The sequence below is a fragment of the Azospirillum argentinense genome (genome assembly GCF_000632475.1).
GTDB classification, from domain to species: Bacteria; Pseudomonadota; Alphaproteobacteria; order Azospirillales; family Azospirillaceae; genus Azospirillum; species Azospirillum baldaniorum.
Window position 1 is genome coordinate 519045 of record NZ_CP007796.1, and the last position, 115343, is coordinate 634387.

General features: G+C 70.3%; 97 protein-coding genes (2 of these 97 cut by a window edge). 42 read left to right on the forward strand and 55 right to left on the reverse strand.

The window, feature by feature from the left end; translation table 11 throughout:
* A protein-coding gene (locus tag ABAZ39_RS28560) for an ATP-binding protein (protein WP_247881776.1) crosses the window boundary here: on the reverse strand, window positions 1-982 show its 5' portion. It extends 395 nt beyond the left edge of the window; the window shows 982 of its 1377 coding nt (coding positions 1-982); the start codon lies at window positions 980-982; the stop codon falls past the left edge of the window.
* A 313-nt stretch (window positions 983-1295) separates the two neighbouring features.
* Here ABAZ39_RS28560 and ABAZ39_RS28565 point away from each other — a divergent pair, with 313 nt between their 5' ends.
* Both ABAZ39_RS28565 and ABAZ39_RS28570 read left to right on the forward strand, forming a co-directional pair.
* A complete protein-coding gene (locus ABAZ39_RS28565) occupies window positions 1296-3194 on the forward strand; it encodes a methanol/ethanol family PQQ-dependent dehydrogenase (RefSeq protein WP_040137625.1) in 1899 nt (632 codons plus the stop codon).
* A gap of 78 nt (window positions 3195-3272) precedes the next feature.
* Complete coding sequence (locus tag ABAZ39_RS28570; protein WP_040137626.1) at window positions 3273-3893, forward strand: pentapeptide repeat-containing protein; 621 nt, start codon at window positions 3273-3275, stop codon at window positions 3891-3893.
* 119 nt (window positions 3894-4012) lie between these two features.
* Here ABAZ39_RS28570 and ABAZ39_RS28575 read toward each other — a convergent pair whose 3' ends face one another.
* From ABAZ39_RS28575 to ABAZ39_RS28585, 3 genes are all read right to left on the reverse strand, one after another.
* Window positions 4013-5329, reverse strand: coding sequence for an aspartate aminotransferase family protein (locus ABAZ39_RS28575; protein ID WP_040137627.1), 1317 nt, complete (start codon window positions 5327-5329; stop codon window positions 4013-4015).
* 6 nt (window positions 5330-5335) lie between these two features.
* Window positions 5336-6385 carry a phosphotransferase gene (locus tag ABAZ39_RS28580; protein WP_040137628.1) on the reverse strand — a complete coding sequence of 350 codons (1050 nt, stop codon included), beginning with the start codon at window positions 6383-6385 and terminating at the stop codon, window positions 5336-5338.
* Window positions 6386-6479: 94 nt separating this feature from the next.
* Complete coding sequence (locus tag ABAZ39_RS28585; RefSeq protein WP_040137629.1) at window positions 6480-7163, reverse strand: GntR family transcriptional regulator; 684 nt, start codon at window positions 7161-7163, stop codon at window positions 6480-6482.
* 399 nt (window positions 7164-7562) lie between these two features.
* On the opposite strand from ABAZ39_RS28585, the gene ABAZ39_RS28590 reads away from it, so the two are divergent.
* From ABAZ39_RS28590 to ABAZ39_RS28600, 3 genes are all read left to right on the forward strand, one after another.
* Window positions 7563-8177: a glutathione S-transferase family protein gene (locus ABAZ39_RS28590; protein WP_040137630.1), complete on the forward strand. Its 615-nt coding sequence runs from the start codon at window positions 7563-7565 to the stop codon at window positions 8175-8177.
* A 72-nt stretch (window positions 8178-8249) separates the two neighbouring features.
* The gene (locus ABAZ39_RS28595; protein WP_040137631.1) at window positions 8250-10325 is read left to right on the forward strand and encodes a 2Fe-2S iron-sulfur cluster-binding protein; all 2076 of its coding nucleotides are present in this window, start codon (window positions 8250-8252) and stop codon (window positions 10323-10325) included.
* A gap of 159 nt (window positions 10326-10484) precedes the next feature.
* The gene (locus tag ABAZ39_RS28600) at window positions 10485-11375 is read left to right on the forward strand and encodes a LysR family transcriptional regulator (protein ID WP_040137632.1); all 891 of its coding nucleotides are present in this window, start codon (window positions 10485-10487) and stop codon (window positions 11373-11375) included.
* A gap of 16 nt (window positions 11376-11391) precedes the next feature.
* Here the strand turns inward: ABAZ39_RS28600 and ABAZ39_RS28605 are convergent, their stop codons facing one another.
* Entirely contained in the window at window positions 11392-12141 is a 750-nt protein-coding gene (locus tag ABAZ39_RS28605; RefSeq protein ID WP_200486611.1) for a TrmB family transcriptional regulator, read from the reverse strand.
* A gap of 361 nt (window positions 12142-12502) precedes the next feature.
* Between ABAZ39_RS28605 and ABAZ39_RS28610 the strand changes: the two genes are divergently transcribed.
* The 13 genes from ABAZ39_RS28610 (at window position 12503) to ABAZ39_RS28670 (ending at window position 26271) form a co-directional block, all read left to right on the forward strand.
* Window positions 12503-13276: an ABC transporter permease gene (locus tag ABAZ39_RS28610; protein WP_247881777.1), complete on the forward strand. Its 774-nt coding sequence runs from the start codon at window positions 12503-12505 to the stop codon at window positions 13274-13276.
* Between the two features lie 17 nt (window positions 13277-13293).
* Window positions 13294-14136, forward strand: a complete 843-nt coding sequence (locus ABAZ39_RS28615) for an ABC transporter ATP-binding protein (RefSeq protein ID WP_014199535.1) — start codon at window positions 13294-13296, stop codon at window positions 14134-14136.
* Window positions 14133-15191: an ABC transporter substrate-binding protein gene (locus ABAZ39_RS28620; RefSeq protein WP_247874651.1), complete on the forward strand. Its 1059-nt coding sequence runs from the start codon at window positions 14133-14135 to the stop codon at window positions 15189-15191. Before ABAZ39_RS28615 ends, ABAZ39_RS28620 begins: the two co-directional genes overlap by 4 nt.
* Before the next feature lie 71 nt (window positions 15192-15262).
* Complete coding sequence (locus ABAZ39_RS28625; RefSeq protein ID WP_040137636.1) at window positions 15263-15964, forward strand: flavin reductase family protein; 702 nt, start codon at window positions 15263-15265, stop codon at window positions 15962-15964.
* The gene (locus ABAZ39_RS28630) at window positions 15961-16932 is read left to right on the forward strand and encodes a carbon-nitrogen hydrolase family protein (RefSeq protein WP_040137637.1); all 972 of its coding nucleotides are present in this window, start codon (window positions 15961-15963) and stop codon (window positions 16930-16932) included. The genes ABAZ39_RS28625 and ABAZ39_RS28630 overlap by 4 nt, the downstream gene beginning before the upstream one ends.
* Before the next feature lie 302 nt (window positions 16933-17234).
* Window positions 17235-18206, forward strand: a complete 972-nt coding sequence (locus ABAZ39_RS28635; protein WP_051658676.1) for a hemin-degrading factor — start codon at window positions 17235-17237, stop codon at window positions 18204-18206.
* Between the two features lie 17 nt (window positions 18207-18223).
* A complete protein-coding gene (locus ABAZ39_RS28640) occupies window positions 18224-19099 on the forward strand; it encodes a heme/hemin ABC transporter substrate-binding protein (protein WP_051658677.1) in 876 nt (291 codons plus the stop codon).
* Complete coding sequence (locus ABAZ39_RS28645; RefSeq protein ID WP_040137638.1) at window positions 19096-20205, forward strand: FecCD family ABC transporter permease; 1110 nt, start codon at window positions 19096-19098, stop codon at window positions 20203-20205. The genes ABAZ39_RS28640 and ABAZ39_RS28645 overlap by 4 nt, the downstream gene beginning before the upstream one ends.
* Window positions 20206-20207: 2 nt before the next feature.
* Window positions 20208-21029 carry an ATP-binding cassette domain-containing protein gene (locus tag ABAZ39_RS28650; protein ID WP_040137639.1) on the forward strand — a complete coding sequence of 274 codons (822 nt, stop codon included), beginning with the start codon at window positions 20208-20210 and terminating at the stop codon, window positions 21027-21029.
* Between the two features lie 62 nt (window positions 21030-21091).
* Complete coding sequence (locus ABAZ39_RS28655) at window positions 21092-21760, forward strand: response regulator transcription factor (protein ID WP_040137640.1); 669 nt, start codon at window positions 21092-21094, stop codon at window positions 21758-21760.
* On the forward strand, window positions 21747-23213 hold the full coding sequence (locus tag ABAZ39_RS28660) for a sensor histidine kinase (protein ID WP_081863399.1): 1467 nt from the start codon (window positions 21747-21749) through the stop codon (window positions 23211-23213). Before ABAZ39_RS28655 ends, ABAZ39_RS28660 begins: the two co-directional genes overlap by 14 nt.
* Window positions 23214-23300: 87 nt before the next feature.
* A complete protein-coding gene (gene hutX / locus ABAZ39_RS28665) occupies window positions 23301-23849 on the forward strand; it encodes a heme utilization cystosolic carrier protein HutX (protein ID WP_051658679.1) in 549 nt (182 codons plus the stop codon).
* A gap of 106 nt (window positions 23850-23955) precedes the next feature.
* Window positions 23956-26271, forward strand: coding sequence for a TonB-dependent hemoglobin/transferrin/lactoferrin family receptor (locus ABAZ39_RS28670; RefSeq protein WP_040137641.1), 2316 nt, complete (start codon window positions 23956-23958; stop codon window positions 26269-26271).
* Between the two features lie 49 nt (window positions 26272-26320).
* Here ABAZ39_RS28670 and ABAZ39_RS28675 read toward each other — a convergent pair whose 3' ends face one another.
* From ABAZ39_RS28675 to ABAZ39_RS28695, 5 genes are all read right to left on the reverse strand, one after another.
* Window positions 26321-27442 carry an ABC transporter permease gene (locus ABAZ39_RS28675; RefSeq protein WP_040137642.1) on the reverse strand — a complete coding sequence of 374 codons (1122 nt, stop codon included), beginning with the start codon at window positions 27440-27442 and terminating at the stop codon, window positions 26321-26323.
* A 3-nt stretch (window positions 27443-27445) separates the two neighbouring features.
* Entirely contained in the window at window positions 27446-30196 is a 2751-nt protein-coding gene (gene rbbA, locus ABAZ39_RS28680; protein ID WP_040137643.1) for a ribosome-associated ATPase/putative transporter RbbA, read from the reverse strand.
* Complete coding sequence (locus ABAZ39_RS28685) at window positions 30193-31263, reverse strand: HlyD family secretion protein (protein ID WP_081863400.1); 1071 nt, start codon at window positions 31261-31263, stop codon at window positions 30193-30195. Before ABAZ39_RS28685 ends, rbbA begins: the two co-directional genes overlap by 4 nt.
* 129 nt (window positions 31264-31392) lie before the next feature.
* Window positions 31393-34644, reverse strand: coding sequence for an efflux RND transporter permease subunit (locus tag ABAZ39_RS28690; protein ID WP_081863401.1), 3252 nt, complete (start codon window positions 34642-34644; stop codon window positions 31393-31395).
* Between the two features lie 14 nt (window positions 34645-34658).
* Complete coding sequence (locus ABAZ39_RS28695) at window positions 34659-35816, reverse strand: efflux RND transporter periplasmic adaptor subunit (protein ID WP_247881778.1); 1158 nt, start codon at window positions 35814-35816, stop codon at window positions 34659-34661.
* A 437-nt stretch (window positions 35817-36253) separates the two neighbouring features.
* Between ABAZ39_RS28695 and ABAZ39_RS28700 the strand changes: the two genes are divergently transcribed.
* The 3 genes from ABAZ39_RS28700 (at window position 36254) to ABAZ39_RS28710 (ending at window position 38816) form a co-directional block, all read left to right on the forward strand.
* Complete coding sequence (locus tag ABAZ39_RS28700) at window positions 36254-36757, forward strand: DUF5872 domain-containing protein (RefSeq protein ID WP_040137826.1); 504 nt, start codon at window positions 36254-36256, stop codon at window positions 36755-36757.
* 191 nt (window positions 36758-36948) lie between these two features.
* A complete protein-coding gene (allB, locus tag ABAZ39_RS28705) occupies window positions 36949-38388 on the forward strand; it encodes an allantoinase AllB (RefSeq protein WP_247881779.1) in 1440 nt (479 codons plus the stop codon).
* Window positions 38389-38402: 14 nt separating this feature from the next.
* The gene (locus tag ABAZ39_RS28710; RefSeq protein ID WP_040137645.1) at window positions 38403-38816 is read left to right on the forward strand and encodes a DUF3830 family protein; all 414 of its coding nucleotides are present in this window, start codon (window positions 38403-38405) and stop codon (window positions 38814-38816) included.
* 48 nt (window positions 38817-38864) lie between these two features.
* Here the strand turns inward: ABAZ39_RS28710 and ABAZ39_RS28715 are convergent, their stop codons facing one another.
* The 7 genes from ABAZ39_RS28715 to ABAZ39_RS28745 are packed head-to-tail and all read right to left on the reverse strand — an operon-like array spanning window position 38865 to window position 45994.
* Complete coding sequence (locus ABAZ39_RS28715; RefSeq protein WP_040137646.1) at window positions 38865-39824, reverse strand: acetamidase/formamidase family protein; 960 nt, start codon at window positions 39822-39824, stop codon at window positions 38865-38867.
* A 31-nt stretch (window positions 39825-39855) separates the two neighbouring features.
* Window positions 39856-41310, reverse strand: a complete 1455-nt coding sequence (locus ABAZ39_RS28720; protein ID WP_040137647.1) for an amidohydrolase family protein — start codon at window positions 41308-41310, stop codon at window positions 39856-39858.
* A 7-nt stretch (window positions 41311-41317) separates the two neighbouring features.
* Window positions 41318-42364 (reverse strand): ABC transporter substrate-binding protein, encoded by a 1047-nt coding sequence (locus tag ABAZ39_RS28725; protein ID WP_040137648.1) that lies wholly within the window; start codon window positions 42362-42364, stop codon window positions 41318-41320.
* Between the two features lie 55 nt (window positions 42365-42419).
* Window positions 42420-43193, reverse strand: a complete 774-nt coding sequence (locus tag ABAZ39_RS28730) for an ABC transporter permease (protein WP_040137649.1) — start codon at window positions 43191-43193, stop codon at window positions 42420-42422.
* Window positions 43190-44071: an ABC transporter ATP-binding protein gene (locus tag ABAZ39_RS28735; protein WP_081863403.1), complete on the reverse strand. Its 882-nt coding sequence runs from the start codon at window positions 44069-44071 to the stop codon at window positions 43190-43192. The genes ABAZ39_RS28730 and ABAZ39_RS28735 overlap by 4 nt, the downstream gene beginning before the upstream one ends.
* A gap of 38 nt (window positions 44072-44109) precedes the next feature.
* Entirely contained in the window at window positions 44110-44901 is a 792-nt protein-coding gene (locus tag ABAZ39_RS28740) for an SDR family NAD(P)-dependent oxidoreductase (RefSeq protein WP_040137829.1), read from the reverse strand.
* 52 nt (window positions 44902-44953) lie between these two features.
* Entirely contained in the window at window positions 44954-45994 is a 1041-nt protein-coding gene (locus ABAZ39_RS28745) for an ABC transporter substrate-binding protein (protein ID WP_040137650.1), read from the reverse strand.
* A 166-nt stretch (window positions 45995-46160) separates the two neighbouring features.
* Here ABAZ39_RS28745 and ABAZ39_RS28750 point away from each other — a divergent pair, with 166 nt between their 5' ends.
* Complete coding sequence (locus ABAZ39_RS28750; RefSeq protein ID WP_040137651.1) at window positions 46161-47078, forward strand: LysR family transcriptional regulator; 918 nt, start codon at window positions 46161-46163, stop codon at window positions 47076-47078.
* 24 nt (window positions 47079-47102) lie between these two features.
* Here ABAZ39_RS28750 and ABAZ39_RS28755 read toward each other — a convergent pair whose 3' ends face one another.
* The 15 genes from ABAZ39_RS28755 to ABAZ39_RS28820 form a co-directional block, all read right to left on the reverse strand.
* Window positions 47103-48779, reverse strand: a complete 1677-nt coding sequence (locus ABAZ39_RS28755; RefSeq protein ID WP_040137652.1) for an ABC transporter ATP-binding protein — start codon at window positions 48777-48779, stop codon at window positions 47103-47105.
* A gap of 41 nt (window positions 48780-48820) precedes the next feature.
* A complete protein-coding gene (fhuB, locus tag ABAZ39_RS28760) occupies window positions 48821-50809 on the reverse strand; it encodes a Fe(3+)-hydroxamate ABC transporter permease FhuB (protein ID WP_247881780.1) in 1989 nt (662 codons plus the stop codon).
* Window positions 50802-51698: an iron-siderophore ABC transporter substrate-binding protein gene (locus ABAZ39_RS28765; protein ID WP_051658681.1), complete on the reverse strand. Its 897-nt coding sequence runs from the start codon at window positions 51696-51698 to the stop codon at window positions 50802-50804. Before ABAZ39_RS28765 ends, fhuB begins: the two co-directional genes overlap by 8 nt.
* Window positions 51695-52486: an ABC transporter ATP-binding protein gene (locus ABAZ39_RS28770; RefSeq protein ID WP_040137654.1), complete on the reverse strand. Its 792-nt coding sequence runs from the start codon at window positions 52484-52486 to the stop codon at window positions 51695-51697. The genes ABAZ39_RS28765 and ABAZ39_RS28770 overlap by 4 nt, the downstream gene beginning before the upstream one ends.
* 158 nt (window positions 52487-52644) lie before the next feature.
* Window positions 52645-54798, reverse strand: coding sequence for a TonB-dependent siderophore receptor (locus ABAZ39_RS28775; protein ID WP_040137655.1), 2154 nt, complete (start codon window positions 54796-54798; stop codon window positions 52645-52647).
* 172 nt (window positions 54799-54970) lie between these two features.
* The gene (locus ABAZ39_RS28780) at window positions 54971-55855 is read right to left on the reverse strand and encodes an AraC family transcriptional regulator (RefSeq protein ID WP_040137656.1); all 885 of its coding nucleotides are present in this window, start codon (window positions 55853-55855) and stop codon (window positions 54971-54973) included.
* A gap of 263 nt (window positions 55856-56118) precedes the next feature.
* Complete coding sequence (locus tag ABAZ39_RS35920) at window positions 56119-56295, reverse strand: IclR family transcriptional regulator C-terminal domain-containing protein (RefSeq protein ID WP_144243663.1); 177 nt, start codon at window positions 56293-56295, stop codon at window positions 56119-56121.
* A 140-nt stretch (window positions 56296-56435) separates the two neighbouring features.
* Complete coding sequence (locus ABAZ39_RS28785) at window positions 56436-57590, reverse strand: NAD(P)/FAD-dependent oxidoreductase (protein ID WP_040137657.1); 1155 nt, start codon at window positions 57588-57590, stop codon at window positions 56436-56438.
* Window positions 57587-58999: an FAD/NAD(P)-dependent oxidoreductase gene (locus ABAZ39_RS28790; RefSeq protein WP_051658682.1), complete on the reverse strand. Its 1413-nt coding sequence runs from the start codon at window positions 58997-58999 to the stop codon at window positions 57587-57589. Before ABAZ39_RS28790 ends, ABAZ39_RS28785 begins: the two co-directional genes overlap by 4 nt.
* Window positions 58996-59358, reverse strand: coding sequence for a (2Fe-2S)-binding protein (locus tag ABAZ39_RS28795; RefSeq protein ID WP_040137658.1), 363 nt, complete (start codon window positions 59356-59358; stop codon window positions 58996-58998). The genes ABAZ39_RS28790 and ABAZ39_RS28795 overlap by 4 nt, the downstream gene beginning before the upstream one ends.
* A gap of 21 nt (window positions 59359-59379) precedes the next feature.
* Window positions 59380-60498, reverse strand: coding sequence for an ABC transporter substrate-binding protein (locus tag ABAZ39_RS28800; protein WP_040137659.1), 1119 nt, complete (start codon window positions 60496-60498; stop codon window positions 59380-59382).
* 18 nt (window positions 60499-60516) lie between these two features.
* The gene (locus ABAZ39_RS28805; protein ID WP_040137660.1) at window positions 60517-61233 is read right to left on the reverse strand and encodes an ABC transporter ATP-binding protein; all 717 of its coding nucleotides are present in this window, start codon (window positions 61231-61233) and stop codon (window positions 60517-60519) included.
* 6 nt (window positions 61234-61239) lie between these two features.
* A complete protein-coding gene (locus ABAZ39_RS28810; RefSeq protein WP_040137661.1) occupies window positions 61240-62010 on the reverse strand; it encodes an ABC transporter ATP-binding protein in 771 nt (256 codons plus the stop codon).
* On the reverse strand, window positions 62007-62882 hold the full coding sequence (locus tag ABAZ39_RS28815; RefSeq protein WP_040137662.1) for a branched-chain amino acid ABC transporter permease: 876 nt from the start codon (window positions 62880-62882) through the stop codon (window positions 62007-62009). Before ABAZ39_RS28815 ends, ABAZ39_RS28810 begins: the two co-directional genes overlap by 4 nt.
* Window positions 62879-63778: a branched-chain amino acid ABC transporter permease gene (locus tag ABAZ39_RS28820; protein WP_200885650.1), complete on the reverse strand. Its 900-nt coding sequence runs from the start codon at window positions 63776-63778 to the stop codon at window positions 62879-62881. Before ABAZ39_RS28820 ends, ABAZ39_RS28815 begins: the two co-directional genes overlap by 4 nt.
* 151 nt (window positions 63779-63929) lie before the next feature.
* Between ABAZ39_RS28820 and ABAZ39_RS28825 the strand changes: the two genes are divergently transcribed.
* Genes ABAZ39_RS28825 through ABAZ39_RS28865 form a run of 9 tightly spaced genes read left to right on the forward strand, consistent with a single transcriptional unit; the run spans window position 63930 to window position 73702 of the window.
* Window positions 63930-65180 (forward strand): sarcosine oxidase subunit beta family protein, encoded by a 1251-nt coding sequence (locus tag ABAZ39_RS28825; protein WP_040137663.1) that lies wholly within the window; start codon window positions 63930-63932, stop codon window positions 65178-65180.
* A 19-nt stretch (window positions 65181-65199) separates the two neighbouring features.
* On the forward strand, window positions 65200-65481 hold the full coding sequence (locus ABAZ39_RS28830; protein WP_040137664.1) for a sarcosine oxidase subunit delta: 282 nt from the start codon (window positions 65200-65202) through the stop codon (window positions 65479-65481).
* Window positions 65478-68468 (forward strand): sarcosine oxidase subunit alpha family protein, encoded by a 2991-nt coding sequence (locus ABAZ39_RS28835; protein ID WP_040137665.1) that lies wholly within the window; start codon window positions 65478-65480, stop codon window positions 68466-68468. The genes ABAZ39_RS28830 and ABAZ39_RS28835 overlap by 4 nt, the downstream gene beginning before the upstream one ends.
* Window positions 68461-69087, forward strand: coding sequence for a sarcosine oxidase subunit gamma (locus tag ABAZ39_RS33540; protein ID WP_051658683.1), 627 nt, complete (start codon window positions 68461-68463; stop codon window positions 69085-69087). Before ABAZ39_RS28835 ends, ABAZ39_RS33540 begins: the two co-directional genes overlap by 8 nt.
* A complete protein-coding gene (locus tag ABAZ39_RS28845) occupies window positions 69084-70067 on the forward strand; it encodes a dipeptidase (RefSeq protein ID WP_040137666.1) in 984 nt (327 codons plus the stop codon). Before ABAZ39_RS33540 ends, ABAZ39_RS28845 begins: the two co-directional genes overlap by 4 nt.
* Window positions 70068-70090: 23 nt before the next feature.
* On the forward strand, window positions 70091-70546 hold the full coding sequence (locus tag ABAZ39_RS28850) for a hypothetical protein (RefSeq protein WP_040137667.1): 456 nt from the start codon (window positions 70091-70093) through the stop codon (window positions 70544-70546).
* The gene (locus ABAZ39_RS28855; RefSeq protein WP_081863404.1) at window positions 70543-72027 is read left to right on the forward strand and encodes an FAD/NAD(P)-binding protein; all 1485 of its coding nucleotides are present in this window, start codon (window positions 70543-70545) and stop codon (window positions 72025-72027) included. Before ABAZ39_RS28850 ends, ABAZ39_RS28855 begins: the two co-directional genes overlap by 4 nt.
* Window positions 72024-72875 carry an HpcH/HpaI aldolase/citrate lyase family protein gene (locus ABAZ39_RS28860; RefSeq protein WP_040137668.1) on the forward strand — a complete coding sequence of 284 codons (852 nt, stop codon included), beginning with the start codon at window positions 72024-72026 and terminating at the stop codon, window positions 72873-72875. Before ABAZ39_RS28855 ends, ABAZ39_RS28860 begins: the two co-directional genes overlap by 4 nt.
* 32 nt (window positions 72876-72907) lie before the next feature.
* Complete coding sequence (locus ABAZ39_RS28865; protein ID WP_040137835.1) at window positions 72908-73702, forward strand: MetQ/NlpA family ABC transporter substrate-binding protein; 795 nt, start codon at window positions 72908-72910, stop codon at window positions 73700-73702.
* A gap of 14 nt (window positions 73703-73716) precedes the next feature.
* Here ABAZ39_RS28865 and ABAZ39_RS28870 read toward each other — a convergent pair whose 3' ends face one another.
* From ABAZ39_RS28870 to ABAZ39_RS28920, 11 genes are all read right to left on the reverse strand, one after another.
* The gene (locus ABAZ39_RS28870) at window positions 73717-74520 is read right to left on the reverse strand and encodes an SDR family NAD(P)-dependent oxidoreductase (RefSeq protein WP_040137669.1); all 804 of its coding nucleotides are present in this window, start codon (window positions 74518-74520) and stop codon (window positions 73717-73719) included.
* Between the two features lie 178 nt (window positions 74521-74698).
* Window positions 74699-76183, reverse strand: coding sequence for an FAD/NAD(P)-binding protein (locus ABAZ39_RS28875; RefSeq protein ID WP_040137670.1), 1485 nt, complete (start codon window positions 76181-76183; stop codon window positions 74699-74701).
* Window positions 76180-77847 (reverse strand): amidohydrolase, encoded by a 1668-nt coding sequence (locus tag ABAZ39_RS28880; protein ID WP_201042306.1) that lies wholly within the window; start codon window positions 77845-77847, stop codon window positions 76180-76182. The genes ABAZ39_RS28875 and ABAZ39_RS28880 overlap by 4 nt, the downstream gene beginning before the upstream one ends.
* Window positions 77848-77856: 9 nt before the next feature.
* Window positions 77857-78750, reverse strand: coding sequence for an ABC transporter permease (locus tag ABAZ39_RS28885; RefSeq protein WP_247881781.1), 894 nt, complete (start codon window positions 78748-78750; stop codon window positions 77857-77859).
* Window positions 78747-79556, reverse strand: coding sequence for an ABC transporter ATP-binding protein (locus tag ABAZ39_RS28890; protein WP_051658684.1), 810 nt, complete (start codon window positions 79554-79556; stop codon window positions 78747-78749). The genes ABAZ39_RS28885 and ABAZ39_RS28890 overlap by 4 nt, the downstream gene beginning before the upstream one ends.
* An 11-nt stretch (window positions 79557-79567) precedes the next feature.
* A complete protein-coding gene (locus ABAZ39_RS28895; protein ID WP_040137671.1) occupies window positions 79568-80632 on the reverse strand; it encodes an ABC transporter substrate-binding protein in 1065 nt (354 codons plus the stop codon).
* 34 nt (window positions 80633-80666) lie between these two features.
* Window positions 80667-81005 (reverse strand): 4Fe-4S dicluster domain-containing protein, encoded by a 339-nt coding sequence (locus ABAZ39_RS28900; protein WP_040137672.1) that lies wholly within the window; start codon window positions 81003-81005, stop codon window positions 80667-80669.
* Entirely contained in the window at window positions 81002-82648 is a 1647-nt protein-coding gene (locus tag ABAZ39_RS28905) for an FAD-binding protein (protein WP_081863406.1), read from the reverse strand. The genes ABAZ39_RS28900 and ABAZ39_RS28905 overlap by 4 nt, the downstream gene beginning before the upstream one ends.
* Before the next feature lie 240 nt (window positions 82649-82888).
* Entirely contained in the window at window positions 82889-84184 is a 1296-nt protein-coding gene (locus ABAZ39_RS28910) for an O-acetylhomoserine aminocarboxypropyltransferase/cysteine synthase family protein (RefSeq protein ID WP_040137673.1), read from the reverse strand.
* A 42-nt stretch (window positions 84185-84226) separates the two neighbouring features.
* Window positions 84227-85294 carry an isopenicillin N synthase family dioxygenase gene (locus ABAZ39_RS28915; protein WP_051658685.1) on the reverse strand — a complete coding sequence of 356 codons (1068 nt, stop codon included), beginning with the start codon at window positions 85292-85294 and terminating at the stop codon, window positions 84227-84229.
* A 70-nt stretch (window positions 85295-85364) separates the two neighbouring features.
* Window positions 85365-85553, reverse strand: coding sequence for a hypothetical protein (locus tag ABAZ39_RS28920; RefSeq protein WP_040137674.1), 189 nt, complete (start codon window positions 85551-85553; stop codon window positions 85365-85367).
* Between the two features lie 440 nt (window positions 85554-85993).
* On the opposite strand from ABAZ39_RS28920, the gene ABAZ39_RS28925 reads away from it, so the two are divergent.
* The 8 genes from ABAZ39_RS28925 to ABAZ39_RS28960 all read left to right on the forward strand — a co-directional run bounded on the left by ABAZ39_RS28925 (window position 85994) and on the right by ABAZ39_RS28960 (window position 98212).
* The gene (locus ABAZ39_RS28925) at window positions 85994-87640 is read left to right on the forward strand and encodes an ABC transporter substrate-binding protein (protein WP_247881782.1); all 1647 of its coding nucleotides are present in this window, start codon (window positions 85994-85996) and stop codon (window positions 87638-87640) included.
* A 26-nt stretch (window positions 87641-87666) separates the two neighbouring features.
* The gene (locus ABAZ39_RS28930) at window positions 87667-89994 is read left to right on the forward strand and encodes a molybdopterin-dependent oxidoreductase (protein ID WP_040137676.1); all 2328 of its coding nucleotides are present in this window, start codon (window positions 87667-87669) and stop codon (window positions 89992-89994) included.
* Window positions 89991-90749, forward strand: coding sequence for an SDR family NAD(P)-dependent oxidoreductase (locus ABAZ39_RS28935; RefSeq protein ID WP_040137677.1), 759 nt, complete (start codon window positions 89991-89993; stop codon window positions 90747-90749). Before ABAZ39_RS28930 ends, ABAZ39_RS28935 begins: the two co-directional genes overlap by 4 nt.
* A gap of 199 nt (window positions 90750-90948) precedes the next feature.
* On the forward strand, window positions 90949-91455 hold the full coding sequence (locus ABAZ39_RS28940; protein ID WP_040137678.1) for a sigma-70 family RNA polymerase sigma factor: 507 nt from the start codon (window positions 90949-90951) through the stop codon (window positions 91453-91455).
* A complete protein-coding gene (locus ABAZ39_RS28945) occupies window positions 91455-92402 on the forward strand; it encodes a FecR family protein (RefSeq protein WP_040137679.1) in 948 nt (315 codons plus the stop codon). The genes ABAZ39_RS28940 and ABAZ39_RS28945 overlap by 1 nt, the downstream gene beginning before the upstream one ends.
* 112 nt (window positions 92403-92514) lie before the next feature.
* Entirely contained in the window at window positions 92515-95025 is a 2511-nt protein-coding gene (locus ABAZ39_RS28950) for a TonB-dependent siderophore receptor (RefSeq protein ID WP_051658686.1), read from the forward strand.
* The gene (locus ABAZ39_RS28955) at window positions 95025-96278 is read left to right on the forward strand and encodes an efflux RND transporter periplasmic adaptor subunit (RefSeq protein WP_040137680.1); all 1254 of its coding nucleotides are present in this window, start codon (window positions 95025-95027) and stop codon (window positions 96276-96278) included. The genes ABAZ39_RS28950 and ABAZ39_RS28955 overlap by 1 nt, the downstream gene beginning before the upstream one ends.
* Window positions 96275-98212, forward strand: a complete 1938-nt coding sequence (locus tag ABAZ39_RS28960; RefSeq protein WP_040137681.1) for a MacB family efflux pump subunit — start codon at window positions 96275-96277, stop codon at window positions 98210-98212. The genes ABAZ39_RS28955 and ABAZ39_RS28960 overlap by 4 nt, the downstream gene beginning before the upstream one ends.
* A gap of 133 nt (window positions 98213-98345) precedes the next feature.
* Here ABAZ39_RS28960 and ABAZ39_RS28965 read toward each other — a convergent pair whose 3' ends face one another.
* From ABAZ39_RS28965 to ABAZ39_RS29000, 8 genes are read right to left on the reverse strand one after another with little or no spacing between them, the layout of a single operon-like run.
* Window positions 98346-99209 carry a metal ABC transporter solute-binding protein, Zn/Mn family gene (locus ABAZ39_RS28965; RefSeq protein ID WP_040137682.1) on the reverse strand — a complete coding sequence of 288 codons (864 nt, stop codon included), beginning with the start codon at window positions 99207-99209 and terminating at the stop codon, window positions 98346-98348.
* The gene (locus tag ABAZ39_RS28970) at window positions 99206-100096 is read right to left on the reverse strand and encodes a metal ABC transporter permease (RefSeq protein ID WP_014199230.1); all 891 of its coding nucleotides are present in this window, start codon (window positions 100094-100096) and stop codon (window positions 99206-99208) included. Before ABAZ39_RS28970 ends, ABAZ39_RS28965 begins: the two co-directional genes overlap by 4 nt.
* Window positions 100093-100821 carry a metal ABC transporter ATP-binding protein gene (locus ABAZ39_RS28975; RefSeq protein ID WP_040137683.1) on the reverse strand — a complete coding sequence of 243 codons (729 nt, stop codon included), beginning with the start codon at window positions 100819-100821 and terminating at the stop codon, window positions 100093-100095. The genes ABAZ39_RS28970 and ABAZ39_RS28975 overlap by 4 nt, the downstream gene beginning before the upstream one ends.
* Window positions 100818-101753, reverse strand: a complete 936-nt coding sequence (locus ABAZ39_RS28980) for a metal ABC transporter solute-binding protein, Zn/Mn family (RefSeq protein WP_040137684.1) — start codon at window positions 101751-101753, stop codon at window positions 100818-100820. The genes ABAZ39_RS28975 and ABAZ39_RS28980 overlap by 4 nt, the downstream gene beginning before the upstream one ends.
* The gene (locus tag ABAZ39_RS28985) at window positions 101750-102301 is read right to left on the reverse strand and encodes a DUF6162 family protein (protein ID WP_040137685.1); all 552 of its coding nucleotides are present in this window, start codon (window positions 102299-102301) and stop codon (window positions 101750-101752) included. The genes ABAZ39_RS28980 and ABAZ39_RS28985 overlap by 4 nt, the downstream gene beginning before the upstream one ends.
* A gap of 22 nt (window positions 102302-102323) precedes the next feature.
* Entirely contained in the window at window positions 102324-102641 is a 318-nt protein-coding gene (locus tag ABAZ39_RS28990) for a hypothetical protein (protein ID WP_040137686.1), read from the reverse strand.
* Complete coding sequence (locus tag ABAZ39_RS28995) at window positions 102638-103096, reverse strand: PA2404 family protein (RefSeq protein WP_040137687.1); 459 nt, start codon at window positions 103094-103096, stop codon at window positions 102638-102640. Before ABAZ39_RS28995 ends, ABAZ39_RS28990 begins: the two co-directional genes overlap by 4 nt.
* Entirely contained in the window at window positions 103089-104225 is a 1137-nt protein-coding gene (locus ABAZ39_RS29000; protein WP_040137688.1) for a PepSY-associated TM helix domain-containing protein, read from the reverse strand. The genes ABAZ39_RS28995 and ABAZ39_RS29000 overlap by 8 nt, the downstream gene beginning before the upstream one ends.
* Before the next feature lie 303 nt (window positions 104226-104528).
* Between ABAZ39_RS29000 and ABAZ39_RS29005 the strand changes: the two genes are divergently transcribed.
* A complete protein-coding gene (locus tag ABAZ39_RS29005) occupies window positions 104529-104849 on the forward strand; it encodes a carboxymuconolactone decarboxylase family protein (RefSeq protein WP_040137689.1) in 321 nt (106 codons plus the stop codon).
* A gap of 118 nt (window positions 104850-104967) precedes the next feature.
* Here the strand turns inward: ABAZ39_RS29005 and ABAZ39_RS33545 are convergent, their stop codons facing one another.
* From ABAZ39_RS33545 to tssA, 4 genes are all read right to left on the reverse strand, one after another.
* Window positions 104968-107064 (reverse strand): caspase family protein, encoded by a 2097-nt coding sequence (locus ABAZ39_RS33545; RefSeq protein ID WP_051658688.1) that lies wholly within the window; start codon window positions 107062-107064, stop codon window positions 104968-104970.
* A 124-nt stretch (window positions 107065-107188) separates the two neighbouring features.
* Window positions 107189-108046, reverse strand: coding sequence for a PP2C family protein-serine/threonine phosphatase (locus ABAZ39_RS29015; protein WP_051658689.1), 858 nt, complete (start codon window positions 108044-108046; stop codon window positions 107189-107191).
* 34 nt (window positions 108047-108080) lie between these two features.
* Window positions 108081-109838, reverse strand: a complete 1758-nt coding sequence (locus ABAZ39_RS29020; RefSeq protein WP_081863408.1) for a serine/threonine-protein kinase — start codon at window positions 109836-109838, stop codon at window positions 108081-108083.
* Between the two features lie 52 nt (window positions 109839-109890).
* Complete coding sequence (gene tssA, locus ABAZ39_RS29025) at window positions 109891-111147, reverse strand: type VI secretion system protein TssA (protein ID WP_040137845.1); 1257 nt, start codon at window positions 111145-111147, stop codon at window positions 109891-109893.
* Between the two features lie 202 nt (window positions 111148-111349).
* Between tssA and ABAZ39_RS29030 the strand changes: the two genes are divergently transcribed.
* Both ABAZ39_RS29030 and tssH read left to right on the forward strand, forming a co-directional pair.
* Window positions 111350-113248, forward strand: a complete 1899-nt coding sequence (locus ABAZ39_RS29030) for a type VI secretion system Vgr family protein (protein ID WP_051658692.1) — start codon at window positions 111350-111352, stop codon at window positions 113246-113248.
* Between the two features lie 186 nt (window positions 113249-113434).
* On the forward strand, window positions 113435-115343 hold the 5' portion of the coding sequence (tssH, locus tag ABAZ39_RS29035; RefSeq protein WP_040137690.1) for a type VI secretion system ATPase TssH. Its footprint extends 731 nt past the window's final position; only the first 1909 of its 2640 coding nucleotides appear in the window; the start codon lies at window positions 113435-113437; its stop codon lies off the right edge, out of view.

Genomic DNA, 115343 nt, shown 5'->3' on the forward strand with positions numbered 1-115343 from the left:
CCCGCCGCGCCCACTCGTCGATCAGCCCGGACAGCGCCTCGCCCAGCGGCAACTGGTCGAGCAGGGCCGGGCGCAGGCGGACCAGAATGCGCCGGCTCAACCGGTGCACGTCCGCGGCCATGGACAGCACGGCGCGGGCGCGTCCGGCGATCTCCACCCGCTCGCTGATGGTCGCCTCCGGCTTCGGCTCCTCGCTCAGGCGCAGGATGCGCCCGGCGTCCACCTTGATGGCGAACAGCGCCGCCCCCAGCTCGTCGTGGATTTCGCGGGCGATGTCCCGGCGCTCGCGGTCCTGCGCCTCGATCAGCCTCTGGCCGAGCCGGCGGTTCTCCCGACCGGCCGCGGCCAGCTCCTCGGCCAGGGCGGCGATGCCGGTGCCCAGCCGGACCAGCTCCGGCACGCCGCCTCCAGCAAGGCCGCCCCGCGGTCCGGGTTCGTAAACGCCTTCGCGCAGCCGCCGCACCGCCGCCTCGATGCGGGCGAGCGGGGCGAGCGCCCCGCCCACCGCCATCCAGGCGGCGCCCAGCAGCAGCAGACCCGCCACCAGCATCGCCAGGGCGAGATCCCGCATGTCCTCCCAGACCTCGGCCACCTCGTCCTGCGGTTCGGCGACCACGGTCAGCAGGACGCGCCCATCGCTTCCGGTCAGCGCATGGGCCTGCGGCGCCACGCCGACCAGCGCCGCGAACCAGCCGGGAACGGCCCCATGGCCGTCATCCCCCTCGCCCAAGGAGTCGGGCGGCGCCTTGCCCGCGATGAAGCGCAGGTGGCGCAGGCCCAGACGGTCGAGCGTCACGACGGCATCGGGAATGGCCCCCCGCCCGGCCTCCGCCCGCCCGATGGCGATGCCGAGATCGAGGGCGGAGGCCATTTCCGCGCGGACGGCGTCGCGCGCGTTGGCGATCATCACAGCCGCGCCGGCCACCGCCAGCAGCGCCAGGAACAGCCCGATCAGGGCCAGCATGCGCATTCGCAACGACATCGCCGTCTGATCCTTCCGACACGCCCCATAGGACCATCGGCGGAATGTTAACCAAGCAACCGGTCTCCGCGCTATGCGTCCTTCGACCAAGAGGCGGCGGGCGGACGGGCCTTTTGCCGCGGCACCGGGATTTTTTCCCGCCCCCTCCGGGACGCCGTCATACGCGCGTTGCAAGAATTTCGTCCCCGTATCGTCCAATGGAACCGAAGAACCGCCAAGACGAACATTGGGGGCGCAAGACGCGGTGCCGGAGCCGGGGCGGATCGGGCGGACGATCCGCCCCGGTAAAAACGGCCTTTCATGGGGGAAACGCATGACTTTATCCTTGCACACCAAGCCGGGAACGAAAGCCGGACGGGTTCGGCGCCGAATCATCACCGCGGTGGTGGCTGGATTCCTTGCCTCCGCCGCTCCGGCGGCCTGGGGAAGCGCTCAGGCCGCCAATGTCACCTGGGACGACATCGCCAACGACGCCAAGTCGGCCGGCGACGTGCTGATGTACGGCATGGGGGTGGAGGGCAAGCGCTTCAGCCCGCTGAAGCAAATCGACACCACCAGCGTGTCGCGGCTGGTCCCCGCATGGTCCTTCTCCTTCGGCGACGAGAAGCAGCGCGGGCAGGAGACGCAGGCGCTGGTCCATGACGGGGTGATCTACGTCACCGCCTCCTACTCGCGGATGTTCGCCCTGGACGCGCGCACCGGCAAGCGGCTGTGGACCTACGCCCACCGCCTGCCCGACGACATCCGGCCCTGCTGCGACGTGGTCAACCGCGGGGCGGCGATCTACGGCGACAAGGTGTTCTTCGGCACGCTCGACGCCTCCATCGTCGCGCTGAACAAGGACACCGGCAAGGTCGTCTGGCGCAAGAAGTTCGCCGACCACAAGGTCGGCTACACCATGACCGGCGCGCCGACCGTCGTGAAGGACCAGAAGACCGGGCGCATGCTGCTGATCCACGGCTCGTCGGGCGACGAGTTCGGCGTGGTCGGCCGGCTGTTCGCCCGCGACCCCGACACCGGCGAGGAAATCTGGATGCGCCCGCTGGTCGAGGGGCACATGGGCCGGCTCGACGGCAAGGACAGCACCCCGACCGGCAACGCCAAGGCGCCGTCCTGGCCGCGCGACAAGGACGGGCAGCTCGTCGAGGCGTGGAACCACGGCGGCGGAGCGCCCTGGCAGAGCGCCACCTTCGACGTGGAGACCAACACCATCGTCATCGGCACCGGCAACCCGGCGCCGTGGAACGGCTGGGCGCGCTGGCCCGGCGACAGCCTCTACACCTCCGGCCAGGCCTACGTCGATCCGACCACGGGGGAGCTGAAGGGCTTCTACCAGCACACCCCCAACGACACCTGGGACTTCTCCGGCAACAACGAGCTGGTGCTGTTCGACTACAAGGACGCGTCGGGCAAGACGGTGAAGGCGACCGCCCACGCCGACCGCAACGGCTTCTTCTACGTCACCGACCGGACGAAGCTGGCGACGGCGGGCGGCGAGGCGAACAAGCCGAACAGCGTATTGGCGGCCTTCCCCTTCGTGGACGGCATCACCTGGGCCAAGGGCATCGACCTGAAGACCGGCCGCCCCATCGAGGTGGAGGGCCAGCGCCCGCCGCCCCCCGCCGAGGGCGAGAAGCGCGGCAAGGCGGTCGAGGTCTCCCCGCCCTTCCTCGGCGGCAAGAACTGGAACCCGATGTCCTACAGCGAGGACACCGGCCTGTTCTACATCGCCGCCAACCACTGGAAGGAGGACTACTGGACGGAGCATGTCGGCTACAACCCCGGCTCCGCCTATCTCGGCATGGGCTTCCGCATCCACAAGATGTTCGAGGACCATGTCGGTATCCTGCGCGCCATCGACCCGACGACCGGCAAGGTCGCCTGGGAGCACAAGGAGGAGCTGCCGCTGTGGTCCGGCACGCTGGCGACCGCCGGCGGGCTGGTCTTCACCGGGACCGGCGACGGCTACGTCAAGGCGTTCGACGCCAAGTCCGGGGCGGAGCTTTGGAAGTTCCAGACCGGCTCCGGCATCATCTCCTCCCCGGTCACCTGGGAGCTGGACGGGGTGCAGTATGTCGGCATCACCACCGGCTACGGCGGCGCCGTGCCGCTGTGGGGCGGCGATCTCGCCGACCTGACCACCCGCGTGACCCAGGGCGGCTCCTTCTGGGTGTTCAAGCTGGCCGACGTGAAGGTCTCCAGCGCCAAGTGACCACCGCCGGGGCGGGGAACGGATAGCCCGTTTCCCCGCCCCGGTCTCCATGCATCGCAGCGATGGGAGTTCTCCCCCATGAACCGCCTCTTCCGGCCCGCCTTCGCCCTGTGCGCCCTGCTGTCCCTGTCCGGCCCGCTCACCGCCCCGCTGGCGGCCGAGGTCGAAACCGCCAGCCTCGGCGGCGGCGAGGAGGAGCGCGTCACCGAGGTCGCCGGCTGCGTCCTGACGGCCAAGGCGGTCTGCCCCGGCATCGACCTGCGCCACCGCAACCTGCGCGGCCTGTCGCTGGCCGGCGCCGACCTGCGCGGCGCCAACCTGATGCGGGCCGACCTGCGCCACGCCGACCTGCGCGGGGCCGACCTCAGCGGGGCGATCCTCGACGGCGCCGATCTGCGCACCGCCTTCCTTCAGGGCACGCGCCTGTCCGGCGCCCGCCTGCGCGGCGCCAACCTGGAATTCGCCCGCGCCAACGGCGCCGACCTGCGGCAGGCCGACCTGACCGCCGCCAATCTGGAGGCGCTGCGCGCCGACAAGGCCGACCTCACCGGCGCCAACCTGGAGGGCGCCAACCTTCAGGAGGCCAAGCTGTCCCTGACCAACCTGTCGCAGGCCAACTTGGAAGGCGCGAAGATCCGCTTCGCCATCTTCCAGGACGCGCTGATGACCGACTGCCGCTCCTGCCCCACCGACTGGTGACGGCAAGGCCGGCGGGCGGAGCTTCGCCTGTTCGGGCGACGTCCGCCCGAGGGAGGAAGCCGAGGCCCCTTACCGGGCGGACACCGCTCGGCTGAAGGGGCTCAGCGGGGCGGCGCGGCTTAAAGCGCCGTCAGCACGTCGTCCAGCGTGGCGAGGAACAGCTTGGCGTCCTCGGACGAGAAGACCAGCGGCGGGCGGATCTTCAGGATGTGCCCCTCCTGTCCGGTCGCGCTGATCAACACCCGGCGCTGGCGCATCCCGTTCACCACGCGGGTGGTCTCCTCCGACGCCGGGGTCTTCAGCTTGCGGTCGCGCACCATCTCGACGCCGATGAACAGCCCGCTGCCGCGCACGTCGCCGATCAGCTCGTGCTTGGCGGCAAGCGCGCGCAGGCCGTCGATCATCTCGGTGCCGACCCTCAGGGCGTTCTCCTGCAGGCGGTCCGCCTTGATCACGCGAAGCACCGCCAGCGCCACCGCGCAGGACACCGGGTTGCCGCCGAAGGTGTTGAAATAGCGCTGGCTCTTGCCGAACGCCTCGATCACCTCCGGCCGGAACACCGCGCCGGCCACCGGGTGGCCGTTGCCCATCGGCTTGCCGACCGTCACGATGTCGGGCACCAGCCCGTGGCGCGCGAAGCCCCACATGTGCGTGCCGAGCCGCCCGAAGCCCGGCTGCACCTCGTCGGCGATGAAGATGCCGCCGGCCTTGCGCATCACCTCGACCGCCGGGGCGAGGAAGCCGGCCGGGTCGGTGAAGACGCCGCTGCTGGAGAAGATGGTGTCGACCAGCAGCGCCGCCGGGGCAATCCCCTTTTCCCGCAGGTCGGCGATGGCCACCTCCACGGAGCGGGCGAAGGCGGCGCCGACCTCGGCCTCCGGCATGCGGTAGCCGTCGGGCGCCGGCACCACGCGGACATGGTCGCCCAGCTTCACCGCGGCACCCAGCGAGGGCGACATCTCGGCCAGCGCCGAGGTCACGCCGTGGTAGGCGTTGTGCGCGATGACGACGCCGGTGCCGCCGGTGTGGACGCGGGCGACGCGCAGGGCCAGATCGTTGGCCTCGCTGCCGGTGCAGGTCAGCATCAGGTGCGACAGCTCCGCCGGGAACTCCGCCAGGAAGGCTTCGGCGAAGTCGAGGATGCCGTCGGTCAGGTAGCGCGTGTGGGTGTTCAGCACGGCCGCCTGCCGGGCCATTGCCTCCACCACCTCCGGCCGCGAATGCCCGACCGAGGCGACGTTGTTGTAGGCGTCCAGATAGCGGTTGCCCTCGGCGTCATAGAGGGACGAGCCCTCCCCGCGCACGACATGGATCGGGTCGGCGTAGAACAGCCGGTAGGCCGGGCCGAGCAGCTTCTCGCGGCGGGCGATCAGGGCGCGCTCGCGCTCCGGCAGGGACCCGGCGGAGTCGGGCGCGTAGGCGTTGATCATGGTCATGGCGGTTCACACTTTCTGGCAGGCGAGATGGAGCAGGCGGCGCGCGGTGGCGGCCTCGTCGCCGGTCAGCCGGTCCAGGCCGGCGAAGGCGCGTTCGGCGTTGCGCAGGATGTAGGCGGCGTTGGCGGGGTACTCGGCCGCCCGCCAGCCGGTGATGCCAATGGTCAGGGCGAGGCGGCCCGCCACCAGATCAGGCAGTAGGTCCACCTCGTCCGCCGTCAGCGGCAGCACGGCGTTGTAGGCGCGGGTCATCTCGACCACGGAGCCGAAGGGCGTCTCGCCGCTGGTGACGTGGTAGGCGAGCGCCGTCGCCAGATCGTTGGCCAGCGGCGCCCGCAGCGCGTCGCCGAAGTCGATGATCCCGGTGATCGTCTCGTGCCCGACCGGATCGACCACCGCGTTGTGTGGGTTGAGGTCGTTGTGGATCACCTGATGGCGCAGGGCGGGCAGCCGGGGGGCGATCTCGTCGGCGAAGCGGGCGACGAAGCGCTCGACCATCCCGCGGCGCCGGTCGTCCGCCACATAGTGCAGCCGGTCGGCGACGCTGGCGGTGCGGGTGATGTCCCACAGCAGGTCACGCTCCGAGCCGGGATGCTCGTAGTCGGCCAGCGCCCGATCCAGCCGGGCCAGCGTCGTTCCCAACGCCCGCATCAGCCCCGGCGAGGACGGTGCGGCGTGGAGCGGCGTTCCTTCGAGATAGGTGAGCAGCCGCAGCACCATGGCGTTGCCGTCGATGTGGACGATCGCCTGGGCCTCCCCGTCCAGCGTCGGCACGACCCGCGGCACCGGCAAGGTCGGGTCGCGGTCGGCCACATGCTGCATGGCCCCGGTCTGGAAGCTTGTGACGGGTTGCGGCTCCGCCGGGTTGGTGAACTTCAACACATAGCCCTGACCCTCGGGCGTGGCGATGTGGAAGTTGCGGTCGCGCTCGCTGCTCAGTTCGCGGACGGTGCCGGCCACGCCGAACCACCGTTGCAGGATGGCGCCGGCCTCCTCCGTGGAGATTGCCGGCGCGGCGGTGGTCAGAACGTCACCCTGGGTCGGGGCCGGTGTCATCGCCGGTGTCTCCTTGTGGTGCGAAGCGGTCAATGTTTGATGCATCATAATGGCGGGTGGATCGGCTGAGGAAGCGGATGGGATCGCCGGGGAATCAGACGGCGAGCGCCTCGGGATGCACGCCGTCGATCCTCTCCAGGATCGGGCCGCTGGCCAGCAGGATGTCGGCCTGGATGGCGCGGGCGGCGGCGGGGCCGTCGTGGCTGCGGATGGCGTCCATCAGCGGGTAGTGATGGTCGATCATCGTGCGCCCGGCGCCGCCGTAGACGTCGGCGATCAACGGCCCCATCTGCAGCCAGAGCCGCCGCAGAATGTCGCCGAGCACCGGCATGTCCGCGATCTCGGACACCGTGAAATGGAAGATCTGGTTGAGTTCGGTGGCCAGCGCGGTGTTGCCGGCGGCCATTGCCTCCTCGTTGCGCTTGAGCAGGCCGTCCAAAGCCGCGATCTGGGCGGGCGTGGCCTGTACGGCGGCCCGCGCGGCGGCCAGCCCCTCCAGATTGACGCGGATGTCGCGGATCTCCAGATACGTGGCCCGGGTCAGCATCGGAACCCGGATGTCGCGCGGCGAGCGCAGCACCAGGGCCTGATCCTGCACCAGCCGCAGGATGGCGTCGCGCACCGGCGTGACGCTCGTCCCCAGCCGGTCGGCCAGATCGCGAATCTTGAGGCGGTCGTTCGGCTTGAAGGCGCCCTTCATCAGGGCCTCGCACAATTTCTGGTAAATCGTGCCGCCGAGATTGTCGTGTTCGAGAAGGGTGAGATCGAACCCGCTCATCCTTCGCCCTTCCCGCCGTTGCCGACCATCCGATGTATGATGCATCATAATGCCGTGGAAGCGGCCGAAGGTCAAGCCGGTCTGAGCGATCAAACGGAACTGTTGCAATTGGCTTTCTCATAACCCTCTCCCCTCTGGGGAGAGGGTGGCCCGAAGGGCCGGTGAGGGGGTTGCGCTTTTGCCGAGCGTACCGACACGCACAACCCCCTCACCCTAACCCTCTCCCCAGGGGGAGAGGGAACGCCGAACGCACTCCCCCCAAACGCCCCTTCCCACCCAGCATTATTGCAATGGCTGTAATGATGAACTGCCAAACCGGGTCATTCTCGTGATCTGCTGACGGGCGCACTCTCGGTGTGCGGATCGGGATGGTCCCGGCCAGCACTGCAGGAGTCAGTCATGAAGCTCTATCATCACCCGCTGTCGGGCCACGCGCACCGCGCCCGCCTGTTCGTCTCCCTGCTCGGACTGCCGCACGAGCTGGTCGAGGTCGACCTGAAGGCGGGGGCGCACAAGACCCCCGAATTCCTGGCGCTGAACCCGTTCGGTCAGGTCCCCGTGCTGGAGGACGACGGCGTGGTCGTCTCAGACTCGAACGCCATCCTGGTCTATCTGGCGAAGAAGGCCGGCCGCAGCGACTGGCTGCCCGAGGACGCCCGGAACGCGGCGGCCGTCCAGCGCTGGCTGTCGGTCGCGGCCGGCGAGGTCGCCTACGGCCCGGCGGCGGCGCGGCTGGTCACGGTGTTCGGCGCCGGCTTCAACCCCGACGAGGTCATCGGCCGCGCCCACACCCTGCTGAAGCGGCTCGACAGCCATCTGTCCGGCCGCGACTGGCTGGTCGGCGTCCAGCCGACGATCGCCGACGTCGCCATCTACAGCTACGTCGCCCGCGCCCCGGAAGGCAACGTCGATCTGTCGGGCTATCCGGCCGTCAACGCCTTCCTCCGCCGGGTCGAGGCGCTGCCGGACTTCGTCCCCTTCGCCCAGACGCCGGCGGGGCTCACCGCCGCGTGACGCGCTGCCTGGGCGCGCGATCCGGCGCGCGCGCTTCTTTCACCGGGGAGACGGGTACCGAGGAGACGGAATATGGGCGAGACCGCGAAGACGCTGCCGATCTGGCATGAGGGCGAGACGTTCCTGCAGAAGAAGGTTGGCGCCGACGTCGCCGAGCGGATGGCGATGGTGGGGCAGAGGGTCATCCGCGACTTCATGCCCGACCAGCACCGCGACTTCTACGCCCAGCTCCCCTTCCTTTTGATCGGCAGCGCCGACCCGGACGGCGACGCCTGGGCGACCGTGCTGGAAGGCCGGCCCGGCTTCCTGTCCTCGCCGTCGCCGACCCTTCTCGACATCGCCGCGCGCCCAAGCACCGGCGATCCCGCAGCGGCCGGCCTGACCGACGGGACGCCGGTCGGCCTCCTCGGCATCGAGATGAACACACGGCGGCGCAACCGCATGAACGGCGTCGTCACGGCAACGCCCGAGGGCTTCCGCGTCGCGGTCGACCAGAGTTTCGGCAATTGCCCCCGCTACATCCAGCTGCGCGACGCCACGCTGGCCCGCGACCCCGCCCAGCCCTTCGCCGGCGCCGTCGAGAAGCTGACGGCCCTCGATCCGGCGGCGCGGGCGGTGATCGAAGCGGCAGACGCCTTCTTCGTCGCCTCCTACGCCGACCGTGGCGACCATCGTCAGGTCGACGTGTCGCATCGCGGCGGCAAGGCCGGATTCGTCCGCGTGGCTGGGGACGGCACGCTCACCATTCCCGACTTCGACGGGAACCTCTTCTTCGCCACGCTCGGCAACATCCTGCTCAACGGAAAGGCGGGTTTGCTCTTCGTCGATTTCGCCAGCGGTGAACTGCTGCAGATGACCGGCGACGCCGCTTTGATCCTGGACTCGCCGGAGATCGCCGCCTTCCAGGGGGCCGAGCGGCTGTGGACGTTCAAGGCGCGCAAGATCGTCCGGCGACGCGGCGCCCTGGCCCTGCGCTGGACGCTGCGGGCAGACGGCTGGTCCCCCAGCTCCCTGATGACGGGCGACTGGGGCCAAGCCGCCGACCGGCTGCGCGCGGAGGAAACGGCGACGCGCTGGCGGCCGATGACGGTGACGGACATCATGGAGGAAAGCGCCTCCATCCGCTCCTTCCATCTGCGGCCGACCGACGGCGCGGGGCTGTTGCCGCATCTGGCCGGCCAGCATCTGCCCATCCGCGTCACCCCGGCGGGCGCCGACACGCCGGTCGTCCGGACCTACACGCTGTCCGTCGCCCCGTCGGACGGGATCTACCGCATCAGCGTCAAGCGCGAGGGCCTGGTGTCGCGGCATCTGCACGACCACGTCCGGGTCGGCGACGTCATCGAGGCGCGCGGGCCGGCCGGCGGCTTCACCATCGACGCCCGCGCGACGCGGCCGGCGGTGCTGCTGGCCGGCGGCGTCGGCATCACGCCGCTGCTCGCCATGCTGCGACACGTGGTCTATGAGGGTCTGCGCACGCAGCGCATCCGCCCGACGATCCTGGTCCACGCGGCGCGCTCCAAGGCGGAGCGCCCCTTCGACCGGGAAATCGCCGACCTCGTCACTGCGGCGAACGGCACCGTCCGGCTCGTCCGCGTCCTCAGCGATCCCGGCGAGGCCGTGCCGGGCGCCGATTACGACGCGGTGGGCCGAATCGACATGACGCTGCTGACGCGCATCCTCGGCTTCAACGATTACGACTTCTACATCTGCGGGCCGCCCGCTCTCACCCAGGCGCTCTACGACGGCTTGCGCGGCCTCAACATCGCCGACGACCGGATTCACGCCGAAGCGTTCGGACCGTCGTCCCTGAAGCGGACGGGAGCGGAGACAGTGGCCGCCGCACCGGCGCGCCGGCCGCCCTCGACCAAGCCGGTGCCGGTCGCCTTCATGAACACGCTCAAGGAGGCGCGCTGGACACCCGGCTCCGGCACGCTGCTCGAACTGGCCGAAGCGCGCGGCCTCGATCCCGCCTTCAGTTGCCGCGAGGGCACCTGCGGGACCTGCCGCACCAAGCTGCTCAAGGGCGCCGTCACCTACGTCAAGGAGCCGAGCGCGGCGGTCGCCGCCGACGAGGTGCTGCTGTGCTGCGCCGTCCCCGCCGAAGCGGAGACGGACGAGGATGACCGCCTGCAACTCGCGCTTTGAGAGACTGTCATCGCAAAGGTCCGACCGGCTGCACGCAGACGGTTGATATCCGGACCTGGTTCGGCCACAGACTGTGACGGGGACGCCGTGAAGCGGTACATCCGCATTGTCCCCGAGGTCCCGATGGGACTCCCGCAGTGGCACGAAACAGGGGCGCGCATGGACCGGCTGCAGGCGATGCGGATCTTCGTGAAGGTCGCGGAAACAGAAAGCTTCGCCGAAACCGCCCGCCACCTGCATCTGAGCGCGCCCGCGGTGACGCGCGCCGTGGCGGCCCTTGAAGAACTCATCGGCGCCCGCCTGTTCGTCCGCACCACGCGCTCGGTCAAGGTGACCGAAGCCGGGGCGCGCTACCTCGAGGACTGCCGCCGCATCCTGTCGGACATCACGGAGGCGGAGGCCGCCGCGGGCGGCGTCTACGCCACCCCGACCGGGACGCTCGCCGTCACCGCCTCCGCTCTCTTCGGGCCGATGCATGTGCTGCCGATCGTGACCGAGTATCTGGATCGCTATCCCGGCATGCGCGCGCAGACCTTCTTCGTCGACCGCCCGGTGAACATCGTGGAGGAGGGCATCGACGTCGCCGTGCGCATTGGGCACCTGCCGGATTCCGGGTTCACGGCGATCCGGGTCGGCACGGTCCGGCGCGTGGTCTGCGGCGCCCCGGCTTATTTCGAGCGCCACGGCGTCCCGGCGGCGCCGGCCGACCTCAAGCACCACCGCATCGCCGTGTCGACCGGCGCCTGGGCCTCGCCGGAGTGGCGGTTCGCCCGGGACCAGCGGGTGACCATCGACCCGGTCCTGCAATGCAACACCAACGAGGCGGTGATCGCGACCGCCAAGGCGGGCTGGGGCCTCACCCGGGTTCTTCATTACCAGATCGGCCCGGCCCTGCTGGCCGGGGAGCTTCGCATCGTGCTCGCCGACCATGAGGAACCACCCCTGCCCATCCACGTCCTCCACCCCGAGGGGCGCCACGCGCCGGCCAAGGTGAGGGCCTTCGTGGACCTCGCCGTGGCCCGCCTGCGCGAGAACCACCTCCTCAATTAGGCGCATGGCCGAAGGGTCAGGGGATGGTCGGCGCCGGTGTGCTCAGGCTCCACATGGCATCGAACATGGACGCCTGGAAGGCCGCGAAATCGGCGCTGTCGAGGATCAGGCCGTAGCTCTCGCGCGCCGACGAGATGACCGAAACCTTGCTGCCGTGGATGAAGCAGGTCATCGCGAGGTTGTAGGTGGCGGGCGCGTAGCGCAGTTCGCGCCGCTCCTCCTGGCTCGACGGCCAGATCGGCGCGATGTCGCGCTCCTCGGAGCGGATCACCCGCAGCCATATGCCGCGCCGCGCCCGCTCCTTCAAATAGCGCTCCATCTCCTCCAAACCCGGCTCGACCATCAGCTCCCGCATGGAGAGGGTGGCGCGCAGATCCTTCTCGTCGCCGCTCAGCGTCTCCCACAGGACGGTGCGGATGCCTTCGGGGCCGGGGTGGAAGCGGACGTTCGGCTGGCCGTTCTCGTGATGGTACATCGACCGCAGGACCGGCATCACGTCCTCGAGCATCTGCCGCCGGGCCTCGCTGCGCTCCAGCAGGATGCCCGGGTCCTGGGCGACCACGAAGCGGCGCTTCCCGTGATCGACGAAGCGGACGAGCCCCTCCGCCTCCAGCTTGGCGAGAGCGTCGTGCGCCGTGGTGCGGGCCATGCCGGCGCCCGCGGCCACCTCCGTGACGGAGCCGCCGCCAAGGCGGATCGTCGTCAGATAGAGCTTGTAGAGCGTCCCCGATATGCCGATCCGGGACAGCTTCTCCTCGAGATTCACCCACGTGCTCCCTTTTGAATCGCGTCGCAACATGCCCGATTCCGCGCCACCCGTCCATCGTCGGTTTTTGCCGATAAATTCCCGACTCTTTGCGGGGCTGCCTTGGCGGAAAGACGCTTAAATGGGCTTTCATCCCGCCGTATGCCCGTTAAAACGGCAAGTTTAGGGCTGCCAAGCGTCATTCATTTGTATTTTTCGAATTGACGGATTTTTCCGACACTGTCATCGTTTTGTCGTCGTCCAAGGACGCTGACGTCCCGCGAGACGGCGCCGAACGGTGGAACGAGGGAAGGTGATGGAAGCGAACACGAAAGCGCATGCGGCGCCGCCGCCTTTCATGCAGAGGGCGCCGCGCCGCGCCGTGAGTCCCCGCATTCTGACGGACCGGTCCTTCCGCGCGGCGATGGGCCTCACGGCCTTCTTCGCCGTCTGGCAGGCGCTGACCTCGCTCGGCATCATCGACGCCTTCCTTCTGCCCTCGCCGGTCGCTGTGGCCGGGGCATTGTGGGACATGGCGCTCGACGGCTCGCTGTGGGTCCATCTCGGCGCCAGCCTGCAGCGGGTAGCGGTCGGCTTCGCGCTCGCCTGCGTCGTCGGCATGGCGCTCGGGCTGATGTGCGGCTGGTGGCGCAGCGTCGCGGATTTCGTGCGGCCGGTGGTCGAGGCGCTTCGCCCCATCCCGCCGCTCGCCTGGATTCCGATCACCATCCTGTGGTTCGGGCTCGGCGACGCCGCCTCCTACTTCCTGGTCTTCCTCGGCGCCGTCTTCCCGGCCTTCGTCGCCACCTACACGGCGGTGCGCGGTCTCGACCGGAACCAGATGAACGCGGCGCTCTGCCTCGGCGCGACGCCCTGGCAGCTCTTCACCGACGTGCTGATCCCGGCCTCGCTGCCGATCATCCTGCCGGGGCTGCGGATCGCGCTGGGCGTTGGCTGGATGTGCGTGGTGACCGCCGAGCTGATCGCCGCGCAGACCGGCCTCGGCTACCTGATCCAGCAGTCGCGCATGCTTTTCCAGATCAACAACGTCGTTGCGGGCATGGTGGCCATCGGTCTCGTCGGCTTCGCCATGTCCGCCGTCCTCGAGCGGATCGAGCGTCGGGTGAACGCCTGGGCGCCTTCCGAGCGCAATTGAGCAGGAGGCGAAGGAACATGGCCGCCAACACCGCACTCAAGACCCCCGCCCCGCCCTCCGGCACGCCGCAGGCCCAGCCGGCCGACATCCAGATCGACATCCGGAATCTGGGCAAGGTCTATGGCGGAACCTCGTCCGACAACATGGTGGTCGCGCTCGACGGGGTCGATCTGCGCATCCGCCGCGGCGAGTTCATCTCGCTGCTCGGCCCCTCGGGCTGCGGGAAATCGACCCTGCTCGGCATCGTCGCCGGTTTCCAGTCGGCGTCGAGCGGGACGCTCCTGCAGAACGGGCGCCCCATCGTCAAGCCGGACCCGTCGCGCACGGTCGTCTTCCAGGACTACGCGCTGTTCGGCTGGATGACCGTGCAGCAGAACGTGGAGTTCGGCCTGAAGGCCAAGGGCATGGCGAAGAAGCAGCGCGCGGAGATCGCCCGCTCGCTGATCGACATGGTCCGGCTGACCGGCTTCGAGGAGAAGTACCCGCACCAGATCTCCGGCGGCATGAAGCAGCGGGCGGCCATCGCCCGCGCGCTCGCCCCGGACCCCGACATCCTGCTGATGGACGAGCCGTTCGGCGCGCTGGACGCGCAGACCCGCGTGCTTCTGCAGGAGGAGATCGCCCGCATTTCGTCCGAGGCCGGCAAGACGGTGATCTTCGTCACCCACGGCATCGACGAGGCGGTGTTCCTGGCCGACCGCGTGGTGGTGATGAGCCCGCGGCCCGGCCGGGTGCGCGAGGAGGTCACCGTGCCGCTGCCGCGGCCCCGCACGGCCGAGATGCGCTCCGATCCCTGGTTCGTCTCCACGGTCAACGACCTGTGGGAGACCCTGAAACCCGAATGGCAAAAAGGGGAATGAACGTGACCTCGACACTCTCGCGCCGTCGTTTCGGCCAGCTCGCCGCCGGCATCGCCGCCGCCGCAACCCTCGCCAAGCCGGCGATCCTCCGCGCGCAGGGCGCGGACGTCGTCAAGATGGGCTGGTTCAACACCACCACCGTGTCGGCCCAGATCGCCCATGTGCTGATGCGCACCGACATCGCGGCCCGCAACGGCCTGCGCATGAACATGATCCAGCTCAACGCCTCGCCGGCGGTGAACGAGGCGATCGTGTCGAACGCGGCCGACGTCGGCACGCTGTCCGACTTCGCCGCCGTCACCACCATGGCCGTCGGGGCGCCGGTCACCACCATCGCCTCGCAGGCGCGCTTCCGCTCGGCGGTGCTGGTGACCAAGAAGTCGGGGATCACCGACGTCGCCGGGCTGAAGGGCAAGCAGGTCTACGGCACCTTCGGCATCACCGCCTTCCAGAACGCCCAGGAGGCGATGATCAAGGCCGGCCTCACCCCCGGCCGCGACATGACCTTCGTCAATGTCGGCCCGGCGGAGCTGGCCGACGCGGTGGGCGCGCAGCGGATCGACGCCTTCTTCACCTACGACCCGTTCGTGAGCTTCTTCGAGAACGCGGGCTTCGCCCAGGTCGTTTCGGAGAATCTGACCCCGGTCATCGTGCTGACCGCGAACAACCGCTTCTTCAAGGACCGGCCCGAGGTGGCGGAGCGCTTTCTGCTCGCCAACTCCCAGGCGCTGTACTTCGCCAGCCAGAACCACGACCTCGTCAACGGCTGGTTCCGCTCGCTGGAGCCGGCGAAGAACATCCCGGAGGCCGTGCTGGAAAAGGCGTCGGGCTACGACCCCGCCTGGAACGCCAAGGCGCCCACCGACATCAAGGCGGCGCTCTCCGACGAGCAGATCAAAAAGCTGAACCAGCTTGCCGAATGGGGCGTCGAGGCGAAGCTTCTGCCGCGCCTGCCGGACGTTTCGAAGTTCGTCGACACGACCATCGCCGGCAAGGTCGACGCCGCCTTCGCGACCCAGAGCTTCGATCCGAAGACGGTCAAGATCGTCGGCTGATCGACCGGCGATCCCGACGCATCGCGCAGGACGGGGCGGCGGCCGTGCCGGGCCGCGCCGAAGGAGACTTCATGACCCTACGACTTGACGACGCCCCCGCCCCTCCAACGCGCCATTTCGACTTCGCCACGTTGCCAGCGCCCGACCGCTACCGCCTTCTGACCGCCGCGGTCCTGCCGCGGCCGATCGCCTGGGCGGTCACCCGCTCGGCCGAGGGCCGGGTGAACGCGGCCCCCTATTCCTTCTTCAACGTCTTCGGCTCCGACCGGCCGGTGGTCTGTCTCGGCGTGCTGGCGCGCCCGGACCGGCCGAAGGACACGGCGGTCAACATCCGGGCGACGCGGGAATTCGTGATCAACCTCGTCCCCTTCGAACTCGCGGAGGCGATGAACCTCACCTGCGTCGAGGCGCCGCCCGAAGTGGACGAGACCCGGCTCGCCGGCCTCGCCACCCTGCCGAGCGTCGCGGTCCGGCCGCCGCGCATCGCCGCATCGCCGGTCGCCTTCGAATGCCGTCTGATCCACGAGTTCGAAAGCGGTCCCGGACAGTGGCTGTTCGTGGGCGAGGTGCTGCACGCCCATGTCGCGACGCGCGTCCTGACCGGCAACCCCGACCGCCCCCGCATCGACCATGAGGCGCTCGACCTCGTCGCCCGCATGCACGGCCCCTCGGCCTATCTGCGCACCCGCGACGTCTTCGATCTGGTCCGGCCGGTCTGGGCCGACACCGCGCCTCAACCCACCGAAACACACTGCAAGGAACGACAAGCATGACCAAGGTTAAAGTGGCCGCGGTGCAGGCGGCGACGGTGCCGTTCGACGCCGCCGCGGCGACCGCCCGCACGGTCGACCTGATCGCCGAGGCGGCGTCCACCGGCGCGTCGCTCGCCGTCTTCCCGGAGGCCTTCATCGGCGGCTACCCGAAGGGGCTCGACTTCGGCTGCTCGATCGGCCGGCGCACGCCGGAGGGGCGCGCCGACTTCGCCCGCTACGTCCGCGGCGCGATCACGGTGCCGGGACCGGAGACCGAGACGCTGTCGGCGGCCTGCGCGCGGCACGGCATCCACGCGGTCGTCGGCGTCATCGAGCGTGACGGCGGGACGCTCTACTGCACGGTGCTCTACCTGTCGCCGGACGGCCAGATGGGCAAGCACCGCAAGGTGATGCCGACCGGGTCGGAGCGGCTGGTCTGGGGGTTCGGCGACGGCTCGACCCTCACCGTCATGGACACGCCGTTCGGCCGTGTCGGCGGCGCCATCTGCTGGGAGCATTACATGCCGCTGATGCGCGCGGCCTACTACGCCAAGGGCGTCCAGCTCTGGGCGGCGCCGACGGCGGACGACCGTGAAAGCTGGATCGCCACCATGCGCCACGTCGCCATGGAGGGGCGCTGCTTCGTGATCGGCGCCTGCCAGGTGATGCGCCGCTCCGACTTCCCGGCGGACTACGCGAGCCGCATCGACGCCGGGCCGGACGAGTGGATGATGCACGGCCGCTCGGTCATCGTCGGGCCGCTCGGCGAGATCCTCGCCGGCCCGCTGGTCGACGCGGAGGGCATCCTGACCGCCGAGGTAGACGTCGAGGATCTGGTCGGCGCCAAGCTCGATTTCGATCCGGTGGGCCATTACGCGCGGCCGGACCTGTTCAGCATGCGCGTCGACGAGACCCCGCGCGCGCCGGTCGCCACGGTGCGCGAGACCGCCCTTCCTGACCGCAACGAGACGGTCGAAGAGGCGGCCTGACGGGCTGGGTGATCGTATTTAAAATTCCCTCTCCCCTCTGGGGAGAGGGTTAGGGTGAGGGGGTTGCGCTTGTGCCGAACGTACCGCCACGCGCAACCCCCTCACCGGCCCTGCGGGCCACCCTCTCCCCAGAGGGGCGAGGGCTATAAAGGTCAAATGCGATTGCCCTGGCCCGCGCGGCGATTAATGCCGGTTAATGATCGGCGCCTTGTAACTGATAATGCTTCTCATGATCATTTGCGGGAAATTTGGCCCTGTCCGGACGGGCCGACCACACCGCATCTTGTCAAGGGAAGCCCCCAATGCCCGACACCCGTCTGCCCACCGTCCTTCCGATTGCCGATCCCATCCTGTCCGTCTTCCCCGGCTGGGAAAACGGCGCCGCCCGCCCGACGCGGCTGGAGGTGGACTGGACCGATGCCCTGAGGAAGCTGGACGTCCTGGGGACGGTCCGGGTCGTCACCGGAAACCGCAGCATCACCCATGAGAAGACCGGGCGCTTCGGCAACGTCGACGGCAACGGCCCGGCCCTGATCGTGCTGAACCGCGAAGTCGACCTGCGCGTCTTCCCGCGCCACTGGGCCATCACCGTCCACACGCCGGAGACGGACGGCGAGGCCGAGGCCATCCGCGCCTTCGACCGCCACGGCCGCGCCATCCACGCCATCCACCGCACCGCGGAGACCAACGCCGCCGCCTGGGACGCCTTCCTGATCCTGCACCGCGCCGCCGACCAGGACGCGCCGGCCCTGGAGCCGCTGCCCGCCCCCGCCGCCGAGCGGCCCGACGCCGAGATCGACGTGGAGGGGCTGCGCGCCGCCTGGAGCGCGATGACCGACGTGCACGAGTTCTTCGGCATGTTGAGGACCTTCGGGGTCGGGCGCCGGCAGGCGCTGCGCCTCGCCGGGCCGGGCTTCGCACGGGAGCTGCCCGCCGCCACCCTCCTGCCGCTGCTGGAGGCGGCGCGCGACCGCCGCCTCGACATCATGATCTTCGTCGGCAACGCCGGCTGCATCCAGATCCACACCGGCACGGTAGACCACCCGGCCGCCGCCGACGGGCTGCTGCGCATCGACGACGCCGGCTTCACCCTGCGCGCCATCCAGGCGCGGCTGTCCAGCGCCTGGGTCGTCCACAAGCCGACCGACAAGGGCGGCATCACCACCGTCGAGCTGTACGACGACCAGGGCGACAACGCGGCGATCCTCTGCGGCCAGCGCGACGAGGACAAGCCGGAGCGGGCGGAGTGGCGCGCGCTCGCCGCATCCCTGTGACGAACGGAGGCCGGCCGATGAGGAGCCTGCGCTTTCTCCCCGCGGCGATCGCCGCCACCCTTGCGCTCACCGCCACCACCCTGGCCGGGGCGGCGGAGCGGCGGATCGTCACCGTCGGCCCGCCGGTGACCGAGCTGGTCTTCGCGCTCGGCGACGGCGGCTCGGTCGTCGGGCGCGACACCAGCAGCCATTATCCGCAGCCGGTGAACGGCCTGCCCGATGTCGGCTACATGCGCGCCCTCTCGGCGGAGGGCGTGATGTCGCTGGCCCCGACGCACGTCCTGGCGATCCAGGGCGCCGGCCCCGAGACGACGCTCGACCAGTTGCGGGCGCTTGGCGTCACGGTGGAGGTCGTGCCGGAAACGCCGACGCTGGCCGGTCTGCTCGACAAGGTGGAGCGGGTCGCCCGCCTGCTCGGCCGGGAGGCGGAGGGGCGGCGGCTGGCGGACTCGCTGAACCGCGACCTCGCCGCTCTGGCCGCCGTCGCCGCCCAAGCCGGAACGAAGGACGGCGCGCCGGTCGTGCTCGGCGTGGTCGGCGGCGGGCCCGGCGGTCTGATGGCGGCGGGCAGCCGCTCCGTCCCCGCGGCGCTGATCGCCATGGCCGGCGCGCGCAACGCCCTGGAGGTGGAGCGCGACTATGTGCCGATGTCGTCGGAAGCCGTCCTGGCCGCAGCGCCCGATATCCTGCTGGTCAGCCGGTCGCTGATCGATCGGTCGGGCGGGCTCGACCCGTTCCTGGCGACGCCGCAGCTTGCCCTGACCCCGGCGGCCAAGACCCGGCGGGTGGCAGTGGTGGACGGGGCGCTGCTGATGGGGCTCGGCCCCCGCACGGCCGAGGCGGTCGCCGAACTCACCCGCGTCCAGGGCACCTCTCCTCAAGGGCAACCATGAGCCTGACCTTGTCCATGCCGTCCTCCCGGAAAGGAGACCGGGCGGCGCCGTCTTTCCGGCGCCCACCCCTCGTCCCGGTGCTGGCGGCGCTGGCCGTGGCGCTGGCGCTGGCCGTGCTGATTGCCGTCGCGACGGGCGGCGTGTCCGTCCCGCTCGACCGCAGCCTGTCCCACCTCGCCGCCCTGCTCGGCCTGCCCGGAACGCCGCTGTCCGAACGCGACTGGATGGTGCTGACCATGCTGCGCCTGCCGCGCATCGTCCTGGCCGCCGCGGTCGGGGTGACGCTGGGCGTGGCGGGGGTGGCGCTCCAGGCCGTCTTCCGCAACCCGCTGGCCGATCCCGGGCTGGTCGGGGTGTCGAGCGGCGCGGCGCTGGCCGGCTCCGCCGCCATGGTGCTGGGGGTGTCGGGGCTGGGGCTGGCGCGCAGCGGCCTGTCCCTCGCCACCGTGCTGCCGCTGGCCGCCTTCCTCGGCGCGCTGGCCGCCATCGCGCTGATCCTGGCGATCTCCCGCAGCGACGGGCGCAATTCTCCCGCCACCATGCTGCTGGCCGGCATCGCGGTGAACGCCATGGGCGGGGCCGGCATCGGGCTGTTCAGCTACCTCGGCGACGATCTCGCGCTGCGCCAGATGACCTTCTGGATGATGGGCGGCTTCGGCGGGTCGAGCTGGGCGCAGATCGGACCGGCGATGGTCCTGATGGGGCTGGCGACCGCCGGGCTGCTGGCCGGGGCGCGGCGGCTCGACCTGTTCGCCATGGGCGAGCGGGAGGCCTTCCTCCAGGGCCTCGACCCGCACCGCTTCGCCGTGCGCACGGTGCTTCTGGTGGCGCTGGGCGTCGGCGCGGCGGTGGCGGTGTCCGGCCTGATCGGCTTCGTCGGGCTGATCGTGCCGCACGTCATGCGGATTCTTCTGGGGCCGGTGCACCGCCGGCTGATGCCGGCGACGGCGCTGGCGGCGGCGGTCCTGCTGGTCCTGGCCGACACGGTGGCCCGCACCATCGCCGCCCCGGCCGACGTGCCGGCCGGCCTGCTGCTGGGCGCCGTCGGCGGTCCCTTCTTCCTGTGGCTTCTGCGCCGCCGCGCCGGCGCACTGGGAGGGACCTGACCATGCTGGAAGCGATCGACGCCGGCCTGACCATCGGCCGCGCCCGCCTGCTCGACGGCGTGACCGCCGCGGTGCGGCCCGGCCGGGTGCTGGCCATCCTGGGTCCCAACGGGGCCGGCAAATCCACCCTGCTCTCCCTCCTCTCCGGGGAGCGGCGGCCGACCGCCGGCCACGCCCTGCTGGACGGGGTGGAAATGGCGGCCATCCCGGCGCCGCGGCTGGCCGTCCGCCGCGCCCTGGTGGCGCAGCACCAGCAAGTCGCCTTCGCCTTCTCGGTGGAGGAGGTGATGGAGCTGGCGACCGAGCCCTGGCTGATCCGTCCCGGCGACCGGCGGGCGCTGATCGCCGATTGCCTGATCCGGGCCGGGGCCGGCGGCCTGGCCGGCCGGCTGATGCCCCAGCTCTCCGGCGGCGAACGCCAACGCGTCGCCTTCGCTCGCGCGCTCGCCCAGCTGGCCGCGGGCCGGCACGGGCGCGACGTGGCAGGACCGTCCTACCTGCTGCTGGACGAACCGACGGCCAGCCTCGACCCCGCCCACCAGCACCATCTGCTGCGGGCGGCGCGCGACTGGGTGGAGCGGACCGGCGGCGGCTGCGCGGTGATCCTGCACGACCTGACGCTGGCCGCGCGCTACGCCGACGACGGGCTGCTGCTGGCCGGCGGGCGCGTCGCCTGGGCCGGGTCCATGGCCGGCCTGCCGGTGCCGGTGCTGGAGCGCGTCTTCGGCACGGCCTTCGTCCGGCTCGACCTGCCCGAGGAGGAGGGCGTGGTCTACGCCGCCACCGGACGCGCCGCGGCGTCTGGAAAAATCAATTGCGAATGATTATTAATAGCAAGCTGAGGACGAGACGGGGCGCCCGAAAGAGGCGTCGGAGGGAGGGGACGGTGCGTGTTCTGATCGTTGAGGACGACGCGGCGGTCAGCTACTGGATCGGAGCGAAGCTCGGCGGCTCCGGCCATTCCTGCCGCTTCGCCGGCGATGGCGAGGACGCGCTGCGCCTGCTGCGCGAGGAGGCGTTCGACGTGGTGGTGCTGGACCGCATGCTGCCCAAGCTGGACGGCATGGAGGTGCTGAGGCGCCTGCAGGGCACCCGTCACCCGCCGGTCCTGGTGCTGTCCGCCCTGGACGAGACGACGGAACGGGTGGCCGGGCTGCGCGCCGGGGCCGACGACTATCTGGGCAAGCCCTTCGACTTCGCCGAGTTGCTGGTCCGGCTGGAGCATCTGGCGACCCGCCGCGCCGTCCTGGCCGGGGCCGGCGACGTGCTGGAGGTCGCCGATCTGGTGATGGACGTCACCCGCCGGCAAGTGACCCGGCGCGGCGTGCCCATCGAGCTGACCGACAAGGAGTTCAAGCTCCTGCACATCCTGATGAGCAACCCCGGCCGCACCGTGACCCGCAGCATGCTGCTGGAGAAGGCCTGGGGCTACGGCTTCAACCCGCCGACCAATCTGGTGGAGGTCCATGTCTTCAAGCTGCGGGCGAAGATCGACAAGGATTTCGACCCGCCCCTGCTGAAGACCGTGCGGGCCATCGGCTATGTCCTGGGCTAAGCCGCGCGGCGTTGGCCCGGCCTGGGTCCGGAGGTTCCGCCGCCATCTCGACACGCGCAGCTTCCGTCAAGCCATGGCCATCGGCGCGGTCTTCCTCGTGGTGGCCGGCGCCGCCGTGCTGTGGAGCCGCGCCCTGCTGGTGGAGCTGGTCAACGAGCATGTCGTCGACCTGCTGGAGCGCGATCAGGAAACGCAGCGCCTGCACGGCGGCTTCGGCGATGCCGCCGCCTTGGTCGCGGAGCTGCGCCGCCGCGAACGCTTCGCGCCGGAGGGCACGCGGCGGCGCATGGTGATCGACCGCGACGGCCATGTGCTCTACGGCGACGAGGCGATGGCCCGGCGGCTGCTCGCCGTCATCGCCTGCGGCGGCCCGGCCCCCTGCGAGACCGGCCGCATCGACCAGCGCGGCGACGGTTGGAAGGTGCGCGGGATGGTGGTGAGGCTGAGCGACGGCGGGCGCTACGTCAACGCCTACGACCTCCAGCCCATGCTCGACCAGCTCCGCGCCGTGCCGCTGGCGGCGGGCTGCGGCGTGCTGGTGTTCCTGCTGACCAGCGTGGCCTTCGGCCTCCGCTTCAGCGCCGGCACGCTGCGCCGGGTGTCGGCCATCACCATGGCGCTGACCGCCTACGCGGCGGGCGACCGCGACCGCCGCGTCGCCATCACCGGTCCGGACGACGAGTTCGCGCGGCTCGGCCACGAGATCAACCGCACGCTCGACCGCGTGACCCGGCTGGTCGAGGAGGTGTCCAGCGTGTCGAGCAGCATCGCGCACGAGATGCGCACGCCGCTGACCCACCTGCACAACCGGCTGGCCACCATCGCCGAGAACTGCCCCGACGACGCGCTGCGCCGCGAGCTGGAGGAGGGGATCGAGGAGACGCGGCGCATCCAGCACCTGTTCCGCGCCATCATGCGGCTGGGCGAGATCGAGACCGGGCGCTGCACCCTGGCGGTGGAGCCGCTGGACGCGAAGGCGCTACTGGACGAGGTGGTCGAATCCTACCTGCCGCTGGCCGAGGGCACCGGCACCGTCATCACCGTCGCCGTGGAACGCGACCTCGATCTGCGCGGCGACCGCACGCTGCTGTTCCAGACCATCGCCAATCTGGTGGACAACGCCCTGAAATACGCGCCGGGCGTACCTCTGCACCTGTCCGCCGGGCGGCGCGACGGCTGGAATGAGATCACCGTCGCCGACCGCGGCCGGGGGTTGGCGCCCGGTCAGCGCGCGCTCGCGGTGCAGCGCTTCTGCCGGCTCGACCCATCGGACCGGGTGCCCGGCCATGGGCTCGGCCTCGCCATCGTGGACGCCATCGCCCGGCTGCACGGCGGCGCCCTGCGGCTGGAGGACAACGGGCCGGGCCTGCGCGCCGTGGTCCGGCTGGAACGCCGGGGCCGCCCGGTGACGGCCCCCGCCGTTCCCGGCGCCATCACCGGCATTCTCCATTAAGCGAAATTAAGCGAAGCGCCGTTGAGTAAATTTGCGAATGCGAACTATTCTCAATTTTGTTTGCAACCGACGCTCCGGACTGCTTCCATGCCGCACAGCACCCCCACCGCCCCGCCCCCCGACACGCTCGCCGCCCTGCGCGAACGCCTCGCCGCCGCGCCGAACGGCGTGCTGGAGGCAGTCGCAGCGGAGAGCAATGTCAGCCTGCTCACCGTCACCGAATGCCTGCCGGACGGCTTGCGCGCCTTCGCGTCGGGGGAAACGGCCGAGGCGGCGATGCTGGACATGGCCGACTGGGGCACGGTCACCGTGCTGGTGCACAGCGCCGACCTCGTTCTGGAGTGCAAGGGGCCGCTGCCGCGCGGGCAGTTCGGGCGCGGCTTCTACAACCTCGCCGGCGGCAGCCCGATCGGCGGCCACATCCGGCTGGACCGCTGCCGCACCGTCGGCTTCGTCCGCCGGCCCTTCATGGGCAGCGCCGACAGCGCCTCCGTCGTCTTCTTCAACGGCGACGGGGAGGCGATGTTCAAGGTCTTCGTTGGCCGCGACGACGCCCGCCAGCTTCTACCCGATCAGGTGGAGCGGTTCGAAGCGCTGAAGGCCCGCCTGTGCGGGGCGCCGGGCCAGACCGCCTGAGTCAGCCCCGGCAGCGGAGCAGCTTCAGCCCATCAATTGCGAATAAGACGCAATCTCATTTCTACAAAAACAACACGCCAGAAAAACCTCGTGCAGAGAGACAGAGATGATCGTGCCACCCGTGTCCCACCCCCCTGCCCTCCCACCGTCCCGCTCCCGTCTGCGCGCGGCGCTGTGGCTGTCGGCCTCCGCCCTGACGCTGCTGGCCCCTGCCGCCCAGGCGCAGCAGAATCAGCAGGCCACCACCCAGACCGCGCAGGCGACCACCCCGCCGCCCCCGACCATCCTCGACGCGGTGACGGTCTATGGCGAGCGCGGCCTGCGCAGCGTGGGCGAGAACACGGGCACGGTGTCGGTCATCCCCGATTACGAGCTTGAGAAGCGCGGCGTCCACCGCCTCCAGGACCTGCCGCGCTACGAGCCCGGCGTGACGGTCAGCAACTCCCCGTCCCGCGCCGGGGCCGGCGGCTTCACCATCCGCGGCATCAGCAACAACCGCATCCTGATGCAGGTCGACGGCACGCGGCTTCCGGAATCGCCGGCCTCCGCCGCGCCGTCCGCCGGCTACAACCGCGACGTGGTCGATCTGGACTCGGTCAAGCAGGTGGAGATCGTGCGCGGGCCGGCCTCGGCGCTCTACGGGTCGGACGCGCTGGGCGGCGTGGTGACCTATGTGACCAAGGACCCGGCCGACTATCTGCGGCCCGGCCGCGACAGCTTCGTGTCGCTGAAGACGACCTACGACAGCGTCGATTCCAGCCTGTCGGAGACCGGCACGGGGGTGCTGCGCTCCGGCAACTTCTCCCTGCTCGGCATCTACACGCGCCGCGACGGGGAGGAGTACAAGTCCAAGGACAAGGCCTACCGCAACCCGCAGGACTATGAGGGCAACAACGGCCTCGCCAAGCTGGTCTGGGACCACGGGCCGGACAAGGTGACGCTGACCGGCGAGTATTTCCACCGCAGCACCGACACGACGCTGCGCAACGACGTCGGCGGCAGCGCCAGCTACATCTTCTCCATGGTGCCGATGCGGATGACCCGCGGCGCCTTCACCGGCTCCACGGCCGACGATACGGCGACCCGCTGGCGGGTCAGCCTGGAGCACGCGCACGACGCGCCCATCGGCTTCATCGACCACATCGACTGGCGCCTCTACGGCACCCAGTTCGACCGCGAGGAGAAGCGCACCCGCAACGCCCGCGTCGCCAGCTCCACCAGTCCGCTGTTCGCCGCCGGCACCGCCCTGCGGGAATCCACCAGCAACGAATCCAAGCAGACGATCGTCGGCGCCGCCGTCAACCTGCGCTCCGACACCCAACTCTTCGGGCTGCGCAACAGCATCTCCTACGGTTTCGGCGTTGATTCCATCCGCACCGAGCGCATGCGCGACGTGACGCTGACCAACCTCGCGACCGGGGCCACCGCGAAGAGCTACAACGGCGACACCTACCCCAGCCGCACCTTCCCCAACACCGACACGCTGATGGCCTCGGCCTATGTGCAGGACGAGATCACCATCGACCGGCTTCGGTTGGTGCCGGCGCTTCGGCTCGACTATTACCAGATGGACCCGGACAAGGACGCCGCCTACTTCGCCGCCCGTCCCTCCACCCAGCCGGAGAAGCTGGACAAGCTGGCCCTGTCGCCGAAGTTCGGCGCGACCTACGACCTGACCAAGGAATACGCGCTGTTCGGCCAGTACGCGCACGGTTTCCGCGCGCCGCCCTACGACGACGCCAACCTCGGCTTCTCCAACCCGACCTACGGCTACGAGGTGCTGCCCAACGCCGACCTCAAGCCGGAGAGCAGCGACGGCGTCGAGGCCGGCCTGCGCGGCAAGTTCAGCGACGGGTCGAGCTTCCAAGTCTCCAGCTTCTACAACCGCTACAGCGACTTCATCCTGCAAAGGGCAGTCGGCACCGGCGCCGGCGGCATCCTGCGCTATCAGGCGCAGAACGTCTCGAAGGTCGAGATCTTCGGCGCCGAGGGCAAGGGCGAGTGGCGGTTCCGGCCGGGCTGGGCGCTGTTCGGCGCGGCGGCCTTTGCCCGCGGCTTCGACATCGACGCCGGCACCGCCATCGACGAGGTGGCGCCCTTCACCGTCAACGCCGGCCTGTCCTACACCGCGCCGGACGATTTCTGGGGCGCGCAGGTCGCCGCCACCCACGTGATGGCGAAGAAGGCCGATGACGTGAGCAACCCGACCTACCTGAAGGCTCCGGCCTACACCACGGTGGACTTGGCCGCCTACGTCAACCCGACGGAGAACATCAGCCTGGGCACCTCGGTCAACAACCTGTTCAACCAGGGCTACTACAACTACGTCAACGTCGTCGGCGTCAGCGAGACCTCGCCCGACCGCCGCCGCTATCTGGAGGCCGGCCGTTCCTTCCTGGTGCACGCCACGCTGAAATGGTGACGGCCCGATCTTGACCTTGGCGAGCCGCTCCGGGATCGGCCGGCGCGGCTCACGACATCTGGCTGATGGCCTTGCGGAAGCGCGCCAGCGACAGGCTGAACAGGACCGCGCCGATCCCGATCAGCGCCAGAAATTGCGGCCAGACCACGTCGAGGCCGGCGCCGCGGTACAGGATGGCCTGGGCCAGCATGACGAAGTGGGTCGTCGGCGCGGCGAGCATCACATCCTGGACGAGGGCGGGCATGCTCTCCCGCGACGTCATGCCTCCCGACAGCATCTGCAACGGCACCATCACCAGGATCAGCAGCATGCCGAACTGCGGCATGCTGCGGGCCACCGTCCCCAGGAAGATGCCCATCGACGTGGTGGCGAACAGGTGCAGGGCGGCGCCGACGAGGAACAGGGCGACGGACCCGCCGATGGGAACCGCCAGCAGCCCCTGGACGACGAAGACCAGGGAAAAGGCGCAGGCGACGAGCACGACCAGCGCCATCGACCAGATCTTGCCGACCATGATCTCGACGGGCGTGACCGGCATCACCAGCAGATGCTCGATGGTGCCATGCTCGCGCTCCCGGATCAGGGCGGCGCCGGTCAGGATGATCGACAGCATCGTGACTTGGTTGATGACCTCGATCACCGATCCGAACCAGCCCTTGTTCAGCTCGGGATTGAAGCGGACCCGCAGGGCGAGGTCGACCGGGAGGGTTTGCTCCCCGCGGTAACGCTGCACGAAGGCGCCGACCTCCCCGCTCACGATCTGCTGGATGTAGGCGCTCCCGGAAAAGGCCTGGGTCATCCGGGTGGCATCGACGTTGAGCTGGATCGCCGGCTGGCGCCCGGCGAGGACGTCGCGCTGGAAGTTGGGCGGAATGTCGAGCGCGAAGGTGTCGAGCCCGGCGTCCATGCGGGCGTCCATCTCGGCGGGCGTGATCAGGACCGGCGGCAGGAAATATGGCGGGTAGAAGGCGCCGACGATGCGGGCCGACAGGGGCGAGCGGTCCTCGTCGACGATGGCGATCGCCGCCTTGTTCAGCGTCTCCGGGATGGCGGTGGCCGCCGTGTAGATCGCCAGCGTGAAGGAGTAGACGATGAGGGCCAGAAGCATCGGGTCGCGGGCGAGGCTGCGCAGTTCCTTGATGCCGAGGTTCAGGACGTTGGACGCCTGCATCGCTCAGGTCTCCTGCTTCTTCAGCAACAGCACGCTCACCCCGATCAGGACCGGCACGGCGATCAGCAGCGCGGCGAAGGCGGCGTGCAGATCCCCGAAGCCCAGGGCTTTGGAGAAGACGCCCCGCGACATGGTCAGGAAATGGGTGGTCGGGTAGACCTCTCCGATGAGGGCCGCGGCACCCCCCAGGGAGGAGACCGGATCGATCATGCCGGAATACTGGGTCGCCGGTATCAGCGTCGCGACGGTGGTGCCGAAGACGGCGGCGATCTGGCTGCGCATGAAGCTGGACATCAGCAGCCCCATGGCGGTCGCCGCGACGGTGTAGAGCACGGCGCCGGTGGTCAGGGCCAGCAGGTTTCCGGTCAACGGCACGCCGAAGGCGGTGACCGCCAGCGCCACCATCAGAAGGAAATTGAGCATGGCCAGCCCGACATAGGGCAGTTGCTTGCCGACCAGGAACTCCAGCTTGGTGACCGGCGTGACGTAGAGGTTGATGATCGAGCCGAGTTCTTTCTCCCGCACGACGCTGAGCGCGGCCAGCATCGCCGGGATCAGCAGCAGCAGGATCGGGATGACCGCCGGCACGATGGCCTTCAGGCTCTCGACGTCCGGGTTGTAGCGGAAGCGGGTTTCGATGGTGGCGAGGCCGGGCGTCTGGCTCCGCGAGGCCAGCCACTGGCTGTGCATGCCCTGCACGTAGCCGCTGACCGTCTCGGCGCGCGCCGGCATGGAACCATCGATCCACGCCCCGATCTGGACCGGACGCCCGCGGGCGACGTCGCGCCCGAAGCCCGGCGGGATTTCCAGCGCCAAGGAGAGATCCCCCGCCCGCATGCGCCGGTCGAGATCCTCGTAGTCGATGATCGGCGCCTGTTCGACGAAGTAGCGGGAGCCTGCGAGATTGAGCGTGTAGTCGCGGCTCACCGTCGTCTGGTCCCGGTCCAAGACCGCGAAGGACAGGTCCTCGACGTCCATGTTGATGCCGTAGCCCATGATGACCATCAGCAGGAGGCTGCCGACCAGGGCGAGCGTCGCCCGGATGGGATCGCGCCGCAACTCCAGCGCCTCCAGACGCGAGTAGCTGAGCATGCGCCGCGGGTTGAAGAACCGGCCTTCCGCGCGTTCGCCGGAAGGGGCGGCGGCCGGCGGGACCTGTCGGCGACCGTCGGGCGCCGCCGCCGCGTCGCTTTCCCGGCGCTCCGCCACGGCCTCCTCCAGATAACCGATGAAGGCCTCCTCCAGCGTCGCAGCGCCGCGCTTGGCGACGAGCGCCGCCGGCGTGTCGCTGACCAGCACGCGGCCGGTGTGCATCAGCGAGACGCGGTCGCAGCGTTCGGCCTCGTTCATGAAATGCGTCGAGATGAAGATCGTCACCCCGTCCCGGCGCGCCAGCCCGATCATGATCTCCCAGAACGCGTCGCGCGCGATGGGATCGACGCCCGACGTCGGCTCGTCCAGGATCAGCATGGCGGGCTCGTGGACCATCGCGACGGCGAGGGACAGGCGCTGGCGCTGGCCGAGGGGCAGGCGGTCCGGCAACGCCTCCATCGCGTCGGCGAGGCCGAAGCGCTCCGCCACCGCCGCGACCCGGTGGGGAAGGACGTCCTCGGGCACCTGGAACAGGCGGGCGTGCAGTTCCAGGTTCTGCCGGATCGTCAGCTCCGAATAGAGCGAGAAGGACTGGGACATGTAGCCGACGCGCCGCCGGGTCTCGATGTTGCCGGCGTCCACCGGCTGCCCGAACAGCCGGGCCTCGCCCTCGCTCGGCTGGAGCAGGCCGGTCAGCATCTTCATCGTCGTCGTCTTGCCGCAGCCGTTGGAGCCGAGGAAGCCGAAGATCTCGCCGCGCGGTATGCGGAAGCTGACATGGTCGACCGCCACGAAACCGCCGAAGCGCATGGTCAGGCCCTTCGCCTCGATGGCGATGTCGCTTGCGTCCCCCGTGCGCGGCACGATCGCGACGGCCTTGTGGCCGCGGCGCTTCTCCTCGGGCATCAGCGCGACGAAGGCCTCCTCCAGCGTCGCGGTCCCGGTGCGGTCGAGCAGGTCCCGCGGGCTGCCGGTGGCCAGCACGCGCCCCTCGTCCATGGCGACGAGCCAGTCGAAGCGCGCCGCCTCCTCCATGTAGGCGGTGGCCACCACCACGCTCATGCCGGGCCGGTCCGCCCTTATGCGGTCGATCAGCTCCCAGAACTGCCGGCGGGAGAGCGGGTCCACGCCGGTGGTCGGCTCGTCGAGGATCAGCAGGTCCGGATCGTGGATGAGCGCGCAGCACAGGCCGAGCTTCTGCTTCATGCCGCCGGACAGCTTGCCGGCGGGCCGGTCGAGGAACGGCGCCAGACCGGTGCTTTGCGTCAGGTCGGCGATGCGCCTCCATCGCTCGGCGCGGCCCTGGCCGAACAGCCGTCCGAAGAAGTCGAGATTCTCGGCGATCGACAGCGTCGGGTAGAGATTCTTGCCGAGGCCCTGCGGCATGTAGGCGATGCGGGGGCACACGGCGCGGCGGTGGCGTGCCCGGGCCATGCTGCCGCCCAGCACCTCGACCGTCCCCTCCTGCAGGGCGCGCGCGCCCGACATCAGCGACAGCAGGCTCGACTTGCCGACCCCGTCGGGACCGATCAGCCCTGAGACGCGCCCCGCCGGAACGTCCAGGCTGACCCCGTCGATGGCTCGGACCTTTCCGTACAGCAGACGAACGTCCCGCAGACGCGCAACGGGTGATGCGGCGGAGCGGTCGGCGCCGCCGCTCATGGCACGAGGTTTTGCAGGTTGGCCGGCCATTCGGTGTCCGGATCGATCCGCACATAGGCCACCCCCGGCAAGCCGGTCTTCACGTCACGGATGTATTTCTTGAGCAACGGAGGGGGGACCTGGGCCTTGATCCGGAACATCAGCTTCTGGCGTTCGCTGGCCGTCTCCACGGTCTTCGGAGTGAATTGGGCGACGTCGGCCACGAAGGTGGCCTTGGCGGGAATGACGTATTGCGGGAAGGCGTCGAGAGCGATGCGCACCTCCGTCCCGATCCTCACCCGCCCGGCGGCCTCCGTCGGCAGGAAGAAGGTCATGTAGACGTCGCTGAGATCGACCATGTTCAGCACCCGCCCGCCGGCGCCGAGCACCTCGCCCGGCTGCGCCACCCGGAACTGCACCCGGCCGTCGCGCGGCGAGCGGAGCGTGCTGTCCCGGATGTCGGCCTGGATGCGCTCGATGGTGGCCGCGGCGGCGTCGACCGCCGCTTTGGCGTTGACGACCTGGGCCTCGGCGGTGGCGATGGCGGCGTCGGCCGCGGCGACCTGCGCCTTGGCGGCGCTGACGGCGGCGTTCGCGCTTTCGAAGCGGGCGCGGTCGGTGTCGAGCACCTGCCGCGACGTCGTGCCCCGCGCCTCCAACTCCTCGGACCGGGCGAGCTGCTTCTGGGCGACGTCCCGCTCGGCCTCGCGCTGGGCCACCAGGGACAGCGCCGACTGCCGCTCGGCCTGGCGCTGGAGCACCTGATGGCGGGCGGTCTCGACGCCGATGACCGCCTGCTGCTTCTGCGCCTCGGCCTGCTTGGCCTGGGCCTGGAGCACGTCGGTGTCCATGCGGGCGAGCACCTGCCCGGCGGTGACGAAATCGCCCTCATCGACCAGGATGTCCTCGACCCGTCCGGCGGTTTTCGTGGCGATGTCGATCTCGACCGCCTCGATCCGGCCGTTGCCGCTGGCCAGACCGGCGGGCAGCCCCCTGGGTTGCAGGAACAGCCACACCCCGTAGAGGACCACGACGATGGACAGCGCGGCTGCGGCCCTGAGCAGCCACCGGCTTGGCTTCCTCATCATCCACCGATCCATTCCGCTTGCAGGCAACGCCTTCAAGGGGATCCAGCCTATCAGACCACCCGCGCAGCGCCACCGGCTTTTTCAGCCGAAGGTGGAAGGCGCTGCCTTTCGCCGCATCGGGATGTCCACTCAGTCTTCCTTGGCCGGAACGCCACGGATGTGCCCGGCATTTCCCCAATCGTCCGACGACGCTCCTCCGGCCGGGGCTCGGTCGGACGCCTCGGCGTTCGGGTTGGGATGCTGGTTGACGGCCAGCGGCCCGCTGAACAGGCCGCGGATCACCGTGTAGAACACCGGGGTGAAGATCAGCCCGAACAGCGTGACCCCCAGCATTCCCATGAACACCGCGGTGCCCAGCGACTGGCGCATCTCCGCCCCCGCGCCCTGCGCGATCATCAGCGGCACGACGCCCAGGATGAAGGCGAAGGACGTCATCAGGATCGGGCGGAGCCGGGTGCGCGCCGCCGCGACCGCCGCCTCGAATCGGTCCTTGCCCTCGAACAGCTCGTTCTGGCGGGCGAACTCGACGATGAGGATGGCGTTCTTGGCGGCCAGCCCGACCAGCACGACGAACCCCACCTGCGCCAGTATGTCCACCGCCAGCCCGCGCATCAGCAGGCCGGTCACCGAGGCCAGCAGGCACATCGGCACGATCAGGATGACCGACAGCGGCATCGCCCAGCTCTCGTACTGCGCCGCCAGCACCAGGAAGACGAAGACGACGGACAGCCCGAACACCAGCAGGCCGGTGTTGCCCGCCGCCTTCTCCTGGTAGGCCAGTTCGGTCCATTCGAAGCCGAAGCCGTCCGGCAGGGTGTCCGCCGCCGCCTTCTCCATCGCCGCCAGCGCGTAGCCGGTGGAGAAGCCGGGCAGCGTGTTCCCCTGCAGCTCCGCCGCCGGATAGAGGTTGTAGCGGGCGACGCGGTAGGGTCCGGTGATGTTCTGGAACTCCGCCACAGCACCGATCGGGACCATGTCGCCCTGCGCGTTGCGGGTCTTCAGGTTGGCGATGTCGCGCGGGGTCTGGCGGAACCGCCCGTCGGCCTGCGCGGTCACCCGGTAGGTGCGGCCCAGCAGATTGAACTCGTTGACGAAGGAGGAGCCGACATAGATCTGCAGCGCCTCGAACACCTGATCGGCGGTGACGCCCAGCATCTCCGCGCGCTGGCGGTCGATGTCGGCGAAGACCTTCGGCGTCTTGGTGTTGAACAGCGAGAACACGCCGACGAGGCCCGGGATGCGGTTCGCCGCGCCGGACAGCTCGTTCACCGCCTCCTCCAGCGCGGGCAGGCCGCGGCCCCGCTTGTCCTCGACCATCATCTTGAAGCCGCCGGAATTGCCGATGCCGCGCACCGGCGGCGGCGGGATGGTGATGATGAAGGCGTCCTCGATGGCGCCCAGCCGGGTCCTCAGGTCGCCCAGCACGGACTCCGCGGTCTGGCCCTTCGGGATGCGGTCCGCAAAGGGGGCGAGGGTGACGAAGATCGCCCCGGCGTTCGGCGCGTTGGTGAAGGTGGCGCCGTCGAAGCCGGCAAAGGGCACGGCGTGGATCACCCCCGGCGTCTTCAGCAGCGTGTCCACCGCGGTGCGCACCACCTCGTCCGTGCGGGCCAGCGACGAGCCGGGCGGCAACTGCACCACCGTGATGAGATAGCCCTGGTCCTGGTTCGGGATGAAGCCCGTCGGCGCCCGGCTGAACTGCCATCCCGTCAGGGCGAGCAGCACGCCGTAGACCGCCAGCACGATCACCGGCAGCCGCACCAGCCGCCCGGTCAGCCCGGCATAGCCGTTGGACAGCCGGTCGAAGCCCCGGTTGAAGCCGCCGAAGAAGGCGTTGACCGGGCGCATCAGCGGCGACGGCTTGGGCGGGTGCGCCTCGTGCGGCTTGAACAGCAGCGCGCACAGCGCCGGGCTGAGGGTCAGCGACACCAGACAGGAAATCACCGTGGCGGTCGCGATGGTCACCGCGAACTGGCGGAAGAACTGGCCGGAGATGCCGCTGACCAGGGCCGCCGGGATGAACACGGCGGTGAGCACCAGGGCGATGGCGATCAGCGCGCCGCCGACCTCGTTCATCGTCTCGTGCGCGGCGTCCTTGGGCTTCATGCCCTGGCGGATGAAGCGCTCCACATTCTCCACCACGACGATGGCGTCGTCCACGACGATGCCGATCGCCAGCACCAGCCCGAACAGCGACAGCGTGTTCAGCGAATAGCCCAGCGCCGCCAAGACCGTGAAGGTGCCGATCAGCGAGACCGGGATCGCGGCGATCGGCACGATGGAGGCGCGCCACGTCTGAAGGAACAGGATGACGACCACCACCACCAGCGCCACGGCCTCGAAGATCGTCTTGTAGACCTCCTCCACCGACTGCGCGATGAACTCCGTCGGGTTGTAGACCACGTCGTAGCGCATCCCGCTGGGGAAGCCCTTGGAGAGGTCCGCCATGGTCGCCAGGATGCGGTCGGCGGTTTCCAGCGCGTTGGAGCCCGGCCTCTGGAAGATGACCAGCGGCACCGCCTGCTGGCGGTCCAGATAGGCGTTGAGGTTGTAGTCCTGCGCCCCCAGCTCGACCCGCGCCACGTCGCGCAGGCGGGTGACCGCGGCCCCGTCGGTCTTGACAATGATGTTGCCGAACTCGCGCGGGTCGGTCAGGCGGCCCAGCGTCTCGACGTTGAGCTGGAAGGCGCCGGGGGCCGGCACCGGCGGCTGGTTGATGACGCCGCCCGACACCTGGACGTTCTGCGCCTGGATCGCCCGCACCACGTCGCCGGCGGTCAGACCGCGCGCCGCCACCCGGTCGGGGTCGAGCCAGACGCGCATGGCGTAGTCGCGGGCGCCGAACACCTGGATGTCGCCCACCCCGTCCAGGCGCGCCAGCACGTCCTTGATCTGCAGCAGCGCGTAGTTGGACATGTAGAGCTGGTCGCGCGTCCCATCCGGCGAGTTCAGATGGATCACCATCAGCATGTCGGGCGAGTTCTTGCGCACGGTCACGCCGATGCGCCGCACGTCCTCCGGCAGGCGGGGCTCGGCCACGGCAAGGCGGTTCTGCACCAGCACTTGCGCGGTGTCCAGGTCGGTGCCCAGCTTGAAGGTGATGGTGAGCTGGAGCCGTCCGTCGCTGGTCGCCTGCGAGGACATGTAGAGCATGTCCTCGACGCCGTTGACCTCCTGCTCGATGGGGGCGGACACGGTGTCGGCGACCACCTGCGCCGACGCGCCGGGGTAGGTCGCGTTGACCACGATGGTCGGCGGCGCGATCTCCGGATACTGCGCGACCGGCAGGGTCAGATAGGCGAAGATCCCGATGAGCGTGACGAAGATGGACAGGACCGCCGCGAAGATCGGCCGGTTGATGAAGAAGTGCGAAATGTTCATGGCGCCGGCTCCGCTCAACCGGCCGGCGGCTTGGGTGGCTCGATCCGTCCGTCCTGCGGCGTCACCTTGGCGCCCGGCCGGGCCCGGACGAGGCCGTTGATGATGACCTTGTCGGTCTCCTCCAGCCCGGAGCGCACGACGCGCAACCCGTCCTCGATGGGGCCGAGGCGCACCGGCTTCGGCACCACCGTCCCGTCGTTGCCGACCGTCAGGACGATCTTGTTGGCTTGATCGCTGACCACCGCCTGATCGGGGATCAGCGTGGCGGTGTAGCGGTCGGACCCCGGCAGGCGCAGCCGCCCGAACTGGCCGGGCGTCAGCAGCAGCGACGGGTTGGGAAAGACGGCGCGGGCGCGGATGGTGCCGGCGCCGGGGCTCACCTGATTGTCGATGAAGTTGAGCGTGCCCTTCAAGGGCCAGTTCTGCTCGTCGAACAGGCGGCCTTCGACCTCGATGCCGCCGTCGCGCTGCGACTTCAACGCACCGCGCGCCGCCGCCCGCTGATAGGCGAGGTAGTCGGCTTCGCTCATGTCGAAGATGAAGTAGATCGGGTCGAGCGAGACGATGGTGGTCAGCAGGGTCGTCGTGCTGGTGTCGCCGCCAACGATGAGGTTGCCGACGCTGACCTCGCGCCGGCTGATGCGGCCGGCGATCGGGGCGGTGATGCGGGTAAAGTTCAGGTTCAGCTCCGCCGTCCGCACGGCGGCCTTCGCCACCTCGACCCCGGCGGCGTCGACGCGGACCTGCTGCTGGCGCTCGTCGAACACGCTGGCCGCGACGTTGTCGCTGCGCCGCAGCTCCGACGCACGGGCGAGTTGGCGGTTCGACAAATCCAGCTTGGCTTCGGCCTGCTGCTGTTCCGCCCGCGCCGAGGCCAGCGCCGCCTCGAAGGGGCGCGGATCGATGACGAACAGCGGGTCGCCCTGCTTGACGAGCTGGCCGTCCTGGAAGGCGATGGAGTCGAGATAGCCGCTGACCCGCGCCCGGATCTCCACGAAGTCCACCGCCTGGAACTGGCCGGTGAACTCGTCCCACTCGACGATCTCCTTGCGCAGCGGCGGGCTGACCGTCACCGGCGGCGGGGCGTTCTGGGCGGTCTCGGCGGCGCGGGCGCCTTTGCCGGGCGGACTGGCCATCGACAGGACGGCGATCGCCGCGAGGGTGGCGAGCAACAGCGCCAATCCGGCCATCACCCGACGAACGGATGCAGCCCTTCCTGTCCCAATCGCCGTCATGACCACCTCCGTTCCCGTCTCCGGAGCAAGGATGGTTGCATGGATCACCAAAGTACCACAGGACGCGAAGGTTGCAATCGCTACCCCTTGTAAAGGGGGAGAATCTCCAAATCCGTTCGCAAATTTGGCGAGGCGAAGCGAGGACGGATGATGCGGCACGACCGCGGAACGGCGGATTCGGTCCTGGGCACGGCACCACTCCCGACATCGATCTGTTCCTGCACTGTGTCATACGGACGGCGCATGAACAGTTCCATGATCGGCCGGCCGTATGACCCTTTCGCACATGGCTGCGCCATGTGCTGTCGGGTTTGAACCGAAGGCGTTTGATGGAAGCCATCAAACGCCTTCGGTATCACAGGCAGGAGGCCACCATGGCATCGCGCGCCGAGCGCTCCGACCCCGGTTTGTGGGAGAAGATCAAGGCAAGCATTCAACACGGCGACAAAGGCGGCGAGCCCGGCCAGTGGTCCGCCCGCAAGGCTCAGATGGCCGTCCAGGAGTACAAGCGGCGCGGCGGCGGCTACGAAGGCCCGAAGTCCGCGGACAACAGCCTGAAGCAGTGGACCGACGAGGACTGGGGCACGCGCTCCGGCAAGCCGAGCGGGGAAACGGGGGAACGCTACCTGCCCCGGCACGCCCGCGACCACCTGTCCAAGGCGGACTACCAGCGCACCAGCGACAAGAAGCGCGCCGACACGACGAAGGGCCGGCAGTTCTCCCGGCAGCCGGACGACGTGGCCCGCAAGACGGCCCCCTTCCGGCACCACGACGGCGGGGAATTGACCCGTGCCGCCCTCTACGAAAAGGCCAGGCAGCAGAACCTGCCCGGCCGGTCCCGCATGACCAAGGAGGAGTTGCGGAAGGCCCTCTCCTGACCTCCCGCCATACCGCGAGACAACCGCCCGGCAGCCCCCAGGCCGCCTGTGGGCTTGTACTTTTTGTCGACGCCCTTGCCGGAAATTGGCGTTTGAGGTGAATCGCGACGCTGCCTAGCCTGCCACCTGTCCACGACGCGACGTGACCGCTCCACACCACATTGCGGGCTTGAATGATGAAGGAACATCCGGTGGCAGGCACAGATTCGATCGCCGATCTCGTGATTCACGGGGGTGAAATCGTCACCTCCGCGGCGCGTTTCCCGGCCAGCATCGCCATCAGCAACGGCAGGATCGCTGCCATCGGCGCGCCGGAGACGATGCCGCCGTCGGCCGAAACGCTGGACGCGACCGGCCTCGCCATCCTGCCCGGCGGGATCGACGTCCATGTGCATTTCCGTGATCCCGGCTACACCCACAAGGAGGACTGGGCCAGCGGCACCAGCGCCGCGGCGTTCGGCGGCGTGACCACCGTCTTCGACATGCCCAACACCATCCCGACCGTGGCCACGCCGGAGATCCTGGCCGCCAAGCACGCCATCGCGGACGAGAAGGCCTTTGTCGATTACGGCCTCTACGCGGTGCTGGGCGAGGAGTCGCTCGACCACGTCGAAGCGCTGGCCGAGGGCGGCGTCATCGGCTTCAAGCTCTACATGGGCAACACCTTTGGGCGCATCCCGTCGCCGGACACCGGCGCCATGCTCGAACTGTTCGAGCGCGTCGCGCCGACCGGCAAGCGCGTCAGCCTCCACGCCGAAACCAACACCATCATGGAGCGGCGGGAGAAGCGCCTGCGCGAGGCCGGCCGCAACGATCCGCTCGCCCACCTCGACTCCCGCCCAGCCGTCGTGGCGGTGGAGGCGGTGGAGCGCGCCGCGACCCTGGCCGAATGGACCGGTGCGCGCATCCACATCCTGCACATCTCCTCCAAGGAGGAACTCCGCCCGCTCGCCGAGGCGAAGGCCCGCGGCGTGGACATCACCGGCGAAACCGGCCCGCACTACCTGATGCTGAGCACCGACGATTACGCGCGCTGCAAGGGCGTTATCCGCGTCAACCCGCCGGTGCGCGAGGCCGACTGCCACGAGCCGCTGTGGAACGCCCTGAAGGACGGCACGATCGACATGATCGCCACCGACCACGCGCCCCACACGCCGGAGGAGAAGACCCGGTCGGTGATCTGGAACTGCGACTGCGGCTTCCCCGGCGTGGAAACGCAGATGCCGCTGATGCTGACCGCCGTGGCGGAAGGCCGCATGGACCTCCGCGACTATGTCCGCGCCAGCTCGGAAGCCCCGGCCAAGAGCTTCGGCCTCTACCCGCAGAAGGGCGCCATCCTGCCCGGCGCCGACGCCGACCTCGCGCTCTTCGACCTGTCGGAGGAGTGGGTGATCGACGATTTCAAGCTGCACTCGCTGTCGCGCATCTCGCCCTGGCATGGGCGCACGGTAAAGGGAAGGCTCAAGCACACGCTGGTCCGCGGCGCCTTCGTGGTGCGCGACGGCGCCCTGGTCGAGACCATGAAGGGCCATGGCCGCTCCGTCCACACCATCCAGCGCATGCCGCCGGCCGAGCCGCGCAACACCCACAAGACCATCGCGGCGGTCACCGCCGCCAAGCCCACAGCGTGACGGGGACGCCGGCCATGAGCGATCTCGTCATCACCGCCGGCCCCTTCCGTTTCGAAGCGCGCTTCGAGACGGACGGGGCGCCGAAGACGGTTGCCGCGCTCCGCGCGCGGCTTCCCTTCCGCAGCCGCATCGTCCATGTCCGCTGGAGCGGCGAGGGCGTGTGGGTGCCGCTGGGGGAGACGGATTTCGCCGTCCCCTACGAGAACCACACCAGCCATCCGGCGCCGGGGCAGATCATCCTGTACCCCGGCGGCCTCAGCGAGACGGAAATCCTGCTGGCTTACGGCGGCGTCAGCTTCTCCAGCAAGGTCGGCCAGCTCGCCGGCAACCACGTCATCACCCTGACGTCCGGGCTGGAAAACCTGCCGGAGCTGGGCCGCATGGTCCTATGGGAAGGGGCCAAGGACTTCGAGATCGCCCTGCGCTGACCGCGCCGCCCTCTCCTCCTCCGGCGGGGAGAGGGCGCGCCGGCGGGCTCAGGACGCGCCGTGCAGCGCCCAGCGCGGAAGCAGGGCGTGGATGCCCTTGTGCCGGTTCACCAACTGCGTCACCCGCAAATCGGCGGCGACGCTGCACAGGCGGTAGGCCTCCTCGGCGGACAGGCCGGTGCGCTCGGAAATCAACGCGATCATGGCGCGGAGCGCGATCCGCGCCGCCTCGTCGAGGTCCGGGTCGAACCCCATGGTGATGACGTGGTCCGCCGTCTCCGCCCATGGGCCGGCCAGACCGGCCCCTTTCACCAGCTCGACGCGGAAACGCCCGGTCAGGCCGGTTTCGACCGCCGTCAGGCAGACCTCGCCGTCGCCCTGGGCGGCATGGCCGTCGCCGACGGACAGCAGCGCGCCCGCGGTCCACACCGGCAGGTGCAGCACAGCACCCGCCGTCAGCTCCTTGTTGTCGATGTTGCCGCCGAAGGCGCCGGGCACGATGGACGTCAGCCGCCCGTCGGCGGGCGGCGGCGCTGTCCCGATGACGCCGAAGAAGGGGCGGGCCGGAATCTCCAGCCCCCAGGGCATCCGGATCACGCCGCGCGCGCGGTCGATGGGCAGATGGATGCGGCCCCCCCTTGGCGCCGGATCGGGCGCCAGATCGGGCAGCGCCCCGGCGCCGGGGCGGATCAGGTTGAAGCCCCAGTCGTCGCGCAGCGACACCTCCAGGATCTCTACCCGCAGCGCGTCCCCCGGCTCCGCGCCGCGGACGGCGATCGGCCCGGTCAGGATGTGCGGCCCCGGCCCCGGCGCCACGGCAGCGAGGATGCGCCGATGCTCCGGCCGGACGGTCATGCCGCGCCCGTCCGGCGGCAGATCCTCCGTCCCGCCGCTGACGGTGTGGATCGTCACGACGTCGCCGCTGGCGATCTCGGCGACCGGCGGCAACGTTCCGTCGAAAAAGCCCCAATGCACGCAGTCGGGAGTCGGAAATAGCTCGGGCGGCATGGATGCGTCCTGGGGAAAAGGGGGGATTCGGTCAGCAGCAGGGGGCGGCGTCGTAATAGCGCCGCATGGCGTCCTCCAACGCCGGCAGGGCGGCCTGGAGCGCGGCGCTGCCGGCCATGCCGTGGCGCAGCCGGGCCAGCAACTCCGCCTGCACCGCCGGGTGGTCGATGCCGGTGACCTGGCCCCGCCGCACGACGGTCCTCCCGGCGACCAGCAGCTCGGCGATGTGGCCGGCCCCGGCGCGAGCGAACAGCAGGTCGCGCAGGCACAGCCCGTCAAGCAGCCGGTCGGAATCAAGCGCGCCGGCGTCCAGCAGAAGCAGGTCGGCCGGCTGGCCGGGGGCGATGACGCCGCCCTCCTCCCGCCCGGTGACCGACGCGCGCCCGTTGGCCAGCGCGATGCGCAGCATCTGCGCCTCGTCCACCGCGCCCTCGAACCCCCAGCCCCGGTGCAGCGCGTTGGCGAGGCGCATCTCGCACAGCGCGTCGTCGTCCTCGTTCAAGGCGAGCCCGTCGAGGCCGAGCGCCACCCGGCAGCCCCGCGCCACCATCTCCGCCAGCGGCGCGATGCCCGACCGCAGGCCGAGGTTGGAGCCGGTGTTGACCGTCACGGTGACACCCATCTCGGCGAGGATGTCCATCTCCTCCGGCCTGATCCAGGTGCAGTGGGCCAGCGTGAGGCGCGGCGACAGCAGGCCGATCCGCTTCAGATAGGGGAACAGCCCGTCGGGAAACTGGCGGTCCGCCCAGGCGCGCTGATAGCGCGTCTCCAGGCAATGCATGTGGACGCGCCGTCCTGTGCGGGCGGAGGCGTCGGCCACCGCCTGCAACAGCTCCGGCGAGCACCACTGCACGCCGGTCGGGCCGTACTGCACGTCCACCAGCTCGCCCGCCGCCGCCGCGGCCACCTCTTCCACCAGCCGGACCTGCTCGACGGGGGATGGCGGCGGCGCGGCGGTGCGCCGGGCGAATTCCCGCCGCGCCTCGCCGGGCAGCAGGGCCAGAAGCTCTTCGGACGGGCCGTAGACCAGCGGGTTGCGGTCCTTCAGCGCCACCGCGAAGGCGATCCGCAGCCCCACGTCGCGGGCGGCGCGGGCGACCTCCGCCGCTTCCTCAGGCAACGGAGTCAGCCCCTGGGTGCGGGTGTAATGCACCATAACCGCCCCGGCGCCGCCGAGCGCGCTGCGCCCCAGCGACGCAGCGGCGGCCAGATAGGGATCGACCGCCGGCAGCAGGGCCAGATAGTGCAGCCAGACCTCCAGCGGCTTGCCCGCCGCCCCGAAGGAGCTGGAGCGGACCGGCCGCCCGTGGTCGTGCGCGTTGACGGGCGCCGGCAGGGCGAACAGCGGCTCCGCGGCCTCCCCGGTTCCCATCACCGGCTCCACCGCCGCGATCCGTCCGTCGCGGAGCGTCAGCCGCCCCGGTCCCCGCGGCGTGTAGCCGGGCCCGTCGAGCAGGGCGGTGCAGGCGATGGAACGGACCGTCATGGCAACCTCATCCGGCGGTGGGAATGATGCGCCGCTCCGTCTGGGGCGGCAGGAAGGAGCGGTCGAAGATCCGGCCGGGCGCCGGCTGGTTCGGCAGCTTGTAGGCCGCGGCCATCACGTCGATGGAGCGCGCCAGCCGGTCGTCCGACAGGTCGCCCAGCCCGATCTCGCGCGACTCCGGGGTGATCATCATGGCATCGAAGGCGAACCGCAAGCGGCGCTGCTCGCTTCCGGCATCGATCAGCGGCTCGACCTTGACCAACGTCTTCACCGCGGCGGCCGGGTCGGCCATCACGTCCTGGATGGCGCGGTTGATGGCGCGCACCAGCCCCTTCACCGCCTGCGGTTTGTCGCGCGCCAGCGCCTGGGACACCATCACGCCGTTGGAATAGAGGTCGAGGCCCTGGTCGGCGTAGCTGATCCAGCGGAAGCCGGTGTCGGGGTTCTGCCCCTGCTGGATCAGGTTGACGTAGCTGGTGACGTTGAAGACCAGCGAGGCGGCGACCTCGCCGCGGATCAGCATCTGCTCCTGCAGGTTGGGCTGCATGTTCAGCACCTCGACGCCGGACGGGTCCAGGCCGTTGCGCTCCAGCAGGGCGGGCAGCAGGCGGGTGGCGGCGCTGCCGGCCGGGCCGCCGACCGTCTTGCCGACGAGGTCCTTCAGCCCGGTGATGCCGCTGTCCGCCTTGGTCAGCACCGCGAAGGGCGGCTTGTTGTAGATGTGGTAGACCATCACCGGCGCCTCGGCGGGCTTCTGGGCCACCTGCTGGATCACCGCGTTGATGTCGCCGAAGCCGGCGTCGTAGGCGCCCGACATGATGCGCGTGACGGTGGCGGAGGAGCCTTCGCCCTGGTCGATGGTGACGTCCAGCCCTTCCTCGCGGAAGTAGCCCTTCTCCTGGGCGACGAAGTACCAGGCGTGGATGCCCTGATACTTCCAGTCCAGCGTGAAGCGGATCGGCGTGCGCTCCTGCGCGACGGCCGGGGCGAAGGGAAGGGCCAGGGAGAGGCCGAGCCCGGCCAGAAGCGCGGCGCGGCGGGTGATGGTGAACATGCCTGTCTCCATACCGAGGATGTTTTTGGCTATGACCGGAAGCGGGCTGAACCGGTCACCCGCCCGCGAACTCCGTCTTGCGGTTGGCCCAACCGGTGACGCGGCGCTCGATCAGCGAGAAGATCACGTAGAGGGCGACACCCAGCCCGGCCAGGATGAACAAGCCGGCGAAGACCAGCGGGACGTTGAAGTTGGAGGAGGCGATCAGCATCATGTTGCCGACGCCGCGGTTGGAGGCCACCGTCTCCGAGATCACCGTCCCGACGAAGGACAGGGTGACGGCCACCTTCAGCGACGCGAAGAAATAAGGCATCGCGCGGGGCAGCCCGACGTTCAGCAGGATGTCGCGCTTGGACGCCTTCAGGGTGCGCAGCACGTCCTCCAGCTCCGGCTCGGTCGTGGCGAGGCCGGTCGCCATGTTCACCACCACCGGGAAGACGCAGATGATCGCCGAGGTCAGCACCGCCGGCACCGTGCCCGAGCCGAACCACAGGACAAAGATCGGCACCACCGCCACCTTGGGGATGGAGGAAAAGCCGACCAGCAGCGGGAAGGCGACGTTGTAGGCGAGGCGGGAGGAGCCGATCAGCAGCCCGATCACCACCCCGGCCCCGACACCCAGCGCGAAGCCGACCAGCGTGGTGTAGAGCGTCTGCACGGCGTGCGGCATCAGCGCCGGCCAGCGGTCGATCAGCGTGGCGATGATCTGGCTGGGCCGCGGCAGGATGATCTCGCTGATGCCGAAGACGAGGCAGGAGACCTCCCACAGGACGAAGACGCCGACGATGAGGGCGGCGGAGGCGAGTTTTTCGCGGTTCACGGCTCTCATGACGGCGCTCCTGCGCCGCTCCGCGCGGCGACGATGAGGCTGCGCAGCGTGTGCGTCAGGCTGGTGAATTCCGGCTGGTAGGTGGTGTCGAGCGTGCGCGGCCGCGGGAAGTTCACCCGCTCATCCACCAGGATGCGGCCGGGACGCGCGCTCATCACCATGATGCGGTTGGCCAGGAAGGCGCTTTCGCGCAGGTCGTGGGTGACCAGGAGAACGGTCGGCCGGCGCTCCATCCACAGCGTCTGCAGGGTGGCCCACAGCTCCTCGCGCGTGAACTGGTCGAGCGCGCCGAAGGGCTCGTCGAGCAGGAGCAGCGTCGGGTCGTGGATCAGGGCGCGGCACAGCGAGGCGCGCTGCTGCATCCCGCCGGACAGCTGCCATGGGAACTTGGTCGCGAAATCCTGAAGCCCGACCTTGGCGAGCAGGGCGTCGGCGCGGTCGCGGTACTCGGTCTTGCGCTTCTGCCGCCACTCCTCGCGGAAGGGGCGCGCGATCTTCAGCGGCAGCATCACGTTGTCGCGGATGCTGAGCCAGGGCAGCAGCGTCGGATTCTGGAAGGCCATGCCGATGCGCACGTCCTCCGCCCCGACCTCGCGCCGGGCGACGAAGACATGGCCGCTGGACGCCTTCAGCAGCCCGCCCACCAGCTTCAGGATCGTCGATTTGCCGCAGCCGGAGGGGCCGACCAGGGCGATGAAGTCGCCGTGGTCGATGCGGAAGGTGCTTTCGGCGAGCGCCTGGGTTGCCGCGGCGTCCCGCCCGTAGGAGACGGTGACGCGCTCGAACTCGATGATGGGCCGCGCCCCGCCCGGCGGCTTGAGGCCGGTCGGCGTGGTCAGCTCGGCCGTTTCGGCCGGTGTGGCGTTCTGCAGGAACATCGTTTGCCCTTCCGTCTTCGGACCCGCCGGAGGCGCGGTCACAGCGCCGCCCATCCGCCGTCGACCGGAAGGTCCACGCCGGTGATCTGCCGCGAGGCGTCGCTCGCCAGGAACAGGCAGGCGTTGGCCACGTCCTCGCCCGTGGAGACGCGGCGCAGGGCGTAGTCGGCGGCGTGACGCTCCGCGGCGGCCTCCTCGCTGATGCCCAGACGGCGGGCCATCTCCGGCACGACCTTGCCGCGGAAGCGCGGCCCTTCGACCATGCCGGGGGCGACGCAGTTGACGTTGACGTTGAAGGGACCGGCCTCCAGCGCGAAGGACTTGGTGATGCCGCGCAAGCCCCACTTCGACGCCGAATAGGCCATCCGGCCCGCCCGCCCGCGCATCCCGAAGGTGCCGCCGACGTTGACGATCTTTCCGTAGCGCTGAGCGGCGAAGGTCGGCATGACGGCGCGCATGGTGTTGAAACAGCCGGTCATGTTGAGGGTGACGATCTCGTTGAATTCCTCCTGGCTGGTCTCCCACCCCGTCTTGCCGATGGGACCGGACCCTCCGGCGACGTTGACGAGCACGTCGATGCGGCCGTAGGCCGCCAGCGTGCGCTCCGCCGCCCCCTGGCACTGCCGCTCGTCGGTGATGTCGCAGGGGATGACGATGGCCTCCCCGCCCGCGGCGCGGACCCGCGCCGCGACCGGTTCGATGGCGGTGGTGTCGCGCCCGACCAGCGCCAGCCGGCAGCCCTCGTCGGCGAAGGCCATCGTCACCGCCTCGCCCATGCCCTTCGCCGGGCCGGTGATCAGGACGACCCGCCCCTTCAGTTCCAGATTCATCGTCATTGCTCGTCGTCTTGCTGTTGGGGCCGTGTTGCCTGTTGGAGCCGTGTTACGGGGCGACGCGGCTCGGCCGGTCGGCGCGGGGCGGCAGATAGGCGTCGGTGAAGACGTCCGACGCCTTCGGCGTCCGCTCCAGCCCGTTCGCCTTGACCACGATCTCGATGGAGCGCTGGAAGCGCTCCGGGTCCACGTCGCCCAGACCGATCCGCGCGATCTCGGGATGGTTCATCTCCTGCCGGATGGTGGCCTCGGTGCGCTCGATCTCGACCGCCTCGTTCAGCAGGGGTTCGCGCTTCATCACCGAGCCCACCGACTTCGCCGGGTCGGCGATCATGTCCTTGGTGGCGCGGTTGATGGCGCGCAGCAGGCCCTTCACCGCCTCGCCGTTCTCCTTCGCGAAGGCGCGCGAGACGACGATGGCGTTGGAGTAGAGATCCATGCCGTAGTCGCCGTACTTGATGAAGCGGAAGTCCTTGTCGGGATTCATCCCGGCGGCCTTGGCGCCGAAGGTGATGGTGTTGACGTAGCCGAGCACGCCGTCCACCTGCCCGCGCATCAGCATCTGCTCGCGCAGGTTCGCCTGCATGTTGGTCAGCGTCACCTTGCCGGCGTCGATCCCGGCCATGGTGGCGAAGGCGGGAAACAGCTTCAGGGCGCCGTCGCTGGCCGGGCTGCCGATGGTCTTGCCCTCCAGGTCCTTGGGCGTGCGGATCGGCCCGTCGGCCTTCACGGCGACGGTGAAGGGCGGCGTGTTGTACATCATGTAGACGGCGATCGGCGCCTCGTCCGGCGACTTGGCGGCGAGCGTGATCAGGGAATTGATGTCCCCGAAGCCGACGTCGTAGGAGCCGGTCGCCACCTTGGTGATCGACGCGCCGGAGCCCTCGCCCTGGTCGATGGTGACCTTCAGCCCCTCCGCCTTGAAGTAGCCGTTGTCCTCGGCCAGCAGGATCAGCGCCTGGGGACCCTGATACTTCCAGTTCAGCACCAGCTTGACCGGGGTCTCGGCCATCGCGGCGGTGGAGCCGCCGGCCACGCTGAGGAGAACGCCCGCCAACGCCGCGGACCAGATGTTCAACCGCTTGTCCATGAGGCCGTCAACTCCCGTAAGGTGTGACAGGAAGTCCGTCGCCCCCGCCTGTCCGGCATGACGCTTCCTGGTGACGGGAGGAGGCTATGCGGCCACGAACAGCACCTCAAACGCTGATTTTCTGTTAGGGTGATGACGAAAAGTATACACGGGGGGATCGGCCGGCATGCGGCACATGCGGATTTGGCGCTACGTGGACGAGGCGGCCCGGTTCGGGTCGCTGCGCAAGGCGGCGGAGCATCTGAACATCACGCCCTCCGCCCTGCAGCGGCGCATCCAGGACGTGGAGGAGGATCTGGGGGCGACGATCTTCGAGCGGTCGGCCCAGGGCATCCGCCTGACGGCGGCCGGCGAGAGCTTCATCCGCTGGGTGCGCGCCCAGTCCGCCGACCTGGAGCGCGTGCGGTCACAGATCGAGGACCTGTCGGGCATGCGGCGCGGCCAGGTGCGGATCGCCTGCAGCCAGGCGCTGGTCAGCTCCTTCCTGGCGGAGGAGATTACGTCCTTCCGCGAGAGCTTCCCGCTGGTCAGCTTCGAGATCCTGGTGGTCGACCAGGGCACGGCGCTGAAGATGCTCGCCGACTTCGAGGCCGACATCGCCATCATCTTCAGCCCGCGCCGGACGGCGGAATTCCAGCCCCTGATGACGCTCGGCCAACGGGTCGTCGCCATCATGGCCGCCGACCATCCCCTGGCGGGGCGGCCGAGCCTGCGCCTGCGGGACTGCGCGCCCTACCCGATCGCCCTGCCGGACGCCAGTTTCGGGACCCGCAACATCCTGGACAAGGTGCTGGCGGTCAGCTCGACGAAACTGTCGGTCGAGCTGGAATCGAATTCCTTCGAGATGCTTCGCAACCTCGCCCGCATGAGCCGGGTGGTGACCTTCCAGATCGAAATCGGGGCGCCCTCGCCGACCCTGGAGCCGGGCCTTTCGGTGATCCCCTTGAGCGACGTCGATCTCGCCCACGGCCCGCTGGTGCTGGGGCAGCAGAAGGGCCGCACCCTGCCGGTCGCCGCCGCCAAATTCGCCGAGCAGATTTCCCGCCGCCTCGATGAGATGCGCCGGACGCCGCAGCTCGCTTGAATTCGCCTTGAGTCCGCCACGCGATCAGCCGCGCGCGGCAAGCTCCTCATGGGTGATGCGCTGAAGGCCGCCCTCGGTGCCGACGACATAGACCTCGTCGGCGTTGCGGATGGTCGCCAGGCGGTGGGCGATGACCAGGGTGGTCCGCCCCTCCGCCAGCTCCATCAGCGACTTCTGGATCTCCCGCTCGGTCTGGGTGTCGAGCGCGGAGGTCGCCTCGTCGAGGATCAGGATCGGCGGGTTCTTCAGGAACATGCGGGCGATGGTCAGGCGCTGCTTCTGCCCGCCGGACAGCTTCACGCCGCGCTCCCCGATGACGGTGTCCAGCCCCTCCGGCAGGGAGGCGATCAGCCCGTCGAGATGAGCCCGCCGCGCCGCCTCCATGATCTCCGCGTCGCTGGCGCCGAGACGGCCGTAGGCGATGTTCTCGCGGATCGTGCCGCCGAACAGGAACACGTCCTGCTGGACGATGCCGATCTGCCGGCGCAGCGAGGCCAGCGTCATGGCCCGGATGTCCAGCCCGTCGATGGTGATGCGCCCCGCCATGACCTCGTAGAAGCGCGGCAGCAGCGAGCAGATCGTCGTCTTGCCGGCGCCCGACGGCCCGACGAAGGCGACGGTGGAGCCGGCCTTGATCGTCAGGTCGATGCCCTGCAGCACCGGGCGCGCCCGGTCGTAGCCGAACGACACGCCCTCGTAGCGGATGTCGCCCTTCAGCGCCGGGGCCGCGACGGCGCCGGGCGCGTCGGCGATGTCCGGCTGGGTATCGAGCAGCTGGGTGTAGCGGCGGAAGCCGGCGATGCCGCGGGGGTAGGTCTCGATGACCGCGTTGATCTTCTCGATCGGGCGGAAGAAGGTGTTGACCAGCAGCAGGAAGGCGAAGAACCCGCCCTGGGTCAGCTCGCCCACCAGCACGAAATGGGCGCCGGTCAGCATGACGACGATCAGGATCAGCCGCATGCTCATGTAGCTGAGCGTCGTCGAGGCCGCCATGATCTTGTAGGCGGCGAGCTTGGTGGTGCGGTAGCGGTCGTTGTCCTCGGCGAACAGCTTGCGCTCGTGGTCCTCGTTGGTGAAGGCCTGGACCACGCGCATGCCGCCGACATTCTCCTCGATGCGGACGTTGAAGTCGCCGACGCGGGAGTAGAGCGACTGCCAGTTCTTCGTCATCCGCCCGCCGTAGCGGCTGGTGACGAAGGCGATCACCGGAACGATGGCCGCAGTGATCAGCGCGAGCGGCAGGTGAACGACCGCCATCAGCGTGAAGGCGCCGACGAAGGTCATCACCGCGATCAGCAGGTCCTCGGGACCGTGGTGCGCCACCTCGCCGATCTCGTCCAGGTCGCGGGTGACCCGCCCGACGAGATGGCCCGTCTTGTTGTTGTCGTAGAAGCTGAAGGAGAGCTTCTGCAGATGGTCGAAGCTCTTGCGGCGCATCTCCGTCTCGATGTTCACGCCGAGCATGTGGCCCCAATAGGTCACGATGGCCATCAGGCCGCCGTTCGCCATATAGATCGCCAGCAGCGCCACCGTGGCGGCGACGATCAGCGGCCAGTCCTGGGTCGGCAGAAGCTGGTCCACGAAGGCGCGCACGGCCATCGGGAACCCCAGCTCCAGCAGGCCCGACAGGACGGCGCAGACGATGTCGAGGACCAGCAGGCCGGTGAAGGGGCGGTAGTAGGAGAGGAAGCGGCGAAGCATGGCTCTTCTCATTGCGGAACGGCGGAAATGAGCGGATGACGTCAATGGCTGCGGGCGTTGGAGCGGCCGAGCAGCCAGACCAGATAGGGGCCGGCGAGCAGCGCGGCGAACAGGCCAAGCGGCAATTGATAGGGGAAGGCGACGGTGCGCGCCAGCCAGTCCGACACCACCATCAGCCCGGCGCCGATAAACACCGCCCCGATCCCCTGCTGAAGCGGACGGCCCAGCCCGGCCAGCCGGGCGAGATGCGGGGCGATCAGGCCGATGAAGCTCAACGGCCCGACGAACAGCGCGGCCGCCGCGGTCAGCAGTCCGGCCAGCAGCACCAGCAGGACGCGGCAGCGCTGCACCGGCAACCCGACGGCCCGCGCCGTCACGTCGCCCAGCGGCAGGATCTCCAGCCACTTGGCGGTCAACGGCAGGGTTGCCAGCAGAAGCACCGCCACACCGGCGCAGAACCAGGCGTCGCCCGGACCGGCCTCGTTGGTCGAGCCGCTCAGCCAGCGCAGCAGGGCGAAGGCCTGCGGCGTGCCGGTGGCGATGACCGCGGTCAGCACGGCGCTGCACAGAGCGCTCATGGCGATCCCGGCGAGCAGAAGCCGCTCCGGCCCGAAGCCGGCGCGCAGCGACAGGGCCAGCATGGCGGCCAGAGTCAGCACCGCCCCCGCCGCCGACGCGGCGAGTTGAAGGCCGAAGCCGGGGGCCGCGACGAGGAACAGCGCGGCGGTCAGCCCAACGCCGGCCCCGGTGCCAACGCCGAGGATTTCCGGGCTGGCCAGCGGGTTGGCGGTCACCCGCTGCAACAGCATTCCGGCGGCGGCCAGCATCGCCCCCGCCGCCGCCGCGACCGCCACGCGCGGGCCACGCCAGCCCAGCAGCGTGTCGAGCAGCGGGCCGGTGGACAGCGTCCAGCCGCCCGGCCCATAGCCGACCGTGAGGGCGAGGCCCACGGCAACGGCGCCGAGAACGGCGAACAGGGCGATCAACCGGTAAGGGTGCGGGCTGCGGCGCGACGGCGCGGGACGGCTGTTCAGCGACGGCCATTCGAACATGCGCAGGCGCGGCAGCAGCCACAGCAGAAGCGGGCCGCCGAGCAGCGCCGTCGCCGCCCCGGTCGGCACCCGCTCCCCGTCCACCCCGGCCAGAAGCTGCACCAGCCCGTCGGTCAGCCAGAGCAGGAGCGCGCCGATCAGGGGGGCGGCGATCAGCCTCTGGCCCTGAGTCCGCGCGCCGCTCAGATGCGCCAGCGCCGGGGCGGCCAGCCCGACGAAGCCGATCACCCCGACCTCCGCCGTCACGCTCGCCGCCAGCCAGACCGCGACCCCGATGACGCCAAAGCGCGTGGCGTTGAGGGCGACGCCGAGGCTGCGGGCGCTGGCGTCGTCCAGCCCGAGGATGGCCAGCGGGCGCATCAGCAGGACGGCGGCGGCGGCACCGATCGCCAGACGAACGGCGAGGGTCAGCGTCGGTCCCCAGCTCTGCTGGGCCAGCGCCCCGCCGCCCCAGATGAAGATGGAGAAGAGATATTCGCCGTTGGCGAGGATCAGCGCGGCGCTGCCCATCGTCGCGGTCAGGGCGACCATCATGCCGGCCAGCACGACGGCCACCGGCTCCAGCCCGCGCCGCCACGTCATGGCCAGGATCAGCCCGACCGCCGCCAGCCCGCCGGCCAGCGCCACCCCCTCCCGCGCACCGTCCATCAGCGCCGGCGCGTAGAGCATCCCCAGCGTCAGGGCGAGCTGGGCGCCCGCCGACACGCCGAGCGTCGAGGGTTCGGCCAGCGGGTTGCGCAGCACGCGCTGGAGCAGCAGCCCCGACAGGCCGAGCGCCGCCCCGGCGACCAGCGCCACCGCGATGCGCGGCAGCACGCTGTGATAGAGGATGACGCCGTCCAGCCACGCGGCGTCCGGCGGCAAGGGCATGGATGGCGCCGCGGCGTGCCCGGCGATCTGCCAAGCGGACAGCGCGGCGGCGGCCAGCGCCAGCCCGCTCCACAGCAGGATGCGGTTGACGGCCATGCGCTCAGCCATTGCGGACGGACTCCGGCCGCAGCAGGGCGGCGGTGACGAGGCGGGCGAAGCGCAGCGCCGCCGGAAGCCCGCCGAAATGGTTGACCGGCTCGATCACGCTCACGCGCTTTTCCCGAACCATCGGCAGGGCCTGCCACAGGGCGCTGTCGTCCAGCCCCCGCACCACGTCGGAGGGCAGCGGCGGAACGACGACGGTGATGGCGTCCGGCATCCGCGCCAGCGCCTCGATCCCCAGCGGTGCCGCGGCGCTGTAGCTCGATTGCGAGGCCCAGGCGTTGCGCAGCCCCAGCCGCTGGAGAACCGCGCCGAACATGCTGTCGTCGCCGAAGGCGCGGACATGGCGGGCATCGCCGAAGTTGATCGCCAGCACCGGGCGGCGGACGGTGCCGCGCAGGGTTTCGCCCAGCCGGGCGATCTCCGCGTCGGCCCCGGCGACGAAGGCGCGGGCCTCCGCCTCACGCCCCAGCGTCCGGCCGAGGGTCAGCGCGGCCTCCGCCGCCAGCGTGTAAGGCGGCACGCCCGGCTGGTAGATCGGCAGCGACAGGGTTTCCGCCACCCGCTCCAGGCTGGCCCGCTGGCCCTCGTAATAGTTGGAGGTGAGGATGAGGTCCGGCTCGGCCAGCGTCAGCGCCTCGTAATTGGGCGTGCCGCGCAGGCCGAGGTCGATCACCGAGTCTGGAACCTCCGGCTCGACGACGACCTTGCGGAACTGGATCAGTTCGGTCGCGGCGACCGGCACGATGCCCAGCGCCAGCGCCGTCTCCAGCCCCGCCCAGTCGATGGCGGCGACCCGCCGCCCCGACGCAGCGTGTCCGAGGCGGGGCAGCAGCACGGCTCCGGCGGCGAGGCCCAGCGCGCGGCGGCGGGTGATCGTCGCCTGCCCCGTCACAGCACGCAACCGATCGGCTTGCCGGTCACCGGGTGCGGGACGGTCGTCATGGCGAGGCGGTAGATGGCCCGCAGCGTCTCGCCGGTCATGATGGCGTCGGGCGTGCCCTGGGCGATCAGCGCGCCGTTGCGCATCGCCAGGATCTCGTCGCAGACGCTGGCCGCCATGTTGATGTCGTGCAGCACGATGACCGCGCCGATGCCGCGCGCCCGGCTCAGCCGGCGCACCAGCCCCAGAAGTTCCACCTGGCTGGCGATGTCCAGCGCCGAGGTCGGCTCGTCGAGCAACAGGCAGCGCGTGTCCTGGGCCAGCATCATCGCCAGCCAGACGCGCTGCCGCTCGCCGCCCGACAGGCTGTCGACCAGACGGTCGGCGAAGGCGTCCAGGTGGGTTTCGGCGATGGCCTCCGCCACCTTGGCGGCGTCCTCCGCCCCGAAGCGGCCGAGCGCGCCGTGCCAGGGAAAGCGGCCGAGGGCCACCAGCTCCCGCACCGTCATGCCCTCGGCCGGCGGGGTGAATTGCGGCATGTAGGCGACGGTGCGCGCGAAATCGCGGTCGCCGATCCGCGCGAGGTCCGCCCCCAGGCAGCGGATGGTCCCACCACCCGGCGGCTGCTGGCGGGCGAGCAGGCGGATCAGCGTGCTCTTGCCCGAACCGTTGGGACCGACCAGCCCATAGATCCGCCCCGGATCCAGCCGGAGCGACAGCCCCGACAGAATCGCCCGTCCGGCAACGGAGAAGCTCACGCCTGCGAGGTCGTAGAGGGGTTTGGTCTGGTCTGGGCTCATCGGTCTTCACCTCTGTATCCCTCGCCCCTCCGGGGAGAGGGAGGGGACCCGCGCCGCAGGCGTGGGGAGGGTGAGGGGGATGTCCGTAGCGGCACGTTCGGCACTAGCGCAACCCCCTCACCCTAACCCTCTCCCCAGAGGGGAGAGGGGATTCACGTTCACCACGTCATGTTGACGGTCAGCAGAGCCGTCCGACCCTCGGCGTAGCCGCAGGAGAACTGGGTCTGGCAGCTCGCCACATACTCCTTGTCGAACAGGTTGGTGACGGCGAGATTCACACCCCAGGCAGCGGGCTTGTAGCCGATCCGCGCGTCGAAGACGGTGGCGGCGGGGACTTTCAACGTGTTCTCGTTGTCGGCCCAGGACGAGCCGACGTAGCGCACGCCGCCGCCCACCGACACGCCGTCCAGCGCATTTTCCCGGAAGGTGTAGTCGAGGAAGGCCGAGCCTTGGACCTGCGGCACGATGTAGGGGGTCTTGCCGATCAGCGCCGGGTTGGCGTCCTTCTTGATGTCGAGGTCGAGCGCGGTGAAGGAGGCGACCGCCTTCAGGTTCGGCGTGATGTTGGCCTTGGCCTCAAGCTCGATGCCGCGCGAGTTGACCTCGCCCAGCTGCGTCTCGGCGTTGAAGGCGCCGGTCACCACGTTGGTGCGCGTCAGGTCGAACAGGGCCGCGGTGAAGATGGCGTCCATCCAGGCCGGGCGGTACTTGACGCCGACCTCGACCTGCTGGCCGGTTTCCGGCTTGAACACACCGGCCACCGCCGACGACCCCAGCACCGGGTTGAAGAAGGTGGAGGCGCTGACATAGGGCGTCACGCCGTTGGCGAACTCGTAGGCCAGACCGGCGCGCCCGCTGAACTTGCCGTCCTTGCCGTCGTAGGCGGGCGTGCCGTCGGCGTCGGTCGAGGCGATGTCGTAGCGCCCGTTCAGCGTCACCAGGAAGCCCTGGCCGAAGCGCATCTGGTCCTGGAGGTAGACGCCGAGCTGACCCATCGTCAGCTCCTGGTCGATGTAGGAGAAGCGCTGGCCCTGCGCGGCGCCGTAGACCGGGTTGGTGGCGCTGATCGGCGTGGCCGAGCCGGACGCCTGCACCTGATCCATCTTGAAATACTTGTAGTCGACGCCGACCAGCGCCGTGTGGGCGACCGGCCCGGTCTGCCACTTGGATTCGAGCTGGTTGTCGATCAGGAAGGTGTTGACCTTGGTCGTGTGCTCGAAATTGATGCGCGACAGCCGATTGTCCGGATCGGTCGGCACCGCCGAGAAGCCGTTGTAGCCGAAGGGATAGACCGTGACCTCGTGAACCCGGCTGTAGCCGTAGCGGGCGTTCTGGCGGAAGGTCAAGTCGTTGTCGAAGCGGTGCTCGAACTCGTAGCCGATGGAGGCCTGACGGCGCCGGTAGGTGTCGATGTCCGGTTCGGTGAAGTTGGCCTTGCGGTCGATGCGCCCGAAGGAGGCCGGCTTCACCGTGCCGACATAGGGCAGGAAGGCGCCGCCGTTGTGCGTCTCGTCGATGTCGGTGTAGTTGCTCAGCACCGTCAGCGTGCTGCGGTCGTTCGGCGACCACTTGAAGCTCGGCGAGATGGTGCCGCGGAAGCCGTCCGCGAAGTCGGTGTAGCTGTCGCCACCGGCGATGCGTCCGGTCAGCCGGTAGCTCAGCGTCGGGTCGATGGCGCCGCCGACGTCCACACCGAGATGGGCGGTGCCGTGCTGGTTGATCCCCGCCTCGACCGAGCGCACCGGCGTGTCGCCGGGCCGCTTGGTGACGTAATTCACCAGACCGCCGGGGTTGCTGCCTCCGTAGAGGACGGAGGAGGCGCCGCGCAGCACCTCGATCCGCTCCAGCGTGTAGCTGTCCACGAACTGGCCGCCGAAGCCGTAGCTGTAGAGCTGGAGCCCGTCCTGGTAGATGCCGGTCTGCGTCGCCTGGAAGCCGCGGATGAAGATCCAGTCGGTGTCACTGTCCGAGCCGAAGGGCTGGCTGAAGACGCCGGGGGTGTAGCGCAGCGCCTCGTCCACCTTCTGCGCGCCGCGGTCGTCCATCTCCTCGCGCCCGATCACCGAGACGGATTGCGGGACCGCCTCCAGCGGAATGTCGGTCTTGGACCCCGTGGCCGAGCGGCCGGGCACGTAGCCGCGGACCGGGCTGGTGGCGGTGTCGGCGGCCCGGCTGCCCTCGACGGTCACCGGAGCCAGAACCGCCGGGGCGGTCGCGTCCTGCGCCTGGGCGAGCGCCGGCACCAGCAGGGCGACGAGCGCCGTGCCGTTCAAAAGGAAGCGGGTCAGTCGCGTGTTGGAAATATCACTCATCGCAATCGGCCTCGGACTGTATGCGGCATCCGCGAAACGCCTTCGGACCGGCGGGTCCCGAAGCGCCTTCGTTGTTGCGAATGATTAGCATGTGCACAAAGGAGCGCGATTGAACGGTCTTTGGATGGGTTGAACGATCTTCCGGCATTCGTCGCGTCGGGCAGCGCCCGGCTCAGCCGGTCTGGTTGCGCAGCCAGGCGGCGGGCGTGGTGCCGACGATCTGGCGGAAGACGCGCGTCAGGTGCGCCTGATCGGAGAAGCCCGCCATCACCGCAGCGGTCGCCAGCGTCGTGTCCGATCCGGTCAGCAGGCTCTTGGCCCGTTCCACACGGACCCGCATCTGCCATTTGTGGGGCGGCAGACCGGTCGAAGCCTTGAAGGCGGTGCAGAAATGGGTGGTGGACAGGCCGGTCAACTCGGCCAGCTCCTGCAGGCGGATGGAGCGGCCACAATGCTCCTCGATGTAGTCGGTGACGCGCCTCAACTGGCGCGGCGGCAGTTGGCCCCGCTTGCGGTCGGCGACGGGTTCCGCCTGCGCGAGGCCGACGAACAGCGCGGCCATCAGGCTCTCGCCGTAGAGGTCGTGCAGGTTCGCCGACGTCCGGCATTCCGCCGCGATCAGGCGGGCCAGGGCGAACAGGCGGTCATCGGCGAAATTCAGCCGCGGCCGCTCCATGCCCCGGACGTCCAGCCCGTCGACGAAGCGGCTTCCCAGCACGGACATGTCGAAATGGAGATCGAGATGGGTGAGCCGGCGGACGTTCACCGTGCGCGACCACACCCGCAGGCCGGCCGGCACATAGCTCAGCGGCTCGCGCCGGCTGAGCCGGCCGGCCTCGCCGCGGCCGGGCGAGGCGGTGACGTGCAGCCCGCCCTCGCCCACCTGATCGAGGACCACCACCAGCCGCGGCGCCTCGGACACATACTCGCCCTGGCCGTTCCGGTCGCACGCGACGTTCCAGATGTCGGCGATCATCCCGTTCCAGGCGCGCCACTGGAGGTCGCCGAGAATGGTGATCCCTTCCGTGCTGCTTTGCATTCTGGGATGGAACGGCATGGATCGGCCTCCCAGCCACCGGATTGAACAGTCCCCGGAATCCTTCCCCGAGCCGCCAGACCTATAGGGCAAAAGGCAATTGCGAACAAGTCGCATTCTTATTTGCCGTCTGCACGACGTTCTCCACCCCGACTGCCTGAACCATCCGGCAAGCGGGGTGTTCAGGCTTTCAGCTCAATCAATCGCGACGTCAACAGCACCCGACAAGGTCACTCACAGCCATCTCGCTACCCTCAAGAAGCATGACGGAAGACACGGGCAAGTCAGTTGGCGTTCGTTATGAGCATATCGAGGAACCGCTCCTGGGCGGATTCTGGGGAAGCAGCGCTGCGCGGCATCATGATGTTGAGCGTTGCGAAAATGCCCTGCTCGTCACGCACCGGCACCGCCACGGCCCAAAGATGGCCGGAGTATTCACGGTCGCTGTAAGCGCCGTCCATGCATGCGAATCGCCTGGGCGAACCTGGTCAATTCAGGCAGACAAGCGCGAGGGCGCCTTACCCAGGTTTTCTGTTCCGCGACCACTCACATCCCCAGATGGCATCTGGCGTAAGCGTCGGCGCGGTCGCGGGCAACGGCCTCACACGATCGCCGGCTCCTTCTCCAGTTCCTCGCCACTGGCGAAGCGGGCCGGGGACAGGCGGGCGAACCAGTCCGGAACGGCCCGCCCGTCGACAAGGTGGGCAAGCAGGCGCCCCGCCGCGGGAGCGGTCATGAAGCCCTTGGCCCCCGACAGCGCGACGAACAGGCCGGGCAGCGCCGTTTCGCCGAGCACCGCCAGCATATCCGGCGTGATGGAGTAGAGCCCGCCCCAGGAGCGCAGCAGCCGCGCCGTTCCCAGCGCCGGCAGCAGGTCGATGGCGTGGGCGGCGGCGCGCGGGAACAGGTCCGCGGTGGGCTGGGCATCGGCGCCGAGCGCCCGGCGTCGATCCGACGCCACCACAATGACGCTGCCCCGCGCCGTCTGGTTCAGGAACATCTCGTGCGCGAAGGACACCACGCAGGGGCCGAGCCGCGGCGGCAGCGGCTCGGTGACGAAGGCCTGGTTGGGATAGGGCTGCACCGGGATGTCGATGCCGAGCGGCCCGAGAAGCTGCGGAATCCGCGTGTCGGTGGCGACGACGACCCGCCCGGCCTCGATCGCCCCCCCACCCGCGCGCAGGCGGAAGGCGCCGTTCCGCGGCTCGATGAAATCGATCGTCACGCGGTGGCGGACGATCACCCCGGACCGTACGGCGGCGCGGTGGAAGCCGTCCAGCACCCGGAACGGCGACAGGGAGCCGTCGCGGGCGCAGAAGGAACCGCCAACCACCCCCGCCGGATTGAGGCCGGGCGCCAGCCGCGCCACCTCCTCCGCGGTCAGGAGCGTACTGTCCACGCCGAACCGGGCCTGGAGCGCGATGTTGCGGCGGAGCTGGTCGAGCTGTTCCTCGCCATGGGCCAGGATCAGGTAGCCGTCCTGCTTGAACTCGATGCCCTCGGGATAACCGAACTCCTCGGCAAAACTCTCGTAGAACGGCAGGCTTTCCTGGCAGAGCCGGATGTTGCCCGCCGCCCCCCACTGCGCACGGAACCCGGCGCCGCAGCGCCCCGTCTCGTTGCCCGCGAAGTCCGACCGGTCGAGCAGCAGGACCGACAGGTCGGGGCGCAGCCGGCGCAACCACAGCGCCGCCGACAGGCCATAGGCGCCGCCGCCGATCACCGCGATGTCGGCGGTCCTGGGAAGAGTCGTCATGATCCCATGCTTTCGTCCGAAACCCGGTTGGCCAGCGCGGCGAGCGCGACGGGACGGATGCCGGGGCGCGCGTTGACCGCTTCCCCCTCTCCCCGTGGTCCGGCGAGCGCCGCCAGGGTGCGCAGGCAGGACCGCCCGCCGCAGGAGCCCATGCCGGCCCGCGTGTTGCGCTTCAGCCCGTTCAGTCCGTCATGCCCGTCGGCGATGGCGCGGTCGATCCGGGCACGGGTGACGCCCTCGCAGCGGCAGACCACCGTGGCCGGCGTCACCAGCGCGTGGATGTCCGGCGGAAGCTCCCAGGAGGGTGCCAGCGCCGCCTGGAAGGTCCAGTGGCGCGCCCGCTCGGCCCGGTCCGTGGCGGCCTGCGCGGCGAAGCGCCCGGCATCCCGGTGCAGCGCCCATCCCGCCGCCGCGGCCCCGACCACGGCGCCGTCGCAGGCCGCAGCCAAACCGCCGGCAAGACCGCCCGCGTCCCCGGCGACGAACAGGCCGGGCACAGAGGTCGCCCCGTCACTGTCGCGCACCGGCAGCCAGCCGCCGCGCCGGGGATCGAAGCGGGTTTCCGCCCCGGCCATGCGCGCCAGATCGCTGTTCGCGGTGAAGCCGTGGTTGAAGGCGATGGTGTCGGCGGCGAAGCGCTGCTCGGTTCCCGGGACAGGCCGTCCACGGCCGTCGTGGCGGGCGATCACCAGCCGTTCGGCGGCTCCGTCCCCGCTGACCGACAGCGCGACATGGCGGGTGAGCACCGGCACCCCGGCGCGGCGCAGGACGGACAGCCAGCGCCATCCCTCCGACAGCACGCCGCGCCCGGCCCACAGCGCCGCCGGATCGCGCAGCAGCCCCAACCACAGCGGACGCAGCAAAGCCACCACCGGCACCGTCGCCCCGGCCTCGACCATCTGCGCCGCCGCGACCAGCGGCAGCGGCCCGGCCCCGGCGACCGCGATCCGGTCCCCGGCGCGCACCCGCCCGCCCTTCAGCAGGGCCTGGAGCGCCCCCGCCGTCACCACGCCCGGCAAGGTCCAGCCGGGGACCGGCACCACACGCTCGTGCAGGCCGGTCGCCACCACCAGCGCGTCGGCGCGGATCAGCTGGCTGCTCGTCTCGTCGGCGATCAGGATCCGGTCCAGGCCGTAGACGGCGGTCACCGACGTTCCCGGTCGATGGTCGATCGACCCGGCATGACGGGCAAAGCGGTCGAACAGGCGCCGCTTGCGCTCCGCCTCCGGCCGGGCCGCGGCGGAGACAGCGCCGCCCGCCAGCGATGGCGACGGCTGACGGTGAATTTGCCCGCCGGGGCGGGACGCCTCGTCCACCAGCGTGACCGCGCAGCCCAGTCGGGCGGCCTGCGCCGCCGCCATCATGCCGGCGGGACCGGCGCCGACCACCACCACCCGCGCACGGCTCATGACGTCGCTCCATCCGGAACGCTGCCGTCGGGCAGCAGCCCCGGACCGACCTGCCAACGGACGGACAGGCCCGGACGGGCTTCGGTCTGGCAGGCGCGGGTGTTGGGGCGCCCGTCGATGATGCAGCGGCATTCCCAGCACACCCCGATGCCGCAGAACAGCCCGCGCAGGGAGCCGTCCTCCGCGGTGCGCCACGCCCGCTCCCCGGCGGCGAGCAGCGCGGCGGCGACGCTCTCCCCCGGCCAAGCCGGGATCGCACGCTCCCCAAAGCGGTCTTCAAAGAGGATGGTGAAGCCCTCCCCCTCCCGGATCCCGACGCGGCGAACAGGGGTGGCGGCAGACGATGCGGCCTGATCCATGATGAAGCCCCGGCGTCCGGCTCAGAGCAGGGTGAAGGCGCCGCCCTTCACGGTCAGCACGAAGCCGCCGTAGGTGGGGGTGCGGTTGTCGTTGATGGTCAGCTTGCCGCCGCCCAGCACGGTCGGCAGGTCCTTAACCGTCAGCAGCGCGGCGCGGATGGCGGCCCGGTCGTAGGTCGGGCCGGCGGCCTTGATGGCGGCGGCGGCGACCTTGAGCTGGTTGTAGCCGATGGCGGCGAAGACGTCCGGGGCGATCTTGAACTTGCGCTGGTAGTTCTCGACGAAGGTCTTGTTCAGCGGGCTATTGCTTTCCAGGAAATAATCGGCAACGAAGATGGTGCCCTCCACCGCCGAACCGCCGACCTTGAGGAACTGCTGCGACGCCATGCTGGGCGTACCGAGGATGCGCACCTTGTCGGACAGGCCGGCCTGCCTGGCCTGGATGATGATGTTGGCGCTGGTCTCGGCGGTGGTGGAGATCAGCAGCGTGTCGATGTCCAGGGCGGCCAGCTTGGTCGCCAACGCCGTGAAGTCGGTGTCGCTGCCGACGATGGTCTCCTCCGCCACGGTCTTGATGCCCTTGGCCTCGAACAGATCCTTCACCCCGTTCTTCTGGGCGATGTAGGCGTCGTTGTCGCGGTTGAAGACATAGGCGACGGTCTTGGGCGCCAGACGGGCGGCAGCCTGCTCGCCCAGCGCCTGCATGATGGTGGCCGGGGTGGCGTTCGACTTGAAGATCCAGTCGCCGACCCGCGTCACGTCGGCGGACGCGGTGGAGACGACCGGCACGCCCTGCTCCTGCGCCACCGGCAGGGCGGCGAAGGCCTCGACGCTGGAGGTCGGGCCGAGGATCACCGCCGCCTTGTCGTATTGGGCGAAGCGGGAAACCAGCGTGGTCGCCTGGTTCTTGTCGCTCGCCGTGTCCTCGATCAGCAGCTTCAGTTTTAGGCTGCCCAGCTCGCCCGAGGCGTTCAACTCCTCCAGCGCGGTCTCGATGCCGTTGCGGCCGGGAACGGCGGCGAAGGAGAAGATGCCGGTCGAGGCGACGGGCACGCCGATCACCACCTCCTGCGCCTGGGCGGGCTGGAGAGCGGCGGCGAGGGCCAGCGACAGGGCGGCGGCGCCGAACAGGGTCTTCATGCGGAATTATCCTTGTCGTTAAAAATCCGGAAGGTCGTCGCCGGGCAGGTAGTGGCGGACCACCGCGGGGTCACGGGCGAGCGCGCCGCTCGGCCCCTGGTGGACGATGCGCCCCTGCTCCAGCACATAGGCGTGGCCGGTGGCGTCGAGCGCGCGGCGCGCGTTCTGCTCCACCAGCAGAATGGTCAGGCCGGACCGGCGCAGCGTTTCCAGTGCCGCGAAGACCTGCGCGGCCATCAGCGGCGACAGGCCGAGGCTCGGCTCGTCCAGCATCAGCAGGCGCGGGCGCCCCATCAGCGCGCGCCCGATGGCGAGCATCTGCTGCTGCCCGCCGGACAGCGACCCGCCCTCCTGCCGGCGCCGCTCCGCCAGGATCGGGAAAAGGGCGTAGACCTCGTCGATGTCCGCGGTCCCCCGCGTCCCGGCGGCCAGCCGCCCGAGCAGAAGATTCTCCTCCACCGACAGCGGGCCGAGGATCTGGCGCCCCTCCGGCACCTGGAGCAGGCCGCGCCGTGCCACCCTGTGGGCGGGCAGCCCGGCGATGTCGGCACCGTCGAAACGGATGCGCCCGGATGCCGGCTTCACCACGCCGCTGATGCTGTTGAGCAGCGTGCTTTTGCCCGCACCGTTGGGGCCGATCAACGCCACCATGGCGCCGGCAGGAACCGTCAGGGTGACCCCGCGCAGGGCGCGGATGCCGTCATAGGCGGTGACCAGATCGTGTATTTCCAGCATGCCTGGTCACGTCCCCAGATAGGCGGCGATCACCGCCGGGTCGCGGCGCACCGCTGCGGGGGTGCCGCTGGCGATCAGCCGGCCGCTGTCGATGATGTGGATTTCGGCGCAGAGCGACAGGACGAAGCGCATGTTGTGCTCGATCAACAGGACGCCGAGCCCGTCGCCCGCCAGTTCCGCGAAGATGCAGCCCAGCGCGTCGGCCTCCACGTCGTTCATGCCGGCCACCGGCTCGTCCAGCAGGAGGAGGCGCGGTTCCATGGCCAGCGCCCGCATCATCTCGACGCGGCGCTGGTGGCCGTAGGACAGGCTGCCCGCCGGACGGTCGGCGAAGCCGGCCATGCCGAAGCGGTCCAGAATGGCGGCGGCGCGACGGCGCAGCTCCCGTCCCTCGGCGACCGCCGAGGGCAGGCCGAGCAGCCCGGCGGCGAGACCCGCGCGCTCATGCCGGTGGAAGCCGGCGACCACGTTGTCCAGGACGCTCGCCTCCTTCAGCAGGCGGACGGTCTGAAAGGTGCGGGCGATGCCGGCGCGCGCCACTTCCGGCGCCTCCGCCTCGGTGATGTCGCGGCCGCCAAGGCGGATGCGCCCGGCGGTCAGGCGCAGCAGGCCGGTGATGAGGTTGACCACCGTGCTCTTGCCCGCCCCGTTGGGACCGATCAGACCGGTGATGCGGCCCGGCGCGACGGTCAGCGAGAGGTTGTCCACCGCCACCACGCCGCCGAAGGCGCGGGTCACCCCGTCGAGAACCAGCCCCTCTTGACTTTGGGAGGTCATGCCTGCGCCTCCGCCGCGCGCCGCCTTGCGGCAAGACGCAGGCGGCGCGCCTGGAGGATGACCGTGTCCACCACGCCATGCGGCAGATGGACGATGAACAGCACCATCAGCAGCCCGTTGACGGCGAGGCGGTAGTCGGCCAGCGGGCGCGCCAGTTCCGGCAGCGCGGTCAGCACAGCCGCTCCGGCCAACGGCCCGAGCACCGCCGCGCGTCCGCCCAGCACCACGAAGGTCAGCACCGACACCAGCAGCGGGAAACCGAAATCCTCCGGCACGAGGCTGTAGTTGCGGTGGGCCATCACCCCGCCGCCCAGCCCGGCGATGGCGCCGGACAGCGCGAAGGCCAGCCGGTGGTACCGGACGACCCGGATGCCGAGCGAGACGGCCACCGTCTCCTCCTGGCGGATGGTGTCGAAGGCGCGCCCGACCCCGCCGCGCGACAGCGCGAAGACGAGGTAGAGGACCAGCGCGAAGACGCCCAGCAGGTGCCAGCCCTGGACGGTGCGCGGCAGGCCGTTCATGCCCATCGCACCGCCGGTCAGCGGCTCCGCATAGAGGGCCAGCGACAGGACGATCTGCACGAAGGCGAGCGTCGCGATGGCCTGGAACACCCCGCGCAGCCGGGCCAGCGGCAGGGCGAGCAGCCCGCCCGCGGCGGCCCCAGCCAGCGCGGCGGCGGCCAGCCCCAGCGGCATCGGCACGCCCCAGCGCACCGTCAGCACGGCGGCGGTGTAGGCGCCGAGGGAGGCGAGCCCCGCCGTCGCCAGCGAGAAGACCCCGGCGCGCAGCGCGATGTACTGGCTGTAGGCCAGGATGGCGTTCACCAGGATCAGCTCCGCCAACGGCTGCTGGGCGAGAAGAAGGTCGATCATTGCCGCACCACCCGGATTTCCCGGCGCAGGGTTCCGAAGAAGCCGCTCGGCCGCAGCAGCAGGATGACGAAGAGAAGCCCGAACAGGATCGCGTCGCTGAGGGCGGAGGACAGGAAGGCGACGCTCAGCGTCTGGATCATCCCGAACAGCAGCCCGCCGACCACCGCCCCCGCCACGCTGCCCAGGCCGCCCAGCACGATCACCACGAAGCCGCGCAGCAGATAGGGCTCGCCCATCAGGAAATGGACGGAGTTGAAGGCGATGCCGATGATCACCCCCGCCGCCCCGGCCAGCGCGCCGCACAGGAAGAAGGTCAGCGCGTGCACGGCACCGGGGTTGACGCCGAGCAGGCTGGCCGTCCGTTCGGAAATGGCGACGGCGCGGATCTGCCGGCCGAAGCTGGTCGCGAACAGGAAGACCAGCAGCGCCGCCACCAGCACGGCGACGCTGCCGACGATGACGATCTGCTGCAGCGACACGCGCAGCCCGAACACCTGATAGAAGACGATGGGGAAGGTGCCGAAGGGAAAGCGCTGCACCTGGGTATTCGAGGCGATCTGCGCCGCGCTCATCAGGATTTGCGCCACCCCGAGGCTGGAGATGATCGCCGCGAATTCCGGGGAGCCGCGGCGGCGGAGCGGCCGGAAGGCCACCGCGTCCACCAGCACGCTGAGCAGCCCCGCGGCCAGCATGGCGACGGCGAAGGCCGCCGGCAGTGGCAGGCCGAGTGCGGTGACCGCGAACAGGCCGGTGAAGGCCCCCCACATGAACACCGCCCCGTGGGCGAGGTTCAGCACGTGCAGCACGCCGAAGATCAGCGTGAAGCCCAGCGCGAACAGCGCGTAGGTGCTGCCCATGACGATGCCGTTGACGATCTGCTGCGCGACCAGAGCCACGCTGCCCCCTTATCGATGTGAATTCTTCTCTGGCGTGACGGGTCTCCGTGTGGAACGGAAACGATACCGCGCACCGGCCATGCAGATTTTTCTACACATTCGAATGCAGGTCGTCTACCTATTATCTATTACTCCGGTATGAAAATAGGAAATGACCCGCTACTCCCTCCTCTCGCTGGCCCGGAACGCGCTGACCGGGCACCGCCGCTGGGCGCCGGCCTGGCGCGACGCGGCCCCGAAACCGGCCTACGACGTGGTGATCGTGGGCGGCGGCGGGCATGGGCTGGCGACCGCCCACTACCTCGCCTCCCGCTATGGGGTGAGCAACGTGGCGGTGCTGGAGAAGGGGTGGATCGGCGGCGGCAACACCGCGCGCAACACCACCATCGTCCGCTCCAACTACCTGCTGGACGACAGCGCCTTCCTCTACGAACACTCCCTGAAGCTGTGGGAGGGGCTGACGGCGGAGCTGGACTTCAACGTCATGTTCAGCCAGCGCGGGGTGGTCAGCCTCGCCCACAGCGCTCATGAGCTGACGGCGCTGCGGCAGCGCGACCGTGTCATGCGGCTGAACGGCATCGATTCGGAGATGTTGGACCGGGCGGCGCTGCACCGGCTGGCCCCGGCGCTGGATCTGTCGCCCACCGCGCGCTTCCCGGTGTTCGGCGCCTCGATCCAGCGGCGCGGCGGCATCGCCCGGCACGACGCGGTGGCCTGGGGCTTCGCCCGCGCCGCCGACCGGCGCGGCGTGGACATCGTGCAGAACTGCGCGGTGACCGGCCTGCGCATCGAGAACGGGCGCGTGAGCGGGGTGGAGACGACGCGCGGCCCGATCCGCGCCGGCAAGGTGGGAATCGCCGTCGCCGGCCATTCCGGCGTGCTGGCGGCCATGGCCGGGCTGCGCCTGCCGATTCGCAGCTACACGCTTCAGGCCTTCGTGTCGGAGCCGCTGAAGCCGGTGCTCGACACCGTGATCGTGTCCAATCAGGTGTCCTGCTACGTCAGCCAGTCCGACAAGGGCGAACTGGTCTTCGGAGCGGCGCGCGACAATTACAGCTCCTACAGCCAGCGCGGCAGTCTGCCGATCCTGGAGGACTGCATCGCCAACCTGCTGCAACTGTTCCCCACCTTCAGCCGCGTCGGGGTGCTGCGCGGCTGGGGCGGCACGGTGGACGTGTCGCCGGACCTCAGCCCGATCATCGGCCCGTTGCCGGTGGAGGGGCTTTTCATCAACTGCGGCTGGGGCACCGGCGGCTTCAAGGCCACCCCCGGCTCCGGCGACGTGTTCGCCGCCACCATCGCGCGGGGGGAGCCGCACCCGCTGGCCGTCCCCTTCGGCCTGGACCGCTTCGCCACCGGACGGCTGATCGACGAAGCCGCCGCCGCCGGCGTTTCGCACTGACGCACGGGAGACCTCACCCATGCTGCTGATCCCCTGCCCCCACTGCGGCCCCCGCGAAGAGCGTGAATTCCGCTGCGGCGGCGAATCCCACGTCGCCCGCCCTGCCTTCGCCGAGGCGCCCGACGATCACGCTTTCGCGGACTATCTTTACGTCCGCTCGAACCCACGGGGCGTGGTGGCGGAGCGCTGGCACCATCTGTACGGCTGCCGGCGCTGGTTCAACCTGCTGCGCAACACGGTGACCCACGAGATCACCGCCGTCTATTCCATGGGCGCGCCCCGCCCGGAGCCCGCGCCATGAGCGGCCAGCCCTACCGCCTGCCGCGCGGCGGCCTGATCGACCGCGGGCAGCGGGTGCGCTTCGTCCACGACGGGCGCTCCTACGAGGGGTTCGCGGGCGACAGCCTCGCCGCCGCCCTGCTGGCCAACGGGGTGCGGGTGGTCGGGCGCAGCTTCAAACTGCACCGCCCGCGCGGCATCCTGGGCAGCGGGGTGGAGGAGCCCAACGGCTTCGTGGAAACCGGGGCCGGTGGCCTTGTCGAGCCGCTGGCCGCCGCCACGGCGGTGGAACTGCGGCCCGGCCTGGTGTCGCGCGGGCTCGGCGGCTGGCCGTCGGTGCGTCTCGACATCGGTGGTCTGCTGGATTTCGCGGCACCGCTGCTGCCCGCCGGGTTCTATTACAAGACCTTCAAGGCACCCGCCGCGCTGTGGCCGCTCTACGAGCGGGTCATCCGCCGTCTCGCCGGCGTCGCCCACGCGCCGGAGGAACCGGACCCCAGCCGCTACGCCAAGCGCTGGCACCACGCCGACGTGGCGGTGGTCGGCGGCGGCCCCGCCGGTCTGGCCGCCGCGCTGGCCGCCGCGGAGGCGGGGGCGCGCGTGCTGCTGGTCGACTCCGACCACCGGCTGGGCGGCAGCCTGCTCGGCGGGCGGGAGGAGATCGCCGGGCGCCCGGCGCCGGAATGGGTGGAGGCGGTGCGGGCGCGGCTCGCCGCCCGGCCCGACGTTCTGGTGCTCACCCGCGCCACCACGCTGGGCCAGCACGACCACGGATTCCTCAGCGTGCTGGAGCGCACCGCGCCGGATTCCGAAGGCCCGCGCGCCCGGCTGTGGAAGGTCCGCGCCAAGCGGATCGTGCTGGCAACCGGCGCGCTGGAACGCCCACTGGCCTTCGCGGACAACGACCGCCCAGGGGTGATGCTGGCCGGAGCCGTGCGCACCTACCTGAACCGCTACGCCGTGGCGCCGGGACGGCGGGCGGTGGTCTTCACCAACAACGACAGCGCGCTCCGCACCGCGCTGGAGCTGGACGAGGCCGGCGTCGCGGTGGCGGCGGTGGCCGACCTGCGGGCCGAGGTGTCCGGCCCCTGGGCGGAGGCGTTGCGCGAGCGCGGCATTCCCCTGCTGACCGGCCACGCGGTCGCCGCCGTGCGGGGACGCGGCGCGGTGCGCGGCGTGATCCTGGCCCGCCTGACCGACGACGGCGGCGCCCTGCTGCCCGGCACGGAGCGGGATGTCGCCTGCGATCTGCTGGCCCAATCCGGCGGCTGGTCGCCCACCGTCCACCTGCACGCCCATGTCGGCGGACGGCTGCGCTACGACGCGGAAACCGCCGCCCTGCGTCCCATCCCGTCCGAGGGGCCGTGGCGGGTCGCCGGGGCGGCCAACGGCACCTTCGATCTCGCCGCCGCCCTGGCCGAGGGGACGGAAGCCGGGCGAGACGCCGCGGAGCGCGCCGGACACGCGCCGGGCGCCCCGTCGCCCGCCCTGTCCGCCAGCCCCACGCCGCCCCTGGCGCCGCGCGCCCTGTGGCGCGTCCCGGCCAAATCGCGGCGGGCGCGGCGCTTCGTCGATCTGCACAACGACGTGACGGTGGCGGATGTGGAGCTGGCCGTCCGCGAGGGCTACCGCTCCGTCGAGCATCTGAAGCGCTACACCACCGCCGGCATGGGGCCGGACCAGGGTCGCACGGGCAACCTGCTCGCCCTGGGCATCCTGGCCGAGGAGCGCGGCGAAGCCATCGACGCGGTCGGCACCACCACCTACCGCCCGCCCTACGTGCCGGTGCCCTTCGGTGCGCTGGCCGGGCGCGACGTGGGCGCGCTGTACGAGCCGGTGGCCGTCACCCCCATCGATTCCCGGCACGCCGCCGCCGGAGCGGAGTTCCAGAACGCCGGGTCCTGGCGCCGCCCCGCCCTGTTCCCCCGCCCCGGCGAGGAGCGCGCCGCCGCCATCGCCCGCGAGGCGCTGACCGTCCGCCGGGCCGCCGGGCTGTTCGACAGCTCCACACTGGGCAAGATCGAGCTGCACGGGCCGGACGCGGTGGAACTGCTGGAGCGCGTCTACGCCAACCGCTGGCGTTCGCTGCCGGTGGGAGCGGCGCGCTACGGCCTGATGCTGCGTGACGACGGGACGATCCTCGACGACGGGGTGACGGCCCGGCTGGGGGAGAACCGCTATCTGGTCAGCACGACCAGCGGCGGCGCCCGCACCGTCCACGACTGGCTGGAGGAATGGCTCCAGTGCGACTGGCCGGATCTCGACGTGGCGCTGATCCCCGTCACCACCCAGTGGGCCAGCATCACCGTCGCCGGACCGAACGCCCGCGCCGTTCTGGGCAGTGCCGGGACGGACATCGACCTGTCCGCCGCCGCCTTCCCCCACATGACGGTGCGCCAGGGGCAGATCGCCGGCCTGCCGGCGCGGGTCTTCCGCGTCAGCTTCACCGGGGAACTGTCCTACGAGGTCAACGTGCCCGCCGGCCATGGCCTCGCCCTGTGGGACGCGCTGCTGGAGGCCGGGCGGGGCTTCGGCATCGCGCCCTTCGGGCTGGAGGCCGTCCACATCCTGCGCGCCGAGAAGGGCTACATCATCCTGGGCCAGGACACGGACGGCTCGCAGACCCCGCACGACCTCGGCCTGTCCGCCCTGGTCGCCGACGGCAAGCCGGACTTCGTGGGCAAGCGCGGGATGCGGCGCAGCCATCTCGCCGGGCCGGGCCGGCTCCAGCTCGTCGGGTTGCTGACGGAGGACCCGACGGTGGTGCTGCCGGAAGGCGCCTGCATCGTGGAGACCATCGACCGGCGCCCGCCGGTGCCGAAGCTTGGCACCGTCACCTCCTCCTACGCCAGCCCGGCGCTCGGCCGCTCCATCGCGCTGGCGCTGCTGCGCGACGGGCGGGAGCGGATCGGCCGAACGGTGACGGTGGACGGCGACGGGGAATTCGTCCGCGCCACCGTGACCGAGCCGCGATTCTACGATCCGGAAGGACACCGCCTCCATGCCTGACAACCTGACGAAAGCCGAGCGTCCAACGCCGCGCAGCGCCTTCGCGGAGGTGGCGCCGGAGGGCCTCTTCGAGCGCCCCGGCGTCGTCCGCCTGCGCGATCCTGGCCACCGTCCCAAGACCCTGCTGCGCGGGCGCATCACGGCCGCGTGGAGCGCCGCCGCCGCGGGCGTGCTGGGCGTCGCCCCGCCGGAACAGCCGGGCATCCCTGCGCGCTCCCCCGTCGCCGACGTCCTGTGGCTCGGCCCCGACGAATGGCTGGTGCTGGGCAGCGGGTCTGGCATCGGGCCGGACAGCCTCGCTCCGGCGCTGCTGCGTGCCGGGCTGGCCGCAGCGGAGGTGGGTGACGGCCTGCCGGATCTCGAACTGTCCGGCCCGCGCGCCCGCGACGTGCTGGCCGGCGGCACCGCGCTCGACCTGCATCCCTCCGCCTTCCCGGCGGGCTGGGCGACGCGCACCCGGCTCGGGCGCATCGGCGTTCTGCTGCAACGGGCGGAGGATGGCGGGGATGGCCCGGTCTTCCGCCTCCATGTCGAGCGCCCCTGGGCCGGATACCTGTGGTCCTGGCTGGCCGACGCCGCGCTCGACCACCCTTCGAACGACGAGAGCTTCCCCCGATGAGCCTGCACGAGTCCCTGACCGTCATCGACGGCCTGATCGTTTCCCGCTGGAGCCGTTCGGTGTTCGAGAGCATGAAGCGGGGCGGCATCGCCGCCGCCAATTGCACCTGCTCCGTCTGGGAAGGGGTGGAGCCGTCTCTGCACGCCGTCGCTCAATGGAAGGTCCGGCTGCGCGAGCACGCCGACCTGCTGTCCCCGGTGCATAAGGTGGAGGACATCGCCCGCGCCAAGGAGACGGGCCGGGTCGGGGTGATCCTGGGCTGGCAGAACTCCACCGGCTTCGGCGACCACCTGCCCTATGTGGCGCTGTTCCACGAGCTGGGCTTGCGGGTCGTGCAGCTGACCTACCACACCGCGAACTCCGTCGGATCGGGCTGCCTGGAGAGCCGCGACGGCGGGCTGACCGACTTCGGGCGCGATCTGGTGGCGGAGCTGAACCGCGTCGGCATCCTGATCGACCTCAGCCACGTCGGGTCACGCACCGCGGAGGAGGCGATCCTCGCCTCCCGCCAGCCGGTCGCCTACACCCACTGCGCGCCCAGGGCGCTGAAGGACCACCCGCGCAACAAGACCGACGCGGAGCTGCGCTTCATCGCGGAGCGCGGCGGCGTGGTCGGCGTGACCATGTTCCCGCCCTTCATGCCGCGCGGCAACGACAGCACCATCGACGATTATCTGAACGCCATCGAGCACACCGTAAATCTGTGCGGCGAGGACCACGTCGCCATCGGCACCGACTTCACCCAGGACGTGGACGCCGACGGCATCCGCTACTTCACGCTCGACAAGGGCACCGGGCGCCGCCTGCTGGAGGTGGGAGAGGTGCGCAACCCGCCGGGCTTCGAGCGGCTGGACGGCTTCCCCAACCTGACCGCCGCCATGGAGCGCCGCCGCTGGCCGGAGCCGCGCATCGCCAAGCTGCTGGGCGGCAACTGGCTGCGCCTGTTCGGCGAGGTCTGGCGCGACCCGGCGGGGCGCTGAGACGACGGGGGGAGCATCCGATCATGGACCGCAAGACAGCCGCCGACTTCTTCGGGCGCGCGGTGCCCGACGCCTTCATCGCCGACACGCCGGAGGCCGAGCGCCCCGAGGTCGCCGCGATGCTGGAAAGCTCCAAAGGCTTCTTCGAGGGCTGCGCCCGCCATCAGGTGGTGGCGGAGGTCGTGGAGGCCGAACGCTGCATGGCCGGGGTCCGCGTCGGCCAGCGCTACGTCATGCAGGGCGCCCATCTGGACCCGGCGCAGACGACCGGGCCGGTCTGCGTCTTCCTGATGGGAATGCTGGCGCAGCGCGTCGGCATCGCCTTCGACCGCTTCGGACGGGAGGGTGCGGTGTCCCTGACCCTGCCGGGCGCCCACTGCACCGACCCCGGCCCGGCGGTCGGCGGCTTCGGCGCGGTGAAGGTCCGTATGTGGATCGAGCCGGTCCCGGACACGGCTCCTGCTGGAGAACAAGCATGACCATCGACACCGCCGCCGTGGACGCGCTGGCCGCGGATGTGGCGCGCGCTCTGGATCGGCTGGGCGACGACGGCGGGAACTGGGTGCCGCCCAGCCCCGGCATCGACCACGACGTGGCTGTCGTCGGCGCCGGGCAGAGCGGGCTGGCCGTCGCCTTCGCGTTGCGCCGGGCGGGCATCGCCAACATCACCGTCATCGACGCCGCAGAAGAGGGCTGCGAGGGCGTGTGGGAAACCACCGCCCGGATGCAGACCCTGCGGTCGGTCAAGACCCTGCCCGGCCCGGAACTCGGCCTGCCCGGCCTGACCTTCCAATCCTGGTACGAGGCGGCGTTCGGGGCGGACGCCTACGCCGCCATCAGGCGCATCCCGCGCACCGTGTGGGCGGACTATGTCCGCTGGTACCGGCGAGCGACCGGGATTGCCGTGCGCAACCGCACCCGCCTGACCCGCATCGAGCCGCTGGACGCGACGGCGCCGCGCGGTTTCCGCCTGCGTCTGGAGCGGGACGGCGAGGCCCGGACCGAGACCGCGCGCAAGCTGGTGCTGGCGACCGGGATGGACGGCAGCGGCGGCCCCTTCGTCCCGCCGGTCATCGCGGACGGCCTGCCGCGGAGCCTCTACGCCCACACCGATGATCCCATCGACTTCGCGGCGCTTGGCGGAAAGGTGATCGGCGTGCTGGGGGCGGCCTCCTCCGCCTTCGACACCGCCGCCACCGCTCTGGAGCAAGGCGCCGCCGCCGTCCATCTGTTCTGCCGCAACGCCGACCTGACGCGGGTCACCACGGTCAAGGGCCTGTCCTACGCCGGGGCGCTCGACCATTTCCACGAGCTTCCGGACGCCGACCGCTGGAGCCTGATGCGGCGCTTCTTCGCGAACGCTCCCGGCCCGATGCCGGACACGGTGCGCCGGGCCACGCGCTTTCCCAACTTCCACCTGCATCTGGCCGCCGGCTGGACCGCGGCGCGTGACGCCGGGGGGACCGTTGAAGTGGAAGCCGCCGACGGACGCCACAGCTTCGATTTCGTGATCGCCGGCACCGGCTACCGCGCCGATCTCGCCCGGCATCCGGAACTGGCCGGCTTCGCCGACGCCATCGCCCTCTGGCGCGACCGCTACGCGCCACCACCCGGTGAAGAGGACGCGGGGCTGGCCGCCAACCCCTATCTGGGGCCGGGCTTCGAATTCGTCGGGAAGGTCCCCGGCACCGCGCCCTTCCTGAAGGACATCCACAATTTCACTTACGGCGGCGTCGTCAGCCACGGGCGAGCGGTCGGGGAGATCGCCAGTCTGAAGCACGGCGTTCCCCGCCTCGTATCGGCCATCGGGCGCGACCTGTGGCTCGCCGACCGCGCGGCGCATCTGAAGCGCCTGAGTTCCTTCGACACCCCCGACCTGACCGGCGAGGAATACGTCCACGCGTTGTGGCGCCCGCCGGTCGATTCACCCCCATTCCGAAACACGGAAACACCGACATGACCGACCTTCGATCCGTCCGCCGCCGCAGCTTCCTGTTCGTGCCCGGCCTCCGCCCCGATCGCTTCGCCAAGGCGCTGGAGACGGGCGCGGACGTGGTGTGCATCGACCTGGAGGACGCCGTCGCTCCCGACCGCAAGGACGAAGCGCGCGCCCTCTCCCTGCCCACCTATCACGAGCAGCGCGCCGCGCGGGCGGAAAAGGCCCTGCGCATCAACAGCATCCGCTCCCCGGAAGGGATCGCCGACATCGACGCCATCCTGAAGCTGGAGACCCTGCCCGACGCGCTGGTTCTGCCCAAGGTGCGCTCCGCCGACGAGGTGCGGATCGTAGCCGACCTGCTGCGCTCCCGCCCCGAGCCGGTCGCCCTCTACGTCATCATCGAGACGGCCGAGGGGTTGGAACGGGTGGCCGAGATCGCCGGGGCCGATCCCTCCATCGTCGCGCTGTTCATCGGCGCCGTCGACCTGTCGGCGGAATTGCGTGTCCGCCCGACCTGGGACGCCCTGCTCTACGCCCGCTCGCGCATCGTGCACGCGACGGCGCGGGCCGGCGTCGCCGTGCTGGACGTGCCCTTCCTCGACCTGGAGGACGCCGCCGGGCTGGAAACGGAGGCCCGCCGCGCCGCGGCGCTGGGCTTCACCGGCAAGGCGCTGATCCATCCCGGCCATCTGGCGGCCATCCACGCCGCCTTCACGCCGACGGCGGAGGAGGTGGCCCACGCCCGCCGCATCATCGCCGCCTTCCAGGAGAGCACGACCGGCCTCGTCGTCGTGGACGGCAAGCTGATCGAGAAGCCGGTGGTCCGCGAGATGGAGCGCATCCTCCTCAACGCCGGCACTGCCGCCTGACCCCCGTTCGTCCCACCGGAAAGACCGCATCCATCATGAAGCGCCTCATCCTCGCCGCGACCGGCCTGCTGCTCGCCCTGGCCGCCCCGGCCCAGGCCCAGACTCAGGCCCAGACCATCAAGGTCGGCGCCACCTCCGGCCCGCACGCCCAGATTTTGGAGGTCGTCAAGGCCAACGCCGCCAAGGACGGGCTGGACATCCAGATCGTCGAGTTCACCGAATACATCCAGCCGAACGCCGCGCTGGCCGCCGGCGACCTGGAGGCCAACTCCTACCAGCATCTGCCCTTCCTGAAGGCGCAGATCGACGCCCGCGGCTACGACATCGTTCCGGTCGGCAAGACGACGCTGTTCCCCATCGCCGTCTATTCCAAGCGTCACAAGACGGTGGCCGACCTGCCGGCGGGTGCGTCCATCTCCATCCCCAACGACCCCAGCAACGGCGCCCGCTCGCTCCTGCTGCTGGAGAGCGCCGGGCTGATCAAGCTGAAGCCGGGGGCCGGCATCAAGGCCACCCCGCTCGACATCGTCGACAACCCGAAGAAGCTGAAGATCGTGGAGCTGGAATCGCCGCAGCTCGTCCATTCGCTGGACGACGTGGACGCGTCGGCCGTCAACACCAACTACGCGTTGGAGGCGAAGCTGAACCCGGTCAAGGATTCGCTGATCCTGGAGAGCCCGCAGTCGCAGTACACCTGCGAGATCGTCGTGCGCAAGAAGGACGCCGACCAGCCCTGGGTGAAGAAGCTGGTCGCCGCCTACCAGTCGCCGGTGGTCAAGGAGTTCATCCAGACCAAGTTCAACGGCGCCGCCGTCCCCGGCTGGTAACCGTGGAAACGGGCTCAGCCGATGCCGAGGCTGAGCCCGCCGTCCACCGGCAGGCACACCCCGGTGATGTAGCGCGCCTCGTCCGAGGCCAGGAAGACCGACGCCGCGGCGATGTCCCAGGCCGTGCCCTGGAAGCCCAGCGGGCACAGTGCGTCGCGCGCCCGGCGCATTTCCTCCGCGTCCTTGTAATGGGCGGCGATCTGGCTGCGCGCCATCGGCGTGTCGATCAGACCGGGAAGAATCGCGTTGGCGCGGACGCCGTCGCGGGCGTGCTGGCGGGCCACCGCGACGGTGAACTGGTTGACCCCGGCCTTCGCCGCCGCATAGCCGATGTAGGGATAGGCCCAGCGGATCGCGGCGATGGAGGAGATGTTGACGATCGCCCCCGACCGCTGCGCCACCATCACCGGCAGCACGTGCTTGCAGGTCAGGAAGACGCCGGTCAGATCGGTGTCGAGCACCCGGCGCCAGCTCTCCTCGCTGGTTTCCACCGGCCCGCCGGGCTCGGTGATGCCGACGTTGTTGTGCAGGATGTCGATGCGGCCATGGGCGGCGAGCGTCCGTTCGACCGCGGCCGCGACCTCCGGCCCTTTCGTCACGTCGGCGGTGACGGCCAGCGCCGCGACGCCTTCCGCGGCGATCAGGGCGGCGGTCTCCTCCGCGGCCTCGGCCACCTTGTCCACGGCGACCACGCGGGCGCCCTCGCGGGCATAGGCGACCGCCGTCGCCTTGCCGTTGCCCCATCCGGGGGCGGAGGACCCTGCGCCGAAAACCAGAGCCACCTTGCCAGCCAGACGTCCGGCCTTCGCTTCGCTCATGATGCGCGTCTCACTCGCAGCCCAGCGTGTGGGGAATCCACAGGGCGCGTTGCGGCAGGGCGGCGACCAGGGCCAGCGCCACGAACATCGCGACGATCAGCCGGCTTACCCAGCGCACCGTCGCCTATGGAACGCGTTCTCGTCAGCATAAACAGGAACTCCGAAGAGAGGAATGGGGTCAAGAGCGCCAGGAGACCAAAGCGGCATTCCCGACCCGCCGTCGCCTGTCGGTCAGAGCCTCGGCGACGGCCAGCGCATGAGGAACGATTTCCGACGCGCCGACCACCTCGCCCAGGCTACCGCGGGTCGGCGGCCCGACGACGAACAGGCCGGGAACCGGCAGCCCGGCCGCGTCGAGCGCCCGGCCCCGCCCGTCGACCTCGATCCCCAGACCGAGCCGGTCCGGCCGGATCAGCCCCTGGGCGGCCAAGCCGGCCAGCAGCGCGTTGCGGCCGAAGGAGGCCCCATGCCCGGCGCCGGTGCAATTCACCAGGGCATCGTAGCTCCGCCCGACCGGACCATCCCCGCCACGCGGCCAGTGGACGACCCACAGCCCATCACCGCCCGAGGCGCCCTCCCCGGCGCTCGCCGCGACCAACCGGCCAGCCAGCACGGCGAGGCGCCCGTCCGCTTGAGCGGCCTCCACCAGACGGGCGACCTGCGGGGCCGCCTGGAAGCGGTGGACGTCCCACCAGACCCGAAGATGGCGCTGGAACCGCCGCCGCTCGTCAAACGGCAGGGCGGACCACAGCGCTCCATTCTGAAGACGCAGGCTTTCGAGCACATCGGTCCAGGGCCGTCCCGCCCGCCGGGCGGCGGCGACCGCGGCGCGCACGCGGCGCAGCAGGTCGCCGACACGGGTGGGCGGGTCGGCGGTGAAGTCGGTCCAGGATGTGGCCTGGGCCGGGCGCGGGCGCGGCACCAGCCCGTGGCGCGACAGGGCGGTCAGCGGTCCGCGATGACCGCGGCCGAGCAGCGTCGCCACCACGTCGCCCATGGTCAGGCCGGTGCCGACGATGAGCACCCGGTCGTCCCGCGCGACGCCGTCGAGGGCGCCAGCCGCCCAGGGATCGGCGACGACCCGCGGGTGTCCGCCCAGCGCCGCCAGAACGCCCGGCAGTTCGGGGGGCGGGTTTCCGGTGCACAGAACGAGCGCGTCGGCCTCCGTCGCCGTGCCGCCGGCCATCTCCACCACGAACCCCGTTCCGTGGGACGTCCCACGGCGATGGGCGGCGACCGCCCGGTCGCGGCGGTGGGTCACCAGCACCGGTCCGGGTGCGGCGAACAGCGACCGCAGCCGCTCGTCGAGGTAGCGCCCGAACGCCGACCGCGCGGGGTAGTGAAGCCCCTCCGACCAGCCCGCCGGATCGGCCTCCAGCACGCCGCGCTCCAGGCACCAGCGATGGAAATCCTCCTCCGCGCCCTCCTCCCCCGTCCGGCCGGTCGCCGCCACCATGCGGACGGAGGGCACGTTCACCCGGTGGCGCGGGTCGCCACCAGGGGCGTAGGTCAGGCCGGCGCCGAGCGATGGCCGCGGGTCCACGAGGTCCACCGCGGCGGAAAAGCCGCCCGCGGCGCCGGCGCGCACCAGCCCCGCCGCCACGCCGCTGCCCGACACGCCGGCACCGACGATGACGATCCGCAACGGGTCCGGCCCGCTCACAATCCCTCGCGATGGACGATCCGCCCGCCGGCGACGGTCAGGCGGCAGCGCAGGTCGCGCAACCGGTCCGGGTCGATGGCGGTGGGGTCCTCCGACAGCACGGCGAGGTCGGCGGCGAAGCCGGGGCGCAGCGGCCCCTTCCAGCCCTCGTCGAAGGTCAGGGCGGCGCCCGCCACGGTGAACAGACGCAGGGCCGTCTCGGCGTCCAGCCGCTGGTCTGGACCGATCACCCGGCCGCTGGTCCGTTCGCGCCGGTTGCAGACCGTCCACAGGGTGAAGAAGGGGTCGTAAGGGATGTTGTCGGTGGCGATGGCGGTCGGGATGCCCAGCCTCAGCAGATGGGCGTGCGGAACCACCAGATCGCCGCCATCCGGCTCGGCCAGATAGGCGGTTCCGCCCTTCCACAGGAAATAGGTCGGGATCGTCGTCACCAGCACGTCGAGCCGCTTCAGCGCCTCCAGATCCGCCAGCCGGGCACGGCCGATGTGTTCGATCACCCAGCGCCGCCCGGCCAGCCTGTGGCGCTCGTTCACCGCCTCCAGCACCGGCACCACCTCGTGCAGCTTGTCGCTGACGATGGTGTGCAGGCGCAGATCGTGCTCGGCGGCCAGGAGGCAGGCCTCGCGGAAGTCGGCCGGCGTCAGCGCCTGCTCGACGAAACCCGACCAGCCGGTGTCGGGCAGGTTGGCGCGGGCGCAGCAGGCCACCGCCGGATCGCCGCCATAGGCGATGTGGACACCCGACAGCCTCAGCCAGGGGTCGCCCAGCCCGGCGCCGCGGGCGTGGGCCAGCCAGTCGCGCATGGCGCGCCGCGCCTCGGCGATGTCGGCCCAGCTCGGGCTGACCACCAGCCCGACCCGCACCGTCAGCTCCCCCAGCTCCCACAGGCGGCGGTAGACCGAGATGGTCTCGGGCGCCGAGCCGTGCCCCTCGTAGACGCTGGTGGTGCCCTGGGCGTTGTAGAGCCGCTGGGACAGCCGCACCCCCTCCAGCCGTTCGGCGAAGCCGAAGCGGGGAACCGCCGGCAGCAGGTCGAACTCGACCGTCGGGCGGCTGTTGCGCTCGACGATGACGCCGGTCGGCTCGCCGTCGGCGTCCTTCAGGATCTCGACGCCGGAACAGGTCGGCACGGTCGCCGCGGTGATGCCGTTCAGCGCCAGCGCCCGGCTGTTCAGGACGCTGTGCCCCGGCGGCTTTCCCCAGTTGCCGAACAGGCCGGGGATGTAGACGGGATGATCCGGCGCGGCGCGGTCCAGCTCGTGCCGGTCCGGCGGCCGCCCCTCGGCCAGGGTGGCGGCGCCGTCGAAGAAGAAGGGTGGCGTGCCGATCGGCATGGTGACGACCCACTGGCCGGGCGGCGTCTGCGCCGCCGCCGCCCGCACCCGCTCCAGGATGTCGCCGACGCTGCGCGCGCCGGCCAGCGAGGGGCGCAGGCGCTTCAGCCCCTCGCGCTCCATATGGGCGTGGGCGTCGTTGAAGCCGGGGATCAGCGTCGCCCCGCCGAGGTCGATCACCTCGGTCGATGCGGTGGCGAGCCCGGCCATCTCCTCCCCGCCTACGGCGAGGATGCGGTCGCCGGCCAGAGCCACCGCGCTGGCGCGCGGCCGGGCCGGATCGAAGGTGATGGCCCGCGCGTTGCGCAGGATCAGGGTCGGTTCGCTCATCGGCAGCCCTCAGGAGGCGGTGGTGTACCAGGGGAACAGGCGGCGGATCAGCGCCACGAACAGCCGGTCGGCGATGAAGCCGAAGGTGCCGAGCAGCACCAGCCCGATCAGCATGATGTCGACCCGGAACATCTGGTGGCCGGTGGACATCATGTAGGCGATGCCCTCCCGCGCGCCCGACAGCTCGGCGGCGACCAGCAGGATCAGCGAGACGGCGATGCCCTGCCGCAGGCCGGCCAGGATCATCGGCAGCGCCGCCGGCAGAACCACCAGCAGCAGCGTCGCCAGCCGCCCCGCCCCCAGGCAGGCGGCGGAGCGCAGATAGGCCGCCGGCACGTCGCGCACGCCGATGAAGGTGGTGATCCAGATCGGGAAGAAGCTGCCCCAGGCGACCAGCGCCACCTTCGACCCTTCCCCGATGCCGAACCACAGCACCGACAGCGGCACCAGCGCGATGGAGGGGACGGAGCGGAAGCCGTGCAGGATGGGCTCGCTGACATGGTGCAGCAGGCCGATGCGCGCGGTCAGCAGCCCGGCGGTCACGCCGGTCGCCGTCGCGATGGCGAAGCCGAGCGCCGCCCGGCGCAGGCTGACCAGGATGTTGGCCGGAATCTCGCCGGACAGCAGCATCGGGACGAAGGTGTCGAACACCACCGACGGCGGCGGCAGCAGCACCGGGTTGACCCAGGTGCCGAGCCGCGGCACCGCCTCCCAGACCGCCAGGAACAGCAGGATGCCCGTCACGTTCAGCAGGGCGCGCAGCCACGCCGCCCGCCGCCGGCCGCGACGGTGGGCGCGGCGGAACGCCTCGGCGAAGGCGGCGCCTTCGGACGGCGTCTCCGCTACCGAGCCCCGGGGGATGGCGCGGCGATTGCCGGTCATGCCGTCCGTCGTCGCGGTCACGCGGCCCTCCGTTCGCTATCGGTCCCGCCATCGGTCCCGCCGGCCTTCTGGCTGCCGCGGGCCAGCGCCGCGGCGATGCGGGCGTATTCCCGGCCGAAGTCCGCCGACCCGCGGTCGCGCGGATAGGGCAGATCGACCGTCAGATCCTCCCGGATGACGCCCGGCCCCGCCCCCATCACCACCACCCGCTGGGCGAGGAAGACCGCCTCGTCGATGTTGTGGGTGACGAACAGGACCGACACCCCGGTTTCCCGCCACAGCCGCAGCAGATCCTCCTGCAGGGTGGTGCGGGTCATGGCGTCGACGGCGGCGAAGGGCTCGTCCATCAGCACCACCTCCGGCTCCACCACCAGGGCGCGGGCGACGGCGACGCGCTGGCGCATGCCGCCCGACAGCTCGTGCGGGTAGCGGTCGGCGGCGTGGCGCAGCCCGACCCGGTCCAGCGCCTCCAGCGCCCGGCGGCGCCGGATGGGGGCGGAGACGCGCTGCATGCGCAGGCCGAACTCGACGTTCTGCCGCGCGGTCATCCAGGCGAACAGGGCGTATTCCTGGAACACCACGCCGCGCTCCGGCCCCGGCCCGGCCAGCGGCCGGCCTCGGAAGCGCACGTCCCCCGAGGTCGGCGTCAGGAAGCCGGCGAGCAGGTGGATCAGCGTGGACTTGCCGCAGCCGGACGGGCCGATCAGGCAGACGAACTCGCCGGCCTCCACCGTCAGCGACACGTCGCGCAGCGCCCAGACCGGCGACCCGTCGCGGGACGCGTAGATCTGCGACACGCGGTCGAAATCGATCAGCGGCCCGCTCATGTCCCCTCTCCTCATGTGAGGGTGACCCGGTCGGGCGCCACCGCCTTCAGCGGCGAGTCGACGATCAGGCCGCGGAACAGGGCGCGCAGATCGCCCGCCGGACGCTTGGCGAGGCCGGCGGCGATGGCCCATTCCGCCTCCGCCACCAGATCGTCGAGGAAGCGGTCGTCGAAGGCGATCTGGAAGGTGAATTCGGACGTCGCCTCCAGGATGTCCTTGGGCGGGGTGTGGATGCGCCGCGCGATCAGGTCGGCCCAGCCGCCGTCGGCGTGAATCCGCCGCTCCGCGGCCTGAAGCGCCTTGATGGCGCCGGCGACCAGCTCCGGCTTCTCCTTCACCACCTTCTCGGTGGTCAGCAGGAGCTGATGGCTCTGGAAGAACTTCTCCAGCCCGTCCTGGGTCATCACCGCGGTCTTGCCGCCCGACTGGCGCTCCGCCACCACCGCTGACTGGCTGCTCCAGGCGAAGCCGTCGATGTCGCCGCGCACCAGGGCGGAGGTCATGTTGTTCGGGGTGAGGTCGACGACCTCGACGTCGCTCTGCGCCAGCCCGGCGAACTCCAGATACTTCGCCAGCATGTACTGCCCGGACGTGCCGACGCGGGTGGCGATCCGGCGGCCCTTCAGGCTGGCCGGCTTGGCCGGATCGATGCCGGCGTCCTTGCGCACGACGATCTTCATGTCGCGCGAATAGCGGCTGTAATTCACCAGGATCAGCGGGCGCAGCCCCTGCAGCACCGCGAACACCACCGGCGTGTCGGTCGAGGCGGAGAAGTCGGCGGAGCCGGCGAGCAGCGCCTGCATCGAATCGCGCCCGCTCTCGAACTCCATGGTGTTGAGGTCGAAGCCCGCCTCGGCCCAGGTGCCGGCGGCCTCGGCGACGAAGGGCACCGCCCAGGTGTAGCCGGTGCTGCCATAGGCCAGCGTCGCCTTGGCCGCCGCACGAGTGGTGTGGTCGGCGTCCCACAGCGGCGCGGCGGCGAATGCGCCGGCAGTCACGGCGCCGGCGGTCACCGCCGCGCCCGCCAGCAGGCGGCGGCGGCTGAGGCGCACAGCGGAAGGATCGAACACGGTCATGATCTGAAAGCTCCTGTCGGGTGCGGCCGGGCGCTCAATGGGGCGCCAGCAGCCGGAAGGTCTGGTCGGCGGAACGGTTGTCGCGATGGCCGTTGCTCCAGCCGATGGCGCGGCGGTAGCTGCCGAAGAGGCCGGCGGCGGCCACCGCCTCTTCGGCGATCCCCGTCACCGTCTCGGCGTCGGGGGCGACATAAAGGGCGTCGTCGGGGCAATGGGCTTCGCACAGGAAGCAGGTCTGGCAGTCGGACTGCCGGGCGATGACGGGCGCGGCCCCCTTGGCTTGCCCGCTCGCCGTCTGGAACACGTCCATCGGGCAGATGGAGACGCAGATGTTGCAGCCGGTGCAGCGGGTCGGACTGATCAGTTCGATCATGCCGCCAACTCCCGCTTCGCCCCGGACGGATCTGGATGGAGCGGCGCCAGACGGGCGGAGACATGGACCTCGTCCAGGCCCCCGACCGTCAGCAGATGGCGCTGCGCCGGATCGAGGGCGGCATGGTCGAGGCGGCGGTGCATGCCGCGCGATTCCGTGCGCGCCAGCGCCGAGCGGTACATCCAGCGGGCGGTCGCCAGCATCGCCGCGGCCTCCCGCACGCGCAGGGAGTCGTCGGCCGAGGACGGCGCGGCTCCGGCCGCGTCGCTCCACAGCCGGTCCAGCCGGGCGAGCGCGCCGGTCAGCCCCTCCTCCGTGCGGAAATAGTTGATGTCGTAGGGGAAGACCTCGGCCTGGACGGCGCGGGTCAGCGCCCCGGCGTCGATCGCAGCACCCCGTCCCTCGCGCAGTCCGGTGCCGCCGGCCCGCCGCAGCGTGCGAGCCCCGTTCCCCAGAGCGCGGGCATGGTCGGCGGCCCCCTGCCCGGCCCAATGGCCGCTCGACATCGCCCAGGCGGCGTTGTGGCTGCCGCCGCCGGTGAAGCCGCCGCAGATCGGCTCGCGCGTCGCGGCGTCCCCCGCGGCGAACAGGCCGGGCACGGCGGTGGCGCAGCGCTCGTCCACCAGCCGCAGGCCGCCGGTGCCGCGCACCGTGCCCTCCAGCCGCAGGGTCACCGGGAAGCGCTGGGTGAAGGGATCGATGCCGACGCGGTCGAAGGGCAGGAAGAAATTCGGCTGGGCTTGGCGCATCGCCGCCCGCAGCTCCGGTTCGGCCCGGTCGAGGCGGGCGTAGACCGGCTCGGTCGCCAGGACCCGCGCGATGACCGAACGGCCCCCCTTGGACGCGGCGCCCGGAATGACCGCGCCGTCCGCCCGCGTGAAGCTGGCCCACTGATAGAGCAACGTCTTGGTCACCGACCCGAAGGCCGGGGCGATGGCGTAGGCGTTGGAGAATTCCATCCCCGACAGGTCGGCCCCGGCCTCCGCCGCCATCAGCAGACCGTCGCCGGTCAGCACGTTGCAGCCGAGCGCCTTGCTGAGGAAGGCGCAGCCGCCGGTGGCGATGACCACCGCCTTCGCCCGGACGGCCCAGCGGCCTCCCTTCTGCCGCCGCACACCGGCCGCGCCGGCCACGGCGCCGCCGTCATCGACCAGCAGCTCCAGCGCCGGGCAATGGTCAAGGATGGTCACGCCGGCCTGCTTCACCCGGCGGCGCATCAGCCGCATGTATTCCGGCCCCTGCACCGACACGCGGCGGTCCCGCCCGTCGGCGTCGCGCGGGAAGGGATAGCCCCAATCGGCCAGCTGGCCGACCGCCGCGTGGGTGCGGTCGAGCACGCGGTCCATCCAGCCGTGATCGGCCAGATGACCGCCGAGCCCCTCGCGCGCCGCCTTGGCCGCCGCGCGCTTGGCCGGGTCGGGGTCGACGTACCACAGCGTGGTTCCCGACGCGGCGGTGGCGCCGGACGTGCCGCAGAAGCCCTTGTCGGCCAGGATGGTGCGGGCACCGGCGGTTGCGGCGGCGATGGCCGCCCAGGTGCCGGCGGGGCCGCCGCCCAGAACGAGGACGTCGGCCTCAAGATGGGCGTCGAATTCAAGAGATGAAACGGATGGGGTGGCGGGAGCGCCGGGCGCGTTGGCCATCGGAAACCTCCGGGGCTGATCGGTCACGCGGACGAAGCGGCGGACTGAGCGTCCGCGGCAGGTCCGGAACCGATATTTCACGTCTCTGTTTCGCTTTATGTTACGATAAATATACTTACACAGTAGTGTTTGAACGCATACAGAAATATGCACGCCTGTAAAAATTTCGGCCGGCACGCCCGATGAAGGGACGGTGCCGGCCGTGATCCGCGCGGTCTGTGGGTTATCGGGCGATGATCCTCACGCCTCCGCCAGCGCCTGCTCCAGATCGGCGATGATGTCGTCCGGATGCTCGATGCCGATGGACAGGCGGACGTAGCCGGGCGTCACGCCGCTGGCGCGCTGGTCTTCCGCAGACAGCTGGGAGTGGGTGGTGGTGGCCGGGTGGATGGCGAGCGACCGCGCGTCGCCGATGTTGGCGACGTGGTAGAACAGCTTCAGCGCGTCGATGAAGCGCCGGCCCGCCTCCGCACCGCCGGCCAGCTCGAAGCCGACCAGCCCGCCGTAACCGCCCTTCAGATAGGCATCCGCCCGGCGCCGGGCCTCGCCCTCCTGAAGGCCGGGGAAGATGACGGACGTCACCTTGGCGTGCGCCTTCAGGTGGTTCGCCACGAGGATGGCGTTGGCGTTGTGCTGGCGGATGCGCAGGGGCAGCGTCTCCAGACCCTGGATCAGCTGGAAGGCCGATTGCGGACTGAGCGCCGCGCCGATGTCGCGCAGCAGGGTGACGCGGGCACGCAGCGCGTAGGCGATGGGGCCGAGCGGCTTGGCGGCTTCCGTCCAGATGGCGCCGTGATAGCTGGGATCGGGCTGGGTCAGCAGCGGGAAGCGGGCGGCGTGGGCCTCCCACGGGAAGGTGCCGCCGTCGATCAGGACGCCGCCGATGGTGGTGCCGTGGCCGCCGATGTACTTGGTCGCCGAATAGAGCGTCACCGCCGCGCCATGCTCGAAGGGCCGCACCGTCAGCGGGGCCGCCGTGTTGTCGACGATCAGCGGCACGCCGAGTTCCCGGCCGATGTCGGCGACCTCGCGGATCGGGAAGACGTTCAGCTTCGGGTTCGGCAGCGTCTCGGCGTAGTAGGCGCGGGTGCGGTCGTCGGTGGCGCGGCGGAAATTCTCCGGATCGGCCGGATCGACGAAGCGCGCCTCGATGCCGATCTGCTTCAGCGTGTTGGCGAACAGGTTCCAGGTGCCGCCATAGAGGTCGGTGGAGGTGACGATGTTGTCGCCGGCCTGCGCCAGATTCAGCACCGAGTAGAAGGATGCCGCCTGGCCGGAGGCGACCGCCACCGCCGCCGCTCCGCCTTCCAGAACGGCGAGCCGCTGCTCCAGCGCGTCGACCGTCGGGTTGGTGACGCGGGTGTAGATGTTGCCCAGCTCCTCAAGCGCGAACAGCCGCTGGGCGTGGGCGGTGTCCTGGAACTGGAAGGAGGTCGTCTGGTGGATCGGCACCGCGACCGACCCGGTGACGGGATCGGAACGGAAGGCGCCGCCATGGACGGCCAGGGTTTCGAAACGCGGCGAACGGTCGGTCATCGGGAGGGCTCCCTTTTCGGAAATTCGGAGGTGGGACGGCGGTCAGGCGGGGGCGCCGACGAGATCGGCGTAATGGCGTTGCGCCACGTCGGGGTGGGAGCGCAGGCGGCTTTTCAGCGTGTTTTCGCCGACCGACGCGAACAGGGGGTTCAGCGGGTCCTGCTCCGGCCCGCGCGCCTCGGCGGCCAGATCGTCCGGCAGCGGCAGCACCGGCACGCAGACGTCCAGCCCGGCCCCCAGGAAGAAGGCGGTCGACAGACGGTCCACCCCCGTCGGCGGCGTCACCACCCGATGCACCGCAGCTCGGAAATAGCCGTCGGTCGCCAGTTCCAACAGTTCGCCGGCGTTGACGACGAAGGTGCCGGGAAGCGGCGGAACATCGGCCCAGCCCCCGTCCGTCTCGACCTGCAAACCGCTCTGGCGGTGCTGGAGGACCAGCGTCAGCAGGCCGCTGTCCTTGTGCGGCCCGACCCCCTGCCCCTCTCCATCCTCCGCCTCAACGGCGTCATGGCCCGGATAGCGGATCAGCTTGATGAGCTGCGTCGGCCGGTCGGTGAGGATCGGCGCGAAGGCGTCCTCCGGCAGGTGCAGAGCGGTCGCCACCGCCGACAGCAGGCGCCGCGACACCCCCGTCAGCTCATCCTGCAGGCGCAGCACGGCCGGGCGCAGGTCCGGCAAGGCGTCCGGCCACTGGTTGGGACCCTGCAGGCGGACCCAGGGCGGCGCCCCCGGCCCCCACGGCAGGGCCTCCCGTTCGGACCCGATGTCCAACTGCTCGCGCCAGTCGGCGCGGCCGCGGGTCCGCTCCCACCCGGCGCGGGTGTAGCCGCGGAAATGGGGTGAGTTGACCATCTCGATGGACAGCTTGTCGCGCTCCGGCAGCGTGAAGAAGCCGCGCGACAGGTCGAAGATCGCGTCGAGGAAGGCCGCATCGACCCCGTGTCCGGTCACGTAGAAGGCGCCGAAGCGGCGAATGGCCGCGCGCAGTTCCGACAGGAACAGGGCGCGGTCGGCGGCGCCGCCGTCCAGGCGCGCAAGGTCGAGAAGCGGCAGCGGCGGCCGGTCGGCCGGAGAGGAGGTCGCGGTCACAGGAGTCTCCTTTGCGGACATGCGTTCGGGAACGCCCGCTTGCGTGCAGCGAACGGAAGGATCGGAAGCTGTGGACTCGGGAACGGTGCGCTCAGCCGGTGCGGCGGGCCTTCAGCCAAGCGCCGCGCATCTGCGCCCAGAGTCCGCCGGCCGGAGCGTGGAAAGCCTGACACTCCGCGCCGGCGCAAATCCCCATGGCTTCGGGAAGCGGAACCCAGACCGTTCCAGGGTCGGACGCTGCGGAAGCGGAGGCCGGACGGGCCGTCGGGAGGTTGGCCATGACGTCTTTCCAGGGCAATGGCGGGGCGGCGTCACCGGGGTGCCGACACCCTTCGGAAGCCGCGATTCCCAGCCATCATTGCCCGGCGGCCGGTCATTGTCTACACATTTAATGGATTTATGGTGCCTGAAACCACATTTCTAACATGAAGTTTTTGCTGTTTCATAATTTCAACAAATTTTTCCAACTGCCCAAGCACCCTGGGACCCGGGCGGAGCGAAGATCGCCGACGCTGCTGACCAGCCCTTCCGCCTTCATCGGGCGCCATTGTCTGGGCACCGTTGTCCGGGCGGCGCAAAAAGAACGCTGCATACGATGATACACACTTGACCCGCCAATAACCCACCATAATACTAGATATATAGGTTTTTAAAACTAAAAAATGATGTGAATTCGGGCGGCGCTGCCGACCCGCATTCCCCGGATCGTAGGAATCCTTGATGACGACCTCTCACACCCCCTCCACCCGCTCGCTTCTCCGTTCACGGGGTGCCCGCGCGCTGATGGCCGCCGGCCTGCTGGCGCTGCTGGGCGGAGCGGCGCAGGCCGACGCTCAAACCGCCGCCCCGCAACGCGGCGGCACCCTGACCGCCATTGTTCAACCGGAACCGGTGGCCTTGTCCGCCGCCATCAACTTCGCGCTGCCGAACAGCGTCCTCGCCGGCAACATCTTCGACGGTCTGGTCGATTACGACCTGGACCTGAATCCGAAGCCGTCGCTGGCCGAACGGTGGGAGGTGGCGCCGGATGGCCTGTCGATCACCTTCTTCCTGCGCAAGGGCGTGACGTGGCACGACGGCCATCCCTTCACCGCCGCCGACGTGAAGTGGACGCTGGAAAACGTCTGGAAGACCATCCACCCGCGCAATCAGGCCATCTTCGGACGCGTCACCCAGGTGGACACGCCGGACGACCACACGGTGATCCTGCGCCTCAGCGAACCGTCGCTCGCCATCCTCAGCGCGGTCAACGCCAACGGCGCCCAGGTGCTGCCCAAGCATCTCTACGAAGGCACCGACATCGTCAACAACCCGCACAACCTGAAGCCCGTCGGCACCGGGGCCTTCGTCTTCAAGGAATGGGTCAGGGGCGACCACATCATCCTGGAGCGCAACCCGAATTACTGGGACGCCGGGAAGCCCTACCTGGACCGCATCGTCTTCAAGGTCATCCCGGACGCCACCGCCCGCGCCGCCGCGCTGGAGAAGGGCGACGTCCAGTACGCCGTCTTCAGCCCGGTTCCCCTCCGGGACGCCGAACGGCTCGGCAAGCTGCCCAACCTGAAGATCGAGACGCGCGGCTACGAATGGCTGTCGCCCTGGATGTTCCTCGACCTGAATCTGGACAACCCGTATCTCAAGGATGTGCGGGTGCGCCGGGCCATCGCCCACGCCATCGACCGCAAGGCGATTGCCACCATCGTCTGGTTCGGCTTCGCCAAGCCCGCCATCAGCCCGGTGCCCTCGACCCTGGCCGCCTTCCACGACGCCACCGTCCCGCAGTACGACTTCGACCCGAAGAAGGCCGAGGCCCTGCTCGACGAAGCCGGGTTCAAGCGCGGCGCCGACGGCGTGCGCTTTGCGCTGCATGAGGATTTCCTGCCCTACGGCGACGATTACAAGCGCACCGGCGAATACATCAAGCAGGCGCTGAAGCGCGTCGGCATCGAGGTGACCATCCGCAGCCAGGACACCGCCGCCTATCTGAAGCGCATCTACGGCGACCGCGATTTCGACATCAACGGCGTCTGGCTGGCCGCCTTCTCCGACCCGCAGGTCGGCGTGACGCGCGCCTATTCGTCGGAATGGATCGGCAAGGGCACGCCCTGGACCAACGGCAGCGGCTACCGCAACCCGACGCTGGACGCGTTGATCGCGCGGGCGAAGGTGCAGGCCAACCAGCAGGACCGCATCGCCACCTTCAAGGAGTTCCAGCAGATCGTGCAGACCGACCTGCCGTCGATTCCGCTGGCCGAACTGCGCTTCTTCACAGTCCACGCCGCCAGCCTGAAGGACGTGGTGACCACCGCCGACCAGGTCTACGGCTCTCTGAAGAACGCCTGGTTCGACAAGAGCCCGACGAACTGACGCGCCCCCCGAACGCGAAGACCGCAATGCTCACCGCCACCCATTGGGGCGTCTACCGGCCGCGCGTCGAGCGCGGCCGGCTCGCCGCGCTCGACCCCATGCCATGGGACGCCGATCCGTCGCCGATCGGCCGCTCCATGGTGGAGGGGATCACCGCCTCCAGCCGCATCCGCCGCCCGGCGGTGCGCGCCGGCTGGCTGCGCGCCGGCCCGGATTCACGCCCGAATTCACGGGAGGGCCGCGGACGGGAACCCTTCGTCGAGGTGCCGTGGGACGAGGCGCTCGACCTCGTGGCCGGGGAATTGGAGCGGGTCCGCCGCATCCACGGCAACACGGCGATCTACGGCGGCTCCTACGGCTGGGGCAGCGCCGGCCGGTTCCACCACGCGCAAAGCCAGATCCACCGCTTCATGAACGCGGTGGGGGGCTGCGTCACCCACCGCGACAGCTATTCCCTGGGGGCGGCGCGCGTGCTGCTGCCGCACATCCTGGGCACCATCGACGACCTGCTGCCCGCCCAGACGGCCTGGAGCAGCCTGGAACGGCACGGGGAGTTGTTCGTCGCCTTCGGCGGCCTGCCGGCGAAGAACGCGCAGGTCGGTTCCGGCGGGGCGAGCGACCACATCCTGCGGCCGGCGCTGCGCCGCCTGCGCGCCGCGGGGATGCGCTTCGTCAACGTCAGCCCGGTTCGCCAGGATCTGGAGGACGTGCCGGAGGCCGAATGGCTGGCCATCCGGCCGGGCACCGACGCGGCGCTGATGCTGGCGCTGAGCCACACGCTGGTGACGGAGGGGCTGCACGACCCGGACTTCCTCGACCGCTGCACGGTGGGCTTCGAGCCCTTCCGCCGCTACCTGCTGGGGGAAGCGGACGGACGGCCGAAGGACGCCGGATGGGCCGCGGCGATCACCGGCCTTCCGGCCGGGTCCATCCGGGATCTGGCGCGCCGCATGGCGTGGCACCGCACGACGGTGAACGTCGCCTGGTCGCTGCAGCGGGCCGTCCATGGCGAGCAGCCATTTTGGGCGGCGGTGGCGCTGGCGGCCCTGCTCGGCCAGATCGGCACGCCGGGCGGCGGGCTCGGCATCGGCTACGGCACCTTGAACGGCCACGGATCGGACCGGCGCGTCTTTTCCGGGCCGCGGCTGCCGCAGGGAATGAATCCGGTGTCCGCCTTCATCCCGGTGGCGCGCATCGCCGACCTGCTGCTGAATCCCGGCGGCGGCTGCACCTACGACGGGCGCTGGGTGACCTATCCCGACATCCGGCTGGTCTATTGGGCGGGCGGCAACGCCTTCCACCACCACCAGGACCTCAACCGCCTGATCCGTGCGTGGCGCCGCCCCGAGACGATCGTGGTGCAGGACCCCTTCTGGACCGCCCAGGCGAAGTTCGCCGACATCGTGCTTCCCGCCACCACACCGCTGGAGCGGGACGACATCGGCGGCTCGGCGGGCGACCGCTTCCTGATCGCCATGAAGCGCGCGGTTCCGCCGGTCGGCGAGGCGCGCGACGATTACGCGATCTTCTCCGCCCTGGCCGAACGGCTGGGTGTGGGGGACGCCTACACGGACCGGCGCAGCGTGGAGGACTGGCTGCGCCACCTCTACGAGGAGTCCCGCGGGCGCGCCGAACGGGCCGGGGTGGAACTGCCGCCCTTCGACCGCTTCTGGGAGGACGGGCTGTTCGAAATCCCGCCCGCACCGGAAAAGGTGTTCCTGAAGGCCTTCCGCACGGACCCGGAACGCTCTCTGTTGCCCACCCCGTCGGGACGGATCGAGATCGCCAGCGCCACCATCGCGGGGTTCGGGATTCCCGACTGCCCCGGCCACCCGGTCTGGCTGGCCCCGCCGGCGGATCTGCGCCCGTCGGCGACGCATCCCCTGCATCTGCTGTCGAACCAGCCGCGAACCCGGCTGCACAGCCAGTACGACCACGGAACGGTCAGCCGGGCCTCGAAGATCGCCGGGCGGGAACCGATCCTCATCAACCCACAAGACGCCGCCGCCCGCGGCATCGCCGACGGCGACGTGGTGCGGGTGTTCAACGGAAGGGGCGCCTTCCTGGCGGGCGCGGTCCTCAGCGAGGGCATCCGGGCCGGGGTGCTCCAGATCGCCACCGGCGCTTGGTACGACCCGCTCGAACCCGACCGCGACGGCAGCGCGGACAAGCACGGGAATCCCAATCTGGTGACGCCGGACATCGGCGCCTCCGGCCTCTCCCAGGGCTGTGCGGCGCAGAGCGCCGCCGTGGAGGTGGAGCGCTGGGACGGCGACGCGCCGCCCGTCACCGCCTTCGATCCCCCGCGCTTCGTCACACGCGGCGGGGAGGACCATTCCGGAGAGCATGCATGAGACTGAAGGACAAAGTCGCCCTGGTGACCGGCGGGGCGCGGGGCATCGGTCTCGCCATCGCCCGCGCCCTGACGGCGGAAGGGGCGGTGCCGGTGGTCGCCGACATCGACGGGGACGGCGCCCGTGCGGCGGTGGCGACGCTCGACCATCGGAACGGGCTGGCGCTGGCGTTGAACGTGGCCGACGCGGAGTCGGTCGCGGCATCCATCCACGCCGTCACGGAGCGCTACGGCCGCCTCGACATCCTCGTCAACAACGCGGGCATCGGCAGCAGCACGCCCTTTCTGGATGTGCGGCTGGAGGACTGGAACCGCACCATCGCGGTGAACCTGACCGGCGCCTTCCTGGTGGCCCAGGCCGCCGCCCGCGTGATGGCCGGGCACGGCGCGGGACGGATCGTCAACGTCACCTCCCCCTCCGGCCAGCGCGGCGGACGCGGGCGGGCGGCCTATGGGGCGTCGAAGGCCGGGCTCGAGCTGCTGACCAAGGTCATGGCGGTGGAACTGGCCGAGCACGGCATCACCGTGAACGCCATCGCTCCCGGCCCGATCGAGACCGAGATGGTCCGTCACGCCCACGACGCCGACACCCGCGCCGCCTATGGCCGGCTGATTCCCATGGGGCGTTACGGCAATCCGGAGGACATCGGCGCGGCGGCCGTCTTCCTGTGCTCCGACGAGAGCCGCTATGTGCACGGCCATGTCCTGAACGTGGACGGCGGTTTCGGCGGCGCCGGCCTGATGACCGGCAAATAGGGCACGCCAGTCCATCAGACACCATCCAGGGCCCGCCCCACGCGCACGCCTCTCCCGACTACAGGACGTTCACCGACCGCCACCCCCTCACCGCCTCATGGCAAAGATTTTTTCTCCGGTCGATCTATCGATTGCGAATGATTCGCATTCATGGTTAGGAGTGGTTTTCACGGTTCTGGGAACGGGTGTTGCCGAGGTCATGGCTGAACGAGACCGGTCTTCCCTGCTGGGGCTGCTGCTCGACCATTATGAGGAGATGACGGGCCATCTGGCCCGGCGCCTGGGGTCGCTGTGCCTGGCCGAGGACGTCGTGCAGGACACCTACCTGCGCCTGCGCAGCCTGACCGCCCTGCCGGAGATCGACAACCCGCGCTCCTACCTGTACCGCATGGCCGACAACATCGCGCTGGACCGGATGCGCGCGGAAGCCCGCCGGGGGCGCCGCTTCGCCCCGGCGGAGCTGGGCCTCGACCGCCCGCTGGACGAGCCGGACGCCGAGGCGACGCTGGAGCACAAGCAGCGGCTGGAGCGGCTGAGCCAAGCCATGGCCGAACTGCCGCCGCGCTGCCGGGAGGTGTTTCTGCTTCACAAATTCGATGGCTTGAGCCATGCCGACATCGCCGCCCGCCTCGGCATCTCGCGCAGCATGGTGGAGAAGCATGTCATGAAGGCCCTGGCCCATTGCCGCGACCGGCTGGCGCTCTGATGGAGCGCGATCGCGACCAGCCGGACTTACCGGACACCCCGCGGGACGCGGCCCTGGCGTGGTTCGTGCGCATGGAGTCGGGCGACGCCGACGCGGCGGACCGCCGGGCCTTTCATGCCTGGCTGGCGCAGGACCCGGCCCACCGCCGCGAATACGACCGGCTGGCCGGGCTGTGGGGCGATCTGGACCGGGTGCCCGATCCGCGCAAGGAACGCCGTGCCGCGCCGACGCGGCGCCGTTTCCTGGCGCTCGGCGCCGTTGGCGGGGCGGCCGCCTGCGCCGCGGCGCTGGGCGGCGTGGTCGTCCTGACCGGCTGGCCGGGCGACCTGACGACCGGGATCGGCGAGCGGCGGACGGTGACGCTGGACGACGGCTCGGTCCTGACCCTGGACGCCGACAGCGCGGTGGCCGTCGCCTTCACTCCCGCGGAACGGCGCGTCCGTCTGACCGGGGGTCGGGCGCATTTCGTGACCGCTCCCGACCCGGGGCGCCCCTTCGTCGTCACCTGCGCCGACGGGCGGATCGCCACCGCCGACGCCAGCTTCGTGGTGCACCGCTGCCTGGACTCCGTGGTGGTGGCGGTGGAGTCCGGAACGGCCAGCCTGACCACCGGGATGGCGCCCCCCCTTCCCATCGCCGCCGGACAAAGCCGGTCCTATGGCCCCGATGGTCCCGGCCCGCTGCTGAGCCAGGGCGTGGCGGTGGAGAACGCATGGCGGCACGGCCGGCTGGTCTTCCAGGGACAGCCGCTCGACGCGGTGATCGCCGATCTCAACCGCTACCACCCCGCCCGCATCGTGCTGTGGGACCGCCCGCTCGCCGGCCTGCGCTTCGACGGCAGCGTGGACATCAGCCGGCCGGACGCCGCCCTGAACGCCATTCTCCGCACGCTTCCCTTGCGCACGCTGCGTCCCGTTCCCGGCTTGGTCATCATTCGTTCCGTCTAGCCGGTTCGTATCAAATTTTTTCCAAATCAAGGTGAGGTGGTTTCCACCGGACAACGTCGTGACTTGCATACGCGAAAATGCAACTCATTCGCAAAATGACGGGGTCTCGGTGATGATCGATGTTGGGGGGCGTCTGCTGCGGGGGCAGACGGCGCGCGGGAACAAGGTGTGGGGGAACAAGGTGCGGACCGGTTGGGCTCCGGCTTTGTTGGGCATGCTGCTGGCATCGACCGCGCTGCACGGCGCCTTGGCGGCGCCGATGACGACCGGGGAAGCGCCCGTGCAGGTGGCCCAGCAGGGCCGGACCGTCAGCTTCGCCATCGCGGCCGGGCCGCTGCCGGGGGTGCTCGCCGCCTACGGGCAGGCCACCGGCTTCCAGGTGCTCTACCCCTCCGACATCGCGCAGGGCGTGTCCTCGCCGGGGGTGACGGGCACTCTGGCGCCGCAGGACGCGCTGATCCGCCTGCTGGCCGGCACCGGCCTGATCGCCCGCTTCGTCGATCCCGACACGGTGACGCTGGAGAAGCTGCCGGCCCAGGCCGGGAATGCGGCGGTGCTCGACCCGGTGACCGTCCAGGGCGGGCTATCCCGCGACCCCGGCCGCAGCGAGGGTACCGGCTCCTACACCACCGGATCGACCGACAGCGCCACCAAGCTGCCCCTGACGCCGCGCGAGACGCCGCAGTCGGTCAGCGTGATGACCCGCCAGCGCATGGACGACCAGGGCCTGAACGAGATCCGCGACGTGCTCAACCAGACGGTGGGCGTGTCACGGATGCAGCGCGGCGCGATGGGCAGCGACGGAGACGAGGTCTATGCCCGCGGCTTCCCGGTGACGAATTATCAGGTGAACGGCATCCCGCGGTCGACCGTGTACGGGTTCGACGACTCCATCTCCGACATGGCGGTGTTCGACCGGGTCGAGGTGGTGCGCGGCGCGACCGGCCTGCTGAACGGCGTCGGCGAGCCGTCGGCCTCGGTCAATCTGGTCCGCAAGCGCCCGACCCCGACCCTCCAGGGCTACGCCGAGGGGCAGATCGGCTCCTGGGAGCGCTACCGCGGCGAGGCCGACCTGTCGGGTCCGCTGACCGAGAACGGCCGCCTGCGCGGGCGCGTCGTCGGCGCCTATCAGGACAACAACAGCTTCATCGACCGCCTGCACGGGCGCAAGAAGGTGCTCTACGGAGTCCTGGAGGCCGACGTCACCGAGGACACCACCTGGACGGTCGGCGTCGAGTACCAGAAGCACCGCTCCGACGACGCCTCCAACTCCGGCTTCCCGCTGTTCTACAGCGACGGGACGAAGACGAACCTCCCCCGCTCCTACAACAGCGGCGCCCGCTGGGCGTACCACATGCACGACAACCTGACCGTCTTCAGCGAGCTGAAGCACCGCTTCGGTGACGGCTGGACGGCGACGCTGAACGTGGAGCGCAACAACCGCGAATATGACAGCCTGCTCGGCTTCGGCACCCGCGGCGACCTGAACCGGGACGGCACCGGCATGAGCGTCTGGGCGGGCCGCTGGAACTCCGACCTGGAGCAGACCTCCGTCAGCGCCGACGTGAACGGCGGCTTCGACCTGTTCGGGCGGCGGCACGACCTGATGGCCGGCGTCAGCGGCTATTACGCCAAGCGCGAGGGGCTCAGCCACCCGCTCTGGAACATCCCCGGCTACGATCCTTCGATCCCCAACTACTTCACCTGGAACGGCAGCATCGCCCAGCCGACGCTCAACCCGACCGGCCGGTCGCAAACCGACGAGCGGCAGATGGCCGCCTACGCCGCGACCCGCCTGCGTCCGATCGACGCGCTGTCGGTCATCCTCGGCAGCCGCATCAGCCGGTGGGAGCAGATCGAGAAGAGCAGCCCGAACGCGGGGGCGGGAAGCTACAGCAAGCGGGCGGAGAACGGCGTGCTCACGCCCTACGCCGGTGTCGTGCTCGACCTGACCGACATCTGGTCGGTTTACGCCAGCTACACCAGCATCTTCAAGCCGCAGAACTACAAGGACGCCAGCGGCCAGTCCCTCGACCCGCTGGACGGCGACGCCTACGAGGCCGGCCTGAAGGCCGAGTTCTTCGGCGGCGCCCTGAACGCCAGCGCCGCCGTGTTCCTGATCCAGCAGAACAACCTGGGCGAGGTCGATCCCGGCCGCTTCGCCCCGGACGGCACGCAGGCCTACCGGGCGGTGAAGGGTGCGGAAAGCAAGGGCTTCGATCTGGAGGTCGCGGGCGAGGTGATGACCGGCTGGCAGGTCGGCGGCGGCTACAGCCACAGCTCGGTCAAGAACGCCGACGGCCAGCGGATGATGACCTATGTGCCGCGCGACACCTTCAAGCTGTTCACCACCTACCGCCTGCCGGGCGCCTGGGACCGCCTGACGGTGGGTGGCAATTTCCGGTGGGAAGGCGACGTCTACACCGGGACCGGCGCCGAGCGCTACGACCGCGACGGCTACGCGGTGGTCGATTTGATGGCCCGCTATCAGATCACCGACAAGGTGTCGGCCACGCTGAACGTCAACAACCTGTTCGACAAGAAGTATCTGAGCAACATCGACGTCTCCGGCTACTACGGCGAGCCGCGCAACGTCCTGCTGTCCCTGCGGGCGACGTGGTGATGACGGCGCGGCGGTCGGCGGCGGCTTCCGGTTCCCGGCGCGGTGTGCGCCGCGGTCTCGCCGCCGCCGCGCTGGTGCTCGGCGGGCTGGCCTCCGCCGCCCTGCTGCGCCCGGCCGATCCCGCCGCCTCGGCGGAGGTGGCGGTGGTCGGCCGCGGCACGGTCGAGGACACGGTGACGGCGCTCGGCAAGATCCAGCCGCGCGCCTACGTCGATGTCGGCGCCCAGGTGTCCGGCCAGTTGACCCGGCTGCACGTGACAGTCGGGCAGATGGTCCGCGAGGGCGATCTGCTGGCCGAGATCGACCCCGCCCTGCAACAGGCCAAGGTCGAGGCCGGGCGCGCCGAACGCGCCCGCCTGACCGCCCTGCTGGCTGAGCAGCGGGCGCGCGCCGACTTCGCCGAGGCCCAGTTGGCCCGTCAGGCGGCGCTGCGGCGCAGCGGGTCGGGGCGCGGCGAGGCCTTCGACCAGGCCCGCATGGAGGCGCGCATCGCCGCCGCCCAGGTCGAGGCCACCCAAGCGCAGATCCGCCAGACGGACTCGACCCTCCAGGCCGACGAGGCGCAGCTCGGCTACACCCGCATCTACGCGCCGATGAGCGGCACGCTGATCGCGGTGGACGCCCGCCAGGGCCAGACCATCAACTCCGCCTACGAGGCGCCGGTCCTGATGCGGATCGCCGACCTGTCGGCGATGACCGTGTGGACCCAGGTGTCGGAAGCCGACGTGACGCGGCTGAGGGACGGCATGCCGCTCTACTTCACCACGCTCGGCCATCCGGGGCGGCGCTGGACCGCACGCCTGCAGGAGATTCTGCCCGCACCGCCGAAGCCGCCCACAACGGGAAACGGCGGCGGCTCGTCCGCGTCCGGGGGCGGCGGAGCGGCCAACAGCGTCGTGCTCTACACCGCGCTGTTCGAAATCGCCAACGACCGGGGGGAGCTGCGCCCGGACATGACCGCCCAGGTCTTCTTCGTGGCCGCCGCGGCCAGGGACGCCGTCACCGTTCCGGTCGCCGCCCTGACCCCGGCCATCCCGACTCCGGCCGCCCCGACTCCGGCTGATGAGGCGGCGGAGCGGCACCGCGTGACGCTGATCGGCAGCGGTGGCGCCATCGAGACGCGCGAGGTCCGCGTCGGGGTGCGCGACCGCTTCAACGCCCAGATCCTGGAGGGGCTGGCCGAAGGCGAGCGGATCGTGGTGGGCTGGAAAACCGACGACGGCCGCCCGCCCAAGATCGGGTTCCGGCTGTGAGCGGCCCGCTCCTCGTCCTGGAGGACATCCGCAAGACCTACATCAGCGGCGGCGGCCTGGCGGTCGAGGTGCTGCGCGGCGTTTCCCTGACCGTCGAGGCGGGGGAGTTCGTCGCCATCGTCGGCAGCTCCGGCTCCGGCAAATCGACGCTGATGAACATTCTCGGCGGGCTCGACCGCCCGACCTCCGGACGCTACCGCGTCGACGGGCGCGACGTGACGGCGCTGGAGGGCGACGAGCGGGCGGCGTTGCGGCGGGACGGGTTCGGCTTCGTCTTCCAGCACTACCATCTGATCCCCGGCACGACGGCGCAGGAGAATGTCGAGATGCCGGGCCGCTACGCGGGCCTGCCCGCCGCGCTGCGCGAAGGCCGCGCCGTGGAGTTGCTGGGCCGCCTGGGGCTGGAGGAGCGGCGCCATCACCGCCCCAACCAGCTTTCGGGCGGCCAGCAACAGCGCGTGTCCATCGCGCGGGCGCTGATGAACGACGCCCCGGTGATCCTGGCCGACGAGCCGACCGGTGCTTTGGACAGCGCCAGCGGGGCGGAGGTGGTGGCGCTGCTGCGCGAGCTGTCCGCCGCCGGCCGCACGGTGATTCTCATCACCCACGACCGCAAGGTGGCCGAGGCCGCCGGCCGGGTGATCGAAATGCGCGACGGCCGGATCGTCGCCGACAGCGGCCGACCGGCCCCGTCACCGGTGGCCCCCTCCCCTGCCGCGGCGGAGCGCGTGGCCGCCGGCGCCTCCCTGTGGACCGACGCCGGGGAAGCCCTGTCGGCAGCGTTGCGGTCGCTGGGTGCCAACGGCTTCCGCACGGCGCTGACCCTGCTCGGCATCGTCATCGGCGTGGCGTCCGTGATCGCTCTGCTCGCCATCGGCGAGGGCGCCAAGCAGGCGGTGATGGCGCGGGTCGGCGCGCTGGGGGTGAACTTGGTCTATGTCGTGGCGGGCAGCGGCGATCCCCGCCTGCCGGCCACGCCACTGACCGAGGCGGACAGCGAGGCCATCCTGGACTTGCCCAACGTCGAGAGCGTGATGCCCTACCTCGACACGCCGGTGATGGTCCGCCACGGCAACATCGACCACCGCACCGAAGGGCTGGCGACTTCGGCGTCGCTGCCGCTGACCCACCGCTGGCCGGTCGCCCGGGGGGCCTTCTTCACCCGCGCCGACGAGCGGGCCGGGGCGGCGGTGGCGGTTCTCGGCCACCGCGTCGCCGAACGGCTGTTTCCGCGCGGGGAGTCGCCGCTGGGCAAGCATGTGCTGGTGAACAACATTCCCTTCCTGGTCACCGGCGTGATGGCGCAGAAGGGCGACCTGACCGGCAACCAGAGCACCGACGACTGGGTGTTCGTGCCGCTGTCCACGGGCGTGCAACGCCTGATCGGCAAGCCGGACCTGCAACTGATCCTGGTCTCGGTGCACGACGTGGGGCGGATCGGGCAGACCCGCGACGCCATCCGCGCCCTGCTCTCCGAGCGTCACGGCCAGGAGGATTTCCAGATCCACGACGGGACCGCGCGCATCCAGGCGGCGGCGGAGACCCAGGACACCATGACGCTTCTGCTCGGCTGCGCCGCGGTCATCACGCTGCTGGTCGGCGGCATCGGGGTCATGAACATCATGCTGGTCAGCGTGACCGAGCGGACCCGCGAGATCGGCATCCGCATGGCCGTCGGCGCCCGCGCCGCCGACATCGAGCGGCAGTTCCTGATGGAGGCGGCGCTGGTGGCGGGGCTGGGCGGGCTGGCCGGGGTGGCGCTGGGGCTGGCCGGCGGCGCGGTGATCGGGCTGCTGGCAATGCCGGTGGTCTTCACCGCGACCGCGATCGCCGGAGCGGTGGCCTCCGCCGTGCTCACCGGCATGGTCTTCGGCCTGATCCCCGCCCGCCGCGCCGCCCGGCTCGACCCGGTGGCGGCGCTGGCGAGCGAGTGATCGGGAAATTTTTAAGGGTGTAAAGGTGTCGGGGTGTTGTCCCCATCCCAACCTTCCCCCGCTGGGCGGGGGAAGGAGCGTGTTCCCCTCCCCCGCCCAGCGGGGGAGGGCAAGGGTGGGGGTTGGGATTGTTTCACCGCAGCCCCGCCTCCACCTGCTCCGCCATATGCCCCAGCGCCGTGTCCATCGCCGCCGGCGGACCGCTCTCCAGACTGTCCAGCACGATCAGCCGGGCGCCGCCGTCCGCCACAGCCTGGACGATTTCCGGCGCCGGCTGGCGGTGATGCAGCACCACGGGAATTGCCTCGGCCTTCAGGGTGGCGGTCAGCTCGGCCAGACGCTCCGGCGTCCAGTCGCGGTCGTCGCGGGTCCAGACCCGGCGCAGGTCGAGCCCAAGGTCGGCGGCCAGCGTGGCGAAGCGGTCGGACAGCGCCGCCGCCGACGGGTCCGGCAGAGCAGCGAATGCCTGCGCCGACCGGGACGACACCGTCAGCAGCCCGCGCTTCAGGGCGGCGAGATTCGCGTCGATGGCGGTCGCCGACCCAGGGTACAGGCGCCGCAGGTCGGCGGCGAGGATGTCGGCCATCCGCCCGGCGTTGGCGATGCCCAGCCAGGGGAAGGCCGCACCGCCGCTGACCGCGATCCCCGGCAGGGCGCCGTCCACCGGCCGGGAGGCGTCGATCTCGACGAGGCGGATGTTGGCGCGCCGCGCCAGCGGGTAGAGCGGGTCCTCGCCCCAGGCGGAGCGCAGGGTCAGCACCGCGTCGGCCTTGCGGGCGGCCTCCGTCAGCCTGGCCTCGCCGCGCCCGCTCAGGAAGGCGTGTTGGCGCCCCATGGGGATGGCCGGCGGAACCACCGCCTCCACCACCACCGGCGTGCCCTTCGTCAGCGCCTGGGCCAGCCCGGCGGTGACCGGGTGTCCGGCCAGCACCGTCTCGGCGGAGGCGCCCGCCACCGTGGACAGCAGCAGGAGCGCCGCGAGCGTGACGCGCTTCATCCCTCTTCCCCTTTCATGAACAGGCGCGCCAGCAGCGCGCCCAGGAACAGCAGCCCCGCCGCCAGGATGATGGCGCCGCCCGACGGCACCGGCAGGGCGAGTTGCACGGGCAGCAGGATTCCGGCCACCGCCGCCACGCTGGCGAAGGCGACCGACAGCAGGAAGAAGCCGCGCAGCGACGAGGCGACGACCCGCGCCGCGGCGGCGGGAATGACCAGCAGCGCCCCCACCAGGATGGCGCCGATGATCTTCACCGACGCGACGGTGACCACGGTCACCAGCACGATGAACAGATAGTCCAGCCCCTTCACCGGCACGCCGCGCACCCGCGCCAGCGCCGGGTTGAAGCTCGCCAGCAGCAGCCGGTTGAACAGCGGCAGCATCAGCGCGGTCACCCCGAGGGCCACCACCAGCAGCACGGTCAGGTCGCGGTCGTCCACCGTCAGGACCGAGCCGAACAGCACATTCTCCAGGATGTGGATGTTGACCCGGCTCGCCAGGATCAGCAGCAGGCTGGCGCCCAGCGCCAGCGACACCGACAGGAAGACGCCGATCAGCGTGTCGGCGGTCAGGTTGCTGCGGTTGCGCGTGTAGTTGACCAGCAGCGCGAACAGCAGGCAGTAGCCGAACAGGCTGGCGTAAGGGCCGGTGTAGGGCTCCCCCACCAGGATGCCGATGGCGACGCCGGTCAGCGCGGCGTGGCCGACCGCTTCGGAGAAGAAGGCCAGCCGCTTGGTCACCACCAGCGTGCCGAGCCCGCCGAGCACCGGGCCGATGACCAGCCCGGACAGCAGCGCGTTGACGAGAAAGCCGTGGGTCAGCCCAGCGGGCAGCAGCCCGGCCCCGGCCCAGCCCTGCACCAGGGCGCGCAAGGCCTCGAAGCTCATGACGCGATCCTCTCGGCTCCGGTGCGGCGGGGAACAGCCGAGAACAGATCGAACACCCGATCCGGCGACAGCATCTCCAGCGGGGCGCCGTCGAACAGCACGCGCCGGTTCAGGCCGGTCACCCGCGTCGCCAACCGGCGCACCTGGGCCAGATCGTGCTCGACCCACAGGACGGTGGTCCCGGCGGCGGACAGCTCGGCCAGCAGCGTTTCGAAGATGGCGATCCCGGCCTCGTCGAGCGCGGTCATCGGCTCGTCCAGAACGATCAGGTCCGGCGCCGGGATCAGCGCCTGGGCGAGCAGGACGCGCTGTCGCTCGCCTCCCGACAGGGCGCCGAAGCGGCGGCGGGCCTTGCCGGCCATGCCGACGCGGTCCAGCGCCGCGCCGTAATCGATGCGGCGGTCCGGCCCGAGGAAGGCGGGGCGGCGCTGGCACAGCACGGCCAGGAAATCCTCCACCGTCAGCGGCAGGCCGCGGTCGAACTCCACCGATTGCGGCACGTAGGCGATCGTGCCCGGCCCGTCGCCCGGCCAGTCGAGCCGGATGGTCCCGCGGTGCGGCGCCTGACCGAGCAGGGCACGGATCAGCGACGACTTGCCGCCGCCGTTGGGGCCGACCAGCGCGTGGACGGTGCCCGCCGCGACGCGCAGGGACACGCCGTCGAGGATCACCGTGCGCCCCAGCGTCAGGCCCACCGCGTCGAACAGGATGGCGGGTCCCGTCACGGCGCCGCCTCGGCCATCGCCAGCACCAGCGTGTCGAGGTTCCGGGCCATCTCGCGCTCGAACAGGTCCGGCGCGTAGTCGCCGTGCGAGATGTGGGAGAAGGCGTAGAGCCGGATGCCGGTCTCGCGCCGGATCGTCTCGACATAGGCGCTGGGGAAGTTCAGCTCCGAGAAGATCACTTGCACGTCGAGCTTGCGCATCGTCGCGATGGTCTCGGCGAGCTGGGCCGGGCTGGGCTCGATGCCGTGGGCGGGCTCGACGACGGCGGAAACCTCCAGCCCGAACTCGCGCAGCAGGTAATCGTAGGCGCCGTGAATGGTGGCGACGCGCAGGCTGGCGGTGCCGGCCGTCGCGAGCTTCGCCAGCGCGTCGGCCCGCAGCTGGCGCAGGCGACGGGAATAGGCGCGGGCGTTGGCAGCGTAGGCGGCGGCGTTGTCCGGGTCGAGCCGCCCCAGCTCGCGCGCGATGGTCGAAACCTGGAGGACCGAATTGGTGATCGACAGGAAGCTGTGCGGGTTGACCACCTTCCCCGCCGCCCGCGCCGCCGTTCCCGCGGCAGGCAGCAGCGGCACGTCGGCATTGGATTCGACCACCGGCAGCGACGGCTTCGCCGAGGCGGCGATCATCCGCCCGGCGAAATCGTCGTGCCCGATGCCGTTCAGCACGATGGCGTCCAGCCCGCCGATGCGCTGGATATCCTCCGGGCGCGGCTCGTAGGCGTGCGGGTTGAAGCCGGCGGGGATGATCGGCACCACCTCGGCCGCGTCGCCGACGATGTTGGCGACGTAGGAATAGTAGGGGTGCAGGGTGACGCCGAAGCGCCGCCGCCCGGCGGGAGCCGCGACGGCGCGGACGGGCATGGCCACGGCGGGCAGGACCGCAACGGCCATGGCGCCGGCCAGGATCAGGCGGCGGTTGGGAAGAATGCTCATCGGGTCACCCCGGCGGTGAAGGTGGAGACGATCCGCTTCCAGCCGGCGGCGGTCAGCGCCGCGTCCTCCGGTGGGGCGGGCGGGGCTTCGGCGGCGCGCTTCAGCCAGATGTCGGCGCCATGGCCGTCCAGCCGCAGGACCAGGGAGCCGGCCAGCTCCGGCGCGGCGGAAACGCCGGCATAGGCGATGCCATCGCCGGTCCCGGCGAGGGTCCAGGCGTGCCCGCCGCGCGCCGCCGCGCTGGGGTCGGCGGCGAAGGGCGGCAGGGCCTCGGCAGCCAGTTCCTCCGGCGTCGGCGCCCGGCCCTCCGCCTCCCGCAGGGCGGCGATCTCCTCCCCCGCCGCCTTCAGGTCGGCGTAGAGGCCCTGCTCGGCGGCGGTCAGGCCGGTGCGGGAGTCGATGAGGTGGGCGGCCAGCGGGGCTTCCGCGTCCGGAACGGCGCGCAGCCCGACCGCCAGGGCGGCGGACGCGAGAATGGCGCCGGCGGCCAGCAGGACCCACAGGGTCTCGCGCTCGGCCCCGGCGCGGCGGACGATCTGGTGATGCATGGTTCCGGCTTCGCTGAGGGCGCTACTTGATCGCCGTGTGCTCGATCTCGACCGTGTGGCCGGGCCCGGCGTCGAACAGGACGTAGAAGTCCTGCGCGGGGCGCGGGAAGGACAGCGTGGAATCCGGCCCCAGCTTGCCCTTGACCAGCACCTGCTCGTCGTAGGCGATGACGTCCAGCACGACGCCGGGCGCCTTCGACCCGTCGGAGAAGCCGCCGGTGCACTGCACCGTATCGCCCTCGACCATCCGGCATTCGCAGATCGGGTAATGGGCCTCCGCCGCACCGGCGGCGCACAGGGCGAACAGCCCCGCCAGGGCGAACAGGCGGTGGGTCTTCATCGCTTTCCTCCGAAAATCTCGCCCAGCGGCAGGGACGCCTGATGCACCCCGCCGCTCCAATCCTCCATGGTCACCCACAGCTCCTCCGTGCCGGCCAGCTCGTCCGGAACCGTCACGTCGGCCTCCCGCTCGTAGGGGTTGCCGAAGGCGAGCGCGCCCGCGGTGCGCAGGCTGCGCGGCTTGCCGACGCGCAGGAAGACGCCGCGCACCCGGTCGATGTCGGCGGGACGGATGTGGATGCGGTATTCCTTCATCCGCTCCCCCGTCGGCATGCGGGCGGGCGCCTCGTCGTAGGTCGCCAGCGTGACCGGAAAGGGGCCGACGGCGACATCCCGCCGGATCTCGGGCGGGACGAAGATCGGCTTCGGGCTGAAATAGTCGGGGAGGAAGGGCAGCGGCACCAGCATCATCAGGGCGCTGAGATGGAACTTGCCGCGTTGCCAGAGCTTACGCATTGGACGGGCCCTCCGCCAAGCGCAGCCCCCGCACCGCCTCGACCGTGGCGCGGGCGGTCCGCTTCATCCAGATCAGCATGCCGCTGAAGACCAGCGTGGTCATCAGCAGACCGAAGGCGAACCACACCAGCTTGACCGGCAGGCCGCCGAAATCGCCGGTGTGCAGGGCGCGCATGATGGTGCGGGTCAGCTCGATGCCGGACGCCGCCTCCATCCCGCCCTCGATGAGGATCACCTCGGCGGTGAAGGGATTCACCCGGACATAGTCGGGCAGCAGCGGCACCTGCCCGCTGGACCCCGCCACCGTCGCCGGGTCGTAGGCGGTGCCGGGCAGCCACAGATAGCGCAGCCGCATGTCCGGCAGGGCCGCCTTGGCGCTGGCCATGATGGCGTCGACGTCCGGCTGCGGCGCGGTCGCGCTCACCGGGATCTGGTCGCGGGCCAGCAGCACCGGCGCCTTCCCGCCGCCCAGCCCCATCCCGAGATGGAACAGCATCATGTAGATCAGGAACCACAGGCTGGTGACCGAGATGACCGCGATGAACCAGATCGACCATGTGCCGGCGACGCGGTGCAGGTCGCCCCACATCACGCGCGGCGCCTGCCGCCAGCGTATGCGCGGCTGGTAGAAGGATTTCCAGAAGCGCTTGTAGACCACCAGCCCGGTGACCAGCGACCCGAGGAGCGGGATGGCCAGCAAGGTCACGAGGTACCAGCCCACCGGGAAGGTCATGAGCCAGCCGTGCAGCGCGCGGAAGAAGCTCTGGAACGAGTTGCCGGTGGACAGCCCCTGCACCGCCCCGCTGACCGGATTCACCCAGGCGGTGGTGGAGGTTCCGTCGGGCATCGCCATGCGGGCACTGACCGCCATGTGGGAACCGCCCCAGCTCAGCGAACTCACCCGTCCGCCCGGCGCCGCGGCTTCGGCGGCGGCGATCAGCGCGCTGGCCGGCAGCGGTTCCCCGGCACCCGACGCCCGCATGGCGGGATTGACCAGCCACATGATCTCGGTGCTGACCACGGCGATGGTCCCGGTCAGGCAGACGAAGAACAGGAACGCCCAGAGGGGCATCGCCAGCCAGGAGTGCCACAGGAACCACAGCCGCGTGCGCGACTTGCCAACGCTCATCTCGTCCTCTCCGAAGGAACCACCGGTCCTTCTGCTCAGACGAACGCGCACGCCTCCCGCCTCACCCCCAAATGCGAAGAATTCTCATTATCGTTTGCGGCGTGGAACGCGGCGGCCGGACCTGGGCCAAACGGCCTTTGGAAAACCCGGTACGGTTCAGCCTCGCCCCTGACGACGTCATGGCAGTGAGGTTGGGCAACCCAGGGATTGAATATTTTGATTCCGAGCATCCAGATCATGGCGTCTCACGGCACCGACCGGCAGGAATCCCAAAGGAGTCCACGACCAGAGCGGAATGAGCCGATGACCGACACGCCACAAGCAAGCAATGCCTTCCAAACGTTCATAAAAGAAGCGCCGGCCCACCAGCAGGCGTGGCTCGATGCGGTGAAAAAGCTGGGAGTGGCCTCCGCCCTGGACGCCAAAACCGCCGAACTCGTCTACATCGGAATTCTGGCCGCCGCCCGTCTCGAAAGCGGTCTGCCCTTCCATGTCGCTGACGCCAAACGATTGGGCGCCACGCGCGACGAGGTCATCAGCGCCGTGCTGGCGGGGCTTCCCGCGGTCGGCAACGCCGTGATCCAGGCTCTGCCGGTCGCGCTGGCGGCTTACGATCGCAGCTAAGGCGGATTGACAAGCCGTTGCGATTCGAGATTCGGATTGGTTTTGGGCGGCCCGTGCGCGAACGCGTGAAGCGCTCCGCACCGGGCGGCCCTGCTGCAAACGGTTCCTTGCCGTTCGCTCATTTCTGAACGACCACGCTGCCCTGCCAGACGCCGGGGATGACCAGATCCTCACCCGACCCGCCCTTGGCTATGCGCACGCCGGGACCATTCTGAAGCCCACTCCGGAAGGTGCCGACAAACTGGTCGCCGGAACGGAAGGTCATGGTGCCCATGCCTTCGGGTTGCATGTCGGCGATGGTGCCGAGGTAACGGTCGCCATTGCCGAACAGCACTTCCCCCGCCCCGTTCGGGCGGCCGTTGCGGACGTCGCCGGTGAAGACATCGCCGTTGGGGAAGTGGTAGACGCCCGGCCCATTCGGACTGCCGTTCGCGAAAGTGCCCTCGAACCGTTCACCACTGGGGAAGCTATAGACGCCCGTCCCGGTCATGGCGTCGTTCTTCCATTCGCCCTCATAGGCACCGCCGTTGCCATACCGATAGACTCCGTAGCCGTTCTTGGTCGGCCCGTCGCCCTGCCCTCGGTACGAATCGCCATTGGGGAACTGGGAATTGATGCTGCGCCCATCCTGCGCCGCGGCCTGCGCCCGCTTCTGCGCATTCCGTGCCTGCTCTGCCGCGCTGCGGCCGGCGTTGCGCTTGGCCGTGGCCTGTTGGGTCGTCTCACGCGCGCTGGCCACGGCGGATCGGATGGGCGGCGGCAGGTTGGCGAACGGGTCGCCCGGCTTCGATTCCGCCGGCGAACCCGAACCCGGTGAACCGGGACTTGATGAGCCCGAATTCGGTGTCCCCACGGACACGTCCGGGGGTGTGCCGGTCGAACCGGACAACGGCGCCCTTTTCGCCGCGTCCTGCTTGGGAACTTCGGAAAGGCTGGCGAGTGGAATGTAGCCGTCGTTCCAAAACACGTCGCGAACCTTCACCCAATCGCCTTCGGGCACCGGAACGGCAACGGTCACGGGCGCGCCGCGTTCGAGGGTGCGCAGGCTGCGCGCCCCCTTCTCCGGACGGTCCCGCATGGCGATCGCATCCCTGGTGACATAAACGTCGCCCTCGTTCAGACGCCTTTGCGGTGGTGGCGCCTTCGCCTCCTCGGTCTTCGCCGGCGGTTCGGGCGGCGCATCCTTCGTCAGGAGGGTGGATTGGACATAGCCGGTCTTCCCCCCCTCCTCGACGCGCATCCACTCCGCCTTGCCCACCTTGACCTTGGCCGTGACGGACACCGGGGCCGCTTGGTCGAGGGTCCGGACACGGGACGACTTGGCGTCCGGATCCTTGAAGACCGTTGTCTTGCGCGTGGTGTAGAAGTCCCCCTTGAACGGTTCGATGATCACAGCCGACGGTGCGGGGACCGGCGGCTGAGTGGGTGCCGGGGCGGCGGGCGGCGGGGGTGCCGCCTTGCTCACCACCGGATCGCCGGAGGGTGGCGGCGGTGGAGGCGGCGGAAGCGCCGCGACCAGCATCAGATCACCGTCCAACCGGTCCTCGAACCAGATGCGTTGGGCGCCTCCGGAAACGCTGGCGAGCGTCTGGTCCACCGCCTGAAACGCGCGTTTCACCGGGACGCCCGGTTTGACGATCTCCTCGGCAAGCGCTGCGGCGAAGGCGCTGGCGCCGTTCGCCCTGGTCGGCACCGGGGACGATCCCGGCCGCTGACCGAAGGCGATGATCATGCGATCGCGCGGCGTGGTCGTGGCCAGGAGCGGGCTGGCCGAACGGCCGTTCGCTCCCATGGCCGTCGCAAGGCGGTCCACCATCGGGTTGGGCACGATCGGATCGAACGCCACGATGGAACGGTAGCTGGCGTTCTGGATCTGCTCCAGCACCGAATCCAGCTCAACGGTTTCGAGCATGGCGTCCACCTCCATGTTGAGGCGGGCGTCGCTGGGAACGATGAAGCTCTTGTCGTTGAGGCTGAGCACCATGCCCGCATAGTAGAAGGCACCGAGGTCCGCCCGGGCCAAATCCTCCTGGAAGCGGGATAGCGCACGGGTGAGGTTGCGGTGGTTGAGGTCAAACTGGGTGGCCACCTCGAAGCCGGCCTTGCGCAGGGCCTCGGTCACGGTCCGCGCGCTGGCGACGGCGCCCGGTACGGAGCCGCCGTTGTCATAGCGGCCGTTGCCGATCACCAACGCCACGCGCCGCTCCGCGGCCATGGCCTGCTCCACGAAACCCGACAATAAGAGAACCGCCACGAGGACAAACGCGGACAAACCAAAGCGCGCCCGACTTAACATGAAGGTCTCTCCCCCCTAGGGAACCGTTCGGTGTCGTCTCGTTTCACGATGTGAGCGTCGGATCGCCATCTTGCGGATCACCATCTTGCGGATCGCCGGCCGGTGGCGGGGTCCGCAACGGACCGGCCACCGCTTCGCACAGAACCAGCACCAGCGTGACGTTGTCCCGCGCCCCGCGCGCCAGCGCGGCGTCGAGCAGCCGTCCGGCCGCTTCCGCAACTCCGTCGGCGCTGTGGCCCATGGTGTCGAGCGCGCCGGATATGTCGGGATCGGCGAGCGTCTTGGTGAGGCCATCGCTGCACAGGAGGAAGAGGTCGCCGTGGTTCACGTCGCCCTCCACCGTGTCCAGGACCAGCGCGTCCGTGGCGCCGACGGCGCGGGTGATGACGTTCGACTTGGCATGCCCTTCCGCCTCGGACGGATCGAGCACGCCGCTGTCGATCAGCTGCTGGACATAGCTGTGGTCGCGGGTCACTTGGACAAAGGCGCCGCCACGGGCCCGGTACAGCCGGCTGTCGCCCGCCCAGGCGCAGGAGAAGCGGCGTCCGGTGATGGTCAGCACGACCGCCGTGCTGCCCACAACGGCACTGCCGAGACGCCCGGCATGGTCCAGCAGCGCGGCGTTGCACCCGTCGAGGGCCGCGCGGATCTCCCGCCCCGTCGGCGCGCCCATGGTCGGGTCGATGCAGTGGTTCAACGCGGCCATCACCATCCGGCTGGCGTAATCGCCCGCCTCGTGCCCGCCCATGCCGTCGGCGACCGCCCACAGCCCGACGTCCGAGCGGTCCAGGCAAGCGTCCTCGTTGACGGACCGGACGGTTCCCGCGTGGCTGACCGCCGCCGTGTGGAACCAGAACGTCCGGGTCGGCGCATGATCGTCGATCGTGTCCCCGTCGCTCATCACCGTTCTCCCGCGGATAAAGGGTCCTGGACCGTCAGCAGCGCCGGAAGGGCCGGTTGTATTCGCGCCAGTCCGGATCGCTGTCCGAACGGGCGCGCAGTTGAACCATGGTGCGGTTGTCGCCGGAAAATTCGCCGAACTCCCAAAATGTCCGTCGCCCGTCAGTCCCCGTCAGTTCGACGACCAGCGTGCCGTCGGCCGTTTCATAGCGGCTGACCCGCATCGGAACGACGGAGCCGCTGGGCAACGACAGCGTCCATTCCGCCGGTGCCAGGGTCAGCTTCATGACCCCGCTGCACCATCCGCCCATGAGCGCACGGACATTCTCCACGCCCGTCGGTTCGACCGGGCGTGGCGGCGGCGCCACCAACGGTTTTGGAACGGGCGGATCGGGCGGTGGCGGACGGGGAACCTCCACCGCCTTGGGACGCTCCGGTTCGGGGCGCTTGGCCGGCGGCGGAGCCGGAGTCGGCCTGGGAGTGGGCGTGGGTGTGGACGTGGACATGGGTGTCGATGCCGAAGGCGGTGCCGCCTTCGGCGTCGGCGGCGCCACGTCGACGGCGCTTTCCACCGGCCGTGGCGCTGGCTTCTCCGGCGCCGGCGCCGGAGCAAGCCAGCCCGTCCACCACAGGCCGCCCACCGCCAGGGCGGCGACCGCGGTCCCGGCCAACCCGACCCTTGCGGCCAGGCCGAACCTCGGCGCGGCGCCTCCACGTCCCAGCTTCATGTCACGCAGGAAAACCTCGACCGAACGCGTTCGTTTGGCGGGGTCGAACTCCAGCGCGTTTTGCAGCGCCCGCATTTGCGCCGTCCCCAGGCCCCGGATGCGCACGAGTTTCATCCGCGTGTCCCGCGCATGGGTGGCCGGCATCCGGCTGAAGGGATGGTGCCCGGCGAGCAGCTCGTAGGTGATGCAGGCGAGCGAGTAGATGTCCCCGCGCGGATCGGGCGTTTGCGTCTCGATCATTTCCGGACTGGCGTAGGCGGGAGTCATCGCGCCCAGACTGCCCACGTCGAAGGCCGTGGCGTCCTCGTCCCCCGGCGTCGGCTGTTTGATCGCGCGGGCAAGACCGAAATCGATGACTTTCACGCGGCCGGAGTCGGTGATGAAGATGTTGCCCGGCTTCAGATCCCAATGGACGAAGCCGTTGCCATGGGCAAAGGCCAGCGCCTCGCCCACCGCGTTGATGATCCGCCCGGCCTCGGCCGGCGGCATGGAGGTGAAACCTTCGGCCCGGATGATGCGGTCCAGCGACTTGCCCGTCAGGTACTCCATCGTGATGAAGAAGCGGTCGCCGTCCCGGTCGAAGTCGTAGACCTTGATGATGTTGGGATGCGACAGCTCCTGCGCTTTGCGCGCCTCGCGCTGCAAGGCGATGATGCTGCTGGGGTGTTCGCGCAGGCTTTCCTTCAGAACCTTGATGGCGACGTAGGGATTCCGGTCGGACGCCTCCTGCTTGCGCAGGTCGAGCGCCAGGAAGACCTTGCCCATGCCCCCGGCCCCCAGGACCTGTTCCAGGACGAACCGCTCCTTGAGCACGTCGCCGACCTGGACCGGTTCCGCCGCGCGTGGCAGGGGCCGGAACCCGGACGACATCGACGACAAGGACGGCGAGCGCAAGGACGGCAGCCCTTCCGACATCGATCCGTCGGGGTTCGGACCCTCGGAAGGCAGCCCTTCGGAATGCGGTCCGATGGAGATCGGCTGCACCACCGTGCCCTCATCCTCGGGCGGCTTGGCCCCCCGCGGTTCCGATAATGGGATGCGCTGGAGAAACGGTTCCTTTCTCATGGCCTCGTCTCCCTGCCCTGACGCCTTCGGGCTCTACGGTCACGGTCTGCATCTAATCCTCTCCGGGCTCGGCAAGCCGCTTGTCGATGCCGGCGGCCGTCAGCAGCCCGCGCCGCGCGTCCTCGTCCGGCAGCAACTCAGCCAGGAGTTCGACGAAAGGCAGCCGGGCACGCCGCACCAGTTCGGTCAGGGTGTAGGACACGGGAGAGTGCGGCTCCGCCTCGCGGAAATACCGGGCGACCGCCTCCAGCGTGCGCAACGCGTCCTCGCGCGACGCGAATCCCTCGATCGCCATCGCCCGAGGGGGTCCTTGCCAGGACGATGCGGCGGGAGTCGCCGATCCTGCAAACGCCGCCCCGGCAAACGCCGCCATCGCGGACGCCGCCGGCCCGACCGACGAGCCCGCATCGCCCTGGCCCGCATCGCCCTGGCCCGCATCGCCCTGGCCCGCATCGCCCTGGCCCGCATCGCCCTGGAGGAAAAGCGTTCCGGCGGGCTCCAGCGCGCTTCCCGCCAAGCCGGTCAAGGTCCGGCGCATCTGCTCCAGGGTGTCACGGATGGCCCGTGTCGGCGGTCCGTCCACGCCGAGCCGCGCGTCGAGCGCCGTCTCCAGCCCCTGAAACGCCTGGAGGCAACGGTCGATGTCCGAGGCCAGCCTCACGAAGGCGGCGGGTGGCGTCGCACGCGCGCTGGCTTCGATCACGTCCATGGGCACCGTCCCGGCGGCGATGCGGCGCTCGCGCCGGTCATCATCCCCCAGCAGATCGAGCCCGGCCGCCTGCTCCACCTGCCACAGCGCGTAGGAACTGCCATCCGCACCGAAGGTCAGCGGCAGCCGGCTGAGCGGTTGAAGCAGCGTTCCGTTTCCGTCCCGTCCGTTCAGCCCGGTCAGCGGCGCGACGGTGGTCTCGACGCCGTCCTCGTCCGGTTGCGGGTGCAGATCGGGCCAGTAGCGCTCCACCAACCCGCGCAGGACGGCAAAGCCGTCGGCCAGGCCCGCCATGCCGCGCGTGCGCAGCAACGCCTCGGCCAGCCATGCCGCCACCTCCAGGTCCTTGCTCTGCGTGGCCAGGACGGACGGTGCGAGATCGACGATGAGCCGCCATTCGGATGGTATGGCGGAGGCGTCGCTCTCGGCCTCCTGCCGCCGCTCCGCCGCGCGCGCGGCCTGCCGCGCGTCCTTCAATTGCCGATAGGGCGCTCTATCCGCGTAGTCCAGGCGCAGGTCCGGCCCCGTGGGCGCCTCGGCGGAAATCGGAGCCAGAATGTCTGCAAGGTCAAGCGCGGCCGTATCGAAAGAAGTATCCATGACGGACATCCATTTGACGCACGAACATTTCAGTCCAGCAGCGCCGATTACTCGCCATCAAAATGTAGGTAACGAAAAGAACAAGCGGATTAGTCAGCAATAAACCACCACAGCGGACCGCACTCGCATTGCGTTCGGTGGAGTGCTTCGGCAGTCTTTCCGGTCTGCCCGACCCGTCGGAAGTCCAGCCGGGAGCGTTGCCATGGACCCGAGCGCCGCCATCGCCATCGCATCCACCAACCGCCTGCTGACGCTGGACACCGTGCTCGGAAGGGGAGCGACGCTCCTCACCGGCTTTTCCGGCGAGGAGGCCATATCCTCGCTGTTCCGCTTCACCCTGGACGTCGTCAGCCCGCGCACGACGATCAAGCCGGAGGAGTTGATCGGCACGCCGGTGTCCTGGTCGGTGTCGGCACCCGCCGGAACCCCGCGCCGCTTCCACGCCCTCGTGCAGGGATTCGATGTCGGCGCCCCCATCGAGGATGGCCAGCGTTCCTATCGGCTGGAGGTCGTGCCCTGGTTATGGCTGCTCACCCAGACCACCGACTGCCGCATTTTTCAAAAGCAGAGCGTGCGCGACATCATCCGCACCGTTCTGGAGGATCACCGCGCCGCCTCCCCCGCCGTGCAGTTCGATCTGTCGGGCATCAAGGGGGCGGACACGACGCGCGATTACTGCGCGCAGTATGACGAGAGCGACTTCGCCTTCCTCTCGCGGCTGGCCGAGGAGGAGGGCATCTTCTACGTCTTCCGGCACGAGGCCGACCGTCACGTCCTCGTCATGGCCGACGGCGCGTCCGCCTACAAGGATCTTCCCGAAAGCCGGATCGACATGGCGCGGGAAGGGCAAGGCTGGGGCGGCATCACGCAGTGGGTCGGCGGCTACCGCTTCCGCCCCGACCGGATGGTGCAGCGCGACTTCAACTTCGAAACCCCGCGCACCGACCTGACCGCGTCCAGCAACACCATGCTGCCGTCGATGCGCGGCGCGCCGCAGGAGCGGTTCGAGTATCCCGGCGGCTACGCCGACCTTGGCGCCGGCACGGCCCGCGCCAAGATGCGGATGGAGGAAATCGAGGCGCCCTTTCTCCAGGTCTCCGGAGCCGGCAGCGCCCGCCACATGGTGCCCGGCGGGCGCTTCACCCTGCACAACCACGCCGTGGCGGCGGAGAACGGCCGCGCCTACGTCGTCACAGGCGTCCGGCACGCGGCCACCGACCCGAAGCTGCGGTCGACCGGCGGCGGGCAGGCGACCTATCAGAACGGTTTCGACGCCATTCCGGCGGACGTCGCCTTCCGTCCGCCGCGGGTCACGCCGCGCCCGGTCATGCGCGGTCCCCAGACGGCCATCGTCGTCGGCAACTCCGGCGAGGAGATCGACTGCGACAAGCACGGCCGCGTGCGCGTGCAGTTCCACTGGGACCGGTTGGGCAAGCGCAACGAGAACAGTTCCTGCTGGATCCGTGTGGCACAGCTATCGGCAGGGCGCGGCTGGGGACACCAGTTCATCCCGCGCATCGGGACCGAGGTGGTGGTGGATTTCCTGGACGGCGATCCCGACCGGCCGCTGATCGTCGGCAGCGTCTACAACGGCGACAACCCCGTGCCCTACGCCCTGCCCGACAACAAGACGCAGAGCGGCGTCAAGACGCGCAGCAGCAAGGGCGGTGGTCCGGCCGACTTCAACGAACTGCGCTTCGAAGACCGCAAGGGAAGCGAGCAGGTCTATTTCCACGCCCAGAAGGACTTCCAGCGGGTGGTGGAGAAGGACGACACGCTGGAAGTCGGCAACAACCAGACCGAGACGATCAAGGAGGGCAACCGGACGGTCACCATCGAGATGGGGAACGACGCCCTCACCATCCAGCAGGGCAACCAGACCACCAAGGTCGCCCTGGGCAAGAGCGAGTGCGAGGCCATGCAGTCCATCGAGCTGAAGGTCGGCCAAAGCTCGATCCGGCTGGACCAGACCGGAGTCACCATCCGCGGCGTGATGGTGCGCATCGAAGGCCAGGCCATGACCGAGGTGAAAGCTCCCATGAACCAGGTGAAGGGCGACGCCATGGTCGCCATCAAGGGCGGCTTGGTCACGATCAACTGAGAGCCAACCGGAGGCACGCCCGAAATCGTCGCATCCTGCGGGGGAAGTGACCCGAACAGATGTCGCCCGGCTACTCCCATCGCCTATACACAGGAATGGCCTTTGAAACACCCCCGGTTGCTTTGAAAGATTTGCTCGCCGAACAAGCATAGGCGAACACCAGGGCAAGTTCAGGAGGCCGGATCGATGGTGTCGGTGAACCTGTCGTCGCTCCTTGCAAAGCTGAACGAACCATGCCGGACGGCCCTGGAAGCGGCGCCGGGTTTCGCGCTGTCGCGGGGCAATCAGGCGGTGGAGATCGAGCACTGGCTGCTCCGCCTGCTGGACCAGCCCGACACCGACCTGCACGCCATCGCCCACCACCACGCCATCGACATCGGCCGCGTCCAGGACAGCCTGACCCGCAGCCTGGACGGCATGCGCGCCGGCAACACGCGCACGCCGGTGCTGTCCCCCTATCTGGTCAGCCTCGCGCGGGAAGGATGGCTGCTGGCCTCCCTGGACGGCGCCATGGAGGGCGGGGCGCCGCGCGTCCGCTCCGGTCATCTGCTGCTGGCGCTGCTGAGCGACGAAACGCTGGCCCAGGCGACGCGCTCGGCGCTCGGCCCCCTCGCCAAATTATCGGCGGAGGCGCTGGCCGCCGACTGGCACGGCATCGCCGGGAATTCCCGCGAGGCCCGCCAAGCCCCGGCTCCCGGCGCCTCCCCCAAGGCGGAGGGCACCCCCGCCGCGGCCGGCGGCGCGCTGGCGCGCTTCACCATCGACCTGACGGAGCGCGCCCGCGCCGGCAAGATCGATCCGGTGCTGGGCCGTGACGCGGAAATCCGCGCCATCGTCGACGTGCTGACCCGCCGCCGCCAGAACAACCCGATCCTCACCGGCGAGGCCGGCGTCGGCAAGACCGCCGTGGTGGAGGGATTCGCCGCGCGCGTCGCCGCCGGCGACGTGCCGCCGGCGCTGCGCGAGGTCGCGGTGAAGACGCTCGACCTCGGCCTGCTGCAGGCCGGCGCCAGCGTGCGCGGGGAGTTCGAGAACCGCCTGCGCTCCGTCATCGACGAGGTGAAGGCGTCGCCCCAGCCGATCATCCTGTTCATCGACGAGGCGCACACCCTGATCGGGGCCGGCGGGCAGGCCGGGCAGAACGACGCCGCCAACCTGCTGAAGCCCGCGCTGGCGCGCGGCGAGTTGCGCACGATCGCCGCCACCACCTGGGCCGAATACAAGAAATACTTCGAGCGCGACCCGGCCCTGTCCCGCCGCTTCCAGGTCGTGAAGGTGGAGGAGCCGGACGAGGCCGCGGCCCTGTCGATGATGCACGGCCTCGTGGCGACGCTGGAAAAGCACCACGGCGTGCGCATCCTGGACGAGGCGGTGGTGGAGGCCGTGCGCCTGTCGCACCGCTACATCGCCGGGCGGCAATTGCCGGACAAGGCGGTCAGCCTGCTCGACACCGCCTGCGCCCGCGTCGGCATGAGCCAGTCGGCCACCCCGGCGGCGGTGGAGGACCAGCGCCGGACCATCGACGCGCTCGCCAACCGCATCGCGGTGCTCGACCGCGAAGCCGCGCTGGGCACCGACCACGCGGCCGCCATCGCCGAACTGACCGAACGGCGCGAGGCCGCCATCGCCGCGCTCGCCGCCGTCGAGGCGCGCTGGGCGCGGGAGCTGGAGCTTGCCGCGGAGATCACGCGCCTGCGCGACGCGATCGAGGCCGCCGAACCCAACTCCCCCCAGGCGGCGGAGGGCAAGGCGGCGCTGGCCCGCGCGCTCGACGAACTGGCCGAGGCGCAGGGCGAGCAGCCGTTGGTCCACGTCTTCGTTGACGGGACGGCGGTGGCCGACGTGGTCGCCACCTGGACCGGCATTCCGGTCGGCCGCATGGTGACCAGCGAGATCGACGCCGTGTTGTCCCTGCGCGAACGCCTGTCGGAGCGCGTCATCGGCCAGGACCACGCGCTGGAGGCCATCGCCCAGGCCGTGCGCACCGCCCGCGCCCGGCTGACCGACCCGCGCAAGCCCATCGGCGTGTTCCTGATGGTCGGCACCAGCGGCGTCGGCAAGACCGAGACCGCTCTGGCGCTGGCCGAGGCGCTGT

Bases quoted from the DNA above. Each gene is read 5' to 3' on its own strand.
- ABAZ39_RS28985 (WP_040137685.1), bottom strand. From the start codon at position 102,301: ATGCATCACCAGATCGTCCGCCGCGCCGGGGCCGAGCGCGAGACCCTG.
- ABAZ39_RS28675 (WP_040137642.1), bottom strand. From the start codon at position 27,442: ATGCAGGCGTCCAACGTCCTGAACCTCGGCATCAAGGAACTGCGCAGC.
- ABAZ39_RS28945 (WP_040137679.1), top strand. From the start codon at position 91,455: ATGGAGCGCGATCGCGACCAGCCGGACTTACCGGACACCCCGCGGGAC.
- ABAZ39_RS28685 (WP_081863400.1), bottom strand. From the start codon at position 31,263: ATGATGAGGAAGCCAAGCCGGTGGCTGCTCAGGGCCGCAGCCGCGCTG.
- ABAZ39_RS28700 (WP_040137826.1), top strand. From the start codon at position 36,254: ATGGCATCGCGCGCCGAGCGCTCCGACCCCGGTTTGTGGGAGAAGATC.
- ABAZ39_RS28940 (WP_040137678.1), top strand. From the start codon at position 90,949: ATGGCTGAACGAGACCGGTCTTCCCTGCTGGGGCTGCTGCTCGACCAT.
- ABAZ39_RS28845 (WP_040137666.1), top strand. From the start codon at position 69,084: ATGAGCCTGCACGAGTCCCTGACCGTCATCGACGGCCTGATCGTTTCC.
- ABAZ39_RS28740 (WP_040137829.1), bottom strand. From the start codon at position 44,901: ATGAATCTGGAACTGAAGGGGCGGGTCGTCCTGATCACCGGCCCGGCG.
- rbbA (WP_040137643.1), bottom strand. From the start codon at position 30,196: ATGAGCGGCGGCGCCGACCGCTCCGCCGCATCACCCGTTGCGCGTCTG.
- ABAZ39_RS29005 (WP_040137689.1), top strand. From the start codon at position 104,529: ATGACCGACACGCCACAAGCAAGCAATGCCTTCCAAACGTTCATAAAA.
- ABAZ39_RS28920 (WP_040137674.1), bottom strand. From the start codon at position 85,553: ATGGCCAACCTCCCGACGGCCCGTCCGGCCTCCGCTTCCGCAGCGTCC.
- ABAZ39_RS28930 (WP_040137676.1), top strand. From the start codon at position 87,667: ATGCTCACCGCCACCCATTGGGGCGTCTACCGGCCGCGCGTCGAGCGC.
- ABAZ39_RS28965 (WP_040137682.1), bottom strand. From the start codon at position 99,209: ATGAAGCGCGTCACGCTCGCGGCGCTCCTGCTGCTGTCCACGGTGGCG.
- ABAZ39_RS28805 (WP_040137660.1), bottom strand. From the start codon at position 61,233: ATGCTGGAAATACACGATCTGGTCACCGCCTATGACGGCATCCGCGCC.
- ABAZ39_RS28635 (WP_051658676.1), top strand. From the start codon at position 17,235: ATGCCCGACACCCGTCTGCCCACCGTCCTTCCGATTGCCGATCCCATC.
- fhuB (WP_247881780.1), bottom strand. From the start codon at position 50,809: ATGGCTGAGCGCATGGCCGTCAACCGCATCCTGCTGTGGAGCGGGCTG.
- ABAZ39_RS28670 (WP_040137641.1), top strand. From the start codon at position 23,956: ATGATCGTGCCACCCGTGTCCCACCCCCCTGCCCTCCCACCGTCCCGC.
- ABAZ39_RS28780 (WP_040137656.1), bottom strand. From the start codon at position 55,855: ATGCCGTTCCATCCCAGAATGCAAAGCAGCACGGAAGGGATCACCATT.
- ABAZ39_RS28815 (WP_040137662.1), bottom strand. From the start codon at position 62,882: ATGATCGACCTTCTTCTCGCCCAGCAGCCGTTGGCGGAGCTGATCCTG.
- ABAZ39_RS28995 (WP_040137687.1), bottom strand. From the start codon at position 103,096: ATGCGTAAGCTCTGGCAACGCGGCAAGTTCCATCTCAGCGCCCTGATG.
- ABAZ39_RS28755 (WP_040137652.1), bottom strand. From the start codon at position 48,779: ATGCTTCGCCGCTTCCTCTCCTACTACCGCCCCTTCACCGGCCTGCTG.
- ABAZ39_RS28645 (WP_040137638.1), top strand. From the start codon at position 19,096: ATGAGCCTGACCTTGTCCATGCCGTCCTCCCGGAAAGGAGACCGGGCG.
- ABAZ39_RS28615 (WP_014199535.1), top strand. From the start codon at position 13,294: ATGGCCGCCAACACCGCACTCAAGACCCCCGCCCCGCCCTCCGGCACG.
- ABAZ39_RS28850 (WP_040137667.1), top strand. From the start codon at position 70,091: ATGGACCGCAAGACAGCCGCCGACTTCTTCGGGCGCGCGGTGCCCGAC.
- ABAZ39_RS28750 (WP_040137651.1), top strand. From the start codon at position 46,161: ATGCGGCACATGCGGATTTGGCGCTACGTGGACGAGGCGGCCCGGTTC.
- ABAZ39_RS28735 (WP_081863403.1), bottom strand. From the start codon at position 44,071: ATGTTCCTGCAGAACGCCACACCGGCCGAAACGGCCGAGCTGACCACG.
- ABAZ39_RS28900 (WP_040137672.1), bottom strand. From the start codon at position 81,005: ATGATCGAACTGATCAGTCCGACCCGCTGCACCGGCTGCAACATCTGC.
- ABAZ39_RS28715 (WP_040137646.1), bottom strand. From the start codon at position 39,824: ATGCCGCCCGAGCTATTTCCGACTCCCGACTGCGTGCATTGGGGCTTT.
- ABAZ39_RS28600 (WP_040137632.1), top strand. From the start codon at position 10,485: ATGGACCGGCTGCAGGCGATGCGGATCTTCGTGAAGGTCGCGGAAACA.
- ABAZ39_RS28625 (WP_040137636.1), top strand. From the start codon at position 15,263: ATGACCCTACGACTTGACGACGCCCCCGCCCCTCCAACGCGCCATTTC.
- ABAZ39_RS28720 (WP_040137647.1), bottom strand. From the start codon at position 41,310: ATGACGGTCCGTTCCATCGCCTGCACCGCCCTGCTCGACGGGCCCGGC.
- ABAZ39_RS28650 (WP_040137639.1), top strand. From the start codon at position 20,208: ATGCTGGAAGCGATCGACGCCGGCCTGACCATCGGCCGCGCCCGCCTG.
- ABAZ39_RS28890 (WP_051658684.1), bottom strand. From the start codon at position 79,556: ATGAGCGGGCCGCTGATCGATTTCGACCGCGTGTCGCAGATCTACGCG.
- ABAZ39_RS28660 (WP_081863399.1), top strand. From the start codon at position 21,747: ATGTCCTGGGCTAAGCCGCGCGGCGTTGGCCCGGCCTGGGTCCGGAGG.
- ABAZ39_RS28855 (WP_081863404.1), top strand. From the start codon at position 70,543: ATGACCATCGACACCGCCGCCGTGGACGCGCTGGCCGCGGATGTGGCG.
- ABAZ39_RS28790 (WP_051658682.1), bottom strand. From the start codon at position 58,999: ATGAGCCGTGCGCGGGTGGTGGTGGTCGGCGCCGGTCCCGCCGGCATG.
- ABAZ39_RS28800 (WP_040137659.1), bottom strand. From the start codon at position 60,498: ATGAAGACCCTGTTCGGCGCCGCCGCCCTGTCGCTGGCCCTCGCCGCC.
- ABAZ39_RS28990 (WP_040137686.1), bottom strand. From the start codon at position 102,641: ATGAAGACCCACCGCCTGTTCGCCCTGGCGGGGCTGTTCGCCCTGTGC.
- ABAZ39_RS33545 (WP_051658688.1), bottom strand. From the start codon at position 107,064: ATGGCCGCGGAGCGGCGCGTGGCGTTGGTGATCGGCAACGGCCGCTAT.
- tssA (WP_040137845.1), bottom strand. From the start codon at position 111,147: ATGGATACTTCTTTCGATACGGCCGCGCTTGACCTTGCAGACATTCTG.
- ABAZ39_RS28585 (WP_040137629.1), bottom strand. From the start codon at position 7,163: ATGAGCGGGTTCGATCTCACCCTTCTCGAACACGACAATCTCGGCGGC.
- ABAZ39_RS28580 (WP_040137628.1), bottom strand. From the start codon at position 6,385: ATGACACCGGCCCCGACCCAGGGTGACGTTCTGACCACCGCCGCGCCG.
- ABAZ39_RS28935 (WP_040137677.1), top strand. From the start codon at position 89,991: ATGAGACTGAAGGACAAAGTCGCCCTGGTGACCGGCGGGGCGCGGGGC.
- ABAZ39_RS28730 (WP_040137649.1), bottom strand. From the start codon at position 43,193: ATGAGAGCCGTGAACCGCGAAAAACTCGCCTCCGCCGCCCTCATCGTC.
- ABAZ39_RS28925 (WP_247881782.1), top strand. From the start codon at position 85,994: ATGACGACCTCTCACACCCCCTCCACCCGCTCGCTTCTCCGTTCACGG.
- ABAZ39_RS28895 (WP_040137671.1), bottom strand. From the start codon at position 80,632: ATGACCGTGTTCGATCCTTCCGCTGTGCGCCTCAGCCGCCGCCGCCTG.
- ABAZ39_RS28575 (WP_040137627.1), bottom strand. From the start codon at position 5,329: ATGACCATGATCAACGCCTACGCGCCCGACTCCGCCGGGTCCCTGCCG.
- hutX (WP_051658679.1), top strand. From the start codon at position 23,301: ATGCCGCACAGCACCCCCACCGCCCCGCCCCCCGACACGCTCGCCGCC.
- ABAZ39_RS28905 (WP_081863406.1), bottom strand. From the start codon at position 82,648: ATGGCCAACGCGCCCGGCGCTCCCGCCACCCCATCCGTTTCATCTCTT.
- ABAZ39_RS28955 (WP_040137680.1), top strand. From the start codon at position 95,025: ATGACGGCGCGGCGGTCGGCGGCGGCTTCCGGTTCCCGGCGCGGTGTG.
- ABAZ39_RS28745 (WP_040137650.1), bottom strand. From the start codon at position 45,994: ATGGACAAGCGGTTGAACATCTGGTCCGCGGCGTTGGCGGGCGTTCTC.
- ABAZ39_RS29000 (WP_040137688.1), bottom strand. From the start codon at position 104,225: ATGAGCGTTGGCAAGTCGCGCACGCGGCTGTGGTTCCTGTGGCACTCC.
- ABAZ39_RS28775 (WP_040137655.1), bottom strand. From the start codon at position 54,798: ATGAGTGATATTTCCAACACGCGACTGACCCGCTTCCTTTTGAACGGC.
- ABAZ39_RS28725 (WP_040137648.1), bottom strand. From the start codon at position 42,364: ATGTTCACCATCACCCGCCGCGCCGCGCTTCTGGCCGGGCTCGGCCTC.
- ABAZ39_RS28915 (WP_051658685.1), bottom strand. From the start codon at position 85,294: ATGTCCGCAAAGGAGACTCCTGTGACCGCGACCTCCTCTCCGGCCGAC.
- ABAZ39_RS28860 (WP_040137668.1), top strand. From the start codon at position 72,024: ATGACCGACCTTCGATCCGTCCGCCGCCGCAGCTTCCTGTTCGTGCCC.
- ABAZ39_RS28980 (WP_040137684.1), bottom strand. From the start codon at position 101,753: ATGAGCATTCTTCCCAACCGCCGCCTGATCCTGGCCGGCGCCATGGCC.
- ABAZ39_RS28880 (WP_201042306.1), bottom strand. From the start codon at position 77,847: ATGAGCGAACCGACCCTGATCCTGCGCAACGCGCGGGCCATCACCTTC.
- ABAZ39_RS28620 (WP_247874651.1), top strand. From the start codon at position 14,133: ATGAACGTGACCTCGACACTCTCGCGCCGTCGTTTCGGCCAGCTCGCC.
- ABAZ39_RS28710 (WP_040137645.1), top strand. From the start codon at position 38,403: ATGAGCGATCTCGTCATCACCGCCGGCCCCTTCCGTTTCGAAGCGCGC.
- ABAZ39_RS35920 (WP_144243663.1), bottom strand. From the start codon at position 56,295: ATGGACGGCGCTTACAGCGACCGTGAATACTCCGGCCATCTTTGGGCC.
- ABAZ39_RS28950 (WP_051658686.1), top strand. From the start codon at position 92,515: ATGATCGATGTTGGGGGGCGTCTGCTGCGGGGGCAGACGGCGCGCGGG.
- ABAZ39_RS28830 (WP_040137664.1), top strand. From the start codon at position 65,200: ATGCTGCTGATCCCCTGCCCCCACTGCGGCCCCCGCGAAGAGCGTGAA.
- ABAZ39_RS28570 (WP_040137626.1), top strand. From the start codon at position 3,273: ATGAACCGCCTCTTCCGGCCCGCCTTCGCCCTGTGCGCCCTGCTGTCC.
- ABAZ39_RS28630 (WP_040137637.1), top strand. From the start codon at position 15,961: ATGACCAAGGTTAAAGTGGCCGCGGTGCAGGCGGCGACGGTGCCGTTC.
- ABAZ39_RS29015 (WP_051658689.1), bottom strand. From the start codon at position 108,046: ATGAGCGACGGGGACACGATCGACGATCATGCGCCGACCCGGACGTTC.
- ABAZ39_RS33540 (WP_051658683.1), top strand. From the start codon at position 68,461: ATGCCTGACAACCTGACGAAAGCCGAGCGTCCAACGCCGCGCAGCGCC.
- ABAZ39_RS29030 (WP_051658692.1), top strand. From the start codon at position 111,350: ATGGACCCGAGCGCCGCCATCGCCATCGCATCCACCAACCGCCTGCTG.
- ABAZ39_RS28970 (WP_014199230.1), bottom strand. From the start codon at position 100,096: ATGAGCTTCGAGGCCTTGCGCGCCCTGGTGCAGGGCTGGGCCGGGGCC.
- ABAZ39_RS28595 (WP_040137631.1), top strand. From the start codon at position 8,250: ATGGGCGAGACCGCGAAGACGCTGCCGATCTGGCATGAGGGCGAGACG.
- ABAZ39_RS29020 (WP_081863408.1), bottom strand. From the start codon at position 109,838: ATGAGAAAGGAACCGTTTCTCCAGCGCATCCCATTATCGGAACCGCGG.
- ABAZ39_RS28590 (WP_040137630.1), top strand. From the start codon at position 7,563: ATGAAGCTCTATCATCACCCGCTGTCGGGCCACGCGCACCGCGCCCGC.
- ABAZ39_RS28835 (WP_040137665.1), top strand. From the start codon at position 65,478: ATGAGCGGCCAGCCCTACCGCCTGCCGCGCGGCGGCCTGATCGACCGC.
- ABAZ39_RS28640 (WP_051658677.1), top strand. From the start codon at position 18,224: ATGAGGAGCCTGCGCTTTCTCCCCGCGGCGATCGCCGCCACCCTTGCG.
- ABAZ39_RS28565 (WP_040137625.1), top strand. From the start codon at position 1,296: ATGACTTTATCCTTGCACACCAAGCCGGGAACGAAAGCCGGACGGGTT.
- ABAZ39_RS28810 (WP_040137661.1), bottom strand. From the start codon at position 62,010: ATGACCTCCCAAAGTCAAGAGGGGCTGGTTCTCGACGGGGTGACCCGC.
- ABAZ39_RS28910 (WP_040137673.1), bottom strand. From the start codon at position 84,184: ATGACCGACCGTTCGCCGCGTTTCGAAACCCTGGCCGTCCATGGCGGC.
- ABAZ39_RS28770 (WP_040137654.1), bottom strand. From the start codon at position 52,486: ATGAGCCCAGACCAGACCAAACCCCTCTACGACCTCGCAGGCGTGAGC.
- ABAZ39_RS28795 (WP_040137658.1), bottom strand. From the start codon at position 59,358: ATGGATCAGGCCGCATCGTCTGCCGCCACCCCTGTTCGCCGCGTCGGG.
- ABAZ39_RS28690 (WP_081863401.1), bottom strand. From the start codon at position 34,644: ATGAACATTTCGCACTTCTTCATCAACCGGCCGATCTTCGCGGCGGTC.
- ABAZ39_RS28870 (WP_040137669.1), bottom strand. From the start codon at position 74,520: ATGAGCGAAGCGAAGGCCGGACGTCTGGCTGGCAAGGTGGCTCTGGTT.
- ABAZ39_RS28785 (WP_040137657.1), bottom strand. From the start codon at position 57,590: ATGACGACTCTTCCCAGGACCGCCGACATCGCGGTGATCGGCGGCGGC.
- ABAZ39_RS28825 (WP_040137663.1), top strand. From the start codon at position 63,930: ATGACCCGCTACTCCCTCCTCTCGCTGGCCCGGAACGCGCTGACCGGG.